Here is a 115,343-nt window from a genome sequence, read left to right on the forward strand (position 1 = left end):
CCAGTCGATTCAAGCCAAGGCTTGTCTCAACTTTCGCGTTCATTCTGCAAGCAGAATGTTTACTCACTCGTTGTTCAGTTTTCAAAGATCAAACTTATTTCATTATCTCTTGTGTTTCCCGTGTCAGCACTGTGTTTCAGCGGCGACTTAAATAATATATCATACGGCTGAATGTAATGCAACAGTTTTTTTTCATTTCTTTTCTTTAGTAGTTTTACATTAGCCAAAGCTATCATATCCGTACCCTATCTTGTCCTTCCATATTAGGTCATGCTAATAGGGTACAAATATTTTAACACATTTATGAAAGGGTTTACAATAACTTCTTAATAAAATGCTTTCTATCATTTCCTGGGCAACTAAATCTCCGTTATGCGCACCTCAATGTTCACTCAGGTAAGCGAGAAGCCAGCTCTCTATTACAGAGCTGGCTTCCCACTTATATAACAGCTATCTCACTTATTGTTCAATCGCAATCCCAAGGTTAGTTTTGTATCCAAGGATTACGACGCTTTTTATCAGATTTTCGTTGGTTGGAAGGAGCTGCACCCTCTCTGGATGTTTTCCCGGACACGGATACCTTGGATTTATTCTTCAGAGGAGCCTTGCTTGTTCTGCGTTTTGCAGCTGTCGGTTTATTCCCTGCTTGCTTGGACTTCCCTTCCGAATCTGATCCAACCTCTTCAATTGCTACCTGACTTAAGTTAGCGTCTTCACGCCCCCCTTTTTTACCACCCTTGCCTTGCCCTTGAGGAGGGTACATTTCACCAAATGCTCCAAGAGGGGACGGCGGAACCATGCTCTGAGTAGGATACGGATTCTGATAAGCATACTCAATAGGCTGGTTTGGCATCGTTGATGTGGACATTTCAGGCGGCATACCGTACGAAGGACCGTACATATTCCATGCCGGATCCTGATAACCATGAGAAGGATAAGTATACTGCGGCATATGTGTATGTGAGCCACATCCGCATGGAGGGTACGGAAGCATTGAGTATGGAGACATGAAAGGCGGCTGATGATTCATATGACTAGGTGCTACATACGTTGGGAATGGACTATTCACTTCGCCAGCTGGTGCAATCGGAAATGAGTTGTTTTGCATGTCTGCGGACAGATTCGGCATAACGTTATTGTGGTTATAACCCTGCTCCGCGCCAGTCCACGGACTGTTAGGCAGATCACTGCCACTATAAGGACTAACTTCCGGAATCCCTGGAAACCCCGCATTGTTACTCGCTCCTGCCGTGTACATGTCTTGCTGAGCACCATACACCTCTTGTACAGGAACCGGGATTTGAACATAAGGGTGCTCGGCTGGCGCATGATGCAACTTATTACCACAACCACAAGGCTTTTTCGTTGCTGGTGCAACCTCAGTTGGAGACTTTGTATTAGGCATTACAGGCAAAGGCATAATTTCAGGCGATAGATTAGGCATTGTGTATTTCTTGGATTCTGCTACCGGTTTTACCTCAACTTCGGGTTTAACCTCTTCTTTTTTGTGCGTTTCCTTTTCGGGTTTCACTTCAGGAAGCTCTGGTAACTGCGGCAGTACCTCCAGTTCAGGCTTCACATTCGGCTTCTCCGTATTGGCTGGTGGTGGAGCAGGGACCGGAACAGGAACCTCTGCTACTGGAGCAGGAGGAGTTGGCATAACTGGCGCCGGTGGTTCCGGTTCTTTGACTCCCGTGTATTCCTTACCTTCAGGTGACAACTTTTCATGAGCAGCAATATTGCTGGCACCCGAATTAGATGTGCTGTTTCCTTGTGCGTGCATAGATGGAATATAAACTGTCTCCCCCACCAACAGAGCGTTCGGGTTTTTCAACTGTGGATTGGCATTGACCATATCTTTCAAAGGAACTCCCCAGGCTTGTGCCAACTTCCATAACGAATCTCCTTGCTGCACCTTGTGACTGTGGAGCACACCCTCCGGTTTCGGTGTTACTGGCTCAGCAGGGATTTTGACCTTCATGCCAATATCCAGCTTGTCGGGATTTGTGATTTGCGGATTAGCCGCGATCAATTTGTCCAGCGCTACATTGTATTTTTGGGACAGCAGATATAATGTGTCGCCTTTTTTCACCATGTGTATTTTCACAGGGAACTAACCTCCTAGACGTCATACTTGGGCAGTACATTTGCCCATACCGTTACTACATCCTATGCAGAAACCGGGCTAATGACATCAACTAAACAAAAAAAATCCTCCTGTCTCCAAAATCCCCATACACCAGGTATGCAGAATTTTATCGGACAAGGAGGATTCCTGTTCCCTATGTTATGCAATTCTAACTTAAGATTCCCACACTTTATATCCATCTTTGTCAACAATCTGACGGAATGCTTCCAGCAATCTCAGCGTTACCGGACCTGCTACCCCAGTGCCAATTGTTCTTCCATCCACTTCATATGCAGCGATAACTTCTGCAGCTGTCCCGGTGAAAAAGACTTCGTCTGCGATATACACATCATGCAGGGTGAATGGCACTTCTTTTAATTCAAGCTCCAGTTCGCCACATAGATCGATAATCGCTTGACGTGTAATACCTTCAAGTGCTCCGAGATAACAAGGGGGCGTGTACACTACACCATTTTTGATGATGAAGATGTTATCACTTGAACCCTCAGTAACGTAACCTTGGGAGTTCAGCATAATTGCTTCACCAGCACCTGAATAGTTAGACTGGATTTTAACCAGGATGTTATTCAGATAGTTCAATGATTTAATTTTTGGATTCAAGGCGTCCGGAATGTTCCGGCGTTGGGATACAGAAACTGCTTTCAATCCAGTAAGATAAGCTTCCTCCGGATAGATCGCCAATTGTTCCACGATGATGATTACGGATGCCTTAGGGCAACGTAATGGGTCCAACCCCAGATTACCAGGGCCACGCGATACAATAAGACGAATATAACCATTACGCATATCATTGCGGCGCACCGTTTCAGCCATGACTTCCAGCATCTCATCAATGGACAGCGGAATGTTCAAACTAATGGATTTTGCCGAATCATACAAACGATCCAAGTGGGCCTTACATCTGAAAATATTTCCGTTATAGATCCGAATACCTTCGAAAATCCCATCTCCATACAAAAATCCATGATCATATACCGAAACGGTTGCGTTCTCCTTGGTCACATACTGACCATCCAAATAGATCCATTGTTCTGCCACTGATGACTGCACCTCCATAAAATATCCATTCCCTGTACTCCGAAACGTTATTAACCCGTCCATTGTACACCAAATGACAAGCCATTACTCGCTCATTCTACCCGACTTATGACAACCTTCTAACATTCCCAAACACCATCAGGTCAATTATCTCGAAGGATATGTATAACAAGGATAGCTACCCAGAACGCGCACCTGACAATTCAATGCTTCAATCTCTGCCATGGCTGCGGTAAGCAATACCGAATCGACCGTTTCCACAACATCAATGTAAAAATAGTAACTGCCCAATCGTTTCTTCGTTGGACGAGATTCGAGACGGGTCAAGTTCAGCTTCCGCCATGCAAAAGCTGACAATACCTGATGCAACGCACCCGGTGCATCTTCTGGCAACGTCACCAGCAAGCTGGTTTTTACATGATCCGGTTCACGTGGAATGTTCACAGGTTCATGGCCTATAAGCACAAAACGGGTGTAGTTGTTGTCATGATCTGTAACCCGTTCAGCCATAATGTCCAAGCCATGCTTCTGAGCAGCAAGCTTTGTACCGATCGCCACCCAGCCCTTACCTGGATTTTTTTTCACAATTTCTACAGCTTCGGCTGTACTGTTCACACCTTCAAGGTCGGCCCCAGGCGAATGTAGCCGAATAAAATTTTGACACTGTGGAATAGCCACTGGATGGGACATGATCTTGGTAATTCTACCGAAATCATACTCGCCACTCTCTGTCTTAAATTCCGAGCCATGTCCGATAACATTCTGGATGGATGGGTATACCCACTCTGCTTGCATCGGAATATCCACTTCATTTACAAGCCAGTCCATATGAAGACTAACGGAACCCTCAATGGTATTTTCGATCGGAATGACACTGTATTGTGCATTCCCGCTATCCGTTGCTCTAAACACATCCGAAATCAACTTGGAATGAAGCAAATCTAATGGTTCTCCGTTGAAAAGGAAATCAATTGCCTCATGAGAGACTGAGCCTTCAGGTAATACTGCAATTCGTTTCATGCATTAACTTCCCCTTTGATTCTGTCCAGAAAAGGACGTTCGTCTTGATCAGGCAGCACGGTTACACCGTCCAAATCCGGATCGAGCCACAGTGCAGAAGCAGATATGCCCTCCCGCTCCATAGTGTCCAGCAAATATTGTTCCAATCCCGCTTTCCGGGTGTCATGACGATCTACCAAAGTCAATACGGTCGGGCCAGCTCCGCTCAGGGCAGCTCCCAACGCTCCATGATCAACAGCATGTTCCAATATCTCAGCCATGCCTGGCACCAATGATGCCCGATATGGTTGGTGAATTCGATCTGACATCGCCTTCTGAATCATATCCAGTCGTCCACTCGCCAAAGCGGCAACGAGCAGTGAAGATCTGCTAATGTTATGCACCACATCAGACATGCCAAATTGCTCTGGAATTACATTCCTTGCTTTTGAAGTAGACAGCTGGAATTCAGGTATAATAACCAACGCCTGCAGATCCTGGTGTGGTTCAATACGTATATGATCTACCTGTTGACCATTCCATGCAGCCGTAATAATACCGCCATACAGAGATGCTCCCACATTATCAGGATGCTTCTCGAGGGATGTGGCCATATCCAGAAGTTTCGCATCGGATAAAGGAGCACCAATTAATGCATTCGCTGCTGCTAATGCACCAACGATGGCTGATGCACTGCTCCCGAGTCCCCGCGTAAGCGGAATATCGGAATACATGGAAATCTCCAATTCAGGGATGGATACCCCAGTTTCATTGAATACCATCTGTGCAACTTCGTAAATCAAATTCGATTTATCTGTTGGCAGACCTGTCAAATGATTGCCGTAAAGATGAAATGACGTCTGTTCGGCAGGTTTCATTTCCAACCAGGCATACAAAGACAATGCCATGCCCAGGGTATCAAACCCCGGACCGAGATTGGCTGTGCTTGCAGGTATTTTTACAGTTACCTTTTCACGCAAACTCATACAGATTGCTGCTCCAGTTGTGCAATAGCCGCCATTACTGCTTCTTCCGTATCTTCAACAACAAGTGGCTCAGTCGCTACTGTTTTGATCGCAATATTAGGATCTTTCAGGCCATTACCTGTCAGTACACAAACGACAGTCTCTCCGCCTTTAAAGTACCCTTCACTCTTCAGTTTGTATACACCGGCAAGGGAAGCCGCAGAAGCAGGTTCAGCAAAAATCCCTTCCCGAGAAGCAAGTGTACGGTACGCTGTCAGGATTTGTTCATCCGTTACATAGTTGATCTGTCCACCAGATTCCTCAGCTGCAGCTACTGCCGTTTTCCAGCTCGCTGGATTACCGATTCGAATCGCTGTTGCTACTGTTTCAGGTTCAAGGATCGGCTCACCTTTGACAATGGCCATCGCACCTTCTGCTTCGAAACCAACCATACGTGGAAGTGTACTGGACTTGCCTGCCTCTTTATATTCTTTGAAACCTTTCCAATAAGCCGAAATATTACCCGCATTACCGACTGGAATAGCCAGAACGTCAGGCGCTTCGCCAAGTTGTTCAATGACTTCAAACGCTGCTGTCTTCTGTCCTTCAATCCGGAACGGATTCACAGAGTTTACAAGCGTGATCGGATGTTTGGCTGTGATCTCACGCACAATCTCCAGTGCACGGTCAAAGTTACCATTAATCGCAATTACCTTAGCTCCATAGATCATGGCTTGGGCCAGTTTACCCAGTGCAATGTTGTTATTCGGGATCAGTACGATACAATTGAGGCCACCACGTGCGGCGTAGGCCGCAGCAGCTGCTGACGTATTACCTGTGGATGCACACATAATCGTACGGCTGCCCTCTTCCATAGCTTTGGCAACTGCCATAACCATACCGCGGTCTTTGAAAGATCCCGTAGGGTTCAAACCTTCATACTTGAAATAAACATTCAAACCGAGTTCCTCAGACAGATTCTCTGCATGAATCAACGGTGTATTTCCTTCCTGAAGCGTAAGCAGGGGTGTATTTTCATTAACTGGAAGGTGGTCTCTGTACGTTTGCAAAAGTCCTTGATATCTCATTGTGGGTAAACTCCTTTATGTTTTAATAATCTGAAATGATGACCTGTTAAACCAGATATGATTAACTTGTACGTTATAACTGAAATAATTGAGATGCCGTATGGGATATGGATAAATTATCCTTCGACCCGGTAGACACTCTTAATGCGGCGAATGACGCTGAGTGATTCAAAATGTTTTAACACTTTATCCATGCTTGCCTTACTCGCATTATGTGTAACGATAATGATCTCGGCATCCGGGTTGTGCTCATTCGGCTGTTGAACAACCGACGCCAGACTGACATCATACTCTGCGAAAATTTGTGTGATTTGTGCCAATACACCGGCTTTATCGTCTACGTGTAGTAAAATAAAGTTTTTCGACACGATCTGCTCGTCGCTTTGCAGTCGCTTAATCTTATAAGGCACAATTGCTTTGAGACCGTTCACGCCAAGTTTAAGGTTTTTGGTAACCGCCACAATGTCAGCTACAACCGAAGTTGCCGTTGGGAGTTCTCCCGCACCCGCACCGTAGAACATCGTCTCCCCTACAGCTTCACCGTGTACATATACTGCGTTGAACACACCGTTGACTGAAGCAATCGGGTGATTTTGTCTAACCATCGTCGGCTGAACGCTAATTGTGATCTCATCGCCAATACGGTCCGCAATACCAAGTAACTTCATCTCATAGCCCAGTCTTTTGGCATACATAATGTCTTCACGAGTTACGGAGGATATTCCTTTAACGGTTACATCCTTCAACTCCACATTGGTGCGGAAACCGAGTGTACTCAAGATCGCCATTTTGCGAGCTGCGTCAAGTCCCTCCACATCGGAAGTTGGATCGGATTCAGCGTATCCCAGAGCCTGTGCTTCAGCCAGTACTTCTTCATAGGATGCACCTTCCTGACTCATTTTGGTCAGAATAAAGTTCGTTGTTCCGTTCACAATCCCCATAATGCGAGTAATCCGGTCAGAAGAGAAACCTTCAATCAACGTACGAATGATCGGAATCCCTCCAGCAACACTCGCCTCATAGAACACGTCACATTGTTTTTCCTGCGCCTTCGCCAAAATCTCTGTACCATGTAGTGCCATGAGATCTTTGTTTGCTGTTACGATATGCTTCCCACGTTCCAACGCTTCAAGAATATACTCCTTCGTCTGATCAATGCCGCCCATGACTTCAACGATGACGTCAATATCCGGATGACGAATGACTTCCCAAGGATCTTCCGTAAGCTTGGCACGGTCTACAGCAATAACACGTTCTTTCTCTGTATTTTTCACTGCGATCTTCTCGATGACAATCGGCGATCCAACCTGACTGCTCAGATCCTCCTGATTCCCTTCCACAATGCGAACGACTCCCGTTCCGACAGTTCCCAGACCCAACAATCCGACTTTTACTGGTTTCACTAACGATCTACCCCCTAATGTCTATTCTTGTCCGTCAGTCCTGTATGTTAAAGCCTAATTACCCTTGGCCTACAATACGTGTACGTCTTACGCCAGGCATATCTTGCATTCGATCCAGCATTTCACCAATTTCGCCATGAAGATGTGTCGTTTCCACCGAAATGACAACATTGGCTCTTCCTTGAAGCGGGATACTCTGATTAATCGTGAGTACATTAGCTCCATAACCAGCTACATGTCCAAGCACACGAGACAAAATACCCGACTGATGCTCCAGATCAATGGAGATCGTTACAATTCTCTCGCGCTCAAGCTGGTTGATCAGATGAATTCCATCCTTGTACTTGTAAAAGGCACTCCGGCTTAATCCGACCTGTTCAACCGCCTCATGCACTGTTTTAACATCACCAGAAGCCAGCAGTTCTTTTACCTGCATGGTCTTCACCACTGCCTCTGGTAAAATATCTTCCCGTACTAAGTAATAGCGTTCGTTCACAGAACGTCCTCTCCTCAAAGACTCATGTATTCATATAGTGGACATTATATAGGATCTATGACAAAAGGGCAATACATGACACGCCTATTTTTTGAAATACGTTCCTCACAGTATACAAGTTTATGCCTCTCCCATGTCAGGAAAAAACAAAAAAAACGCAGAGTTGCGGGCCAACTTCCCACTTCTCTGCGTTTCTATATCGATCTGTCTCTCCACGGAAGACGGCTACTTAGTAGTAACTGCTGCCTTCCACGAATTCGAATTCAAATTCTCCAATACGCACGATGGTACCTTCTACAGCTCCGCGCTTACGCAACTCAGCGTCGACACCCATATAACGCAGTGTACGTGCGAGTTTCAGTATGGCTTCATGTGAGTTCAATTGCATCCGTTTCATCATGCGGTCAATCTTGGCACTTTCGACAACGAACATTTCGTTCTCACGCACAATTTTGAAACCATCGTCTTCTTTTTTGTCCAGACTGTATACTTTACGTTCAGATACATCTGCTACCTCTTCAACCACTCGCTCGTCTGGAACCTGATCCAGCAGATCAGCTGCACGATACAGAAGTTCTTGAATCCCTTTCCGGGTCAAGGATGAAATTGGCATCACTTCAATATCAGGTTGAACTTCACGAACTTGCTGTAAAAATTGCTCCAGGTTCGCTTCAGAGTCTGGCATATCCATCTTGTTAGCTGCTACAATTTGCGTTCTCTCGGCGAGAAGCGGATTGTACAACTTCAATTCGTCATTGATTTTCTGCCAGTCTTCAAAAGGATCGCGTCCTTCCGAACCCGACATATCTACGACATGAACAATAATACGAGTACGCTCGACATGACGTAAGAACTCATGTCCCAGTCCAACCCCTTCATGCGCACCTTCAATCAGTCCAGGCAAATCGGCCATGACAAAGCTTCGGCCTTCTCCTACACCGACTACACCCAGATTCGGTGTAATGGTTGTGAAATGGTATGCACCGATCTTTGGCTTGGCTGACGAAACGACAGAAAGCAATGTGGATTTCCCGACACTCGGGAAACCAACCAGACCAACATCTGCCATAACTTTCAGTTCGAGTACGATGTAACGCTCTTGTCCTTCTTCACCGTTCTCAGCAAGTTCAGGTGCAGGATTGTTCGGTGTAGCAAATCGGATGTTACCCCGTCCGCCCCGTCCACCACGTGCAATGACAACCTGTTGACCGTGACGTGTCATATCCGCCAGTACTTCTCCACTGTCTTCATCCAAAATGATAGTTCCTGGTGGAATGCGAACAATCATGTTCTCCGCGTTTGCACCATGCTGACTTTTATTACGTCCCTTCTCACCACGTGGGGCTTTGAAGTGACGCTGGTAACGGAAATCCATCAACGTACGCAAACCTTCATCCACGCGGAAAATGATGTCAGCTCCTCTGCCTCCATCGCCCCCGGCAGGTCCGCCGTTTGGTACATACTTCTCACGACGGAACGAAATTATTCCGTCCCCTCCGTCTCCGGCTTTTACATAAATCTTCGCTTTATCTACAAACATTGGTTAACCCCTTCTTCCTATATTCCACACGGCATTCTGAATTGTATAAACGTATCCTCAGACGGAAACTGCTCCGTTCTGACTTTTTTTCCTTTGAGTACGGCAGTAAGCTGCCGTAGTGTTTCCGGATCGGGTGTTTGATCCCCGTCCAGTCGGACAACCACATCTCCATGATCCTGTCCGAAGTTCAAGGTCAGTTTGCGAACCTCTCCCCAAGAAGACCGGCCGCCGCCATATTGATAGGCCCTGATTGCATCCGCAATCGCCCCGGTAAGTGACTCGCCATCCTCGGGAGAGACCAGAGCACTAAGCTGCAACTCATCTTCTATTTCCACATGCAAGTCCAGCGCAATTCCACTGGCGCGAAAAGACTGAAGATAAAATACGAGGGAAGGAATACCTAATCTGGAGATTCGGCTTTCTTCTGTAACCCGCTCTTTTATTCTTTCCACACATTGCAAGGATTTATCAAGTTTGCCCAGCCGAAGATATCCATATAACACCTGAAGGTCGTTCATCCAGTCGTGTCGATGATGATTTAATGAAGCAATTGCTGTTTTTTCCATGGATTGTATGATGGCTCTGCGTTCCGCCTCCGCCTGTTTCTTCATCGCATTCACAGAAATAAGCAATACTGCGACGGACCACAATGCGCACACGGCGCTTGAGATTATCGCCGGATACAACATAACGAAAACCAAAGGAATCAGAAGTGAACATGCCGCAATCCACGGCACTCTTTTCCAAGATTTCATGGCTTCTCCCCGTTCTACAAAACTCGGTTGGTCTACACCCACCGTAACCAAGTATAACATGTCTTTTCTGCCAGTTCATTATCGAATAACCGTTGAATACAAAAAACCTTCGGCAAAAATGCCGAAGGCTCCTTAGGCGGAATGCCGATATTACGCTTCTACTGCTGCTGCTACAGGAGCAACATTAACAGGGTAGATGCTTACTTTTTTGCGATCGCGTCCCCAACGTTCGAATTTTACAACGCCGTCGATTTTCGCGAACAAAGTGTCATCTTTACCGATGCCAACGTTAGTTCCCGGGTGAATTTTCGTTCCGCGTTGGCGAACGAGAATGCTACCACCAGTTACAGTTTGACCATCAGCACGTTTAACACCCAGACGTTGAGCATTACTGTCACGTCCGTTCTTCGTGGAACCTACACCTTTTTTCGATGCGAATAACTGAAGATTTAATTTCAACATGATTGGTTGTCCTCCTTCTTTGCTTATTTGAATTGCTGTATTTTAATATACTTCCCGTATGACTCTGCAATATTAGAGAGCATAACCACCATGGATTCGAGTAACAATTGTACCTGGGACCAGGTTTCCCCTCTCTCTAACAAAGGTAAAGAACCGCTTAAAAAGCCATTCTTCATCTTGGCATCCATTTCAACGCCGGTCAATGTTTCAATCGAGTTCACCGTACCCACTGTAACAGCGGATACCCCGGCACATACGATGTCTTCTCCCCGCTTGGCAAAATTAGCATGCCCTTCAATGGAAAAACGTTCGATGTTCCCGTCCTCATCACGAAAGATTTGAACGATAATCACTTATCGCACCTTCTTTACGCTTTGATTGTTTCGATAGTTACTTTAGTGTACGGTTGACGGTGACCTTGCTTCACATGGTAGTTCTTTTTAGGTTTGTATTTGTATACGATAACCTTTTGTCCTTTGCCATGTTTCTCCACTTTAGCCGTTACAGTAGCTCCGGAAATCAATGGTGTACCTGCTGTCAAACCTTGATCGTTAGATACAGCCAGGACACGGTCGAACGTTACGCTTTCGCCATCGTTCGCAGTCAATTTCTCGATGAACAGAACATCGCCCTCTTGGACTTTGTACTGTTTGCCGCCTGTTTCAATAATTGCGTACATTTGCCTTGCACCTCCTCATGTCTCAGACTCGCCCGTTCTCAGGTGACAGTGTCCTTGCGGAACTGTTCTTATACCCGGCCAGTGCGGTTACAGCATGTGCAAGACCATTAGGCTAAACACATACTTGAAGATTATATCACGCAATATATCAAAAATCAATGCAAAGGTGAAATATATCTTTTTCCCGTACCATGGCAAGAAGAACACGGCTCCACATAGGGCAACGTACTTTCTTCCCGCACTTTCTTACGGGTAAGTTCGAGCAAGCCCAGCTTGGTCCAACCCATTACAAACGCTTTGGTCCGATCCTTCTTGAGCTCACCCTCCAAGGTTGCTGCGACTTCATGCCGATTCGAGGCTTCCTCCATATCAATGAAGTCGACAATAATCATGCCACCGATATCACGCAGGCGCATTAGACGGGCAATCTCCACTGCTGCCTGTATGTTGGTCTCTGTCACGGTCTCTTCCAGACTATCACCGCCAGCTCCCGTATATTTACCCGTGTTCACATCCACTACAGTCAGAGCTTCAGTATGATCAATAACAATGTATCCGCCTCCGGGCAACCACACCTTCCGGGCAAAATCCTTATTCAACTGTTCCTGCACACCATAGGCAGCAAAGATGGATTCTGTTCCCCGATACACCTGTACTTTGGGTTGATGACCAGGACTAATCTCTTCGAGCAATGCTTTTACTTCACGGGCTTGTCCCTCACTATCAGTGATGACTTCGTCACTCCCTGGCGTATACACATCTCTGATGATTCGCTGTACCATGCTATGATCCCGATGCAAGAGGCTTGGTGAAGGCAAACTGTCCGCTTTTTCACGAATCAGATACCACTGCGCGCGTAATGTTTCCAAGTCCGACTTAATGGCCTCATGCTGTTCTTCTCCAGATACGGTCCGAATAATAAGTCCTTCTTCATCCCGCCTCAGTTGCTCCCCAAGTGCCTTAAGACGGGAACGATCCCCTTCACGGGCAATTTTCTTGGATACCGCTACATAGTCAGCAACAGGCATGTAGACAAGCCAACGGCCCGGGAGTGAATAATGAGTCGTCACCCGGGCTCCCTTGCCTCCTACCGGTTCTTTCAGAACCTGAACAATGACTTCCTGACCCGGACGAAGCAACTCCGAGATGGAAGGCTTCACCTTGGGCTGTTTCTCCAGATGGGGATGCAACACATCGTCCACATAGAGGAAAGCATTCTTTTTCTGACCAATATCCACAAAAGCAGCCTGCATACCTGGTAACACATTCACGACCCGTCCCTTGAAAAAGGAACCCAGCAGTCCACGATCGCGTGTACGTTCTGCCGTAAATTCCACAGCTTTGCCTTCTTCCAGAAGCGCCATTTGCATGAGGTTATGTTCATTATGTACTATCATTTGTTTCATGGCTTCACCTCTAGAAGACAATTCAAATCATCCACATCCATTTCAGTATCTTTTCAATTCTCATTGTACATATATTAACCCATTTCAGAACAGGTCCACCAGAACACTACAATTTATCACCATTTTGTTGAAAATAGGAACCGATAATCCGTTGCTCAGGCAATACGGCCATAATTCGACCCTGTCTGTTCATCACGTATACCATATGGTATCTTTCTCTCTTTAATAGACGCAAAATAGTGTCCAAAGGTTTCGCCGGGAATGAGATTATTGGCTGCGCCAAACTGCCAGTAGCCGCGTGACGAGCAAACGCACCCTCTCGATTCATAAGAAAACGAATAAAGCGATAGGGCACATTTCGGTAATCCGTTACGTTGGAATAGAACAAAAAAAGGCCGATTAACAGAATGTTGAGCGGTAGGCCGTAGTCTCCAGTAAACCATCGGCTTATCGCATATAATATCACCCCTACGCTACACAGAATGCTAATTCTGTAAGTCCACATTAATGTTGTATAGTAGGGTGCCCACAGACTGACAAGTGCCTGAACAATTTTACCTCCGTCGAGAGGAAGTACAGGCAGCAGATTAAAGAGAGCAATGAGCAGATTCCCCTGAATGATATAGTTTAGAAATACCGGATCGCCCAGATTGCCATACTGCAACAGCATAACCACGCCAACCATCAGCATGTTTTGTAATGGACCAGCCAGAGCAATCATGATTTCCCGGTAGGCCGTGATCGTACCTCCATCTTCGATAACCGCTACTCCTCCAAAAGGGAGCATCTGGATCGACAAGACACGATAGCCCAGAAGTGCCGCCGCCGCAGCATGTCCACATTCATGAATGAATACGATGGCAAACAACGTAATAAGTTCAATAAAATGTCCAGTCAGAAGGGAGGCCATCATGATAATTACAAAAAACGGATGAAACGTAATACGGACTCCCCACACCCTAATCAAGGGCAACAACTTCCGCCGGGTCTACGTACTCCTCGCCCTCTTTGACTGCAAAATAGAGCGTGGCCGGTTGTTCACCACCCGTAGCCTTGAGACTCCCCACTGGATTCCCCGCTTCCACCCAATCGTTCACGCTCACTTCACTTTCGTTCAGCCGACCATATATTGCCGTGACATTGCCTGTATGTTGGATGACAACTGTGAATCCACTTGCTGCATCGCCGATAACCTCCATGACACGCCCAGCATCAGAACTTTCGACCTGTATACGTTCTGCACCTGCGGCATCCGGAACGATCTCAATTCCCTTCATGCTCAGCGCGAATGGCTGAACCACTGTGCCTGAGATCGGTTTGCCCAGTAACTGCCTTACTTTCAATCCGTTCACGGCATCCGTCGTATGTCCGAGGACCGGAAGAAACGAAGGTGTTCCTCCAAAATGCCGTTCATACCAAGCCGCTGCTGAGGCAAAATCCATATCCCGATGGAGTGCATCCGCAATGACTGTTTTGGGTGATGTCGTCCACGATGTATCCAACTGAAATAGACCCCATACTCCGCCAAATATCAAAGCGCTAATGACCGTCCGTTTGAGAAGTGACTTGAACAGGTTAAATCTCGAATGCCCCCCTGGAACGAAATGACCATTCTCTTTTTTCCACAACCATTCCGGATCTCTTTCCTGTATACCTTCACTAGGCGTAAATGGTTTCGAGTGTATGATCTCATTCTTGTCCAATAGCGAACCTACTTTTTGCTCCTGTAAGACCTCCACAGTGGCACCATCCATCAGTCGCCGGATGCGTTCTTCTCGTCTCTGCTTGATTCTGAGTTTCGTGTTCATGAAATGTCCTCCCGCCGAGGCTTGTTTACTACATCCTATGAAGAGGTGGTTGATAATATGAACAAGCCTGCCCGCAGGTAACAAAAAAAGCCGGGCTATAAGCCACGGCTGTCATGTAATTGCTTTATGAATAAGTTCGTTTAACGAGTTAACCCATTCCGAAGAACTTTTTGAAACGAGTAAAAGCGCCCTTTTTCTGCTCCAGCTGCATCAATGGAACCGTATCTCCCAGAATGCGTCGTGCGATATTCCGATACGCAATCGCCGCAAGTGAATCCGGATTCATGACCGTAGGTTCTCCTGAATTGGCAGCTTTGATGACCAGTTCATCATCAGGCACGATGCCAATCAGGTCAATATTAAGTACTTGTAAAATACCATCGATATCTAACATGTCACCCGATTTGACCATATTATTGCGAATTCGATTCACCACCAGCTTTGGTGATTGAATGTGTGAACTCTCCAGCAGGCCGATGACACGATCCGCATCACGTACTGCAGCATTTTCCGGTGTAGTGACCACGATGGCCTGATCTGCTCCTGCTACCGCATTTTTGAAACCCTGCTCTATGCCGGCTGGGCAATCAATAATAACGTATTCAAAATCTTTTTTCAGTTCAAGGATAATATCCTTGACCTGTTCTGGCGACACTGAGTTTTTGTCTCTCGTCTGCGCCGCAGGCAACATGTATAATTCTTCGAAACGCTTGTCTTTGACCAAAGCCTGATTCAGACGGCAGCGGCCGTCGGCAACGTCGCACAGATCGTAAATAATACGGTTTTCGAGTCCCATCACGACATCCAAATTACGAAGGCCGATATCGGTATCTACCAGACAAACCTTTTTGCCGAGCAGCGCCAGCGCTGTCCCGATGTTTGCCGAGGTGGTTGTTTTACCCACGCCGCCTTTACCCGAAGTGATCACGATCGCCTCTCCCATGAGCTACACTCCTTTAAACACATTAAAATCTCGGCGTAACCGAACGATATTGCTCATTTTGTCTATCTGCATCTGATTGTCCTGTAAGTAAGCAAATTCCATTCCGGTCTCTCGGCTCTCCCATTCATCGGGAGGACGACTGATGATATCCGCAATCCGTAGCTGCGTCGGTGCAAATACCGAAGCGGCAATGATCGCTTCCTCGTCCCCGCCAATTCCGGCATGAGCCATACCTCTGAGTGAACCCAACACATATATATCTCCGGTACACGTCACTGTGCCCCCCGGATTGATATCCCCAAGAAACAGGAGATTTCCTTCATGATGAAGCACCTGACCTGAACGCACCATACCACACATGGTTACAATCGGCGGTGGTCCTTTAACCTCCGGTTGGAGTGCAGGTGAGTCGATGGATCGAATAAGCAGATTCCCTTTTTGCTTCAATATATCGAGGATTGCTTCTTTCTGGTCCTCTGTCACTTCGCGGGCACCCAACTTGATATCCACATGAACAATCGGTCCGGTCAAAATATTTTGATGGCTGTGTTCCAGCTTATAGCGGAGCTCATAGAGCAATTCCTCGAATTCACATTGATCGTCCAACAGGAAAACCAGGCCGTCTCGGATGCCTTTAATCGTTACGTGATTCGATTTTACCGTCATAAGCCTGTCCCTCCCATCTCATTACATTTCGTGCCCGGGGCCCCAAGTTCCTGCTTTGCGCTCCATAAATGTATTTAGGAAGCTTCTTCTGTCTTGCTCCGTCTCTTGCCGATCCGCTCCAGTTGTTTCCGAAGCGGGACATATATGATCAAGGCAAACACAAAATGAATGAACAAATTAGGAATCATGTATTCAATCAACGCCCAGTCAAAGGTCACGTGGTTAAGTTGGAAGAGCTTGTACAGGAAAAATAGCATGGTGTCATTAAGCAGACTTCCCAAAATGACAACCGATACCATAACCGGCAGTGGTGCACGTGGTGCTTGAAAAATGAGTCCCATCATATATGCCGATAATCCCATCGAGAATCCATAAGGTCCAATCATCTCACCGTAGAATACAACATCATGCAATAGTCCAAAAAATATACCGAGTACTAGTGCCGTGTGACGATGATGATATACAGCGATAAACAAAATGACGATATAGACCAGATTGGCAGAAATACGCATGTGCCAGCCAGAAGGGATGAGCAACGGTAAAATTGTGCCTTCCGCAATAAACAAAACGAATAGTAACAGGAATAGAACTTGCTTGCGCGTTACCATTATTCTTTTACCTCAGGCGGGATAATGACAATCAGCTCTTTCCAATCAAGGAAGCTTGCGTATGGCTCAATTGTAGCTGTTTTGGTTAAACCATACTCACTTTTCTCGACACTCTTCACTTTACCAATCCGCATGTACTTCGGAAAATTGTTAATAATTCCGGAAGAGATAATCTCATCATCCTCTTTGATATTTGAATCCTCCGAGATTTTGGTCATCTTGAGCATGCCCGTCTTCGGATCGTAGCTCTCAATCATACCAAACACTTTCTCTTTACCTACTGCGGTTGCTGCAATGGCATTGGATGTCGGATCATTGGCATCCATGGACGTTAACAGATTAACCGTTGATGTATATGAGCTGACATGACTGATCACGCCGACCAGCCCTTCCTGGGAGGTAACGGCCATCCCCGGCTTAATTCCCGCATTTTCACCGATATCAATGTTAATGGTTCTGCTATTTGGATCCGAATTGGCACTGATAACCTGAGCAATTCGTGAACCGTAATTATAGCGATTTTTCTGTTCTTCTGTGAAATTGAGCGCTTTCTGAAGCTGCTCATTCACTTGCTCCATATCATTGTACTTCAGCCGATCCCGGGTATAGTGACCCATCGCGATGCGGAGCTCTTCATTCTCTTCATATACCGTACGCATGTTCGCTACATCTTTGAAAAAGCCCGCTACATAGGAAGCGGGCTTGTAAAATACGTATTGTACAAATCCAACTGAATCCTTCAGGAATTTCTCCGGCCAGGATAGAGTGGTTCGCGGACTGAGCGTAAAGCCCATTAACGCGATAAATGTAACAAGGCCCACCAGCAAAACAAAAAGTCTTTTGTTGCCTAGCAGTTTAAACAGTTCGAACACCCTCTAACATCCATATTCTCTTCCGAGCCATGCCCGGCGGGGAGACTGTCAGACCTGTAGTCCCTGCGAGAATATCAGCCGATCCTCCCCTGTTAAGCGGGTAATAGCTCATCCCCGGGGTTAACCGGGTCCTCTATAAAGATATCTTACCACTTGGTCGCTATGCCAAGTTAGGCAAATACCAATTAACGTTTGGAACGAACTGCCGAACTGCTTCTGCTTTTGAACAAATGAATATTCTCTAGCGCTTTACCTGTTCCGATCGCTACACAATCCAGCGGGTTCTCAGCCACGATGACAGGCATTCCTGTCTCACCAGCGAGAAGCTTGTCCAGGTTGCGAAGCAACGCCCCACCACCTGTAAGAACGATACCCCGATCCATGATATCGGCAGCAAGTTCAGGCGGGCATTTTTCCAGTGTTACTTTTACCGCTTCAACAATTGCATTCACGGTATCAGCCAGCGCTTCACTGATCTCGTCCGAAGTAATCGTAATTGTCTTCGGCAGACCTGTTACAAGGTCACGTCCACGAATTTCCATCGTTTCTACTTGTTCCAATGGCATAGCTGATCCGATGTCCATCTTCAATTGCTCCGATGTACGCTCACCGATCATCAGATTGTATTGGCGTTTGATGTACTGGATAACGGATTCATCCATCTCGTCACCTGCTACACGAACCGAACGGCTCGTTACAATACCACCAAGAGAGATAACAGCCACTTCCGTTGTGCCGCCACCAATATCGACAACCATACTACCCGTTGGTTCCCATACAGGCAGATCTGCACCGATTGCAGCAGCAAAAGGCTCTTCAATCGTATAGGCTTCACGTGCTCCAGCCTGTTTGGTTGCATCTTCAACCGCACGTTGTTCTACTGCCGTGATCCCGGATGGTACACATACCATCACGTTTGGATGACGCTGGAACATGGAGCGCTGTTTCTGCGCCTCACGGATGAAATATTTGATCATCGTTGCCGTTGTATCGAAATCGGCAATAACGCCATCTTTCATTGGACGAATGGCACGAATGTTACCTGGTGTACGTCCAATCATTTTTTTGGCGGCTTCACCTACTGCCTCGATGCTATTTGTATCTGTCCGTATAGCGACAACCGAAGGTTCTCGCACCACAATTCCTTTTCCTCGTACATAAACCAACGTATTTGCTGTCCCCAAGTCAATACCCAAATCTTTCGTAAAACCACCAAACATAACATAATCTCCTTTTCTGCCTCATATAGCCGCTCCATTCTGATCCAGAGCGTAATAATTTTATTCCCACGCAATACGTGGAGCTAATATTCGCATTTGTTTTTTTGCATTTGTAAAGTGAACCTATCTTTTACGGACAACGCCGTTAACATTCATAGGAAAACATCAACGCCAACCATTATATTATACTAAGCCCTTCTCCTTCAAACTTACGTACGTTCCATCTCCGATAATAATATGATCAAGCACGTCAATGCCAACAATAGCGCCTGCTTCAATCAGTCTCTTGGTTATTTGGATATCCTCCGGACTGGGCGTAGGATCACCACTCGGATGGTTGTGTGCGCACACAATCGATGCGCTGCTGCATTTGATGGCAGCCCGGAACACTTCACGTGGATGTACAATCGAAGCGTTAAGGCTGCCCATGGAGAGTGTTTCCTGGGCAATAATATGATTTTTGCTATTCAGAAAAAGACACACAAAATGTTCTTTTTGCAAGTAACGCAATTGTTCCATCAGGATATCAGCTGCATCACGCGGTGTACGAATTGAAGTCGACTGTATGAGTCTGCTCTTGGCAATCCGATGACCCAGCTCAATGCCAGCTTTCAATTGCACAGCCTTGGCATTGCCAATCCCTTTCATCGTGGTCAGTTCTTCCAAACTCAAATCCATCAACGAGCGAATGCCACCCGCTTCGGCCAAAATCCGCTGTGCCATATGCACCGCGGATTCCTGTCTTGTGCCTGTTCGAAGTAAAATTGCCAGCAATTCAGCATGGCTTAAGGCGCCCGCCCCGTATTCCATCATGCGTTCTCTCGGGCGTTCTTCCTGGGGGATGTCGCGCATCATGTATTGAGGCGACTCCATATGTTCCCTCTTTTCATTTCACAACATTTGGCTTCATTCATGTTCGTGGCAGCACATGTACGCCGAACCCGTCCAACATATCACTTAACAAAGATAGCGGCAAGCCAACCACATTAAAATAACATCCTTCAATGCGGTCGATCAGTGAAGCACCCATGCCCTGAATGGCATATGATCCTGCCTTATCTGAAGGCTCACCTGTCTGCACATAAGCACGGATGGTCGCATCCGACAGCTCTTTCATCGTTACATCGGTCTGGCGGTAATGAACTAACGACTGTCCATTGCCCGCATCAATACAAGCGACGCCCGTGAACACCCGATGTACGCGGCCCTGCAGCCTTGATAACATACGTTCAGCATCCGCTTCGTCTAAGGGTTTGCCTAGAATCTCACCATCCAGAACAACAACGGTGTCACTACCAACAATAATGGCTTCCTGCTCGCGGCCTTCAAGCCCGCGATACACGGCAAGCGCCTTGCGCAAAGCAAGTTCCTGTACCGTCTGTTCAGGTGTCCACTCTGGTGGTGTATCTTCATTGGCATGACTTGGTATTACATCAAACGCTAGGTGGAGTGATGCGATCAGTTCTTTGCGCCGAGGCGATGTGGAGGCCAGAATAATAGGGCGCTGTTGTGTGTTATCCAAAATGAACGGCTCCTTATGCCACGGCAACATCCTGTCCGGATCACGATAATAGATGTCACTGGTTTAATTTTTTTCGTCATAACTCGTCATTCTCCTACAGTCTGCGATACAGCCACACAGCGGCAATCATACCGATCAGACTCAGAAGGCTCATTTGAAATTGAAGTGAAATATTATAACTGATAATATCCAGATCAGCCTGTGGCGACCAACGTATGGTCGTGGCTTTCGTAAGAAAGGCTACTGCCTTTACAGGCTGCAGTGCCTTGGCGATCCACGCTCCGGCCATCCAGCCGAGCAGCAGAAACAGCAATAACATGCCGAAGTTTTTTTTCATCGGTAATCTTCCCTCGCCATTTTTTGACACCCACATTATTATACGGGGTTTTGTACGCCAATACAAACACAAATCCGGCAAGGGGAACTATTTCCAGTTCCTTGCCGGATGAGTATTTCCAAGCGTTGTTATGGGAAAGAGCATGTTACTGCTTAATCGCTTCGAGCCATTTTTTCTGCTGCAGTACATATTCCATCAGATCGGACTGCACAGACCACATGTGCACATCATCCGGGTTCTTGTTGTACTCTGCAATAGCCGTTATTGCATCGTTCATTGATTTCTCCATTCCACCAACAATAGGTTGTACCTCCGCAGTCAGGCCGGGTGAGAGGCTATTCAAACCGGTTAACCACGACTGGTGCTTATTCTGAATCGCGGTCATCGTTTCTGCAGAGACTGCTGTCGGTGCGGATTGTCCCAACTGCTGAATGGACAAGGTAGACAATTGTTCGACCAGTGCAGAACTGTTTGTGAAGAAAAGCTGCACATCCTCTTGCTTGCCACCGAATATAGCCGGATTGATCTCAGGGTTCACGATCTCCTTGACATACAGTTCGACTCCCTGAGCTTTTAGCCTGGAGCTAAGTAGCTTGGCCTCTTCACGATCAGCCGAAATGCCTGCATATACTCGATTGCCATCTTCAGGATCAGACCCTGCGGATATACCAGCCTGAGCCAGCTCAAGCTTGGCCTGCTCAGCTCGTTCAGGAGAACTGAACACGCCGTATTGAAGTGCATAATACGTGCTGCCAGTAGCCGCTGTCTGTACCTGCTGTTCTGTACCTGCTGCCCCCTCCTGACCCGTCACAGTGGAAACTGCCTGATTGACGGGAAGAAGATTGCCTGGCTTTAGGGCTCCTTCTTTATTAAAAAATGAAAGAATAACCATGCCAAAAAGCGCTCCGGTAACAAGTGCCCCAGTGACAGAACCAATCATTTTCCAGCCTCTTGGAGGGCGATTGCGCTTATAGGAATAGTTCTCCGAATCTACAAGCCAGTCGTGGCCTTGATCATCATGGGTATTGGACAGATCATGACGCTCTTCCTCCGGATTATCGGTGTGACTAACATAACCGTAACCGGAACGGTTTCCAAAATAATGAGCCTCATCCAAGTTCAAGTTCGAATCAGGGCTCACCCGCTCGTCAGGTTCAGGTACAGTAGAGCTTGTCAGCACCGTCTCTCCCCAGTCTCCGGGGATATCCTCAGGCGTCCATGATGGGGTTGTATCCATCTGCTTAGGCGTTAGCGGTTGATTATGCGGTAACTCTTCACTTAACGTCACCAATGGACTGGACGCGGAACTCCTCTTATTTTCAGGCTTGTCCGACTCATGATCCCCGAAGCGAAACGTCATTCTAGCATTGCTCACCCGCACCCTCTCCTTTGTCCCATTTATATCAGCTATATGCAGAGACTGGAGAATACATTCCATATAACGCAAAAAAAACGCCTGCTTCGTATCGAAGACAGGCGTTTTCTCAATTGATTTATTTCAAACTTTTGGCAAGTGTATCGCCGACTTTCCAAATATCACCTGCACCCATCGTAATCACAAGATCTCCTGGCTGCAAACGATGCTGCAGATCAGCTACAACTTCTTCTTTTGTAGGGAGGTAACGTGCAGAAGCATTACTGTTTTGAACAATCAGTTCAACCAGTTTGGCTGAGGTTACCCCTTCGATCTGTTTTTCGCCCGCAGGAGAATAGATATCCGTAATAAGCACTTCATCCGCTTCCGCAAAAGCACGACTGAACGCATCCAGCAGGAAGAACGTACGCGTATAACGCTGTGGCTGGAATACCGCGATAATACGTTTGCCCGTTGCTTTGGCTGCACTAATGGTAGCTTCAATCTCAGTTGGGTGATGAGCATAATCATCGATGATCAGCATATCGCGCGCCTCGCCCAATACCTGGAATCTGCGTTTGGCTCCGTGGAACTGGATGATAGCTGCCACAATCTTCTCAAATGGAATGCCTGCTTCCAGACAGGTAATCACAGTAGCCATCGCATTATAAACGTTATGTTTACCCGGCACCGATAATTCCACCGTGCCCATAGCAGCACCCTGATGATTCATCGTAAAGGAGATACGGCGATCGCCCAATACAATATCCGTTGCCGTATAATCTGCAGCACGATCAATACCATAGGTTGTAATCCGTGACTTGAGTTCTGGCAAAATCGCTTGAACATTCTCGTCGTCAGAACACACAATCGCTGTTCCTTCCGGACGTATCTGGCTCAGGAACTGGACATAAGCCCTTTTGAGCTCCTCAAAATCACTGTTGTAATTCTCTAAATGATCTGCCTCAATATTGGTTACAATACCGAGCCATGGATGGTACTGCAAAAACGAACCATCGCTCTCGTCCGCTTCAGCGACTACCCAGTCGCCTTGACCGGCCTTCGCGTTGGTACCCACATTCATGATTTCTCCGCCAATGATATATGTCGGGTCCGTATCACATTTATCCATAACAAGTGCAATCATGGATGAAGTGGTTGTTTTACCGTGAGCTCCGGCTACAGCCACACCTTTACGTTCGTTCAACAAACGTGCAAGCATCTGGGAACGATGCAGAATCGGAATGTTCAGCTCTGCAGCTGCTACCCGTTCCACATTATCAGCAGGCGCTGCCGTAGAGTAGACAACCAGATCTGCTCCAGTGACGTGCTCTGCCGTATGTCCGATATATATTTTCGCTCCCTTGGCTGCCAACTTCTCGGTCAACTCCTGTGAAGCGACATCCGATCCGGTAACGGTGTATCCCATTTCCAACATAACTCTTGCGATGGCACTCATGCCATATCCGCCAATCCCTATAAAATGAACGTGTTCCGATGTATTTAACAAAACTTTCACCAACCTTTTTCAGAATCGGTTTGATGCAAAAGGGCTGCCCGCACATCCGCAATCAGGTACAGTGTGCCGGAGACCACCCCCAGATCTTCCGCTTCCGTCCGTGACTTCAATAGATCAAGTGCCTTTGCCCATTCGGGCTCGACGATGATTTCCAGTTCCTGCTTCGCAATGGCGGGACGTACCCGTTCGACAATCTGCAGCAATTCGGCTGCATCCATTTTGCGTCGGAAATCTGGCTCGGTCAGGATCAGCGTATCCACTAGTGGCAGTATATGCTGCAAATACGCTTCGTGATGCTTATTTGCCAACATACCCATCATCAAAATTAACTTGTTGTGCGGATAGACATCCACAATGCTCTTGGCCAGTGACTCTGCCCCTTCCGGATTATGTGCTCCATCAAGCACAATTCGGGGTTCATCGACGACTTTTTCGAATCTTCCTGCCCAGAAAGCATTCTCCAGTCCAAGTGCAATATCGTTGTCATCCAGCATAAATGCCATGTATTGTCTAAGCAATTCAAGCACCATCAGTGCGGCCGCAGCATTGTCACATTGATGTGAGCCTTGCATGCGTATGCGAACGTCCAGATCACGAAACGGGCCGGTAAAATGAAAAGATTGTCCGTTCTCATTACTCTCCAGTCGATGATAAGAGAATTGATCTCCAGCCAAATACAGGCTTGATTGAAGCTGCTGTGCTTTCTCCTGAATCACTTTCACAGCTTCAGGTTGCGTCGCGCAGGTCACAACGGGTACTCCCGGCTTGATAATGCCTGCCTTTTCTCCAGCAATCTGCTCAATCGTATCTCCAAGCACATCCGTGTGATCCATACCAATGTTGGTGATGACGGACACAACAGGCGAAACAATATTCGTTACGTCCATCCTTCCCCCCAGCCCCGTCTCCCATACCACAACATCAGGGTAGCACTCTTCTGCATAATACAGAAGCGCGAGAGCCGTGGACACCTCAAACATCGTTGGGGAACCAAGCGGAGTAGATGCCATTTCCATAACCAACGGGCGCAGACGGTTAGAGATCTTCAACAAAGTCTCTTCCGGAATATCCTCGCCGTTGTATTGAAAACGGTTCGTAAACTTGGTGATATAAGGCGACGTAAAGGTACCCACATCATATCCAGCCTGAAGAAGCACTGACGTCAAAAAAGCGCAAGTCGAACCTTTGCCGTTCGTTCCCGCGACGTGAATAAATTTGAGACGTTGGTGAGGATTGCCTAACATAGACATCAGACTCTCGATTCGTTCCAATCCAGGTCGAATGCCAAAAGGAATAAGGCCATTGATCCAGTCCACGGCCTCGTTATACGTAAGTAAAGGAGCTGCTGCATCTGTCCCGTCTAATTCCGTCATCTGATTCACCTTCGGTCCCGAGTTTGAGTGAAAAAAGCGGCCGGATGGCATAATGGCTCTCCATCCGACCCAAGTATATTAACCTTTCAGTTCCTTGATTCGTGCAATCACTTTATCCCGTTTATCGGAATAGTCTGCTTGCTTGGCGCGCTCTTCCTCAATAACCTTGGCAGGCGCTTTGGCAACAAAGCCTTGATTCGACAGCTTTTTCTCCACACGGAGTACTTCGCCCTCAAGGTTCTGTAACTCTTTCTCCAGGCGAGCCACTTCCTGTTCGATATCAATAAGACCAGCCAGCGGCAAGTATAGTTCTGCCCCTGTGATGATTGCAGTCATCGCCTTATCCGGGGAGCTTAGATCCAGCCCACTATCGAACTCGGACGTGTTACAGAAACGTTTGATGTAATGACTGTTACGTTCGATGATGCTGGACGCTTCAGGGCTATTTGCTTTTACCATCAATTCGATCTTTTTGCTCATAGGCACGTTCACTTCTGCACGAATGTTCCGAACTGCACGAATGGTATCCATGAGCAGGTTCATCTCGGCAACAGCCTCCGGGTTCTCCAGAGCAGGATCATATACCGGCCATGCTGCCAACGTAATCGTCTCACCTTCATGTGGCAGATGCTGCCAGATCTCTTCGGAGATGTATGGCATAAACGGATGAATCAGGCGCATGGTCTGATCCAGCACATAAGCCAGCACGGATTGTGTTTTCTTCTTGGCAACCGGATCTTCCCCATAGAAGGACAGCTTAGCAAACTCAATGTACCAGTCACACAGGTCATCCCAGATAAAGTTATACAACACACGACCCGTTTCCCCAAACTCATACGCTTCGATTAGACGCGTAATATCGCGGGAAGTTTCGTTCAGACGGTGCAAAATCCAATAATCCGCTGTACCAAGCTCTCCGCTAATGTCACGTTCCTCATAAGTGAATCCTTCCAGATTCATCAATGCAAAGCGCGAAGCGTTCCAGATCTTGTTGGCAAAATTACGAGCCTGCTCCACCCGTTCCCAACGGAAACGGAGATCCTGGCCTGGCGTGCTGCTGGTTGAGATCATGTAACGCATTGCGTCTGCGCCATATTTCTCGATCACATCCAGCGGATCTACACCGTTGCCCAATGATTTGGACATTTTGCGTCCATCTGCATCACGAACAAGACCATGCATCAGCACATCCTTAAACGGAATCTCATCCGTGAATTCCAGTGCAGTGAAAATCATACGTGCAACCCAGAAATATATGATGTCATACCCTGTCACAAGTACACTTGTCGGATAATAACGTTTCAGATCTTCCGTATCTTCCGGCCAGCCTAGCGTGGAGAACGGCCATAAGCCGGAGCTAAACCAAGTATCGAGTACATCTTCGTCCTGTCTGAGCTTGCGTCCAGCATACTCTGGCAGCGTTGTCGGATCTTCAGCAGATACAATGATTTCACCCGTTTCCTCATCATACCAGGCCGGAATACGATGTCCCCACCACAGTTGACGGGAAATACACCAGTCACGAACGTTCTCGATCCAGTTCAGATAGGTTTTCTCAAAACGATCTGGAACAAAATTAACCCCTTCGCCGCTCTGTTGCTTCTTAATCGCTCTCTCTGCAAGTGGCTTCATCTCAACGAACCACTGTGTAGACAGATACGGCTCAACAACAGCTCCCGTACGTTCACTGTGTCCCACCTGATGCGTGTGATCCTCAATGTTGATCAATACGCCCTGCTCTTTCAAGTCAGCAACAATCTGCTTGCGGCAGTCACTGCGATCCAGTCCCTGATACTTGCCTGCCTCAGCATTCATTGTGCCGCTCTCATCCATTACCGTAATCTGAGGCAGGTCATGACGAAGACCTACTTCAAAGTCATTTGGATCATGCGCAGGCGTGATTTTAACAGCACCACTTCCAAATTCTTTATCCACGTAATCATCAGCGATAATTGGAATTTCTCGTCCAATGATAGGCAGTACAAGCACTTTACCAATCATATCTGCATAGCGCTCATCCTTCGGATGAACAGCAACTGCTGTATCACCCAGCATCGTTTCTGGACGCGTTGTTGCCACGGTAACGTAGCCACTTCCATCTTTGAGCGGGTACCGCAGATGGTACAAATGACCCTGAACCTCTTTATATTCAACCTCAATGTCGGACAGAGCTGTCCGGTTCACCGGGTCCCAGTTAATGATGCGTTTGCCTCGGTAAATAAGGCCTTTTTCATACAGTTGAACAAATACTTTACGAACCGCTTGGGACAGACCTTCATCCAGCGTAAAACGTTCACGTGAGTAATCAAGCGACAATCCCATTTTGCCCCATTGCTGACGGATGGTAGTTGCATATTGATCTTTCCAGTCCCATACTTTCTCCAGAAACTTCTCACGTCCCAGATCATAACGGGTCAGACCTTCTTCACGCAGCTTCTGCTCCACTTTGGTTTGGGTAGCAATACCTGCATGGTCGGAACCCGGAAGCCACAGTGCATCATAACCCTGCATCCGTTTGGTGCGGATCAGAATATCCTGTAGTGTAAAGTCGAGCGCATGCCCGATGTGCAGCATCCCGGTCACATTTGGGGGTGGAATTACAATCGTATACGGTTCGGCATCTTTACGTTGACCGGCTTTGAAATATCCGCGCTCCATCCAGGTGGAGTACCATTTGTCCTCTGCCGCTTTAGGATCGTAAGTGGTCGGCATTTCTGTTGCAGCTGATTTTTTTTCCTCAGACATGTGTCATTCCTCCGTTACTTCATCTTCATCATCTTCGCCAAAAAAAACAAAAAAAACCTTTCATCCATCAAAGGACGAAAGGTTAGCTTTCGCGGTACCACCTTTGTTTCACGCCAACAGCAAGATAGACTTCACCCTCTGTACATGACGTGACACTTCAAGCAGATAACGGCTGCTACCGGCCCATCCTACCTCAGAAATAAATGACGATAAATCTCATTTATCCCTTGTATTCAAACAGGCAACTCCCGGGCGACTTCGATCAGTTGGTTCCTGCGGAATCTCACAGCGTTGCAATTCCACTCTCTGAAAGGTCATACTGTCTACTACTCCCGTTCCACGTTGTTCTTCAAAAAACCTACACACATCATACCTTGCTCGTGCGCGATAGTCAACCTGACAACAGCGGATAAAGAGCGCTGGAATGCAGGTTTAGGACGAAACATGCAAAAACCCGCAATCCTCAAGGGGATCACGGGTCGTAACGAAGGCTTTAACTACGGATTAAGGGATGTACAATATCTGACCTTCTTCCACAACTTGTTCAGATAATCGGTTATACAACTGAAGTTCCCTCGTGCTCAATTGGTATCGATCTGCAATGGCATCCAGTGTATCTTCCCGCTGGACGATACACAGTTTCACCTTACGGAATGGCGTCTGGTCCACGATCGTTCCCAGGAACAGATTCTTCCATTCCACATCCTCAGGTGCATACGTTTCTTCCTGTATCACACCGACTGGAACCTCTTCGCCTCTCTCTACTTCAGCATCCCGTGCTGATCTGCCAGAGGATAACAAGGAAGAGATACCTACACCCTCCTCTTGTCGTGGTGCGGATTCCTTTTTGCTGCCAAAAGCAACCTTCAGCTCCGGCTTGTCTTCCGTCTCAGCAACAGGTTCAGGAACAAATGCTTCGTTCTGCACAAACTCATCTACCCCAGTCGCTTCAAAAGACGGACGTTCTTCCTCTGCATTGCCTGCTTCGGACGAACCGAATACACCTTGCCAGTTCTCCGCCTGTGGTTCAACCGGAACATCAACTGCCTGATTCTCCTGCTGAGGTACAGATCTCGCTGATTCGAAATGCCATACATCTGGTGCGTCCGGTACATCTGGTGCTGCAAACTCATTAGATGATTGAGCAGTAGGCTCTGGGACTACTTGATCTGAATTTCTAGGCTCCTCAGGCAATGCATCCCCAGAAGGCTCGGACCACGCTAAAGACTCTTCTTCCAGAGGCAGCACTGGTTCCGACTCAGGGTAAGAAGCTAACCGATCAGCGGTCTCAGCCATAAATGACGAGATCGGAGAAGGTTCACTGTATTGCTCATGGGATGCCAATTCATCTCCATTCTCTGTCAGAGATGCGGGATCTTCGTCTGCATCAGGTTGTCTGTTTTCGTTAGCATACTCCGCACTTTGCTCCTCAGATTGAAGTGACTCGGCCGATGATAAGTTCGCATATTCCTGATGATATTCCGGGGCACCATATGCAAGTTCTGCCGCATTCGCAAGTCTCTCTTCCTCACTCCGCTGGAGCAGATACTCTTGTGCAAATGTGTTGGGGTCGCTACCTGTCTGTTCTGCTTCATCGGAACGGTTGGATTGCTGAGCATCCGGTGAGTGGACTACCGTAAATTCATCTGCTGACCAAACTTGTGGCTCTTCAACAGGAAAGCCCTCGATGCCTCGCAGCGACAAAACGCCAGTAATATTCAGACTACGATTGGATAACAGATCCACGTCAAAATTTTCGATCTCGATGGAAATATCCTCAATCGATCTGACCCGGTTCAGAGGCACTGTGATCTCCACGGGAATGAAATGTTTGAGCTCCTCTGAAGCCTCATTTTCTCCTCTGTACGCACCTGTAAGCAAAAGATGCCCTCTTAACGTGGCATGATCATCCTGCCCTATGACTTGAATGCGCGGGTATAGTTCAATTTCCTCCAATTCCTCAATCGCAGGGACTCCCTCAGACAAATGAACGCGCTCATAAATATCGAACCGCAAACCATAAGGTTGATTCAACAAAGGTGGCGTCCTCCTTTCGGCATATGTTCACCATGATCCTTCTCATGGGACTGATCCATGGTCCAAATCCTTCGTTACCCCATCTATATGCCTTGAATGAGATGAGCATGCCACCTTTTGAAAAACCTTGTTATATAAAGCGAAATAGAGAATGTTGCACCTAGCCACTCGATGACAGAATAACCTTCCGATCACTGTTATCCCCAGATTTTTTTTGATTCCCTTCTTCAAAGAGCAAATCCGGGGATAACGGCGAAGCATATGCTTCCGATGCAGCGTTCTTTCAGAAAGCTTTTAGGCGAACGCTCCGCTTCTTCACGTTATTTCTGTCCTCTCCGTTCTCGTGTAACTATTAAAGTTCGCTCTATATCATTTATGAATACACCTTTTCACGTTCTGCCAATTGTGTGAAATCGGATGGCCAAGGATCATTCACTTCAATCATCGCTCCGGTTAACGGATGACCAAACTTAAGCATCTCTCCGTGAAGTGCTTGTCGTCCAATGGCATCCGCTCTACCTCCATACAACGCATCACCAATAAGCGGATGTCCCGCGTAACTCAGGTGTACACGAATTTGGTGTGTTCGTCCTGTATCCAGCTTTAATCGCACAAGGGTTGCTCGTTCCCACACTTCAACGATCTCCACACGAGTAACAGCTTCCTGTCCACCTTCCGAGACTCGTCTGCGCTGCTTGTGATGTCTATCCTTACCAATCGGAGCATCAATTTTGTGGAGTTCAAGGGGGATTTGTCCACCTGCAATGGCTATATAATGGCGACCAATCTCTTTGCGACGCATCGCTTCATCCAGTTTGGCGAGAGCAAAAGCATTTTTGGCATACAGAACAGGTCCGGTTGTATCCTCATCCAGTCGATGAACATGGCGAACGCTCGCCTGTATTCCGTTCATTTCATAATAGGAGGCAACCACATGATCCAGCGTGATGGCCTGATCGGTACGGCTTCCATCTGGATGCAGTTTCATACCTGCCGGTTTGTGCATAACCAGACAGAAATCATCCTCATACAATACATCCACATCAGCCCAGCGTGGCTCAACATCGATTGGCTGGGACGCAAAAAGGGCCAGCCGAAGCCGGTCCCCTGCAAGTTGTATTCCTTGGTTTGCTTTCAGCTGACGAAGCAATTTCTCCGGAAACTGAAGTTCAGACAATAACCATTGCTCTGCGGCCATCGGTTTGTCCGAACTGCCTGTCACGGCTTTCCCTGGCATCAGCTCAAGCCATTCCCCGCGGCGTTTCCAACTTTTGATGGTCATAGCGATTGAAGAGCTTTACGATTCGCCTCAATCGTATCGTCAATATCCTGCTCTGTGTGCACACCAGAGACAAACATGCCTTCGTATTGCGAAGGTGCAACACTCACACCATGATCAATCATGGCCGCAAAATAACGACGGAATTGATCCAGATTGCTTTCTTTGGCAATATCATAATTGGTTACTTGAACGGCACTGAAGAATGGACAAACCATGGAACCCACACGGTTAATGGTTATCGCAATACCCGTCTCAGCTGCATTTTTCTCGAATCCGGCTTGCAGACGTGCAGACAATGTCTCCAGACGATCATAGACCTCTGGTGTTAACAATTTGAGCGTGGTATATCCTGCTGCCATAGCCAGCGGGTTCCCACTAAGTGTACCCGCCTGATAGATCGGTCCTGTTGGAGCAATCTGTTCCATCAGATCTCGACGGCCACCATAAGCACCAACCGGGAGTCCGCCACCGATAACTTTACCCAGACAAGTCAGGTCAGGTGTAACCCCATACCGTCCCTGAGCACAGTTCAACCCTACGCGGAAACCGGTCATGACTTCGTCAAAAATAAGCAGGCTGCCATATTGGGTCGTTAAACTGCGCAGGCCTTCAAGGAAACCGGAAGCCGGAGGAACAACCCCCATGTTACCTGCTACAGGCTCCACAATAACAGCGGCCAGTTCTTCACCATAACGTTCAAAAGCAAGCTTCACGGACTCCAGATCGTTATAAGGTACCGTAATGGTATTCACAGCTACACCTTCAGGTACACCTGGACTATCCGGTAGACCCAGTGTTGCAACACCTGACCCCGCCTTGATCAGCAAGCTGTCCGCATGTCCATGATATGATCCTTCAAACTTCAGAATTTTACTGCGTCCGGTTACCCCGCGTGCCAGTCGAATGGCACTCATCGTTGCTTCCGTACCGGAATTAACCATCCGCACGATATCGATGGAAGGCACACGCTCACAGACCAGTTTTGCCATCTCGGTCTCCAGCAAGGTAGGCGCACCAAAGCTTGTTCCTTTGAGGGCTGTCTCACGCAAAGCTTCTACAACATCAGGGTGTGCATGTCCCATAATGAGTGGGCCCCACGATCCCACATAGTCAATAAAAACATTGCCATCAATATCGTAGATTTTGGACCCTTCGCCGCGTTCTGCATAGATCGGAGTAAGTCCCACCGATTTGAATGCGCGTACAGGGCTGTTCACACCCCCGGGTATGTACTGCTTAGCTTCCTCAAAGGCGCTGCGTGAGCGCTCATCATTGCGTCGATTACCTTGTTGTGCAGTCATGAATATCCTCCTTAATATAATTTATTTTATTTCTCAGCCAACCAGCGTGAAGCGTCTTTTCCGTAGTAGGTAATGATCATATCTGCACCTGCGCGTTTCATGCTGAGCAGGATTTCCATGGCAACTTTTTTCTCATCGATCCAGCCTTGAATCGCCGCCGCCTTCACCATGGCATACTCGCCACTTACATTATAGGCAACAAGCGGAAGATCAAATTGATCCTTGATGGTGCGCATAACATCCAGATAGGAAAGGGATGGTTTTACCATCAACATGTCCGCTCCTTCGAGCACATCCGTCTCTGCTTCACGCAAGGCTTCACGCGCGTTCGCCGGGTCCATCTGATAGGACTTACGGTCTCCGAATTGTGGTGTGGAATCTGCTGCTTCACGGAATGGACCATAAAATGCGGATGCATATTTAACAGAGTAGGACATGATCGGAATGTGACTGAATCCATTCTCATCCAGCCCGGCGCGGATCGCTTGTACAAATCCATCCATCATGTTGGATGGTGCAATAATGTCCGCTCCTGCTTTGGCTTGAGACACTGCCGTTTGCACGAGTAGATCCAGTGATTCATCATTTAATACATCTCCGCAGATGTGGCCGTCAATCTCCACGGTGTGTACCATACCGCAGTGACCGTGATCCGTGAATTCACACAGACAAGTATCCGCAACAACCAGCAATTCCGGGTACCAGGATTTGATCAATCTCGTCGCTTCCTGCACAATGCCATCTTCAGCGAAGCCAGATGAACCCACACTGTCCTTCGTCTCCGGAATACCGAACAATAACACGGCTGGAATTCCCAGCTCGGCAATTTCCGTTACTTCCTCCTGAAGACGATCCAACGAGAAGCGGAATACGCCAGGCATGGATTTAATTTCGGATTTTACATTTTCTCCATACGTCACATAGATTGGTTGAATAAAGTCATCCACGGTTAGATGGGTCTCTCTGACCATATTGCGAATACCTGTGGATTGGCGTAAACGGCGATGCCGTACAATTGGAAAACTCATACGTGTAAAACCTCCCTGAAAGTTAAATAGAGCAAAAAGGGAAGCGCGCTGGTATCCTATCGAATTCAGCACGCTTCATATTGTTGACATGATTACATGTGTATTAATTTCGAAGAGCTCCTTCTTTGGTGCCTGTCCGTTTCCAGTCGCATAGCACTGTGATCAAGCTATCCATCGTTGCTTCCTCTGCCATCAGTGTAACCTTTAGTCCAGCGGCTTCTGCCGTCTTCGCTGTAACAGGTCCAATACACGCAACCTCCACATCTTTCAATAAAGGCAGTGGATCTTGCAATCCCATACGTTTCAATATACTCATGAAATTGGTAACCGTCGATGAACTTGTAAAGGTCACCGCATGAATACCACCTTCTTCAAGCAGCTTAAGCAGTTCGTCATCATCCTCACCAGCGAGGATCGTATCGTAGGTGATGGCTTCGGTGACTTGAAGTCCCCGTTCTCTCAACTGATCACGTAACCATGTGCGTGCAAGATCACCGTGCGGGAGCAATACTCTCTGACCTTCCTTCAATTCGCTTTCAAAAGCCTCAAGCATGCCTTCGGCCTGGAAAGGACCTTTGACAACCTCTGCAATGATGCCATGTTTGCGCAAAGCATCTGCTGTGGAAGGTCCTACGGCAGCAATTCTCGCTTGATGAATCGAGCGAATATCCTTGCCTTCCTGTTCCAGATGGCGGAAGAAAAACTCCACGCCGTTCACACTTGTGAAAAACACCCAGTCATAGGTATTTAAAGCACTGAAGGCGTCTTTGACACTTTGCTGCGCAGATTCACTGGACGGCATGACCGTCTCAATGACCGGAAACTCATACGGTTCGCCGCCAAGTTCCTCAATGCGATTCACCAGTTCACTCGCCTGACTGCGAGCACGGGTTACCAGAATTCGTTTGCCAAACAGCGGCAGCGCTTCTGCCCATTTCAACTGTTCCCGCTGATTGACGACATCTCCCACCACAATAACAGCTGGTGGTTGGAAATTGGCTGCGATTACTTTCGCTTCTATATCTTCAAGGGTACCTGTAAGGGTATCCTGTTCCGCTCGTGTTCCCCAACGAATCAGAGCTACCGGTGTTTGCGCTGGACGACCATGACGAATCAATTGTTCGCTGATATATCCAATTTTGGCAACCCCCATCATAAATACAAGTGTGCCCGTTGCATTCGTCACTTTATCCCAATGGATACTGCGATCAAGCTTGTCCGGACTCTCGTGCCCCGTAATAATAGAGATGGAAGATGCATAGTCACGATGAGTCACAGGAATTCCGGCATACGCAGGTACACTTATTGCAGCGGTAACCCCAGGTACAATCTCAAACGGAATTCCGTTTTTGTGCAGCAAACCCGCCTCTTCGCCTACACGTCCAAAGATCGTCGGGTCGCCACCTTTAAGTCGAACTACAACCTTGCCTTCAAGCGCCAGATCAACTAACAGTTGATTGATCTCTTCCTGTTTCATCGTATGCCGATCCGGGCGTTTGCCCACGTAAATCTTGACTGCGCCGGGTTTCATTTGTTTCAACAATCTCGGACTTGCCAAACGATCATAGACTACAGCATCAGCTTTACCGATGGATTCCCACCCTTTTACCGTAATCAGCTTTGCATCCCCAGGACCTGCCCCTACCAAAAAGACCTTTCCCACCATGTCTTCATCCCCTAACTTCTGCCAGTATCTGCTCTGCTCCCCGTTCGATCAATCTCCAAGCCACTTCTTCACCCAGACGAACCGGGTCCTTGCCGATCATAGCTTCCTTAAGAATCAGTCCACCATCCGGCGTGCCGACCATACCTGTTAATTGTAACGTGTTTTCACCATTCAGGGAATCTGCATCTTGCTGAGGCACCCACACCGCATGAGCACCGATCGGAACCTGGCAGCCCCCATTCAATACACTGAGAAAACGGCGTTCCGCCTGTACAGGAAATGCTGTCTCGGGATCGTTATACAGCTGCAGCAAGTGCAATAGTTCCTCATCGTCTTCACGACATTCGATACCAAGCGCGCCTTGACCTACGGCCGGAAGGCAAGCTGTTTCCGTCAGGTACTCTGTGATTCGGTCTTCCCAGCCCATACGGTACAATCCTGCAGCTGCCAGAATAATCGCATCGAATCCTTCGGTCTCCAGCTTCCGCAGACGGGAATCAATATTGCCGCGAATCGATTCCAATTGCAAATCTGGACGATAGGCCTTTAATTGACTCGACCGGCGCAGACTGCTTGTTCCGACTCTAGCTCCTTCTGGCAGTTGATCCAGAGTAAGTCCACCATTGGAGATCAGCGCATCCCGTGGATCTGCACGACGGGGAATAGCACCATTGATTAATCCTTCGGGTAACTCGGAGGGCATATCTTTCATGCTATGCACAGCCATATCAATGGTACGATCAAGCATCGCCTGTTCAATCTCTTTGACAAACAAACCTTTGCCTCCCACTTTTGACAACGTTACATCCAGAATGAGATCTCCCTTGGTAACAATCTTATGTACTTCAAAGTCAAAAGCTAATCCTTCCCGCTCACAAATATCGCGTAAATCCTGAATGACATGACCTGTCTGGGTTAGCGCAAGCGCGCTCTGTCTACTTCCAACTTTAATTGTACGCATATCTACACTTCCTCCTGATTACGGGATATCCAGTCCCCGATTTCTTCTTCGGTCCACCATCGAAAATGGCCTGTACGAATATCTTCTAATATGTGCATTTCAGTTAATTGCCGAAGCAACGTACTTCTGAGACTTGAAGAAGATACGCGTGACTTCACCTCAGTCCTCATCTGGTGCAAAAACTCAAGGTACGTCTCATACTCATCCCCGAACTGTCGTTCGAGTGTGGCACGTATCTCCGCAGCTGCTGCCGGTCCCGCTCCTGCTGTGGATATCGCTATGCTTAATCTCCCACGCCTTACCACGCTTGGTGTAATAAAGCTGCTGTGCTCCGAAGACATTGCGTCATTCACCAATATGCCCGCAGCCTCCGCATCCCGAACCACAGTTGAATTGACCTCTGATTGGTCAGTCGCTGCATATACGAGAAAGGCCCCCCGCAAATCTCCATTGCGGTAGGACCGGTCTATCCATTGAATTCGGGATTCATGATGCAGTTGTTTTAATACGCGAGTAAGCTCCGGACTAATGACCGTAATCTGTGCCTCAGCATGCAGTAATCCCTTAATTTTACGTTCGGCAACACGTCCACCACCAACCACGCAGCACTTCTTGCCTGAAGTATTCACAAATATTGGCGTGTAACGGTCCATCCCCTTCACTCTCCCGTCCAACGATGAAACGCTGAATACGCATTGGATAAAAAACTTATAATGACAAATCCGTACCCGATCAGTGTCCATCTTGCCATGATAATTGTAGAGAACTGTTTCCTTCTTTTGGATACGAAGTAACCCACATAGATGGCTATAGCAAGACCTGTCGCAATAACTTTGAGATCCAAGAGTAGAATCCAGCGTCTTTCCGCCACAATGGATAATACGGCAAGCATCACAGAAACGCCAAGGAGCGGTGTACCTATCAATGTAGCACCATCCATATACTTACCGATCACTTCCAGGCTTGGCAGCCGTCGCATCGTATCATTCCACTTTTTTTTCTTCAACTTACGGTGCAGGAACAGATATAACATGGCAAATACCGTAGCAACGGTTAACGCCGCAAAACCAAGATTCGCCAAGGTAATATGCATAATAAGTAATCCATGTACCGTTTGCCAGTTATGCAGTGATATCTCTCCTGCCGTAAACCACAGTCGGTTTAATACCGTAACGGAAAAACCTACAACATTCAGCAACAAAATCACAAATTCGGAACGCTGGATGCGAGTCATGACGAGAGACATCAGCACAATACTGAATGAAAATATAAACAAAAAATCAAAGGTGGTATAGATGGGGAAATGGCCTTCAGTCCACATGCGCAGTATGACATGCGTTACCTGCAATCCCCAAACAACGACAAGAAACCCTGTGCCTGTCCGCTTCGCCCCCGCATTGCGTCGAATGCAGTCCGAGAAATAGAACAGTAGGCTCAGGGCATACATATAGATTAGAGCTTCATAAACTTGTTCAGCAAGGGTCAAGCTGCCCACCCGCCTTATACGCCTGCCGGAGCATAAGCCGGCACGGGGTCTTGCCGGTTTTCGTTAAGGTGAGCGGCTGGTTTCGCCAGAGCTGTAGCATCACTCTGACTCACTTTTTCAGCGGCCATCTCTACTGAATCTTCCAGAGCGAAAATCTGAGTAAACATGCGCAGAGCTTCATCACCTTGCTTCGTGCCTGCCATTTCCTTAATTCGATTAATCGGATCTGTCGTCATTTGGTTCACAATACTCTTGGTCAAACGACGAATGACTTTACGTTGATGTTCATCCAGCTCAGGCAGTTTATTAAACAGGCTATCCATCGTTTCTTCATGAATGGAGACCCCTTTTTCCTGCAAAGCGCGAATAACGGGACGAACACCCAACGTTTTGAGCCAATGGTAATAATCCTCCATCTCAAGCTCAATCATTCTCTCAATCTTGGCAGCTTCCACCTTACGCATCTCCAGGTTGCTCTCCACGATTCCTTCCAGATCATCAATGTCATAGAGAAATACGTTGGATAATTCACCTATCGCCGGATCAATATCGCGTGGAACCGCAATATCAATCAGGAACAATGGACGAGATTGACGACGCTTCATGCTCTCCCGTACCACTGCTGCATCCATGACATAACGTTCAGCTCCAGTGGAACTAATTACAATATCAACTTCATTAAGTCGATCTAATGCCTGTTCCATCGTACAAGGTGTACCCCGGAACTTGGCTGCCAATTCTTCAGCTCTTGCGAGCGTGCGGTTCGCCACGATGACCTCGGATGCCCCGTTGGCATAGAGATGTTTCACGGTTAGTTCACTCATCTTGCCAGCACCCAAAATGAGCACCTTCTTGTCTGTGAACATGCCAAATATCCTCTTACCGAGTTCAACAGCAGCATAACTGACAGATACGGCGCTCTCCCCGATGGAAGTCTCCGAATGTGCCCGTTTGCCCAGCGTAACTGCCTGTTTGAACAGCATATTAAACCAGGTACCTGTTGATTTCTCTTCCTGTGCTTTAAGAAAAGCCTGTTTCACCTGTCCAAGTATCTGAGTCTCACCGATGACCATGGAATCCAGTCCGCAGATCACGCGGAACAAATGGCGCATGGCTTGATCATCTTCATATATATATAAGTGTTGCGTAAATTCTTCCCGTGGTACATTAAACCATTGTTCCATGAATGTTCGAATAAAATAACCACACATGTGAAGACGGTCCACCACAACATACAACTCGGTACGGTTACATGTGGCTACGATTACACCTTCCAATACACTCTTGGTCAGCTTGAGCTGCTGCAGCGCTTCAGACAAATCCTTTTCTGCAAATGTGAATCGTTCCCTAACCTCTACAGGCGCCGTGCGATAATTCAAACCAACGACAACGATGTGCATTGCAAGTTCACCTGCCTAATAAATTTCCAATCAAAGTGCTTACTGCATATGTCTATCCATTTATGATTGACATGGTTAATTATATCACACATCATAGCCGTGACCGGGTCATTTTTATGAAATGTTTATGAAATCACCATGTTCATCATCATATGCACTGTCATTTATTGTAGTGTCTCACCAAAGTTCACCGTTATGCGTTAAAAAGTGTCGATTATGAATATTCATAACGATACGCATATTAAAACAAATAGCCATGGAATTATTCCATGACTATTTAGAGTTTGGGAGGTTATGTGTCCATCCCGATATGTGAACATTGTATATGCAATATACTTTTTATTTAAACCCGTTCAGTCTGGTTGTTCATCTCTGGTGTTTCAACTTGCAATTCGCCCAATCCACGTACCAACTTTTTTGCATACGTTTTTTCAGGCTTTAATACGGATACCAGGTAGTCAATAGCAAGCTGTGGATCTACGGTCTCCCCACAAGTGTAACAATCTATTGCTGCAAAACCTCTCTCAGGATACGTATGAATGGAGAGATGGCTCTCAGACAATAGTACAAGTACGGTCGCTCCCTGTGGATCAAACTGCTTGGATTGTACGGACATCACTGTCGCGCCACATGCCTCCGCTGCTTCAACCATTTGGGCTTCCAGATACTCTGCATTGTTCAGTAGATTAAAGTCGACACCCCAAGTATCAACAGCAACGTGTCTTCCGAAAGTTGAATATTCCATCCTTCGGTTCCCCCTTCCTAGGAATAAAATGTTTGAAGAATTTCATCCGCTAGGACCTACGTCATTCACTTCCCGAGGGAAAAATCTCTCGCAACATATAATGTCCTGAGTGAATCCTGGTTCCTATATTGTTTTCAACGAGATTAAAAATAACATTGAATTAGAGTGAAATCAACCCTTTTCCAGAAGATTGTAAAATAAATATTTTCAATTCGGCATATTCGATCTCACATCAAAAAATCCCCCTGAAAACCTCCACATTGGCGAGTGCCACTGCCCGGAAGATACAAGGGAATTCATTATATACATATACGTTTATAAACATAAAATTTCAAGCTAATAAGCTTCAAGCTCAAACAACCGTTTTTGATGGCGAGCAAGGGTCTCATCAATCTGATGGAGCTGATCAGCAGTCGCATCTTTTCTAGTGTCCAGCAGTGAATCGATCTCGGCATACACACGGTTGATTTCGCGTTCTACATCTCTGGCCTGGAACAGATGTTGCAATTCAAGCAACGTATTTTTGTATTCATAGATCACTCGGGTGTTCTCCCCGGTCTTCTCCACAATTTTGCGGACAGTGCCTTGAGCATAAACATACGTCATAGTGAACCCTTTATAAATCCGATGAACGACCCCGTCACCTTTAAAAGTCACAAAGAGCTTCCGGACAACGTTGGTCAGATGCAGATTCACCAGGCGGCAAGATAACTCACAGATATAAAACCCTTCTATGCGGTCAAAAGGGAAATGCACTTCTTCTCCACTTACATCTCCCAGCACAACCTCCTGACAACCATTGTCCAACACCTTAACCCGGTGATGAAGCCTGCCGTCTTCTGTCATGCGCAAAAACTGATGCATCTGGGGTTCTGACAATTTTATAGTGGCCTTCACATACTCTGTGGCTAACCGCTGAGCCATACAAATCCCTCAATTCTTCCCCGATTGTTTTGCCTTCCTGCACATGTAGCAGTTATCTCAAAATTCTTCAGGCCGGCATGGCCGGTAATTTTGGTACTGTTGGCAATATGCACCTATGCTCATTATACACTACCCTAACGTTATTTTTCTCCAGACCCAGATGATGAATTCTCACGAAATCCCTTAAAAAACCGGATTAATCTGGATCTCATCAAAGATTCATTTAGCATACTCACTTTCCTGCACTAAAACGGTATACTATCTCGGTTATCCGTTAATTTCGTTGCTTTCTTCCTCATCAGAAGCACCCTCTGCATCCAGCACTGGTGCATACTTATCTATCTGAGCATGCCGGGTTATGATGTCCCATAACTCTTCTTTCCCCAATCCCTCTTCGGATGAAAACGGTACAAACAAATCCCCTGAACGAAGACCCAGTGACTCCTTAATGACTTTGATATGTTTGGCTCTGCGTGTTTTTGGAATCTTGTCCATCTTGGTCGCTACGACAACCAAAGGCAATCCGTTATGACGAAGCCACTCATTCATCATCTTGTCATCCTTGGATGGCTCATGTCTCATATCCACCATCTGCATGACCAGTTTCAATTCCTCGCGTCCGAGCAGGTATTTCTCCATCATTTTACCCCAGGCAAAACGCTGCTCTTTGGAAACTTTGGCGTAGCCATATCCCGGGAAATCGACGAAGTAGAGATCTTGATTAATTTTATAATAGTTGAGTTGCTGTGTCTTACCCGGAGTTGAGCTCGTCCGAGCCAAATTTTTACGATTGATCAAACGGTTGATCAGGGAAGATTTCCCCACATTGGAGCGTCCAGCCAAAGCAATCTCTGGCAGACCGTCCTCAGGGTATTGTTCAGGCCGAACGGCACTGATAATAAATTCAGATTGATTTACTTTCATATTGTATCTTTCCTCTCTTGAACGCCTGTGCTTATGCATCACCTGTTGAAGGTATTATGCCATGGATTGTTCTATCATACCAAAAAAACCGTTCCAGCGGACGCCGAAGCCTCCGCAGAACGGTCTAATCTTCATACGAACCTTTCGGATAAGTGGATTACAGTTGAATTCCTGTCTGCTCAACAAGTGCATGCTGCAATACCTGATCCATATGGGCTACAGGGACAAACTCCACATCTTCCTTGATGCTGTCTGGAATGTCACGCAGGTCCCGTTCGTTATCCTTAGGCAATAATATTTTTTTATAGCCGGCACGATGGGCTGCCAGTGATTTCTCTTTCAGACCACCGATCGGCAGCACACGTCCACGCAGTGTTATTTCACCAGTCATCGCGATATCCTTGGACACATGTTTGTTCGTCAAGGCTGAGATTAACGCTGTTGCCATCGTAATCCCGGCAGATGGACCATCCTTCGGAATCGCTCCTTCCGGAACGTGGATATGGATATCGTTCTTCTCATGGAAGTCAGGCGAAATTCCAAGCTGTGTAGCTTTGGAACGGGTGTAACTGAATGCGGCTTGTGCCGATTCCTTCATGACATCCCCCAGTTTACCTGTGAGAGTCAATTTACCTGTTCCAGGCACAACAGTCACTTCAATGATAAGGGTATCCCCACCCACTTCAGTCCACGCCAGACCCGTTACGGTACCAATCTGATCTTCCAGTTCGGCCATACCATAACGGAACTTGCCAGGTCCAAGGTAGTCTTTGATCTCATCGGATGAGATGTTAATCTGACCTTCCACACCCGATACGATGTTCTTGGCAGCTTTCCGGCACAACGAAGCCATTTGCTGTTCCAGATTACGCACACCTGACTCCCGTGTATATTCACGAATTACACGCAACAACGCGTCATCCGGGATTTCCAACTGCTCTTCTTCCAGACCATGGTCCTGCTTCTGTTTGGGCAACAAATAGTTTTTCGCAATTTGCAGCTTCTCCAGTTCCGTATAACCAGGGATGTTGAGCATTTCCATCCGATCCAGCAATGGACGCGGAATATTGTGTACCGTGTTGGCAGTTGTTATAAACATAACGTTGGATAAGTCAAACGGCAATTCGACAAAATGATCACTAAACGTATTATTTTGTTCCGGATCAAGTACCTCAAGTAATGCTGCAGAAGGATCTCCGCGGAAATCTGAAGCCATCTTATCAATCTCGTCCAGCAGGAATACCGGGTTAAGTGAACCTGCCGTTTTCATCCCCTGGATGATACGCCCAGGCATAGCCCCTACATAGGTGCGTCGGTGACCACGAATCTCGGCTTCATCCCGCACGCCGCCAAGAGATATTCTTACAAACTCCCGACCCAGCGATCTGGCGATCGAACGAGCAAGTGATGTTTTACCGACCCCTGGAGGTCCAACCAGACAGAGAATTGGCCCTTTGAGCTTCTTGACGAGCTTCTGGACAGCCAGATATTCAAGCACACGTTCTTTCGGCTTTTCCAGTCCGTAATGATCTGCATTGAGCACATCTTCGGCTTTTTGGATATCCAGATCATCCGCTGTCATCTGACTCCAAGGAAGGCCAAGCAGCCAATCCACGTAGTTGCGAATGACTCCGCCCTCGGCTGAACTTGCAGGCATTTTCTCCAGTCGATCAATTTCTTTCTCGACCTTTTCTTTCACCTTGTCCGGCAAGCAGAGTTCTTCCATCTGAGTTCGAAGTTCCTCGACCTCACCCGCACGGCCTTCTTTTTCACCCAGTTCTTTCTGGATCGCTTTCATCTGCTCGCGCAAATAATATTCCTTCTGCGTTTTCTCCATCTGTTTCTTCACACGTTGGCTGATCTTGCGTTCAAGCTCCAGCACTTCGCGCTCATTGTTCAGGATATCCAGCAATTTCTCCAGACGTTCCCGAACGTCGATGGTCTCCAGAATTTCCTGTTTATCCTTGATCTTCAAGGACAGGTGACTTGTGATGACATCGGCCAGACGCCCTGGTTCTTCGATGTCAGACACCGCTGCGAGTGTCTCTGGTGTCACTTTTTTGGACAGATTAATATAATTCTCGAACTGGTTCAGAACGGTACGCATCAAGGCATCCGTCTCCGGATGGGTATTCTCCTCTTCAGGCAGCTCTTTAGCCAGTACTTCATAATATTCCTCGTTGTCCGTATATTCAATAATTTCAGCCCGTTCCAAGCCTTCAACGAGTACACGAATCGTACCGTTCGGAAGCTTCAGCATCTGTCTGACCTTGGCCACGGTTCCGATTCTGAAAATGTCCTCTTGTGTTGGTTCTTCAATATTTACTTCGGCTTGGGAACATAGGAGAATCAGATGTTCTTCTACCATCGCTTTTTCTAAAGCCTTGACCGATTTCTCCCGGCCCACATCGAGATGCAGTACCATACTCGGGTAGACGAGAAGTCCTCTTAAAGGCAGTAAAGGAAAACGACGACCTTTCGCTTTGCTCGGTCCCATCGCTTTCGCACCTCCAATGGCTCTCAGGTTGTAGTCATTCATTATTCTATCAAATGTTCACATAAAAAACCAATGAAGGGAAGCGCTTAGCAGCTTCCCGAATCTGTAACCTGTCCTGGACGAGGCACATCGGCACGCAAATAGGAAGCGGATGCCGGTGGAAAAATCTCCGGTGAAGGTGCAACTGTCTCCTCTGCAAGCTTCGTTTGTTCCATCTGTTGTGATTCCGGGACCCAGGCGAACACTTCACGGAATACGTCCTGTACCGTATCTACCGGGATAACGCGCAAGCCATCCAGATTCTCAAAAATAGACTGCCAGTTCTCCGCGGGAATAATAACGGTCTTCGCTCCTGCCTGAAAGGCAGCCTCGACCTTGGCCAGCACGCCACCTATTGGCTTAACCCGACCATGAATACTGATCTCGCCAGTCATCGCTGTCTCATGATCCACAGGACGCCTCTGAATGGCTGATGTAATGGCAGTCGCCATGGCAATCCCGGCGGATGGACCATCAATAGGCGTCCCACCTGGGAAATTCACGTGTAAATCGTAATCATTCGGACGAATACCCATGGCTTTTAATACGGTTAACACATTTTCAACCGAGCCTTTGGCCATACTTTTTCGCCGGAGTGTACGCGAACCGCCTCCAATCTCTTCTTCATCCACAACGCCTGTAATGTTGATTCGGCCTTGATCTTTAAGAGCCGGAACAGCAGACACTTCAATCTCCAAAATGGTTCCCATATTCGGTCCGTATACCGCCAAGCCGTTAACAAAACCCACCTGCGGCTGTGTAGGGACCTTCCGATCAGGCCGTGGCTGAATCTGACTGCTACCCGCCACCCACTCCACATCAGACGCCTGAAGCGTCTCACGCTTCTCTGTCAGCGCAAGTCCAGCAGCCAGCTGGATGATATTGACCGCTTCACGTCCATTGGTTGCATATCGCTTGACCACATCAACGGCATCCGGACATGGACTGAACCCTATTTTCTGAACAGCATCCTCTGCAATTCGCCCAATCTCCTCAGGCAACAGAGGACGGAAATAAACTTCCATGCAGCGGGAACGCAAAGCTGGTGGCAGTTCATGAGGCGAACGTGTCGTCGCTCCAACAAGGCGGAAATCGGCTGGTAGGCCATTTTGAAAAATATCGTGGATATAAGCAGGAGTATGCGTGTCTTCCGAGTTATAGTACGCACTCTCCAAAAACACCTTGCGATCCTCCAACACTTTCAACAGCTTATTCATCTGAATCGAATGTAATTCACCAATCTCATCAATAAAAAGCATTCCCCCGTGCGCTTTCGTCACAGCGCCCGGTTTTGGTTGGGGAATACCAGCAACGCCCATGGCTCCTGCTCCCTGATATATCGGATCATGAACCGAACCAATTAAGGGGTCCGCAATACCACGTTCATCAAAACGGGCTGTTGTTGCATCCAGCTCCGTGAATTTGGCGTCCGGTTTGAAAGGAGAAGATGGATTCTTCTTAGCCTCTTCCAATACAACCCTTGCGGCAGCTGTCTTCCCGACTCCGGGAGGGCCATAAATGATAACATGTTGCGGATTCGCACTGCATAATGCAGCTTTAAGGGCACGCAACCCATCTTTTTGCCCAACAATATCGTTAATGGTAGCTGGACGCGTCTTCTCCGACAGCGGCTTGGTGAGTGAGATCGAACGCAGCTTGCGCAGCTTCTCCAGTTCCTTGCGAGATTCACGCTCCACGGCACTGCGGTTCGTTTTCTGGCCACGCAGCAGGTTCCAGAAATACAAACCAATCACCACTCCAAAAAATAACTGAATCAACATGATGACCATACCAAATTCCATGTCTTCACATCCTCCTATTTTGTCGCTATTCTCATATGAGATCATGCTAATACTTGGTAGTATAGCCTTTTCAACGCGACGTAAACGGGCGATGCGGAATTTGTATGCGAGAAAATAAAAAGCCCGCCATCGCTGGCGAGCTTTTGTTGTAACAAGATATGAATCAATCAGTGCGAACGACCAGGAATAACACCTGTCTCTTCGTAGGCTTCGACGATTTTGTCGATCTCTTTTTTTAATTCCTCAACCATGATTTCTTCAGGCACTTTACGGATCATCTTGCCGTGACGGAACAAGAGACCTTCTCCACGAGCACCGGCAATCCCGATATCCGCTTCTTTGGCCTCACCTGGACCATTAACCGCACAACCCAACACCGATACTTTAATCGGCACCTTCAGTTTGGAGATATACTCTTCCACTTCGTTGGCAATGGAGAACAGGTCGATATCCAAACGTCCACACGTCGGGCAGGAGATCAATGTGGCTGCATTTGTAATGAGTCCAAATGTTTTGAGCAGATCACGAGCGACTTTGATTTCTTCTACCGGGTCCGCACTCAGTGAGATCCGCATCGTTGAACCAATACCCATGGAGAGCAAGGCTCCCATACCTGCGGAGCTTTTGATCGTACCGGAGAACAATGTACCCGCTTCGGTAATCCCGAGATGCAACGGATACGGAATGATTTGAGCTGCTTTGGTATATGCCTCAATTGCCATCGGCACATCCGATGCTTTGAGAGACACGATGATATCATGGAAATCAAGCTCTTCCAAAATACCAATGTGATACAATGCACTTTCTACCATAGCGTCTGCCGTAGGATACCCATACTTCTCAAGAAGATGGTTTTCCAGAGAGCCTGCATTTACTCCGATCCGGATCGGAATACCGCGGTCTTTACAAGCCTTAACCACTTCTTCCACTTTAGCACGTTTACCGATGTTCCCTGGGTTAATCCGTACTTTATCAATGCCGTTCTCAATCGCAAGTAAAGCCAGCTTATAGTTGAAATGAATGTCCGCTACGAGCGGTATATTAATGCGTTTTTTGATTTCCTTGATGGCTGCGGCAGCTTCCTCATTATTCACCGTAACACGTACAATTTGACAACCCGCTTCTTCCAGTCGCAGAATCTCTGCAACCGTTGCTTCAACGTCTGCCGTTTTGGTTGTACACATACTTTGGATAATGACTTCGTTACTGCCACCGATCGTTACGTTTCCCACTTTCACGGGACGTGTATCCTGTCTTAAATACATGAGTGATTTCTCTCCCCACAACGTCAAAGCTCCACCCTGACAGAGACATGAATTCGCCTTCTGCCAAAGTGGAGAACTGACAAGTCTATATTTCAGAGTTCAACGGGATTCAGGCCTTTATTAGGCGCTCTCTTCCTGCTTATCGTCCTTCGATTGGCTTAGTTCAGGCACGACTCTTTTCTCAACAACTTCTTCGGTAATGACACAGTTCGTAACATCTTCACGTGAAGGCACTTCATACATGATTTCCAGCATGATACCTTCAATGATGGCACGCAATCCACGTGCACCTGTGTTACGTTTAATTGCTTCTTTTGCAATCGCAAGCAATGCAGCTGGTTCAAAGACCAGATTCACATTATCCAGCTCAAGCAGTTTTTGGTACTGTTTGGTAAGCGCGTTTTTTGGTTCGGAAAGGATCCGTACCAGCGTATCTTCATCCAGCGGCTCCAAAGTGGAGATGACTGGCAGACGGCCTACAAATTCCGGAATCAGACCAAATTTCAGCAAATCTTCCGGCAATACCATACCTAGGTATTCACCTGGTTTCAGATCTTTTTGTTCAGAAACGGTATTAAAGCCAATGACTTTTTTACCAATCCGGCGTTTGATCATTTGCTCCAGACCATCAAAGGCACCGCCGCAAATGAACAGGATGTTCGTTGTATCGATCTGAATGAATTCTTGATGAGGGTGTTTACGACCACCTTGTGGTGGTACAGAAGCCACAGTTCCTTCAAGAATTTTCAAGAGAGCCTGTTGCACACCTTCGCCCGATACATCACGAGTAATGGATGGGTTTTCGGATTTACGCGCTACTTTATCAATCTCATCGATATAAATAATGCCACGCTCTGCTTTTTCCACATCATAATCAGCAGCTTGAATCAGTTTGAGCAGGATGTTCTCTACATCCTCACCCACATAACCAGCTTCAGTTAATGACGTAGCATCAGCAATAGCAAAAGGAACATTCAAAATTTTTGCCATCGTTTGCGCAAGCAACGTTTTACCAGAACCTGTTGGTCCTAACAGCAAAATGTTACTCTTTGACAATTCAACGTCTTCAATTTTGCTCTGTGTGTTGATCCGTTTGTAGTGATTATACACTGCAACAGACAATGATTTTTTCGCTTGTTCCTGTCCAATAACATATTGATCCAGAATATTACGAATTTCTTTTGGTTTCGGAATATCTTTCAGGTCTACTTCTTCATCATGACCAAGTTCTTCCTCAACGATTTCGGTGCAAAGTTCGATACATTCATCACAAATGTACACGCCTGGTCCAGCGACCAACTTGCGTACCTGCTCCTGAGATTTACCGCAAAAAGAGCATTTCAGTTGCCCTTTCTCATCGTTAAATTTAAACATGAAACCACCCCTTTAGGAATTGATCGGTCTACTGAGCACCTGGTCAATAATGCCGTACGTCTTGGCTTCTTCAGCGCTCATGAAGAAGTCACGGTCTGTATCCCGCTCAATTTTCTCAAGAGGCTGACCCGTACGATCGACGTATATTTGATTCAGTTTCTGACGTGTTTTAATAATCCATTCTGCGTGTATCTTAATATCCGCAGCCTGTCCTTGAATGCCGCCAAGCGGCTGATGAATCATTACTTCGCTGTTTGTCAGCGCATATCTCTTGCCAGGTGCACCGGCTGTCAGCAATAACGAGCCCATGCTTGCTGCCATCCCTACGCAAATGGTAGATACATCCGGCTTGATAAATTGCATCGTATCGTATATACCCATCCCTGCGGTGACAGAACCACCAGGTGAGTTAATGTACAAGCTGATATCCTTCTCAGGATCGTCGGCTGCCAAAAACAAAAGCTGTGCTATGACAAGATTGGCTACATCGTCATCAATCGCACTGGTTAGAAAGATAATGCGATCTTTCAGCAAACGTGAATATATATCGTAAGACCGCTCGCCTCGATTGGTTTGTTCTATAACCATTGGCACCAGACTCATGAGACCAACCTCTTTTCTACATGTAATTAGACATAGGCCACCTGTAAAGCAAACCCAAATTCATTCTAACACTTTCCTGTGACAATGTCATTTTTCACAAGAGGGGTCAGACATCGTTTGTTTACTTTTTTAGCCTGATCATATTTAACCATGTTTTCTATGTATGTGCAAATTGAAGCCATCCTATGCCGTCTTGCCGTTTTTTATTTGCATGAAGTACATAGGTATGTAAAAAGTGTACGTGGATCAATAAAATTAGTGTTCATCCATATACTTACTTCATTTTCTATAAAATGGATGTAACAATTTAAAAATAAGGCACGCAATAATTCACGTGCCTTATCGTTTATTCAACTGACAAGTTGATAACAGCTTGTCTTATTTTTCGTCAGCTTCTGCAACAACTTCTTCAGCTGGAGCTTCAACAGGTTCAACAACTGTGCTGTTCTCAACAAGAACGTCAATCGTTTTACGCAGTTTCACTTCATCGCGAAGGCTGTCCAGGGAACCATTACCCTCGAGGATGCCACGGATCTCATCAGCAGGACGCTTGTAAGATTCAGCCATTTTTTCGAGTTCTTGATTCACTTCTTCGTCAGACACTTCAATGTTTTCCGCTTTACCTACAGCTTCAAGCACCAGGTTGTTGCGAACACGTTTGGAAGCATCTTCTTGCATTTGTCCTCTCAGGTCAGCTTGAGTCTGGCCAGAGAAGCTCAGGAACATTTCAAGGTTCATTCCTTGATTTTTCAGACGGTTGTCGAAATCACGCATCATGTTCTGTACTTCGCTGTCAACCATTGCAGCAGGAATGTCCACTTCAGCGTTCTCAGCCACTTTTTCTACAACTGCATTTTCAGTAGCAGCTTTGGCTTCGTCAGCTTTACGGGATTCCAATTGTGTTTTCAGGTCAGCTTTGTACTCTTCAAGTGTGTCGAATTCGCTAACATCTTTAGCAAACTCATCATCCAATGCAGGAAGTTGTTTGCGTTTGATTTCGTGAATTTTCACTTTGAATACCGCTTGTTTGCCAGCAAGTTCTGCTGCATGGTAGCTCTCTGGGAAAGTCACTTCTACGTCTTTGAAGTCACCTGTGGACAGACCCACAACTTGTTCTTCAAATCCAGGAATGAATGTGTTGGAACCCAGTTCCAGGGAATAACGCTCAGCTTGTCCACCTTCGAAAGGTACACCATCAACGGAACCGTCGAAGTCGATTACTGCAACGTCACCGTTGGCAGCGGAACCTTCGTCAATTACAACGAGTTCAGCGTGACGTTGTTGAAGACGCTCAAGTTCTTCAGTCACTTCTGCGTCAGTTACTTCACCTTTTGCTACAGCAACTTCGATTCCTTTGTACTCACCAAGAGTAACTTCAGGTTTCACAGTTACTTTTGCTTTGAATTTGAACGTTTCGCCTTTAGCGAATTGTTCAACATCTACGTCAGGACGATCAACCGGGAAGATATCCGTTTGGTCGATTGCTTCTGTATAGGCTTCAGGAAGCAAAATGTCGATTGCTTCTTGATAAAGGCTCTCTACACCAAAACGCGCTTCGAAGATGGAACGTGGTACTTTACCTTTACGGAATCCAGGTACGTTTGCTTGTTTAACCACTTTATTAAAAGCTTTGTCGAGTGCTGCAGTTACACGATCTGCATCCACTTCAACCTCAAGAACCCCAAGGTTCTTCTCTATCTTTTCCCAAGTTGCTTTCATTGTATACTTTCCCCTCCAAAATTCACATGTTCACGTAGGCAATCACGTACAAAATAACCATTTTAGTATAAACAAGATTAGATTCTTTTTCAAGGGGAATCCCTTGATACAGTTTAAGGAAAACGTTTCCGGCCTCGATTAACCATCCAAACCGGCAGATACAAATTGTTTCATGGAACGATAAGCCTGCTCCAGTCGAAAGCGCATCGCGCCTGTCACAGCATACATTGAGCGGGTATTTTCCTCATCATGAGAACCACCCAGACTGTCTGCAACGGTCATATGTAGAGCTGCTGCCCATATATCTGTCATGGAATCATTTTCTTCCAGCATCGATACATAATCACGGGTTCCATACACCGCCATGACATATTGTATCCACAGTTCCTGGGCAAAATAAAAGAGCGTAGGTTCATGAACCTCCGTCTGATCTGCCACTCGTTCCAGAATCTGAACGATTTGGATTGGGAATTCCTCTGGTCTAAGAGGCACGGTGTCGATCTCGACTTCAACCTGCTCTTCGCCTCTCGTAAACAGGATCATACCTTGAACACCTCGGCGACGCAAGGTTTGCAGCACCCGGAATTGAAGCAGAGGGTGAAGCGACTTATCTTTTAACCAACTCGTAAGTGCCTCGTCAATCTTCGGCAGATCAAGATAGGCCAGCTGCTCCAAAGCCAGCATCGTCTGTTCAGACAGAGGCTCCTCCATCACTGTGCGAAGCATCTTATCTGCATAGCCATCATCCTGTTCAAGCTTCATTCGGGCATGATGCCGTGCCATGTCTTCCTCACTAATCTCTTCTTCCTCTTCTCGTTCATCAAGAACGGCAGGCAAGGTTTCTTCATATTGAGGAAACGCAGCCTGAAGCCATTCGAGCAGGGCCCGCCATTCATCATAGTGGCGCTCTTCCTGTCCCTGACATTGCAGCAAAAAGTGAAGCAATTTCATCGCTTCACCATACCGTTCATTTTCAAGCATAACTGTCAATTGAATCTGGTAATAGTCCAGCGTCTTAGGAAACAGCACAATATTGTTGTTATGCTCGGTTTCCGGGGTCGTGGATTCCTTAATGGGAGCACCTCCTCTATATCCTGAATCTCCAGTCGGAATCAACATAAATAGATGTATATATTAAAACGATTGTTGATCTATTTTCTGAGTTCTCCTGATATTCTAACATAACCTTAAATATAATGAAAAAAACGTTACTGCCGCCAAATATCATATACGAAAAATAGTTTAAAATAAAATGCTTGATATTCCTGTATGCATATGATAAAATCAATTTTGCTTGAAAAAAATCATGTCTCAGTAGCTCAGCTGGATAGAGCAACGCCCTTCTAAGGCGTCGGTCGGGGGTTCGAATCCCTCCTGGGACGTATTAAAGAAAACTTCCTTTGGGAAGTTTTTTTTGCGTTCTAGGGATGAGAACCCCTATGGTTCGTCGAAGCATCCGCTTCGTTAGCACCACTTCGCAGTCTCGACTGCAAGGAGAGTATCCCTCCTGGGACGTATTAAAAGAAGCTTCCTTCGGGAAGCTTTTTTTGCGTTCTGGGGATGAGAACCCCTATGGTTCGTCGGAGCACTCGCTTCGTTACATATCTATGTCGCTTCAACAAAATGTTTGCATTAGCTCATTTCATGGGTGACCATGTCTCAGTATCGATGTTCTAACGAACATCGGACACTTTATTTGACCCAAATTCAGCATCATGGAACTCTAACGAATCATAGAGAGCTTATTTCACCATTCCGGGGGATTAACTCACCTATTTGCAATTTATAGGCTGATTAAGGTCGCTGAGGTTCGTTAGAATCTGAAAATAGCGATTTTACCCATTATAAGACCTCGTGGATTCGTTAGAGTTCATAGGCTAGTCAAGGCACCCACGGTCCATTGGGTGTTTTTTCATTTCATTGCTCAATATTGACATAGAATGTTATGCTTACGGAGTGGATTATGTACCAATCCATACATATTAACTTCTTAGGAAACAGGAGATTTTATCAATGTCATCTTCATTACAGCAGCACTCATCTATCCATACCGAGGAAGAACATTCTTCGACATCCAAAAGATTCGGCCTGTTGTTAGCAGGCATTATCGTCATCGCCGCTACCATGAGATCACCGATTACAGCAACCGGACCTGTAGTGGAGATGATCCGCTCAGATACAGGTATCGGCCATACAATGGTCGGGCTTCTGACCTCACTTCCTTTGCTTGCCTTTGCAGCTGTCTCTCCTTTTGCACCACGCCTAGCCAAGCGTTTAGGACTCGAATCTGCTCTGCTATTGGCTGTTATGATTGTAACCATTGGGGTGGCCTTACGCTTGTTGCCTTCCGTTCTCTCCTTATATGCAGGAACTGCAATTTTGGGGTGCGGCATTGCATTTAGCAACGTGCTTTTGCCAAGTTTGATCAAACGTGATTTTCCATTGCGGATAGGTATCGTCACCGGACTATACTCTGTATCCATGAATATATTTGGCGCCATCGCCTCAGGTGTGAGTGTACCCGTAGCAGGAGCCACTTCTATGGGTTGGCGTGCTTCGTTAGGCATGTGGGCCTTGTTGTCCATATTGGCGCTTCTCTTGTGGCTCCCCCAGATCGCCGCAGGACGTCAGCGAATGTTATTCATAGCCACCCAGAGTGCAGGGACGCCTGTACGTCTACGGACCTCTTCCCTGGCCTGGTTCATTACTTTATTTATGGGTCTGCAATCTCTAATATTCTATACAACGATTACCTGGCTTCCCGAGATTCTCGCTGAGCAAGGATTCAGCCCCACCTCAGCAGGGTGGATGCTCTCCCTAATGCAGTTGGTTAGTGTCCCGGCTACCTTTATCGTTCCGATCCTCGCCGGCCGAACACGAGATCAGCGTGTTCTAACCGCGATAACGTGCTCTTCTTTGATAGTCGGGTATGCATTATTGTTAAGTGGCATCGCTTCGCTCGTTACCATTGGTGTCACGTTGGCAGGAATAGGTGCTGGAGCTTCATTTGGAATGGTAACGATGTTCTTCGTCCTTCGCACAAAAGACGCCAGACAAGCTGCCAGCCTGTCCGGTATGGCCCAGTCCTTCGGATATATGCTGGCAGCAGTGGGGCCTCTACTGTTCGGCATGCTTCATGACTGGACAAAAGGATGGACACTTCCATTGCTAATCCAGGTCATTCTGGCCATCGCTTTGCTAATCGCAGGGATTCAGGCCAGCAAAAATAGAATGATCGGTTAGTCACACAACTCATATATAAAAAAACAAAACGGCCTCCATCCTGAAAATCAGGATGGAGGCCGTATATGCATAGAACAATTCCTTCATTAATTTATTCAATTTTAATCAATTTCAATGAGGAATGAACTCACTTCATTTTTACCTTAATCGTGTCTGTGCTGGTAACTCCGGCAGAGTTAATTAACTCTGCCCGATACGTATACGTGCCCGATGCTTTCCCGGACAGTGTAGTCACAGCACTTTGCGCATAAGGTGTAGCCGAACGGAGTTCTTGCGTATCGATCAACTTATCATTTTCATAGAGACGATACTCTGTAGCGTTGGTCCCCCACCACAGGTTCATGGTCACCTTATAATAGCCGTCGCCATCCCAGTTATCGTGAGAGAGAACCGCTTTGCCTGGCGTTGCGTTGGTAACCCGAACAGTCAACGTTTGACTACGCGTTGTTCCCTTGTCGTTAGTCAGCTCAGCCACGTACGTATACGTGCCATTGGCTTTGCCCGTGATCTTCGTCTGAGCAAACTGCGCCCAAGGTGCGTTGTAAGTCAACTTTTGCGTATCAACCAAAACCCCGTCCTCATATAACTTGTAGCTAGTTGCGTTCTCGCCCCACCACAGGTTCATTGTAACGATATACGCGCCCTCTGGTAAGCCGTTGCCTACCCAGTTATTGTGAGACAATACAGGCGTACCTGGGGCCTTAGTTGCCGGAGTTTCTGGTTCGGTCTCCACGGCTTCCAATTTCAGTGCCGTATTGGCTGTGCCCGAAAGCCCCTGTTGGTCTTTTACCGTAAGTTCAACAGCATACTCGCCTGCTTCAATTCCCTCCAAAGGAAGGCTGAAGGTACCATCAGCTTGTACTTCAAAGACTCCTTCTTTATAAACCGAACCATCCTCTTTTTTCACAACATACGTTGCTTCCAGGGAAGCGGCCGGATCAAACGTGATGTCCCACCCGCTGGCAAGCGCAGGTGCTACACGGAAGTACAAGTCTTCCACGCTACCATTAAGGACAGCAGACTCATCCTCTTTGAACTCCAACGCTTCTGGTGCAGTTACAGCCGGAGCTGTCTTTTTCACCAAAAATGGCGAAGTGTCTTCCTTATAGGTTTTGCCGTCCGTACCAATAGTAGTGATATCAACGGTGTATAAACCATCCGGAATCTCTGTCACTTCATCAGTTGTGTAATCCGCATATGTGCCGTCCCAGGCAAGATTATATCTTGCGTTAGCATTGAAATTATAATAGTTACCGAAAATGGAACCGATATAACCATCTTGATAATATCCACCTTCCGGATTAAGACCATCAAAAATCTCAATCAGGGCGAATGTCATCGGATTGTAGAATTCCATCGCTACATTAAGCGTATCCAACGTACCATCAGCCTTCAATGGATAGTGAAAAGGATTTTTTTCAGTGCCTTTTACGGTTTCAATATATTTAACTCCACTCAACGTAACGTTGAAATGAGCAACATATGGCACAGTAAATGTATTGGTTCCGTTCGAGAACTCAATGTATCCTTGTGCTTCTGTAGTCGCAGTAACCCCTCGTGGAACGGTAATTGTCACTGCAAGCTCTTCCTCACCATTCAGTGTGAAGGAACTCTTGTCTACCTCAACGGATACACCAGCAACATTACGAGTTGGATTCACATTTACGGTGTAATCCCCTCCACTGCCATTCCGCGCTTCAACTTTAATCGTTTTGGTAATCGTCTTTTCATCTGTGCTCAGGAAATTACCGTAGTTGATGCTTCCGGTGATATTTTCCTTTTCAACAACAGCGCCACTTTCGGTGTACTGAGTTACATCAAGCACCTTGACAAAAGCAACAGGGTCAATAGTATTCACAGCCTGAATACGGCCAGCACCTTGATCAAATACATCAAATTGGGTTGTATCCAACACTTTACTATTGTTCATCAGCGCAACTTTGATATCAAATGGCGTCCATTCCGGATGCTTCTCGATCAGCAGCGCAATCAAACCTGCTACATGAGGTGTAGCCATACTTGTACCTGATTTACGATCATAAGCCTGTGCGTAATCTGCGTCTGGCTCATCCTTGCCGTAGGCAGGAATCGTAGACAAAATGCTTGTACCTGGTGCAACAATATCCGGTTTGATGTCAAGTGTTACCTTGGCAGGTCCGCGGGAACTGGATGAATTCATTTCATCACCCGGCGTTTGGCTGCGTTCAAAATCACTAAAGCTTACTTCAACGGCTTGGCCTGCGTCCAACTCAGCCTTGATCACATCCCCATCTTCCTTGGACATGCTCAGTGTTGGAATGAGTTCAAAGTTATCGCCCAGACTCACACCGATTGGACCCGGAATGTTGTTATATACAATAACAGCCAAGGCTCCGGCTGCTTTAGCATTGGCGATTTTCTCTACAAATGCGATTTCACCACGCTGTATTAATGCCACTTTACCTGTAAAATCCTGACCTTCAAAATCAGTTGGCTTACCCAGTGCTGCATATTCAAGCTCATATTTCCCTGTCAAAACAGTTTCAGGGTCTGCCGACAGGCTCCATCCCATCAGATCCAGACGGTAAACCGACTCAGTAATAGCCAGTGGAGCTTCAGTCGGAGCAACTACAGACTCTTCTTCCACAGGGGCAGCTTCAGGAGAAGCTTCAACGGGTGCAGAAGGTGATACAGATGGAGTATTTTCTTCCGTTGTAGCTTCTTCTACATTCGGAACTTCAGCTTCGTTAGAAACTGTGTCCTCCACAGCTGCTGCACTTTCCTCATCAACCGTTGCGGGTACACCTTGCTCTGAACCTTCAGGCTCTTCTGTTCCAGGTGCCGTACCCAGTTCAGGAGATTGTTCAACCTCTGGCACCGGTTGTTGTTCAGGTTGTGCCTCTTCGCCTTCCTCACCAATCCAGAAGTGAGTATCCGCTGTAATGAGCTGACTAGGACCTGTTGAGTTACCTACCGTAATCGCCATCGCAGACGCCCCTGGAGAACCAAGTGTATAACGGTTAGGTCCGTCATTGCCACTGGCAACTACTGCTGTCACACCAGACAGCATCGCATTATTCAGGGCTACCGAGGTAATATAACTTGGATCATTAGCGGCATTCCCCAAAGATAGATTAATTATATCCATGCCATCTTCAACGGAACGATCAATTCCGCCGAGCACCCATGAGGTTTGACCACTACCATACGGCCCAAGTACACGGTATGCATAGATATCTGCTTCAGGAGCAACGCCAACAATCCCGTAATCCCCTGCTTCACGAGCAGCAATGGTACCGGCTACATGCGTACCGTGGGATGTGTAAAAGGCACTTCCCCTTTCGTTAAACTCAGGTTCCCCTGAACTTTTCCATTCTTGATACGTTGCTTCATACGGATCATTGTCGTTACCAACAAAGTCCCATCCGCCTTTGTAAGCTTCCTGCAAATTAGGATGCTCATAGTCAATCCCTGTATCGATGACACCCACTTTGATGCCATTTCCTTTGTAACCCAGATCCCATACTTCAGGTGCACCAATAAAAGGTGCTGTGTCTTTCATGTACGGGTTCACTTCATCTGTCTCAGGCGCTATTGTAAATTCAAGGTCAGGATATACGCTGACCACGCCAGGTATTTGAAGCAATTGTCCCACCTGGTTTCCTTTAAGCTCAATCGCTACACCATTTAGGGCATATGCATATTCTTCCAATACTTCATGTTTGATTTTCTTCTGAGTGAGGCTATGTACAAATGACTGTTGTTGTTGCTCAACTTGAGTCACAGCCTTTGTTTCCATAGAGGAGGTAAAAGATTTTCCGGAGAGGGTTGATTCACCTTGCGCTACTGCAACAGGTTTATTGGAAAGCTCAACGATCACTCGGGTATTCTCTCCACCCAGGCCTTCCAAGCTTTTATCCAAAAATGGATCTGCGGCAAGTTTGGCTTCCCGTCCTGCAAGAATCTCTCTCCATTGTTTGGCTTCGGCTGTACTGGGTAAGTTCTCAAGCTGAATAACTGAATCTGCGGGAGCGGCTCCAGCCGCGGGGAGAATAATGGAAAAGACCATCAGAATACTTAATAAAGTGGATATCAATCGTTTACTCAAGGCTTTGCCCCTCCTTTTAAATGTGAATACGTCACCAAATGATGGGTTCCTGCTGTTTGTGCGTACTGCAATACACACTCCAATTTCACCACCTATCTGCAAGAAGTTTGACCCTTGGTAAATTATTCTATCAAAATACCACATTTTCCTTCTAAATACTTACAAATATGATATAGAAATTACTTATATGGGTCTTGAGTACGATAAAAATATCCATTTGTAATTATTTGTCGTTTGAATATTTCATTTTTAAAATAATGCATCAAAAAAAAAGACCAAGAGCCTCTTTATCCGAAAGAGATTCCTGGTGTATAGGGGAAACGTCGTTAGCATACAAAGGATCTTGATAATTCGTTTAACATCGATAAAAATTGCTACATATCACAAAATTCTACTTATTCTGGCTTCACGGCTTCAATACGCAGACGCTTGTAATCGGCATACAGAGCATCATCTTTCCAAAGGTGAGGCTTCACGATCTGACTGGTTTCCTTGCATATTTGTTGTATCTCTTCATGACTGAGACTTGCAAAATAGTCGCCTCCAAAATGAGCCAACCAGCCTACTATACCCTGCTCACCATCTGCCAGTCTGGTAGGACGCTCGTAGTGATAGGCCTGTCGCACCACAAATCCACGTTGTTCTAAAATATGGCTATATTCTCCGATCGACGGAAAATACCAAGGATTACGTTCCGATGCACGAATGTCCGTGCTCCGCTCCATAACCTGCTCTAATGCATTCACAATGGTCTGAACATTCCCTTTACCACCGAATTCTGCTATAAAACGCCCTCCGGGCTTCAAAGATTTCCATATACTATCCACCACTAATCGCGGGCTTCGCATCCAGTGCAGGGCTGCATTGGAGAAAACGGCATCATACAGTCTTTTCGCCTCAAACTGATGACCGTCTCCTTCCACGAACTCAAGTTCAGGGAATTTCTCCCTCGCACGGCGAATCATGTCTGGCGATGCGTCCATGCCAATAACTTCAGCTTCGGTCAGAGAAATTTCATGCGTCAAATCCCCCGTCCCGCAACCCAGATCAAGGATGTATTCCCCTTTTTGGGGTTGAAGCCACGAGATCAGGTTTTTTCCATATCCCGACACAAAAGCCAGTTTGTTATCATATTCGTCTGCTTGCCATTGATTTAATGATTTCATGGATACCACCGTCGCTTTCGTTATTGATATCCTCATTGTGGCATAGAATTGTTTATTCTTTAAATATATAGATTCTATATTGTTTATAGGTATAACCAATAGAACACTTCCTCTGAACGCAAAAAACTTCCCGAAGGAAGCTTCTTTTTAATACGTCCCAGGAGGGATATTCTCCTTCCAGTCGAGACTGCGATGTAGTGCTAAAGAAGCGAATGCTTCGACGAACCATTAGGGTTCTCTTCCCTTGAACGCAAAACAAGTCCAACGAACCATTGGGGTTCTCTTCCCCTGAACGCAAAAAAAAACTTCCCGAAGGAAGTTTTCTTTTTTTACGTCCCAGGAGGGATTCGAACCCCCGACCGACGCCTTAGAAGGGCGTTGCTCTATCCAGCTGAGCTACTGAGACAAATATGTATAATAAATTTTCGGCGCGGTTCTTATTATACTCTGATTTCTATATTTTTCAATAGTTTTATAAAAAAATTAATAATTATACTTAAACACCGGTTCAAACATGTACTTTACCGTATTATTCTCATACTCCAGCCCCTTTGAGAATATGATAGCTTGAACCAGGTTATATTGAGGAGATTGGGACATTTAGAGTAAGATTAACATCAGACATTTTCAATGTCAGAATTGCTGGGTAATCTTTTGCATACATACATTTCAATGATCCATTGAAGGAGAGAATCGTCATGAGACAGCTTTTATCAGCCCTATCCTATTTCAGTATTTTCTTTGCCCCGTTCCTGTTTCCGATCATTATATGGATTGTTGCCAAGGATGATTACATTGAGGGACATGCAAAACGCGCCTTATTCTCACATGTATTCCCCTTTCTCGCTGCCATTCCGTTATTTTATTTCTTCGTGACTGCGCATAGTCTGGGTTCCGCCGTCGGGTTTGTCATTCTATTCTTTGTGATCTACGGATTAAGCTTTGTGTACAATGTGGTTAAAGGGATTCAAGTACTGCGCGAGTATGCTTGATCACATCTCCACCTGATCTGACCATCGCATAACAAAACCCGCCGTTCAACAACGGCGGGTTTTTCCAGTTACAGATACAGTCAGAGCAACCGGCAACAGCAACAGGTCACATCTACATATAGCTCAACATTGAACTCTATCCCGCTAACACCACATGTATTGCTGGAGCGTTACCTGTTAAGCCTGCCCGATTAGATAACGTTGAAGTGTTGGACCAAGCAAACCAAAGGAAAACAACTCACTTTGAAACCGAGCTTTATCTTCTTCTACTGTCATACCTTCGCTGTTCTCAAATGCGGCTTCTGTCGCCTCTTCAAACGCAGTATGCATATTATTGTTATACCAGTCGATCGCCGAATCGGAGTGATTGCGTACAATCCGAACAACTTCCAGCGAATTTCCGGGCTGGGTTGAAGCCACGTATACAAGTAACAACGGATCTCCGGCATTTCCAGGCTGCACTTCAACCTCTGCACAAGACAATCCATCCACCTCGGTTAATCTGCGTATTTTGGCATCTTGAATGGCATACATTCGTCATCGCGCTCCTTTTCCTTTGTGCTTATCATGTACTTTGTTCAATCTGGTATCGTGTCTCTGGTGTGCCCAATCGGTAAATCTCTCGATACACCTGTTGTAATACCGTTTCATACGCTCGGTTTACGGACTCCTCCGGTGTATCTGGCCATGGGAATACCATGCCAGGAAAGGCCTCTTCCTCCTTTTCCTGCATGAGGCTCAGCAGTCCCAGTAATTGCTCCGCTTCCTGCGGCGTTGCCTGAATGATCCATTCATACGATGTTACCGACGGATCCGGAATAACGGAGCGGCCCATGACAGACACATAATACTTCATACTGTCCATTGCATGTTCTCTCCTTCACAGGCATGTTGAGGCCGTTGTCCCTAGAACTAGTTTCCGAAGAGGACAGACATTTTATGCCTGCTTTCGGCATATATTTGTTACGACCTCTGACGAAAAGACAACATTTGCTGGTTGCCAGTAACTAAGCAGCCATACGGATGAATGACTCGACCAAGAAAGGATGAACAAACCATGTGCGGTATTACCGGCTTCATACAGTGGAATCGGGATTTGACCCAGGAATCAGAGCTGCTGGTCCGTATGACGGATAGCTTGTCGAACCGGGGGCCCGACGCTTCAGGTACATGGATCTCCAATCCTTGTGCCTTTGGACATCGGCGTCTTAGTGTAATGGACCCCGAGAACGGCGCACAGCCCATGCATGCGTTACAGGGAGATACCTCCTATACCGTCGTGTATAACGGAGAACTATACAATGCACCCGAGTTGAAAAAGGAATTGCTCCAGCGGGGGCATCAGTTCCGCACGCAATGTGATACGGAAGTGTTGCTCGCCTCTTATATTGAGTGGGGACCGGCATGTGTTGACCGGTTTAACGGTATTTTTGCTTTTGCCATATGGGATGGGGGACGCGAACAAGTTTTTATCGCACGAGATCGCCTTGGCGTTAAACCTTTGTTCTACAGTAATAACAAAGACACACTCGTATTTGGTTCAGAGCCCAAAGCTCTGCTCATTCACCCGGATGTGGAAGCCGCTGTTGGCCCGGAAGGATTGGCCGAAGTGTTTATCGTAGGGCCTGCACGGACACCAGGACACGGCGTATACTCTTCACTGAGCGAACTCAAGCCTGCTCACGCGCTGATCTATAACCGAAACGGGATCCGAACCTATGCCTATTGGAAACTGGAAAGCCAGAACCACGAACATAACCTGGAAGAGACGGCAGCCGAGGTACGCTCTCTCTTGCAAGATACACTGGAGCGCCAGTTGGCTTCGGATGTTCCGGTATGCTCTCTTTTATCAGGAGGACTGGACTCCAGTGCCTTGTCTGCATTAGCCGTGGATTATTACAATCGGACCGGGCAAGGCCAAATCAGTACGTATTCTGTCGATTATGTGGATAACGCCAAGCATTTCCAGGCGCATTCCTTTCAGCCGGGTGCAGATGGACCCTGGATTAAGCGAATGGTGGATGAACTCAAGACCGATCATCACTGGATTGAGATTGAGAACGGAGAACTGGTTCATGCACTAACACAGGCCATGTTAGTAAGGGATCTGCCAGGTATGGCGGATGTAGATTCCTCGCTCTATTTGTTCTGTAAAGAAATCAAAAAAGGGGCCACCGTTGCCATCTCAGGCGAAGCAGCGGATGAAGTATTTGGCGGCTACCCCTGGTTCCATCGAGAAGATATGCTGAACTCCGGTACGTTTCCGTGGTCTGTAGCGCCTGATATGCGAGCAGCGTTGTTATCCCCGGATATTCGGGAATGGATTCGGCCACTCGATTATTTGGCAGACCGCTATTCGGATGCAGTGGCTGAAGTGCCTCTGTTGGATGGGGAAACAGGTAAAGCCGCACAAATGCGGGTGATGTCCTACCTAAACATTACCCGTTTCATGCCTACACTTCTGGATCGCAAAGACCGGATGAGCATGGGGGCAGGACTGGAAGTGCGGGTACCTTACTGTGACCATCGTCTGATCCAGTATGTGTTTAACATCCCTTGGGAAATGAAAATAACCGGCGGGCGGGAAAAAGGTATTCTGCGTAAAGCACTCGAAGGTGTCCTGCCTGACGATGTGTTATATCGCAAAAAGAGTCCGTACCCGAAAACACATAATCCGCAATATCTGGCCGCGGTCAAACAACAGGTACTTGATATCCTGGATGATCCCACATCACCTATTTTGCCTTTGATTGACAAAGCTCAGATCCGGAATCTTGCGTCTTCACCAGATGCAGCTTCCAATCTCCCCTGGTTCGGACAGTTAATGTCGGGTCCCCAGTTATTTGCTTATCTGACTCAGATCAATACCTGGTTGCGGACATATAAAGTCGCTATTCGTTAAGATCATGTATGCATTGATTCAGCATGATGAATTATTTAAGGGTGCCCAAACAGTAACTACTGTGTTTGGACACCCTTTTATTACTTTTTTATAAGAATCTCTGTACGTATGCGTTCATTCTTATCCACATTCCACTCATCTCATTTTATTGCACTTTGAAACGACTAACGGTCTGTTGCAACTGTTCTGCCATCAAGGAGAGATCATTGGCTGCGGAAGCGATCTCCTGCATCGCAGACAACTGCTCCTCTGAAGATGCACTCACTTCTTCTGTTCCGGCGGCCCCCGTTTCGGTCACTTCCATGATTGTTTTCATAGACCTATTAATCTGTTCTACACCTGTTGACATTTGCTCAATTGAAGCAGAGACTTCCTGTGTTTGCCCCGCTACGCTTCCAACCGCCTCACGAATTTCATCAAATGTGGCTCCCGCTTGGTGAACAAGTGCAATCCCCTCTTGAACCTCTGCGGATACAGCCACCATAGATTCAGCAGCATTTCGCATTCCCTTCTCAATCGATGCCACCAACGGAACAATTTGATTAGCAGAAAGCGCAGACTGCTCAGACAGCTTCCGAACCTCTGTAGCAACAACCTGAAACCCTCTTCCCTGTTCGCCAGCTCGTGCAGCCTCAATAGCGGCATTAAGGGATAGGAGATTCGTCTGTGCTGATATTTCCGAGATGCTGTCCACCATTTTTACAATATCCTGAGAGTGCCTGCTCAGTTCCTGGATCACGACCGACAGATTCGACACCGTCCCTTGTATAGAATTCATTTGACCTATCGCAGACTGAACTGACTCGCTACCCGATATTGTTTTTACGGAAACTTTGGTAGCTTCTTCAGACATATGGAGTGTGTTCTCCGTAACTTGTTGAAAGCCTGTCGTCAACTCATTCATCGTCTGGAATCCATCACTCGCCATTCGAACCTGTGTATCCATACCTGTTGCAATCTCACCCATTGTGATGGCCACTTGCTCTGTGGCGGTTGCTGTCTGTTCGGTGCTTGCCGTCAACTCCTCTGAAGAGGCAGCTACCCGTTCTGCACTGTCTCCTACCTGATGAATGAGTGTACGCAAATTGGCAGACATGATATTAAAGGCTTGGGCGAGATCACCAATCTCATCCTTGTTACGGACCACAATAGGCTCACCAGTCAGATCTCCGGCAGCAATCCGGCTCGCGGATTGGGCAACAGCAGCAACAGGCAAGGATATCATTCTGCCAATGACATACGCCACAAGTGCCCCGATGAGAAGAGAAGCCACTCCAATAATTGCAATCCACCTAAGGACTTGCACAATCTGAAGATTAGCCTCCACAACGCCTGAGTTCATGGCATTTTGTTGATGCGTTTCCATGCCTTCCACAATGCCTTCAAATTCAGAGATCAGACTTGGGGCTGTATCCTTCAGTAATCTTGAGATTTCACTGTTATTTCCCTGTCTTGTCAATATCATAATCTGCTGCGCAAGTTCATAATATCGGCTCATCGCTTCATCTGAGCGTGAAAGGTAATCTTTCATCTTTGAACTTGAAACTGTTGATTTTAATTCTTCATTTAACGCTATGTAATCTTCATAAGCTTTATTAAATGCCTGTTCGTTCTCTGCATTGTCTTCCAAAATATAATTTCTCAAAGCAATCTGCTGTGATTTAAGATCAATCGACATATTTTTAATGAGCAATAGTTTGCTTGTTCTATCACTGATTAATTCTGTATACGTTTTCTCAACGGCTATAAACTGCGTATATGTTATAACCGTTATAGCCACCAATAATAACAGCACAGATGAGAAACCCATAAGTAATTTACGGCTAATTGAGATTTTTTTCATGTGTACTCCCCCAAAAGTTCAGATAACGTGCATGATGCTTCCTACATCCACCCTCCTTTTAATTTAATTAAGACTTTAGACCCAATTAAAAATATAATTCGTGATTATATGTACAAATGCTATTCATAACAGGGTCTTTTTTCCTATTCATACTAACCCAAAAAATATGAAATTTGAATCATAAACTTAAATTATTATTTTTTCGAAATTGTCAAGTCCCTTTTAAAAAAGTACACAAACACTAACTCTAGTCCGGTAAAACAAAAAAAACACCTTCCAGTAGGCAAGTCCAAACCAAAGGTCTGATCTTGCCTATACTAAAAGATGCGTTTGAAGTTACGCTGATATGTGGTTTAGAAACAAATAAACATATTCCAGCTCCCCAGTGGAATAGCTAAATATGAAATGCCGGTCAACGAATCAATACCGGATTGCGTTCAAGCAGCCCGCTGCCAAACGTTTCTCTGAACGGGGAATCCTCCATATGGATATAACCGATGTAACAGCCACATTTTTTCATACGACAAGGCCGATCCGCGGCCAAAGCCTGCAGACCATCGCGATACAGATGTCCAATGATTCGACGATCCTTGTAACACCGCTTCACATGCCCTGACCCTTGTACATAAAATACTTCGGAACCGGCAGCACAACGTTTGCCCAAGCTCTCATAATCCTGCAGATTTCCTTCAAAAAGCGGATCAAGCCCACGTAAAAATTGAACCTCTTCCGGCGTGTAATACTTGGGCCGATCTTTGAAGGCATTTACCCACATATACACATCATCCGGCAAAGCCTGTCTCATGGACTCGATTGCGGGGAAAGCACTACGGAGTCCGACAGTACCGACACTAAAAGCAAGTCCCATCTGACGCAAGGTCAGACATTGTTTTACAAAAGAAGCCTCTTTTGTCTCACGAGGATGATACGTCGCCCAAAAGGCTGCTTTATTCGTATCCAGCTCTCTCGCCCAATCCAGTTTGACGGACAGGTTGGTTTGAATTGCAACTTTATCCACATGTGGCATATGTGACAGCTCAACCATCGCTTCCCGGTACCAACGACGCACCAAAGCTTCACCGTAGGGATTGAAGAATATTGAAAATTGATGCCCGGCACACTCTTGCTCCCTGACCCAATTCACAAATTGACGCAATTGTTGTTCATCCACTTCCAACGTCTCTTTGGAATCCACGGTTTTGCTAAAAGGGCAGTATGGACAGTCGTAATTACAGGAAGACAACTTCCCCCGATAATACAAAGTCGCTTTCATGAGAAAACAAACCCTTCCATCTGTTCACGAATTTCGGCAGATATAAGCCAATCTCCAATCGCATCGGAGTAACCTAGTCCTTCTTCTGTCAGACGCAGCACCTGCTTGTCCTCATCGCTCTCCAACTCCGCCATGCCCTCTGTCAACAGTTCAGCCAACCAGACATAGTCGGACATCACATCGGTACCAAAGCGCTGTTGGTAGTCAGACAACATCAATCCCTCCCGATGCAGCAAGGCTTTCAGAATAAAGCGGCGTCTCTGTTCCTCACGGCTTAACACGATACCATAATCCGCCACATCGTAGCGCTCAGTCGCCACATAATCGGCAATGATGCTCTGTGTGGCCTTGTAACTCACGCCGTATTTGGATGCATAGTGTACTTCACTCGTATAAGAGCGTGCACCACATCCCAGACCAACCATGCCCTCCTCCTGACAGCTATAAGGCAAGAGCACTTTGGAGGACGACTGTTCCTTGGCAAATCTGCGCATCGAATATTGCACATAACCTTTGCTTTTCAATGTCTCACGTGCAGCTATATACAGCTCCATCCGAATGTCAGGTCCCTGACGGCGAATATCTTCAGGCTTCACGATTGTATTTTCCCGTGTGTACAAGGGATAGATAAAGATCTCGCCCGGTTCATAGGCCAGAACTCTTTCCAATGAATAGATCCACGATTCCACCGTTTGACCCGGCAAACCATAGATCAGATCCAGATTTAACAATGGGAAATCGTAACGAGTAAGCTTCTCAAGCGCTCGTTCGACCTCCTGCGGTTTTTGTGGACGATAGATGGCAGATGCTTCAGTTTCAATGAAACTCTGGATACCCATACTAATACGATCCACACTTCGCTCCTTCATAATGGCCAGCTTGGCGTCCGTAACGGTATCCGGCGACGTTTCCACCGAAATCGATGCTTGCGAAGGGTCTAGTCCCATCACATGTTCGGCAATATCAAACAGACGATTCAAATGAACCTCATTTAATAATGTAGGCGTTCCTCCACCAATCGCAAACCGGGAATACGGTCTTCGAGATGTAATGGGTGCCCACTGCTTCGCCTGACGTTCCAGCGCATCCACATAACGTTCATGCGTATCATCCCGTCGATCCGGCAGGGTGAACAGATTACAGAATCCGCAACGTGCAGCACAAAAGGGAATGTGCATATATAAAAAATATGTATCGGTATTTTCTCTTTCCCACATTGGCCCCAGCGGCAGTGGTGGGTCAAGCTCCCGATATGCGGTCTTGTGCGGGTATGAGTACAGATACGAACGATAAGGGAATTCGAGTACTTCACGAAGACCTGTAATCGTTGTATTGGATCCGGACTGATCGGAATGGCCTGTTGTCATGGGTTGAGAATGATTGTCCATCGGTATCCTCCTGTCTCCGGTTGTTATCATCATCATAAGATTAATACGTTTAAGAGTAATACGTTCTATACTAAAAATTCACGGTATGGCACCGTCCAGACGACATCATGTGCAAGCCGGTGTCCTTGATACCCGTCTTCACCGTAAGCTGTACCATGATCGGAAAAAGCTAAACAAAAGGCAGGCCGAGAACGTTTCCTTATCGCCTCGAACAATGGCCCAAGTGCCTCATCTACATATCGAAGTGCAGCCCGCTGAGTCTCCACAGAGTCCTCCCTGGCACCTTCTACAAAGTATTTATTGGGACCATGAATGGCCGACACGTTCAAAAACATAAATATCTTTTCATCCGGCGGCGTCTGTTCAAGCAGCTTCAATGCATGCTGTACCTGATGTTCTGTCGATTTGGGGTTGGTTACCCCAAAGTTCATTCGCCAATAGCTGTGTTGGAAATAACCGGGCAATACTTTCGCAAGCGGGTTTTTTTTCGTAAAAAAAATGACGCCACCAATACAGATGGTACGGTAACCTTCAGCTGCGAACCCGGATACGATATCCGGTGTATCAAACAGCCAGGTATGCGGATGTGTCTTGAGTCCGGTATTCCGGGAATGGAACAATCTTACATGCGATGCCTTATCCGTATTGGCAGGAGTGGGCATAAAACCACCAAAAAAGGCGTGGTGCGCTGCATATGTAAAACTACCCGGGGTATGACGCTTCTCCCATGGACCCGAACCACACAGATTGGGACAATTCGCCTCTTCCAGCTTGGCTACGTCATATCGTAACGTATCCAGCGTAATCATCAACAGATCATGGGAGCCCACAATGGTGTTCATATCAGGCATGTTGAATAGGCTCCTTTCGTAAAAGTTCCATCTCCCACTCATAGGTTCCTAGGCCATGATGCTCAACCCTGTATAACAGATCTCCAAACGGATTCACATCCAGTACATAGGCACGCGGGTTCGAACCACTAGTAAGCATCACATCAATCCCGGCTGACCATGAGTTGGGAAATGCAGACATAGCTGCTTGCGCTGCCGTCCGAACCAGCGACATCCGGTGTTCATCCATACCAGCTTCAGCAGGCAACATACGTTCATTGCGCAGATGCAGATTGGTTATAGGGGTACGACTAAGTCGCATAATCGAATGGCCTGCCTGTCCACCCGCAACCAGTTGGCGAATATCATAGGCCCGCTGATCAAGCGTAGCTTTGGGCATCCACCGTTCAATCTGTGCACCTTCTGCACATAACCAGTTCATCAGCGTAGCAATCTCTTCACCGCGGGTATACTTGCGTAGACGTCCTTCATTGAAGAAAATCGTCTTGCCCTGTATCTGTTCCATCCCCATCGTTGTTACAGCGATCTCATCACCCGTTCGGGGATTGACTTGATAGCCTACAACTCCTGAAGCCCCGGAGCCACTTGCGAGCTTTACAAATACACGGTTCATACCGGCATATTGCATAGCTGTACGCAAGTCGGTGTAACTTCGAATCGGCTGTGAAGACTGGAGCGTAGGAGGTACCTGAACCCCATGAGAAGATAGATGCTGCTGACATGTTCTCTTGTCAAACATCAATTGGATATCCGCGGGATCATTCAAGAATCGGACTTCAGGCCATATTTTCCGAGACTCACGGCCGATTCGATCCAGACATGCTTTCCAGCCACGGAACCACTGGGCAGGAGCGTATATTCTTCCCCACTGCTGTTCCAGCGCGAGTGCCTGTTCTGCGGAAAATGCTTCTGCTCCCATTTCACCCGTTAATGTTGACGGTGACGTATCGTTCATAGCTCCAAGGAACAGTAGCTCACATTCCACTTTCCAATCCTCTCCAGGAGCATCTATTCGAATCAGGGGTACGGGCAGATTGGAATCTACTGTATCAGCGATGGTTCGTCCGTGCCTCCAATTCTGGAGCAATTGAGCATAGGGCAGTACAACCGCAGGTTTCAAACCCAATCTATGCCTAGCCTCTTGCAGCCCCTGTGTTCGTCGGTTATCAGGGTTTCCGAACAATAAAAAGGGCTGATCTTGCGTTAAATCAGGTACATCTATTGGTTGATGCAGATTCTCATTCATTTCCTTTACGCCTGACATCGACTATTCTGTTAACGATGGATAGCGCCAGTCATCCTCATCACTCTGTTGCTGGTCGCTAACATCTACAGATATACCGGATTGGTTCCAGCGACTGATCATTTCATTGGTCATGTAATGGTAACTTAGATCAAGATGTTTCAGTTTCTTGATCTTGTCACTGGCAAGCAACACCTCGGCCCCTTCATCAGACAACGTCCCTTGCGATAGATCCAGTACTTCAAGTTGATCCAGAATAGGTGCTTCAGCTGCTGCTTTTGCAATCTCATCCTGAATTTCACTGTCTTTCAGACCCAAGTAAACCAGCTTTGGAAATAATCCTTTTTCTAACAAAGGCAGTACATCTTCAAGTGATCCATTGAAACCATAATTATCCACACCCAGGTACAGTTCCAGTTTACGCAATTCAGGCAACTTGGCATGGGTGATTGAAGATAACACTTCTTTCGGCAGACCACCACAAATAATAATCAATTCTTCAAGCTTGGCATGCTGGAGTGGTTCCAGACTGAGGCCGCTACTGCCCATTACAGAGAATGATTTTAATTCTGGAAAGGCACCTAACAGCGGTGTGAGATTGGTCTGGATAATCCACGATACTTCACATTCTTCGAATCCCATATCTCCAATAAACAGTTTCTTCAATGACGGAAAACTTGGAGCCGACTCGACGAGCGTACTCATGAACTCATCAGGCGAATTTTCATAAGCCTGTCCCCAATCTCCGATGACCAGACTTTCCAATGAGCTGGCCTCCGGTTTAGCTGCCAGTTCCTTAATTAACTTTTCCATACGAATGCCGTCCTCATAATCATCGTAAGATACAACAAGCTTCACTTCTTGCATGAGTAGATCCCTCCGTTTAAGGTTCATATGTGATTCGTTAGTTTGAATGTTAACCCATACCACACAAGGCTTGCAACTTCTTCCAACTCCAGTCCCAATGAGATTCCCAATCGTGCAACGTAAACTAATTTTTATGTAGGTATAAGAACATGCGTTCTGATATGTAGTCGCAGAAATAGCTATCTTCAATTAGGTATATGGATGGACTATCACCAAACCCGATCAAATACTTTATTTCATACAAAAAGCGTTAATGGCGGATGAACCATCCCATCGGAATGCTTCTCTCCTTCCATTAACGCTTTGATGTTCACGTATCATGAAGTTAAATCAAGAAATCAAGATGTTTTGTTTATTCTTAGCCTTCAAGTCTGGATACAAGCGCTCTCAGCGCATGACCACGGTGGCTAATCGCCTGCTTTTGCTCCAGCGTCAGCTCTGCCATTGTCATTTCGTATTCAGGTACATAGAACAGTGGGTCATATCCAAAACCGCCAGCACCCGCAGCTTCAGCTGTAATCCAGCCTTCCGCAGTGCCTTCCGATTCATATTTATCACCTGTTGTCGGGTCGTACAGTACCAATGCGCAGACGAATCGAGCCGGACTTAAGAGCGGCTGCTCGGTGTCCTCACCGGATTTCAACGATTCCAGCGTCTCCAGCAACTTCGCATTGTTCTGTGCATCCGTTGCTCCTTCGCCTGCATATCTCGCTGAATAAACTCCGGGCTCCCCGTCCAACAGATCTACGCAGAGTCCAGAATCGTCTGCCAGTACGGGCAAACCAAGCGCGTCGCCTACTGCCTTGGCTTTCTTCCAGGCATTTTCCGCAAACGTTACGCCATCTTCCACCACATCCGGCAGCTCCGGATAGTCAAACATGCTCTTGACCTCTTTGCCAAGCGGTGCGAAAGCATGAGCGAATTCACGGACTTTACCCGCATTGCGGGTAGCAACAATGAGGATTGGGCTGTCCAAACTCATCTTACGCTTCCCCTAATCCACGCGCGCCAATCTTGAGCGCAATCGGGCCGAGCACTTCTTTTTGACGCTCGATCATCTCCAGAATTCCCTGCTCACCAAGTTCCAACATCGCGTTTAGCTCCCGGCGATCAAATGGAGCTTCCTCACCTGTTCCCTGAAGCTCGACGTATTTACCGCCGCCTGTCATCACCAGGTTCATGTCTACCTTGGCTTTGGAATCTTCATCATAGTTCAAATCCAGTACAGGCTGTTCACCCACAACGCCCACACTTACTGCGGCAATGAAATCCGTAATCGGGAACACTTGCAGTTTGTGCTGTTGAGAGATCTTGTTCACGGCAAGCGCCAGCGCTACAAACGCACCGGTAATGGACGTTGTGCGTGTGCCTCCGTCAGCTTGAATAACATCACAGTCCAGCGTAATCGTACGCTCACCAAGAGCCTGCAGATTAACTACCGAGCGCAGTGCCCGACCAATCAGACGCTGGATTTCCATGGTGCGTCCAGTTAATTTCCCGCGATTGGCTTCACGTTGGTTCCGAGTATGTGTTGCACGTGGCAACATGGAATATTCAGCTGTTACCCAGCCTTTTCCTTGCCCTTTCATAAAGGGAGGAACACGTTCCTCCACTGTAGCTGTACAGATCACCTTTGTATCTCCAACTTCAATCAGTACAGAGCCCTCGGCGTATTTATTCGTGTTCACTGTTAAATTCAGCGGGCGCAGCTGTTCGCTGGTTCGTCCGTTTGATCTCATATTTTCTGCCTCCTACGACTTAAGCATCCTGTAATGTTGAGCTTGTTAACATTTTTACGAATCCCTTATATTTTACCAAAGAGTTCGATTAAAAGCATCCTTAAGCATTCCTTGCTCATTAAATCGGAATTTCGTTGATATATTCAGGCTTGGAAACCGGCGCACTGTAATCCCGGTTGTCGTCACCCATGACCGTTTTTTGGCCATTCCATTCGATCTGCACTTTGGCATCCTTGCTGGCTGTGTTCTCCGCAGTAGTTAATACGACAGACTGTAACAGCTCGCTTGGCACAATATCCCCTTCGGCAAACATATCATCTTTCAAGGCAACCGTTACCGTGCCATCCTCTGCCGTTTTGACCGATTGCAGCTCTGTTCCGCCTGTCATGACCTCTTCCAATTCGCCACCTTTGTCAGGTCCCTTGATCAGTTCATTCAATGCTGCCTGCACCCGATCTTCACCAGGTGTAACCAGACGTGTCACCGGAACATAATATTGGATGCCTGCCGGCGAAGCAGCGGAGAAATAAACCGTTACCGGGCTGCTGTTCGTCACAAACGTTTCACCCAGATCCAGATTGATTCCCACAGCCCGATTCAGCGGTTCAGGCAACGGGGTGCTGTTCACCGGCATTTGCGTTAACTTTTTGCCATCTACCCAGATCTGCACATTCTCCACATCAGGCGTTCCCGTCAATGTCCACGTGACAGCTTCTAGCATTTTCCGTTCTTCCTTCGCATCATACTTGGCAAAATTACCCGAAAACTCAACAACCGCCAGCTTGTCATCCGCGTGAATCGTTACATTCTGCACAACCGTTCCCTGCGGGAGAACACCCTGGAATCCTTCAGGCAACATACCCGCATAGGCCCCGCCTGTGACAAGTGTATCCAGTGCTGTCTTTGGACTGCTGGCGTCTGTTCCAGAAGGAAGTGTCAGGGATACCGGAGCGAGCAGCCCCTGCTGGTCTTGCAGATATACCGTCGTTAACGGGAGCATTGCGAGTGCTCCATTCCCTTCGGCCGCTTGAATCATAGCTGCTTCCTGGATGGGCGGTGGTGGATCAACAGCTTCGGAAGACTGTGCTCCAAACATGCCGCAGCCTGACAATACCATAGGAATACTCAGCAGCGCTGCTGCCGATACCGTACGCAAAGACTGGATCTTTCTCATGATCACGTTCCCCCTCATCATTTTTACAGTTTGTACTACCATGTATACGAGCCTTTGTCCAAAAAATAACTAAAAGATAACAGCTTCGCTGAAAACTTATAAATTCTATGATCTTAAAGAAACGTAAAACAGGTTAATACGTATTAGGAAGCAAGAGTAGGGACATTGCTAACTTCAGAGGAGGAATCGCCCATGGAACATCCTGAGCAAGAAAAAATCCCTTACAGCCTGAATAGCCGCAAGGTGGCGGAGGCAACTAGGGAATGGCTGCATAAGCGGGGCGTCACGATCCCTGAGATCGCAGAACTGGTCATGTTATTGCAGAAAAAATATTATCCAGGTCTTACGATGGAAGAATGTATTGAAAATGTGGAGATGGTTCTCCGTAAACGTGAGGTACAGAACGCTGTTCTGACCGGGATTCAGCTCGATATTTTGGCAGAACAGGGGCAGCTCATATCTCCTTTGCAGGAGATGATTGAGAACGATGAAGGACTGTATGGCGTGGATGAGATTTTGGCATTCTCCATCGTCAATGTATATGGCAGCATTGGATTTACGAATTATGGTTATGTGGACAAGCTGAAACCAGGGGTGCTTGAACGTCTGAATGACAAGAGCCTGGGCCCTGTCCACACGTTCTTCGATGATATTGTCGGTGCGATTGCATCGGCAGCGAGCAGTCGGATCGCCCATCGCAAACAATCCGAGCTTGAAGAAGCACTGGGAGAAAAACCTGTCAGTGATGACACGGTATAATGCGTAACTCGTTTCATGTCTGATGCCATGTGGAACATTGAACATGTGTAAGGACGCTTCTTGAAATAACTGTTTAATAAAATAACTATTCATGGAAAAAGCGGCCTGATGGCCGCTTTTTTTGCATGTGTAAGATACTTTTTGATGATCCACATGTTATTATTTCAGATGTTTAGGTCGTACTGTTCCCATCAAACCAAAACCTTCAACCCAATTCTGCTCGGTAGGTGAACCAGATGTAGCCCGTTTCGGTCCAATCGTGATTTCCGGGCCTTTGCGCTCTCGCAACATGCCACGCAGCACAGTGATGCCAACGATGCTGAGTCCGGTAAATACATACATCATCCGCATGATAATATTACCAGAATCTGTGCCCGTCACCATGCCGTGAACCAGCAGACCAATGAACACCGGATAGGACAACATGTGGAACATGAACCACCATTTACGGCCCAGCTTGTTCCGCAGATCACTGGATAACAGGACAATCACTAATCCGTAGAAAGCTAACGTTCCAAGACCACTGCCGATCGGATGCACGGAGGCGGTAAAAGGAATCAGAAGTTCGCCCCAGGTAAACGGGCTATAGTGATCAATATATAACGTTAATGCGTGCACGAGTCCAAGTCCGAAGGCGAGCCAGGTCGTTCGAGTATGCCATTTGAACATGTCTGCTTTTGGTTTGCCTTTGGCAATAGGCATCCCTTGCGCAATTCCCAGAAACACACCGGCAAAGAGTAGCACATAAGCAGCAATTCCACTAATTCGAATGATATTCCACGTCGGCAGGTAATCTACAATCCATTGTGCCATAACCGACTCCCCCATATCTGTTAGACTTTTCCTAGATCAGACTGAAGCGATGATCCGGATCAAAACCCGGCCAATGCTCAACGAGCGTATCCGTATTCCCTCTAAAATAAATACTCCCATCCCGTGTCATCCACAGGACGTCATGCCGATCGTAATGTCGGTTTAACCAGCCCACGGCTTCGGCACTTCCCAGAATGCATACCGTCTTGGCAATGATCTCGCATTGCGAAGCATGCTGTCCCATAACGGTACACTGCAATACGTCCGTATCTGCCGACTCCATCGTCCGGGGGTCAATGAGGTGGTGTGCAAAGCTTCCATCCGTATTCTGCCATTGTCTGCGGGAAATACCCGAAGTGGCAACAGCTCCTCGCTGTAAGCGAACCGTACCTGACGCATCCCTCTGCCCTTGCAAAGGATCTGCTACTTTAAAGGTCCACTGGGGATAGTCCGGTGTACCCCATACCTGAATATCTCCACCCGCGTTAATTAAACCCGCCGGGATATGCAATGTTCGCTGCAACCAGTCCGCAATTCGCTCCACCGCCCATCCCTTAACGATCCCTCCCAGATCCAACTCAGCTCCAGGGTCCAGATGGACCATCCGGCTACCTTCCCGCTGAATCCATCCCGGACGACTATGGTCATGCCGATCCTCCATCATTCCTGAACTTTCAGTTGTTCTTGTTCGCAAAATGCGTTGAAGCAGCGGACGTTGCGGTTGTCGTTGTTGCACCTTCTCGAAGCTTATATCATATCCCGAAGCCTGAAGAGCCTGCGAGATACCCGGTTGGAAAATTCCTTCAGTCAGACCAATATATCCATAGGCCAGACTCAGCACTTCATCCATCGCAGCGGAGATGGGTATCCATCCGGTTGCATGATTCAGACGATTCAGTTCACTGTCTGCCACAAATCGGCTGAAGCGCTGCTCCTGCGTCTCAAACCAATTCTTGACCACGGTGGTTGCATGTTCAGCTTCTTCCCGCCCAGCGGACAGTTGCACTTCAACATCTGTGTTCATCGCACGGAATTGGAATCGGAGCGGACGAGCGACTTGCTCCGTGCGGCTCATGATGCACCTGTACGTGACTGATAGTTGCCACTGCTGTATCTGGGGTCTGTACCCTGGTTATTTTGCCCGATACGCTGAGAATCTGAATAATTATCCTTGTTACTCACGCTCTGATCTGGCCGAGCTGCTTGTGTGCTATCGGTTGTTCCATTATATTGACTATCATTATTGTCATTGTCCTGCGTGTTCCAGTTGTTGCTGTCCGTTGTACTGTTGATCCATTCGTCCATCACATCATCATGCGTATCCACCTGGCTTGAAGCAGTAACACTTGTATCTGTGCCATTTGCTGCTGCATAGGCCACATCAAAGGCATCCGAAGTTCTTACATATTGAAAGAGTGCAGCCACAGTCAACGTTGCTGCCGCTGAAGCTTGCCATTTTCTCCATTGATTCCGTTTTCTTCTGGTCATCGCTCTTCCCTGCTTTCTTTAGGGTGTGTCTCAAGACACGCCCTAGCGAAGTTCATAGATGTATGATAAGCGCGCTGGCTTAAAAATAGATGAATGAACCGTTAAGAGAGGCTAAAGCTTTATTTTAACGGTGCCCGTATCATACTAAAAAAAGACTCGGGACAGGTGAGTTTCCTGTACCGAGTCCCTATATAAGATCGCATTATCATTTCATATCGATATCAGTTATTCCATTTAGATTTGAAAATAGAACTTGCCATCCGGTTGCTGCTCTTGCTTCACTACTTGGCGCCGAATTAACTCCTGCAAATGAGCCAACGTCTCACTCATGGCAAACCTTAGTTGATGGGTACCAAGCCGATTGCCAAACATGTGTACACAGATGTCATACGCATTCGCTGATGACTCCTGAATTCGCTCCGCCAGCTTCTGAAGTCGTTCTTCATGGTGTACGAGCAGTTGGACGGTCCGTTCGTTAAATGTGGAAAAAGGATTCCGATGTCCCGGATACGCATGCTTGACGTTCAGCTCCCCAAGACGTTCCAATCCTTCCATATAAGACAATAATGGCTGAGGGTCACTGCCGGGTTGCAGACTGATATTCGGTGAAATCTGTGGCAAAACGGCATCTCCGCACAGAATCTCCATCGACTCCGGCGCATAAAAGGATAAATGGCCTGGGGCATGCCCACCCGTCTCCACAGCAACCCAACGTTTCCCGCCCATATCGATCCACTCACCGTCTTCAATGGGAGTCACCTTCGGAAGTGGTGTGATCTGCGAAGTAAATGCCTTCATATGTTCATGTATCTGCTCAGTCTTGTCTTCCGGCATACCGTGACGACCATAATAATCAGGTAAGATTGTATTAATGCGCGAATCAGATCCCCACATATAATCAGCCTCTTGGCGAGAACGTGTGGACATGCGAACGGGTGCACCCGTCATCTGTTGTATCCATCCCGACAACCCAAGGTGGTCCGGGTGATGGTGGGTCAGCACAATTTGATGAATATCGCTAAAGGTCAGGCCGAGATCTGCCAGCGCTTCTTCCCACTCCTGTTCCGTCTGCGAATTACGCGGTCCCGGATCTATGATAGTGATCGTTCCATCCGGTTCAGACAACACATAACTGTTCACCCATCTTAAGGGAAACGACATGCTGATCTTGACCCGGTGTATGCCCTCTGTCATGGGCATCTCTTCTGTGCGCTTCATGTTATCCCCCTTCCAGACTGTCTCTGTTCACTCCACAGGACGACGACCCACAAAAATCATGCGTGGAGAAGTCTGCTCGTCATATTTCTCTTCATCATAGCCGCCATGTACCTGGTCTACCCGGAGTCCGGCGGCACTTAACATCTGACTCAGTTGATCCCGTGTGTACAACTTCACACGCTCCTGATATACCCGCGGTTCATGTCCGGATGCGGTATCCGTAATACGAATTTCCTTTTGCACAAACCCATCCTCAATCTTGCGGAACTCCTCAATCCGCTGTCCTTCATCCTCTCGGACGGAGTGCGGCACCAGATGACGAGTCACATAAGCCGTATTCATAAAATCAATAATATAGCTGCCACCCGGGCGAAGCATGCGATGAATGGCACGTAATACTTTCAGTTGTTCTCCGTCCTCCAGGAAATAACCAAACGATGTAAACAGATTGACTACGGCATCAAAGCCACCTTTCAGTGGGAGTTCACGCATGTCCGCAAGACACCACGATACTCGGTGTTCAGTGTCCATTAGACGCGCTTCGCGTAAAAGCACATCGGACAGATCAACTCCGGTCACTCGCAATCCTGCATCAGCAAGTGCCATGGAGTGCCGTCCCATACCGCAGCATAGATCTAATACTTCAGCATTAGGCTCAAGCTTCAACCAATTGATCATTTTATGTACTTCCTGATGGGCACCCTGCACATCCCGGTGCTTGTATACGAGAAGGTAATCTTCTCCAAAACTCTTTTCATACCATTCCGTCATCCAATCTCGCCCTCCACTTGGTCACTGGCTCTTGTAGTACGCTATGTACAAGCCTGATCATTTCCCCTAGCTTTAATGTATTGTAACGTCTTTATTCTGCAAACTCAAAAAATTCCAGTGATTTTCCAACATTGAACAGCCAAAATGCACACGATATAATGTTAGACATATGCCTGCAAATCGGTTAATTATAAGCAACAGGAGGTGTTCTTATGATTCACATCGGACTTACCGGATGGGGCGATCAGGAAGATCTCTATCCAAACCGTACCAAAGCCAAAGACAAGCTCAGTCTATACGGACAATACTTCTCCACCGTGGAGGTGGATAGTTCCTTCTACGCCGTTCAACCCCGGGATCGAATGGCACGGTGGGCTGCAGAGACGCCCGAAGCCTTTGCTTTTATCATCAAAGCCTATCAGGGAATGACCGGACATCTGCGAGGCAAACCCTACTTCACCAGCACGTCGGAGATGTATAAGGCTTTTCGGGAATCACTGGAACCCGTCATTGAAGCTGGCAAGATGCGGGCAGCCTTGTTTCAATATCCACCTTGGTTTGAGTGCAATAAGGACAACGTCAAAGAGCTTCGTGAAGTGAAACTCAGAATGGAAGGTATTCCATGTGCACTCGAATTCCGTCATCGCAGCTGGTATGAAGATGGCATGCGCGAGCGGACGCTTTCGTTCATGAAGGAGCAAGGCTGGATTCATAGTGTCTGTGACGAACCTCAGGCGGGTTTAGGTTCCATTCCTATCGTGCCAGAGGCCACGGATTCGGAGATGACGCTGGTTCGCATGCACGGACGCAACGTGTCAGGCTGGCATCAGAATGGTGCGCCCAATTGGCGCGAGACCCGTTACCTGTACCGTTACAACAAGGAAGAGTTGTTGGAGTGGAGAGATTATCTGGAGCAATTGCAGGAGCAGAGCAAGGATGTCTATGTTATTTTCAACAACAACTCCGGTGGCGATGCAGCGGCGAATGCCCAGATGATGATGGACCTGCTGGACCAGCCGGTGAAGCCTTTCCCTGACCGTTCTGAACCGGAGAAGGAAGAAGGACCGGAGCAATTAGAGTTATTTTGATCCGAGCTAATGATGCAGTTATTCATATTATTGGGTGAAGGTAAGTGTATTTATCATTGCTATCATGCTGATCAAATTCGGGATTGGAATAACACTAAAAAGCGGCAAGCCTGAGGGCATTGCCGCTTTCTTTAGCTGGTAATCTACCTATAGAAAGCTATCCACATACATTCGTTTCGTTGCGTCAAACATCAGCGCTGCGCGGCTGTAACCGAAGAATCGATATGCGCCTCACGGAGCTGCTGATTCATTTTATGCGCTTCAATGCCAGCCAAGAGCACAATGCCAATCCCGTGGGTATCGTTCAGATTCCATCCCAGATCATCGCGATAATACAAGGCTGTAAACGAGTACCCGGAACCGCGACATACCCCGTATATATTACCTTTATAGTCAATCGACAAACGTGTCATGCCTTCCCATCCTTTGCGTACTGCCTCCAGATAAGGCTCTGGCTGTTCCAGCCAGCCTTCCCGAATACCACGGGCATAAGCGTAGATGAACATGGAGGTGCAGGAGGTTTCTTCATACGAATCCGGCCGGTTCAGCACCTGATGCCAAAGTCCATTTTCCCCTTGCAGCGCCAGATAACCTTGACTTAGATCACGATAGAAACGTAACAGTTCCGGCCGTTTCACATGATCATGTGGCAGGATGGATAACAATTCGGTTAATGAAAAGAGCACCCAGCCGTTCCCGCGTCCCCACGGAATGCCTGTCGCCCGACCACGCACAAAATCATACACATGGGACATGATCTGTTGTTCGGGAAGGTAGAGATACTTACGGAACATCAGGAACTGATTGATCGCATCATCCCAATACGCCCTATCTCCTGTCAACTGACCATAACGCATCAGAAAAGGTGTACTCATGTACAAGTCATCACACCACATCGTCTCTTGACGCATCTCCCCACTGCCGCGAACCCGGTATAAGGCACCATCCTCCAGACGTTCCTGCTCATCCGTAATGTAGCCCGCAATCCGATCCGCGGTATCTCTTCCCCCACGAATATCGCCCAACTTCATCGCAGCAAGCAGTGTAGAGCCAAACGAACCACAATCATCCAGACTGTCTATCGCAGACAGTTGATTATTAATTCCTGCCGCACCATACCCTTCCCGATCCCATAGGCCGTAGCGATCAAATGAAGTGCTCAGTTCAATATGTTGCCGCACATACTGAATGTAATCATCCCGCCCCAATTCCTGTCCCATCTGGAGAAGTCCAAGCAGGGTAACGCCAAGCGGATAATTCCACTTTCCGTAATGTGTATTCTCCAGATAGGGACGAACATGCGTATCGGGAAGATCTACACGCCAATACACACCTTGTGCGCCATCATCAAATACGGTATCTGTTCGCACGATGTCGGCGTGCGATGGTTCAGCACCGGGAGCAAACACACCTGTGTACAGCCAGGGATCAGAGCACCCCGCAACCGGATGAGGAGGTTTCAATCTCCAGCCTGTGGAACCCGAACGCTCGGCATCTTCCAACTGGAATCCCCATGAACCGCCAACTGCCTGAATTTCACCTTTCGCGACCAAATCAGATGAACCGTAACGGCGCGGGAGTTCAACGTGAAAATTACCACTACCTCCAGCAGAGTATACTTCCGTGCCATCCACATACAGAGTCAAAGCTCCATCATGACGGCCTTGTAAAATAACTGACGTTGATCCTGGCAAGGTTACATTCAGTTTGGACCACGCATAGGCAACAGCCCGTTGTTCGGTACCAAAGATGCGGGCAAAAGAACCCATGCTCTGCTCCTCAACTGTCCAGTCCCTTCGCGGATACCAGGAAAGGCCAGTTTCTTCTTCTGTCATGCCGTCACGAGGAAGAGATAATACAGGTTCATCGACGGGTTCCGAATATAACCAGCCCTCCTGTCCTTGACGATCTGCCCCAGGAGTGAGGAAGTGCAGCGGGAAATTTTTGAAAGAGGCTGTTCCGTAGATACCGCCGAATCCCACTTCTGTTTTGACAAAACATAGCAACACATCATTCCAGCCATAGTTAACGGAAATTGGAATCTGGGTTCTTCGCTCAGGAAATAACTCCTGCAACAACTCGGACTTGAATACCTCTTCGCCGTTCACGTAGATCGTCACCGGACTATAACAGTTCAGGCCTGTATTTAACGTTGTATTCTGCTCGCTCCATAACTTGCCCCATACATACACGTACTGCCCTGCATGCGCCTCTGCACATTTCTCATTCAGATTCAGGTCGTAGCGATAGTCCCCAAGTCTACGAAAACCACCCTGATGATAAGCTCTGAACAAAAAGGAATGTTTCGGATGATCACCAATATAACGCTGAGCCACCGTTGTCAATATATCCGGAATTGAATCGTACACCTTGCCTGCAATCGCCTCGTTCTCATGAAAATAACGAATGATCGTCAGCTCCCTTCCTTATACCTTGATTCGTTCGCTTAGCCGCAATGTCTCTCCGCCCTGCACTTCAACAACCTGTTGATCTGCCGTGAACCAAACCGGGATGGCAGACGGATTATGGATGATGGATCGATCGGCTGAACACTCCAATCGTTGCACCGCTTTCCAATAGGCAATCACTTCGATGTTCGTCGCGTACCAGATATCGTCCCTGCCGCCAATCTGCTCACCAAACTGTTCGATGATCTCCCAGTTGTCGTTGTCATTGAACTCATAACTGTGGCCCCAGACGTAGAGTAACAGTGGCGTACCTGTTTTGGAATGTTGGATAAAACGTTCAGCATGCCCCGCCAGATCATGGTTATGATGACACGTCGGATGCCATTCAAGCGGCCGATCTGGCAATGTGTATCTGCCGTGTGATTCAACGGTACGGGCATAATCAATGCCAAGCCACTCCAGCTTTGTACTTAACGCACGGTCGTACCCTCCGTTGGGATAAGCCATGCCTCGTACCGGATAACCGACGAGCTGCTCCAATGCTTTTCGGTCTTCGATAATCTCTTCGGTCAATAGTTCATTCGGAACATAAGGTAGCGTAGGGTGAGTAACGGTGTGAACGGCTACTTCATGCCCCGTATAAAGTTCAGCGACTTCCCCAGCCTCAATGCGGCCTGGATTACCCAAGGTACCGGAGTTCAGATTAAAGGTTCCCCGTAGACCATACCGATTACAGATCTCCACCAGTCTGCGATCATGCACCACTCCGTCGTCATAACTGAGCGTTAACGCTTTCATCACACCACCTGGATAGCGGTCAAACTGAATACGATGTCCCATCCCTTACTTCCACTCCTTTATCCTAATTCTTCAACAGGTAAATGACCTGCATCCTGTAATCGATGATGTTCCGAATCAAAATACGTACCTTCCAGCAGACCGATCAATGTGTTGGTAATCCGCACTTCAATGTCGTTGTCTCCCGGACGCAACCAGGAGGCCTCTCCCTTCCAGCGATACGGAGACCAGCATCTCACACCCAGACTATGTCCGTTCACCCGCACTTCTACCACATCCTGCACACGCCAATCGCTAAATTCCAGTTCAAACGAGGTAATATCTTCCCCTGGCTCATCCAGCCAGAACGTGCGTTTATAACTCATTTCCCCGGCAAAATAGGGATACAGCGGCTGCGGTTCAGGTCCGATACGAAGGGCCGTGTCCGACTCCCGTACAAGCGAAGTCATGCCTTCATGATGGAACTCCACGCCGAATCTTCCCTGTAGATACAGGGGATCCACGATGCCATCCTCATCTTTCGTTACCTGCACACTCACCGTCATTTCGTTAAGACCGCTGTGCAGCAGCTCTGTAATATCACAAGCGATATTATTGTGGTCGGTTATTTCAATTGGATCGAATTGTTCCTTTTCAAGCAGATGCCCATTAATCTCCATCGACCAAGTGCCCGAGACCGCCGCTCTGTCCATGAATAAAAGGCATGCAGGCAATGCCGTTCTCAGCTCAAATGTGGTCGTATAACGGCACTCGATCGGGTAAGCGACGGATGCCTTTTTCGGTGTGCCAAACACCTGATTAAACTGGACTGGCAGATGCTGCTGCTCCGATAATTCTGCCGCCTGATCAATAAACGGTTTTACAGCTACATGCTGGCTTTCCAGAATCACACCATTAGCATTGGAAGCCTGAAGATGGAATTGTCCCATTCGCAAAATGTTAGGCTGCACCGTTTCCAGTCGCCATGGCCCTTCCGAAGGGACCATGATCTTACGGGCCTGATTAGCTCCTGCCGATACAGCCGTTACGAACCCCGAACCGGTTTTGTCTGTTACATCCACCTTCGTTGTTAATGCCTCTTCCTTCGCAGGTTGTAAAGTAAGACGAACAGCATGTGCTTCATAAGGCGCCAGCGTAAGTGAAATACAACATTCCCCGCCACTGCTCGTATACGGTAATGTCTGAAGCTGTCCTGTCTCCAGATCAAGTCGTTCTGCCACCAGACAAGCACCCTCTGTCAGCTCTGTTCCATCCCACAGCTGTCTGGCGACCAGCTTCAACTGTCCCTTCAGGTCCTGACCCTCCTGATTGGTCAAAAAAACCATGTGCTCTCCAGCCGACAATTGACGGGTGTGCATCAACAGGGAGGCGCTCTCCTCCTCCATAATCCAGCAGATGGGTTCGGGCAATACCTGATCGAGCAGAAGAGAGATCAGCTCCAGCGAAAAGTCATCTCCCTGCCCCGTTCCTGCGGGTAGAAAATAAGAATTCCCCTCACCTTGATGCCACATGGTTTCACGCTGATCATGATCAGTTGTCCCGCTTCGACCCCAGTACACTTCTTGCGGCTGTTCACCCGCACCAAAGAACTGGGTAGCTTCATCTCCCTCCGGACTTCCCGACTGAATCGCAATATGCGGTGGCATTCCAACAGAGATGACAGTTCCTCCCTGCCGAACAAATCGCTTCACCTGTTCCCAAGCCGCTGCCTCCAGATTCAGCATCGGTGGCAGAATCAGTACGTCATAACGGGCAACGCCGAGCTGAATGATGCCATCCGTTAAGTCAGCTTCCGCCAACAACTCGGGATCAAGGTGATCATAGTCACGTCTGTTTTCGAGCAGATGGGTAGTAATCCGCATCCAGTCCTTCGTCAGGCGCTCCAGTTGCGCGCGTTCTAATTCGTCCTCGCCGCTATACTCAAATCCATGCAGCGGATTACCCATCAGACTCCAGAATGTCGTCGTTGGGTCAAGGACGGCAATACGAATATCTGCTGCTCCGGTGCTCATGAGATAGCTCAAACGTCCGGTATAATCCCCCAACTGCCGGAAATGCTTCCAGTAGGGATTCTGTAAAAATTGAGATGGCGGTGCGTCATGCTTCGCAAGCCCACCAATCGTATAGAAAAAGGCGTGAAAGTTATAAAAATTGGTGCCCATGGCGGCCATGCGATCAATCATCCACTTGGCATCCTGTAGCGTCATGGACCAGCCTACACTGTGAAAACATTCAATCAGATTGCGGCTTCGGCCCAATTGCCGGGCAAGCGAACTGACCATCTTGGGATTGTCACGCATCTTTTGGCCATATCGTTCCAGAATCCACGATAAGGATCGTCCAATTTTCTCATGGGCCGAATCACCACCTGGCATATGGCTGAACAACTGGGTGGTCATCCGTACGCCAGGCACCTCAGCCGCATACTGGATACCTGCTTCCTCACACCAATCATGCACCTGTTTGTGATAGGACTCCCTGAGAAGCAGGTGCAGTGACTGGTAATAGTCATACCGAATCCGATGCGCGTCCGGAACATCACCATATAACAGCGCCGGTAGCGAATCGATCAGACTATAACCACAACGCTCACTGAAATAACGGGGAAGCTGTTGGGACCAGGGGATACGGCCCAGCGGTGCAATCTCATCCGAGAACATGCCTTTGATTACGCTTTCAAATTGATCTCCAACCGCTGACTTATAACGCTCATGTGTCAGTTCAATAAAACGGCTCATCGCTTCCTTGTGACAAGGATCAACAAAGTTGCCGTAATATTTGAAGTCGTCGATTTCCATTTCTTGAAATATAATCAACTCCCAATCACCCGGGGGAACATCCCACAACAAGCGGAACGCTGTTTGGTAGGTGAAGAACCGCTTGCGGTTATACGATGTGAGTCCTGTCTCCTGATAGACCTGATCGGTCTGGATATTGCCGATTTTGCTGCGCAAATCAATGGATTCATGCCACAACCGTTTGCCCTGTGCATCCTTGGGAATCGCCTTGGCAACCAAGACTCGTCCCCATGGCAACTCCAGTTCCACAGCTTCTCCGCCCTGAACCACCAGCTGGTGATGTATGAGCTGTCGCTGCTTCGCTTCAGGGAAATCAAGGGTCACTTCCCCGCCAGCCATCCCGCTTGGATATGGATATTCGTCATATAACCATACCTGCATGCCATGGTCGGCAGCTGCCTGCACTGCAACCCGCACCTTATCGAACCATGCTTCAGAGAGATAGGGAATCTGTAGTCCCTGACGCGGACAGATGAAGAATCCGCCTACACCTTGCGCGGCCATCTCAGCCACCTGCCGCTTAATCTGCTCTTCTTCCATATCCCCGTTCCAGAACCAAAAGGGATGAACCCGGTACTGCGCCTCGGGATTTTCAAATGCATCCCCGTTCCACATGTTGCCTTCCTCCCTGCATGTTCAAGAGTGGTCGTTAAACTTTACCAATAACGTTCATTTAAGTTCAAATAGGTTTGTTTCGCTTTGATTATACATCAAAAACCATATTCAGGAAGTCATAATTTCCAGAAAGTTGGATGATTTTTTTGTTCACGGATCAAGCCATTACAGCGATAAAAAAAGCCCGACTGTCCCCGTTACCCTGAAAGCACGGCTGCCGGGCTTTTGCTTATAAGACTACTTCAGTGCAGCGTACAGTTCATTGACTTCTTTCACATAATCGTCTCCGCCGTTGTTCTTCCACAGGGTAACAGCATCTTCGAATCCTTTCTCATCAATCTGACCTACGATATATTTGATCCGTGCATCGTTAATGATATTGTCCAGCTGCGGTCCTTTCTGAGCATAAACATCAGAGATCAGCGGTTCACCAGGATTGGCGATGACAATCTCTTCGTTGGCCTTCTGCACCTGTGCAACCTTTTCACGGACAGGTGTCTGTTGTACGCGAAGCGTTTTGTCCTCGGGAACAAACATCAAAATCTGATTCAAGCCCTGCAGATCGCGGAGAGCAAGCTTGTCAGTGGATGGAATGATATAGTTTTCTTTTTTCTCATACTGCTTGCCTTCCAGTCCATTCCCAAGCAGCGCCTGCAATTCTGGCTCATTGAGTTGATCCAGAAAGCTTAGCACCTTCTTCAGTTCCTCTTCGGTTTTGACACTGCCTTTGGAGATGGCAATCATTCCGGAATATCCGGACGTTGGCATATCCCGCAGCCCCTTCGGACCTTCCATGGCTTGCAGCACATCCACACGTCCTGTCGCATTCGGGTCTTTATCCAGTATTTTCTGGTCCATGCGCTGGGCATTATCTGCCACATCGACCATGACACCCGCTTGCCCATTCACAAATGGGTCAGGCAGTTTCGTTGCATCCATCACGGCAAAGTCCTTGTTCACCAGACCCTCGCTGTAGATCTGACGGAAAAATTTCAGTGCTTCCATGTATTCTGGTGTCTCATGCGCCGGAATCAGACCTCCGCTGCCATCATCTCCCCATTTGTTGGGGGCACCGAACCATACCTGCATGTTATCCCACGGGCCCGTGAATTTGCTGGCTACCAGACCGTACGTATCATCCTTTCCGTTACCGTCCGGGTCATCCTTCGTGAACGCTTTCAATACATTGTAAAATTCATCAATTGTCTTTGGCTCTTCCAGCCCCAGATTCTCCAGCCAGTCCTTACGGATAGTCACCCCATTACGTCCCAGAGGGCGAGCCCGATAAATCCCATACGTTTTGCCATCGATAGAGGCATTGTTGGTGATGATTTCATTCATTTGGCTCAGGTTCGGATAGTCCTTCAGATAAGGACCCAGTTCCCAGAATGCTCCGGTTCGTGCCGCATTAATGAAACTTGGAGACTTCCCTAACACCACCATAATCTGAGGCAGCTTTCCCGAGGCCAGTGTAATGTTGAATTTGTCTTCATACGAGCTGCTTGGCACCCACTGCAGGTTCACGTCCACCTTGGTCAATTCCTCCAGCTTCTGAATCACAGGGCTGTTGTCCGGCGGATTCTCCGCTTCAAAGTTCGGTAGCATAATCGTGAGTTGATCGGTGCCACCCGCAGCGGTTCCTGAATCTGATTTGTCCGTGGAGCATGCGCCCAGAATTGTACTAAGTACCAGTGACGCAGAGAGCAGCAGTGCCCCTTTTTTGAATCCGTTTTTTTGTCCCATACGTTCTCCCCCTTGGCTTTAGCCTTTGATTGAACCTAACATGACACCTTTGGCAAAATGCTTCTGCAAAAACGGATACACCAGCAAAATCGGAATGGTACCTACAACGATCACCGCCATTTTGATCGACTGCTCTGGTGGCTGAACAAAATTGGGGTCCATGTTTGCCATATCTCCGACACTGGCTTGTGAGAGTAACACGATCTGTCTCAGCATGACTTGCAGTGGCCATTTGTCACTGTCGGAGATGTACAGCAGTGCCGAGAAAAAGTTGTTCCAATGTCCCACGGCGTAAAACAAGGCAAACGTGGCAATGACTGGCTTCGATAAAGGCAGTACGATTCGCCACAGCACTCCGAGATCCGAACAGCCATCGATGCGGGCCGCTTCCTCCAGCCCGGGCGGCATTTGCTGAAAAAAGTTTTTGACTACTATTAAGTTAAAAGCGCTGATCGCGCCAGGAAGCATAAGGGCCCAGTAGGAATCAAGCAGTCCCAGTCCACGAATGACGAGATATGTTGGAATCATGCCACCGCCAAATAACATCGAGAAAATTACCATGTTCATCATGACGTTGCGACCCCAAAAGTCACTTCTGGATAGTGGATAAGCCATCGTTAGTGTGAAAAACAGATTGACCAGTGTACCTGCCACCGTGATGAAAATGGAAACACCAATGCTGCGAAAGATCGTGGACGATGAAAAGATATACTCATACGCGCTGAAGGAAAACACCTTCGGAATGAGGAAAAAACTGCGTTCGGTAATCTCGGCTTCCGTTGCGAAAGAATTCCCTATAATATACAGGAACGGAAGGACGGTTAATATGCCCAGAATCCCCAGCATGACGTAATTGAAGATATCAAATACCTTGCCGGCAGGGCTGTTGTATAGACGGCTGTTCATGGGCGCTCCTCCTTAATAAATTCCGGGATGGCCAAATTTTTTCGCAAGTTTATTACTGCCAAGCACCAGAATAATCCCCACCACAGACTTGAATAGTCCAACAGCAGTACTGTAACTGAATGCACCTTGCGTAATCCCGACCGTGTACACATACGTATCAAATACGTCCGCCACATCCCGGTTGAGGGAGTTGGTCATCAGATAGATCTGCTCAAATCCGGTATCGAGGAAGTTCCCCAGTCTGAGAATAAGCAAAATGACTATGGTCGTACGAATGGCTGGAAGCGTGATATGCCACATCCGCCGTAATCGTCCGGCGCCATCCACAATGGAGGCTTCATATTGTTCCGTATCGACACCTGCGAGGGCTGCCAAGAAAATGATTGTGCCCCAACCCATCTCCTTCCACATCATCTGAACAATAATCAGCGGACGGAACGAACCCGGACTGGAGAGTACATCGATAGGTTTGCCTGTAATCCAGGCGATCAGGTCGTATAACACCCCGCCCTGCGGGGTCAGAAACACGTACGTGATACTGGCGATAATCACCATGGATACAAAATGGGGTACATAGACCAGCGTTTGAATCGTTCTTTTGAAGAAAGCGACCCGAATTTCATTTAATAATAAAGCTATAATGATCGGTGCCGGGAAAAAGAAGATAAGATCATACAGAGCAAGAACCAGCGTATTGCGTAATAGTCGGAAGAAGTCCGGGTTGGAGAAAAAGTTCGTAAAGTTCTCCAGCCCCACCCAGTTGCTCTCCCGGATGCCAAGGAAAGGCTGGTAATCCTGAAAGGCAATGATGATCCCCCACATGGGCAAGTATTTAAAGATGACAAAGTACAAAAAGCCGGGAAGCACAAGTACATATAACCATTTGTTTCGTTTAATCTGCCTTTTCCAATTGGACTCCTGTTTTAATGGCCTTGTGGCCATATCCGCTTGAGCAGTTGCAGCGCCGTTGGTATTCCAGTCCGTCTTCCCGTTCATCATGTCTCCCCTCCCTCAACGATGTAAGCGTTATCAATTAACCTGATACTCAGACTATACATCCGATCTTTTTCCGGCAACCTTCATTTTTTGCATACCTCCGGCATGATGGTCGGAAAGCCCGCTATAACGCCATTTTCACAAGAAACTGAACATAACGTAGCAGGTAGAATTGCACATTTTTGCGGGTTTATCCTTCTTTGTATCACCGTAAAAAAAAGAAAAAAAACGACATCCACTAAAGCTGAATGCCGGTCTGAAATGACAAAAATATAAACGGTTATTGTCCAAACCATTGATCGCGATACTGACTCGGGGTAACACCCTCCTGTTTCTTGAAAATCCGATTAAAATAACTATGCTGATATCCCACAGCCGCCGCAACATCATTGATTTTCATCGTTGTCTCCCGTAACAATTGCTTCGCCGCCTCCATTCTCACACGTGTCAGATAATCAATAAAATTGATGCCCGATACCTGTTTGAATGCCTTGCTCAGTGCATAGGGTGTCATCTGCTCCGCGTCAGCACAGTTTTCCAGCGAAATGTCGCTGCGGTAATGTGTATCGATGTACAACATCGTTCGTTCCACCACCAGTTTCAGCGGTTCCTGCGATCGTACCTCAACCTCTTGTATATAAGGTATGAATACCTCATTTATCATCCACTGTCTCATTTGTACAGGTTCACGAATACCTGATAAACGTTCATACATGTTGCAACCACCAAACAGCTTATAAGGTGTGACCCCCGTTTGCAACATCATGTGCTGAATACTGCCGAGTAATTGCAGCATCATCTGCTGCACCTGAAATTCGGTACTCCCCGTCCGCGTAATCTCACTCATGAATTGTTCCAGCACACGTTCAGCTTCGTCCTGCTTGCCCAGCCTGATCGCCTGTAGCAACTCACGTTCCAGTCCAAGCGGATAGGAAGCTGCTTCGTTTCTGCGGAAACACGCCTCATCCTCCAGATCGAGTATCTGACTTCCTTCCTCCACACTGCGATATGCCACGGCCTGTTCCATCTCCACGAATCGTCCAGGCAATTCCTGAAGTGAAGCTGCCGGGCGGCTGACCATCAAGGTCACCTTCATTTTGAGTGTTCGTCCAATGACCTCCACTAGCTCCTGTCCCCATAACATCGCTTGTGACTTCACAGGTTCGTCCTGAGGAGCAATCACAAGCATGGCGGAAGACAGGTCATGAAAGTTCATGACACTGATCTGCCTGAAATAATTTTTCGCCACTTCCTGAGTAATATTCACTGCTGCAAAGGTAACTAATCCCGTGTCCTGGCTTCCAAATCTGCCTTGCAGCTGCTCGTACCCCGTAAAATACATCTGCACCAGCAAATACTGCTGGCCCTCCAGCTCAAATCCGAGATGACGCATGCGCTGCTGGAGATCCTGCTCATTATAGGCATATAGATGTCCCTGCACAAGTTGTAAGACAAAGCTGTCGCGCAGATGAGGAAGTTGCTCCTGCAACTGGCGATGTGCCGTTACACTGCGGGAGGTCAGTTCGTTCCACTGTTGCTCCAGCAGCTCAAACTCGTCCAGCTTCTCATCCGTTGGTGTAGTTTCGTTTCTACCAGGCGTAAGCAGGTGCAGCATCCGTGCTACAGGCGAATAGATGCGGCGGGAAGCAAACCAGGATAACAACAATCCCAGGATGAGACTGCCTGCACTCGCAATGACGATGATCTTGGATACCAGCTTGACGGGCGAAGTGACTGAGGTCAAAGGTGCTGCGGAGACGTACGTCCAGTCCGAATCAATCCGACTCAACGAGCCATACGAGACAGAATAGGTCTGATCCTCATATCGGAACAGGAATGAGCGGCTATCGGCATGCAGGGCCACTTCTTTTTTTAGCTGCTGCTCAAAAGCAGAAGTCTCTCCCGCCGTTCCCGGATTCCCGGTAACCAGTGTGTTGCCTTCCTGATCCATAAGGAACGTTAAACCTTCATCATAAGGAGTAAGCGTTTTCAATAAACTGGCGACTTTCTCGTTATCCAGCGTGATGATCAGTGCACCAAATGGATTCATGCTCTCCCCCGGAATCTTATGTACAAGAACGAGTGCATTACCTGCATCCGTGTGCAGTAGACTATCGTTGGTCGAAGGTGCGGTATGATTGTTGACGCTGGAAACCCAGTCTGTCCAGTACACGTGGTTGCCCATGGAGAGGTAACGATCATACGCTTGTACTTTGGCATCATCGTTCAACTCGTTATAATCCCGATTAAACAAGATCGGCTTCGGTTCCTGCAAATACAGCTGGGCTGACTTGATCAACGGGTGGGAACCTTGTAATACATATAATGTAGTCACAATCTCCTGCGTTTCATTGAAATAATACACAAAATCCAGCGTTCGTAGTGCATTGCCAAACCTCGGTTCAAAAGCCCAATGGGATAAGTTCATCTCCAGATAGGCTAGTTGATCATCTACGTTGCGTGCCCGATTCTCGATCTGGTTCTGATGCATCCGATTGAATTCGGTTTCCATCCGGCCAACAACCTGTTGATACATGACGATCCCTGTGATTAGTCCGGGAATGCTGGCAATGAGTAAAATAAGCATCAGGCTGTTTCGATAAAATCGTCCTTTATGCCTTCCTGCCTTTAAATCGGATAAACGCTTGAATCTGCCAAATATTCGATCGCTCCTAGTCGGTTCCATCGCTGCTCACCTGCCTGCTTGCATCGGGTCTGACTGTCATGGAAACTTCCTCAACTCCCCTGAGAATATATGGATGAAATCCTTTTCTTGTATTATACGCACAATCCTCAGGTGAATGAAACGATCTGTAACCGATCATTTTTTTAACCAATGTTTTATTAACATGACAAAATGGATTACAATGAGATATAGCAAACATGAAGGAGGCCTTTTTAATGAAAGAACAGACTTATTTTGAACAAAATAGAGAAAAACACCTGGCAGAACTGAATGAATGGTTGTCCATTCCAAGTATCTCTGCCATTTCAGAGCATAAAGAGGATATTAACCGTGCAGCACAATGGGCAGCAGATGCGCTCACACGTGCAGGTATGGAGAACGTAGAGGTCATTCAAACGGCTGGACATCCGATTGTCTATGCAGATCACCTGCATGCACCCGGCAAACCGACGGCTCTGATCTATGGACACTATGATGTACAACCTGTAGACCCCCTTAACCTGTGGGAAACGCCACCTTTCGAACCTACCGTTCGTGATGGCAAGCTGTATGCCCGTGGTGCAACGGATGACAAAGGACAGATCTTCCTACATATCAAGGCAGTTGAAGCCATTCTCGCCGAAAACAAAGAACTTCCGGTTAACGTTAAGTTCTGCATCGAAGGCGAAGAGGAAATCTCCAGCCCGAACCTGCCCATCTATCTGAATGACAATACGGACAAGCTGCGTGCAGACATGGTACTGATCTCGGATACATCCCTGCTTGAAAAAGGAAAACCTGCGATCTCCACTGGCCTGCGTGGCCTATGTTCGCTTCACGTGGATCTGAACACAGCCAATACCGACTTGCACTCCGGTTCATTTGGTGGTGGAGTACCCAACGCACTGCACGCACTCGTATCCTTGCTCGCTTCGTTGCATGATGAGCAAGGCCGCGTGAGTGTAGATGGTTTCTACGACGGCGTACTGCCACTGTCTCCTGAGATGAGAGAAGAATTTGTGAAACAGGGCTTCAATGAAGAACAACTTCGTCAAGACCTTGGACTGGAGCAATTGTACGGCGAAGAAGGTTACTCGTTCGTGGAACGTGTAGGCGCTCGTCCAACATTGGAACTGAACGGCGTATGGGGCGGTTTCCAAGGCGAAGGTAGCAAAACGGTTATTCCGAAGGAAGCTCATGCCAAAATCACCTGCCGCCTCGTGGCGGATCAAGATCCACAACATGTATTGGATCGTATCGAAGCACATCTGCGCGCTCACGTTCAACCGGGTGCAACGCTGCATGTGAAACAGATCGAGAAAGCTTTTGCTTTCAACACCGATCCTTCCAATCCAATCCTGCAAAAAGCGGCAGATGCGTATGAGCACGTGTATGGCGTTCGTGCCCTCTTTACCAAAGATGGCGGCTCCATTCCGATTGTTGAGAAGCTCTCACGTGTACTCGAAATCCCAGCTGTCATGATGGGCTTTGGTTTGCCGGATGAGAATCTGCATGCACCGAACGAGCACTTCAACCTGGAGAACTTTGATAAAGGGTTGTTGACGATTGTTCAGTTTTTGAAGAGTTTATAATAGTTGGGGCTCATCGTTCTAAAATAAGTGCTGGGGCAAGGTGCTGAGTGGACGTTCCGGTGCCGAATCGTTCTTTAGATCGCTGTTATCCCTGGATTTCCTTGATTCCCTTTCTAAAGGGAGAAATCCGGGGATAAAGGCGAACGCTCCGCTTCTTCAGAATCGATTTCGTCCCCTCCACTACGTTGCAGCTCTCGCAGATTGATTTTAGGATTGATCCTAACTTTTTATATGGGTTAGGTAATAGGGAGAAAAAAAGAACGGCCTTCGGGTCGTTCTTTTTTGATTTGATTTCGTTTTTTTATTTGTTTTCTTGTGTTTTTGTTGCTTTGCTACTTTCGGGCTTTGGGGCTTTGGGGCTTTGGGGCTTTGGGGCTTTGGCGAAGATGTAGTTTTTTTCAATGGCTACTTTTTATGAATGGAGACGATGGAGACTTAATTTATATGGTTCAGTGTATTGGTGATAACAATATGGTGACTTATAGGCCGTTTCTTTGAATTTATTTTGTATCGATCATTGCGTACAACTTGCTTTATTATGGCTTCTTTAAAGGTATGGGTTTAACTTTGAAGGTTAGTGATTCACAAAATGATGGGCTACTGAACAGTTTTTCTTTTTTCTCGATAACTTCGTTATCGTTCTTCCTATGATTGATTTTATAGACGGGGGCCAGGTTTTAATGGTTCAGTGTATTAGAGAGAACATACGCGCCGGTTTATCAGCTTTTTTAGATGGATTCGGTATCCCCTCACTAGTTTTCAGCTTTTACTTTTACTTTTGATTCTTTATGGTGAATGATTTTGATGAGGCCTAACTTCTGAAGGTTGTAATAGAGAAAGCACAAGCGGCCTTTAGGGATGTTGGTTTGTAACGGTTGATATCTAGAATATCCCCTGCTGAAGTCATGTTGCGGATGGTGTAACGAAGATGTTGATAGCTCAGGGGGATATCTGGTGGGAGAATCTTTTGGGGTTCTTACGTTTTGGCCTGGTTATGTTAATTGACTTCGCTACAGGAATTCTGCCAACAGGTGTTTACCTCCTGTTATGCCCCGGCAAGCTAATCCGAATGATGAGGTGATTATTGTGTCTGCTTCTCACCTAACCAAACATGCGCTGGCTCACTCGCTTAAATCACTGATGGAGCATACTCCACTGAACAAGATTACGGTCAAACATCTGGTTGATCATTGCGGCGTGAACCGGCAAACCTTTTATTATCATTTTCAGGATATTTATGCGCTGCTTGGGTGGATCTATCAGACTGAAGCGGTGGAGAGTCTTATGGAGTACCGAAGCTACAGCACATGGACGGACGGATTCTATAAAATCTTTTGCTACATCGAGAACAACAAAACGTTCTGCTGCAACACACTCAACTCGCTCGGGCGTACCCACTTGGATTCATACCTCTATGAAGTAACCCATGATCTGATCATGGGTGTTATTGATGAACTGGCCTGCGGGATTAAAGTCCGTGGTGAAGACAAAGAGTTTGTCGCCAACTTCTATACCTTGGCTTTCACTGGGCTGATCATTCAATGGATGAGGGGCAACATGCAAGAACCGCCAAAACAGATTATTGAAAAGCTCAGTGAGCTGATCGAAGGCAATGTCCTGAGGGCACTGCACAGGTATGAGAATAAGCTGCCATCCAATTAAGGATGGGCGGCTTTTTTCGCATGTGGTCTAAGCCTGATTTTTAGACACTTTTCCAAAAGTGACCGAAAATTGGACACTCCCGTTCTTTTAATCATACCTTACGGAACCTGCAAGGTTTACATTAGGGATGTGATTACAGTAACTTTTGGAGGCGAATGATCGTGAAGAAAGAACATGGTAATAAACAGGTCTATTTTGTAGGCGGCGGCATTGCATCTTTGGCGGGTGCAGCTTATCTGGTCAGAGATTGTGGCTTTCCTGGAGAACACATTCACATTATCGAAGAAATGCCGATTCTCGGTGGTAGCAATGACGGCGCTGGTAATCCCGATCAAGGGTATATCATCCGTGGTGGACGGATGCTCAATGATGAGGCCTATGAGAATCTCTGGGAGTTGCTGGCTTCCATCCCTTCCATCGACCGTCCGGGCATATCTGTGCGACAGGAGATTACTGAATTTGACGATGCCAATCCCACACATTCCAATGCGCGGCTCATCAACCGTGACGGCAAGGTCGAAGATGTGCTCTCCATGGGGTTTGATATGGCCGATCGTCTGGCAATGGGCAAGCTGATTATTACTCCTGAAGACACGCTGGGGAAATTGCGAATCAACGACTGGTTTGGCCCTCACTTTTTCAAAACAAACTTCTGGTATATGTGGGCGACCACCTTCGCTTTCCAACCTTGGCATAGCGCCGTGGAATTCAAAAGATACATGCTTCGCTTTTTTCACGAATTCCCAAGAATTCAAACGCTGGAAGGTGTCACCCGCACACCGTTCAACCAATATGACTCGATTATCCTGCCATTGAATAACTACCTGGAGCCGTTTGGCGTAGATTTCACGCTGAAATGTACGGTTACCGATCTGGATTTCAAAGACGGTGACGGCATTACGGTAAGTCGGATGCATGTGCGACGCGACGGTGTCGAGGAGGTCATTGACATTAACGAAGGCGATCTGGTCATTGTTACAAACGGTTCGATGACCGAAGGAGCCGACCTCGGCTCTATGACTTCCGCACCGAAACTGAATGGCAAGGGCAGCTCATGGAAGCTGTGGGAGAACATTGCCGCCAAGAAATCGTTGCTGGGCAACCCTTCTTCTTTTAATGATCATGTGGATGAGTCCAAATGGGAATCGTTTACGGTTACCTTCCAGGATTCGGTTTTCTTTGACTTGATGGAGAAATTCACGCGTAACCGGGCAGGTACCGGTGCTCTGGTTACGTTCAAGGATTCCAGCTGGTTCATGTCTGTCGTTCTGGCCTTCCAACCACATTTCCGCGGTCAGCCCGAGCATGTCAAGGTGTTCTGGGGTTACGGATTGTATCCGGATAACGTAGGTGACTATGTGAAGAAAAAAATGAGCGATTGTACCGGGGAAGAAATTATGCAGGAGTTGATCGGCCATCTTCATTTTCAGGAACATCAAGAGGCGATCATGGCTACCGCCAACTGTATTCCTTGCATGATGCCTTACATCACTGCCCAATTCATGCCTAGACTGAACAGCGACAGACCGAAAGTTGTGCCTGAAGGCTCCACCAACCTGGCCTTTATTAGCCAATTCTGCGAGATTCCCGATGACGTGGTATTCACGGAAGAATATTCGGTCCGGGCAGCACGGATCGCCGTCTACACTCTTCTCGGAGAGAACCGTCCGATTGAGCCGATCAACCAGTATCAATATGATGTTCGGACGCTGTTCAGCAGTTTTGTGACTTCGTTTAGATAATTGCTTATATAGTGGATTCAGAAATAGGATGAAGGAATGGTTGGATTGATCGGTGGATGGGGATAGATCTTTGGAGATATCTGTAGGATTCGGTGAGTAACTTTGTGCTCTTTAGGAAGCTTAGTTATCTTAATTGTATTGATTTCCCAAGTTAGTATGTTATGAGTTACTACATGCGTTAGCTTCAGAAGCTTGCATCCCCGTTGAACGAGTCAATGAGTGAGTATGGTTGTTGCTGAACTGAGGAGTCGTTGTATAAAAAATAGAGAGAGTTCCGTCAGCGATGACAGGACTCTCTTTCGTTTAATCGTTTACTATCTAAGCCCGACACACAGCCTTCATCGGATTGCCAACTGTCGTCTAAAGAACCTCACAAGCCTTATTACTCGAAATTTCGCAGGTTTGAAAATCTAACGAATCGTAGACATCTTATTTGCGCTGTAGACATGTTTAAGTACCGAAATATCGCTAAATTGCATTAAATAGCGTGTCTGAGATTCGTTACATTTTCTATGACTGCAAAATCATTGGAATAAGGCTTCACAGATTCGTTAGCGCTACGCGACCTACATAGAAAAATACTTATGAGAATGGAATCGCAGTGATATGTTATTGTCGATATCCTAGTCCATTCTTTCTTGAAACTTAACTTATAACTCTCCCTAGTTACTCATGTATACTCTTGTGGTTGTTCTTGGTGTTTATTTTCATTTTTTCGTCGTCACTCATCGCTTATGAGAGCCACATATTATACTCTTCCTACTCACGCCGCTTATTACAGCCTACATATCACACTTCGCTTATGTCCGGAATGTTGTGAACTTCAGCATGTGCACAAGCTTGGATAAATGTGAAATCTCCTGCTGGACGCCAGACGTATCAGTTCCCGCCATGGCCTGATTCGCCCGCAGTGTTCTACGTGTGTTCAGCATACCTTCGATCAGTTTCATGACTGTGTTGCGTCCACGATGATCGACAATCATATACTTTTTGCGTGCATCCAGCTCTACCCATACGATGTTGCTGAATGATGTGAACAGATGCCTGCGGTACAGCTCCATATCGGTCTCATTGTAATGCTCGCCATAAAAGGCATAATATCCGTGTATGTGCAACTTCTCCGCCAACACTGTGATGAACGGATCATGTTCGAGCATAGCGTTACGTTCCATGTTTCACGCCTCCGTTATGCGTGATCCGCAGATCCCGTCTTTTTGAGATCTATTTTAACATATTGTGCAAGGTGTTGCCTCTACACAGATAAAAGCCAAGTTTTAACTCCGAAGACCGATGATCACAAATGAAAGTTATTAACATGATACTATTTTTCTAAATTTAATATGACTCGCCGACCCGTCTGCCCTTCACCCACACACCCTCAATATCCAGCTCCGCATTTAGCAAAACGATATCTGCCTGTTTTCCTTGAGCCAGGGAACCTGTCCGATGATCAATGCACAGCAGGCGTGCCGGTGTCAGACTTGCTGCACGTGATGCTGCGTTCAGACTCAGGCCCACTTCCTGTACCAGGTAACGGAAACCGCGAATCATCGTCAGTGTGCTTCCGGCCAGTGCGCCACCGTCCTTCAGTCTGGCCTCGCCATGCTTCACGATGACGGGCAGGTCGCCGATCTTGTATTCCCCGTCATCCAATCCCGCAGCAGACATGGCATCTGTGATCAACACGAGTTGATCACTATGTTGCTTCAACTGAGCCAGGATCGAAATCGCAGCAGGGTGTACGTGAATACCATCGGCAATCACCTCAGCACTGATACGCGGATCACTGAGCACAGCTCCTGCAGCACCGGGTAGCCGGTGATGCAGTGGTGTCATGGCATTGAACGTATGCACCGCATGATGAAGTCCGGCTTCCACTGCCCGTTCGACCTCTTCATAGGTCGCATCCGTGTGGCCGAGTGCCGCTGTAATCCGCTGTTCACGCAGCCACGAGATGACTTCCAGTGCGCCTTCACGTTCCGGTGCCAACGTAACTTGACGGATTAGACCGGGATATTGCTTCTCCCATGCTTCAAGCCAGGATACATCAGGCAGAATGATATGTTCCGGATTTTGCGCACCAGGCCATTTCGGACTAAAAAACGGACCTTCCAGGTGTACACCCTCAAGCTGTGCATATGGCATTTCGCCTGAACGGTAGCGGTCCACTTCAGCAAGTACGCTGTCCAGTCGCTCTTTCGGAGCGCTCATGGAAGTCGCAAGCATCGCTGTTGTACCCTGCGTACTATGGAAAGAAGTGATCTTGTCCAACACCTCCGGGCTTGAATCCATAAAGTCTTCTCCGTTCCCACCATGCACATGGATATCAATGAATCCAGGCACAATGAGACCACGTTCCGGTACTGACAGTGGCAGAGCCTCGCTCCGAATCCGTTCAGGAAGACCTTCTGGTACCCCAGCATAAAGGATTTTTCCATTCCTCCAGGCTAATACACCGTCTTCCAATATCTCATCTGCAAGGAGCAGCCTGCCCCGAAGAAGAGAAATACTTTCATCAAGCCGACTCCCAGGCTCATGGCTATTTGCTCCAGTCATCTCACCAGCCTCCCTGCTGCACGGTCCAGCAATACCACCACATTTGGATGACATTGCAATAGCGATGCAGGACAGGCCGTTGTGATTGGGCCCATAAAAGCTTCGCGAATAATCTCGGCTTTTTCCTCGCCACGGGCTATGAGCAGAATCTGTTTGGCTTTCAAAATGGTACCAACACCCATCGTAATCGCCTGAGCCGGAACCTCATCGATGCTGTCAAAGAAGCGTGCGTTTGCCTTTCGCGTCTCGTCTTTCAGATCCACGACATGTGTCCGCCCAGTCAGCTCCGTTCCCGGTTCATTGAAGCCAATATGACCATTATGTCCGATGCCCAGCAGTTGAAGGTCTACCGGTCCACGATCGTCCAACCGTTGTTCATAGGAATTACATTCCTGTTCCAGATCTGCAGCCTGACCATCAGGCACTTGCGTTCTGGCAAGATCCATATCAATATGATGGAATAATTGTTCATTCATAAAACTGCGGTAACTTTCACGATGTTCTGTTGGAAGTCCTACATACTCATCCAGATTGAATGAAGAAGCCTGCGAGAAACTGACCAGTCCCTTCTGGTACAACGTGATAAGCTGTTTATATATGCCTACAGGCGAACTTCCTGTTGCGAGCCCCAATACAGCCCGTGGTTTGGTCTGCAACAAACTGGCAATGACGCCAGCACCCGTGGCGTTTAAATCTTCTTCATTTTCAAAAATGCGGATATTCATCTTCATCTGTCAGGCACCTCCGTTGTGTTGGACTCGATAAGATTGTACATTGTGATAGGATTGTTCCAGTCTGGGGATAAAACGGTCGAAGTCGGCACTTACCATGCCTGTGAACAAAATATCGACCACATGCAGCAGTGCAATACGGGAAGCCATATCTCCACGCCTCATGCCTTCTTCCAGAGAAGAGGTGAACAGGGGGATATCCGATACCGTTGCGAGTGTATTACTTCCATAGGAAGTCAGTGAAATCGTGGAAGCTCCGGCTTGTTTGGCACAATGCAGCGCATCAATGGTCTCGGGTGTTTCGCCTGAATAGGATACGGCCATTGCCACATCTCCCTCAGCGAGCGAAGATGCGGATGTAATCTGCATGTGGGAATCTGAGAAAGCAGTACAGCTTTTGCCGATTCGCACCAGTTTCTGATAGAAATCCTGTGTAACAATTGATGAGGTAGCCACACCGTACAGATCGATGCGGCGAGCCTGGCACAATAATTGCACTGCATGCTCCAATCTGCCCAAATCCAGTAAGCGGGTGGTGTCTGCAATCGATGCGAGGTGGTTAGCTTCGATAGCTTCAACAATTTTGGATAGTGAATTGCCCGCGACAATATCCTGATACGCCGTTTCCTCTGACGCGTGGGACAATTCTGCGGCAAGCTTCATTTTGAAATCGGGAAACCCTTTGAAATGAAACGACTTGCAAAAGCGGGTCACCGTCGCCGCACTTGTTCCACTCTGCTCTGCCAGATGACTAATCGTCCAGCCGGGAATGTCCGATGGAGATTGCATAATGACTTCCGCAATACGGCGCTCCTGAGACGGAAGGTTATTCAGTTCTTGCTGCAACGCACGTAATATGGCTGCCATAAGGCCCTCACTTTTATGAAAATTATTTTTATATATTTTTAAATAAATAAGAAAATCATTTTTATAACTTTATTCTAATCAAGACGATCCTGTAAATCAAGAGCAATTTCCCAGGACTTTCGCAAAGATACTGAACGTGTATAGACACTCATCTGCTTTATACACATCATAGGTATCCTTTATATTGAGAATCGAGATATGATCGTATTAAAAAAGGAGCCATTCAATGAATCGAAGACAACGGAAAAAACTTATTCCTTCCATCTGGATTATTGCTACCAAACCAACAGAAGGTCACGCCTATTATGCCCTCTATGCCATCGACTGGAAACGCGGAGGTCGATTGAGTTGGGAAGGCTGGAATCAGCTCGAAGACCTGCTGCAATTTCATATTCCGATCAAACGAAAAGCCGGAGGAAGGAAATCCGCTTCCCAGCCTGCCGCAAAAATTGCGAAAAGAGCACTCCATCTTCATCTGAACGAAGTACAGTTTGAGGAACTGGAGCAGCTCTTTTATCAGCCATTTTCGAAGAAAAAATGGAGGACGTTCATTCAAATGAATAATGAATAGGAATCAATACGTGATAAATTGATATGAATTCGCTTGTTTCATTTTTTCATGCTAAAACAAAAAAGCCTCTTCTCTTCTTTGGATGAAAGAATAGAAACGACTTTCGCGGTACAACGATTCAGTTCAATTCGAAGAAGTTTCAACTCAAGTTAACTCGTTCTAATTCATGTCATCATATCGTTTTAAGAACGTGCTGACTAAGCCGGGTACAGTCATTTGATGAACCGATTGATTCTCAATCTCCTCCGCCAGATCGTCATCTGTGAGAGAAACAAAGAACGTAATGTCTGCTTTCGTTTGTCCATATCGAGCAAAAACGTCATCCGTTGTCTCATTGGCAACTTTGGCGATGATTCGAATGATCTCATCCTTGTACTTCTGGACCTCCTCTGTTGCATACAACAATCGGCTGATATGGTTAAAGTGCGTATCCTCGCCATACTGATATTCGGAGCAGCCCCATCTGTAATAGATCTCGTCCTCCTCACTATCACACAACCCTTGCTCTTTCATACTCGAAATGTGCCTAGCCAGGGATTCCTCGGTATTCACCGCCATAAACAGCGTTACCCAATCACTGTCCGTTCCAAATACACAAGCGTATGCTTTCTCATGCTCTACCTTAGCCAGAGTTTGTTCCAAATCGGGTAGAAAACCCGCTCGAAATTGATTTTCAAATTCACTTAAAAAGCGGTCCATTTAGCTCATCCTTTCATGTTTTATATAAGTTGAATACCGAGTAGTTACACCTGCCACTTCAATGCACAGAATAACCTTCCGATCACTGTTATCCCCAGATTTCTTGTATCACTTTTATAAAAGTGGAAATCTGCGGATAAAGGCGACCGCTCCGCTTCTTCAGGTCATTTCTGCCCTCTCCGTTCTAGTGTAACTGTATAGTCTAACTGATGGAAATGTGATTTAAGAACCCACTCGTCCGTTCAAACCATTGTTTATCTTCATATATGTAATCATTATGATCTACTAAAATAATGAAAACAAGCGATGCTACGTTTCGGATCTTCCCTCAATTTAGTATCGACTCCTTCATTTCATGGTCCTTAGCAGCAGAAAAGCCTTGCCCCATTCTTCATGACAAAGAATAGAGAAAGGCTTTCATGCTGCTACTTAATCCTAACTGTAATTCGCAACTAAATCTTCAGTTCTCCAAGCTTAATCAGCTCGACAACTGCCTGCGAACGACCCTTAACATTGAGTTTCTGCATCACATTCGAAATATGGTTACGCACCGTTTTCTCGCTGATGAATAACTGCCCTGCGATGTCACGCGTTGTTTTGTCTTGAACCAGTAATTCGAATACTTCGCGTTCACGGTGGGTCAACAAAAATTTGCTTTTATGATCGATACCCTTCAATGTTCACCCCTCCTTGCTCGGGTTGTGTTGGTGTAACAAGGTTAAGGGGATACAGTCAACTCATCTTATGTCAGGTCAAGGGCGTTGGTTCAGTTTTATAAGAAAAATGGGCAGTAAACATGTGATTCATTGTCCAAAGAGAACGTATGCAATTGTCTATGTATTCGATCATGTAAAACAAACATGCCTCTGCAGCGGATGTTACCATCTGCGCAAAGGCACACTTGTTCATGTCTTAAAAAACTACCGATTCATTCGGTTCATCATGCCGCCATCATTGTGATTACGGTTCATCAGGCCATCGTCAAGGATACCATCGCGGTGATTCATACCTGTACCGTTCGTTGGGAAAATGCGCTCCACCATCGATTGGAACGTATCGATCATGCCACTGACTGGCTTACCATTACGAATATCTGTGGCATAGTTCTCGACATGCTCCACAAATTCCGGATTGGCTGATACATATACATTCTCGATGTTTGGTGCAAACTGCTTGATTTTGGCTGAAATCTTACCCTTAATCTCAGCTGATGTGTTATCGTCCGTGCTATCTACACGTTGTCCCTCACTTTTCATACCATAATGCCCATCGTCCGTCCCACGTGCTTTGCCGCTGTTTGTCAGACCACGCATCATACCAACGGCGCCTGTACCCATGGTTCCATAGATGCTGCGGTCATTCCCCATATGGCTGCGATCCGTTGCTGAATTCGTGTTCAGTCCTGGAGCAATTCCGCTAGTGCTGTACGGAGACATTGTGCCCGTACCACCATTCACACGCATACCACCCATATCGTGATTCATGTTGCCCCCACGCATGGTATCACTGGCATGATTACGCATTGTTCCAGACAGCATGCTCGTACGACCATTGGACTTGCTTTCCAACTTGCCTGCATGACCATCTGCCAAACGAACCGCCACATAAGCATTACGATCCGTTAACATGACACGGGCGGATTTAACTTCCTTCATCTCCGTGATACGTTTTGCAAGCTCTTCACTGGATTTCAGGTCAGTCACATTATGCATGCGATAACTTTTCGCACGGATGCCATCCATTCCATTTGTTTCCACACCATAACGGTTAATGCCGTTGGCTTGCTGACGAACACTTTGCGTATGCATATTGTTGGTGTCCCGATTCGTGCCACAACCTGTCAAACCGGCCATTACAAAGATTGCAGTAGATAATGATAACGTAATAGCTGTTGCCTTTTTGACTGCTGGCATGTACTCATCCTCCAATGTATGTTGGTTTTGGTCACAAAGATAGGATGCGCTTCTGTACGTACCGATATGCTGAAAGGATATGGTACCTTTCCCTGTAGATTCAGGTGTTTCTTCGCTATATAAAATAAAAAACAGTGCTGCGTTCACAGCACTGCCTCCAAATAATACTTGCATCTCAACACAATAATATCACTTATCTTCCGCCCCGCTCATTTCCCGTCTGTTGATGAGGAAGTTGTTGCGTCATGTGCAGAACTCGACGACTCTTTCGAAGAAGTTGTGGATGCTTTAATTGTATCCGGGAATTTCTCTGCTTCCGTTAGACTTGTCGCATCCATGCCATATGCCCATCGACCATCCGGCGTAATGACCCAAATCTGATCCGGTTTGGATGGTACCGTAAGCCCCCGATACACATCTCGAACTTGTTGGCCATTTACCGTCTGTTCAACAGACAGGGTGAATCGTGGAACAGTACCTTTCAGCTCGGAAGCTTTGCGCACATCATCTGCTGTTGACAGGTTTTTGATTTTACCGATAAGGGATATGGCGTCTGTGGAATCAATCGTTTTTCCATTCAGTGTCCAGGCCTGCTCTGCCGCATCGTTCTCCGATGTTGATGTTAACAACCAGGTAGCTGCTTCACCTTCCCACTCCAGAGATCCAACATTTGTCTCATCCATGTTGAACGGTGTAGTATCCAACAAATCACGACGAGACAAAGCTATGTTGGTAATCGCCTCTGTCTGTACGGCAACCACGGGACCCTCATCTACGCGCACATATCGTGCGTCATCTGCTGGAAGCTGGCCACCAATAGCCAATTTGATCTCCCGATTATCTTTAAGTTTGATATCCATACGTGTAGCATCTGTTCCTAATCCATACTTATTCAGATCCGTTGGCGCTTCTTCCACCACCAGTTCCTGATTCGCACCACTCAGAGCATCTAACCAATTGCTAACACTGTAACCGTTCAGAGGATAGGCTTTTGGCTCAACCATCTGCCATACACCATTTTCAAGCGTCAGGGTCGAAGTTGCTGCTGTACCGGCTGTCTCCTCCGTTGTGTCATGTATTGTAATAGATTGAATATCCCCGGATTGAATACCGAGCAACTTGGCTTGCGCCGCTTCTTCTTCTCGAAAATAATTTTGACTGGCCGCGTACACCCATCCCACAATCAGTACGATGACCACCAGGATTGTTGGAACCCATTTTCTCATACTCGTCTGCGCCTCCACCATAAGAGTACACCTATGATAACAAAGAGGAGTGGGAATGCTACAATAGCCACGAAGAAAATTGTTCTGGCCTGTTCGCCATTCAGGTATGCCATCTCATACCCGGCTTGTACCCGTGGGCGAATCGTCAATCCATTTTCTTTCTCACTCAAATAGTTTACCGTATTCAAAATAAAGTCCCGATTGCCACCATTCGCAATTTCCGAATCCTGCATGAAAATGGACGAGCCCAGAATAACCGCCTTCGGTTTACCATCCTTCGTATCAGCTGCATACCCTAATTCCACTGGACCTTGAATGTCCTTTTCCGGATCATTGGTCGTTTCATTTTGCAATAAACCGCCGATATTTGTCTCCCCATAACTGTCACTGGAAGATTGAATTAATGGAGAAAGGGTATATTTATCCTGTTCTTTGCTGGTCAACGCAATCGACAAGGACAACATCGGATACAATTGGCTCTCAGCGAGTTTGTCCGTAATTGCATGTGTACCGTACTCCGGCACCACCCAGAGTGGCCCCATCGTACTGGCTTGCTGATTATCCACCATGACCGCATGCTCATCAACGACGCCATAGTCAGCCATGAGGGCATCGATGTTTTTCCAACTGGATTTCATATCTTCCACAAATCCGAGGGATAATAACAGCTTGCCTCCATTACTCAGATAGGTGCGAATGGCTTTCATTTCGGTATCACTGAGATCACGTTGTGGACCAATAATAGCGAGCACATCTGCATCCTCGGGAACCTTGCCAGCCTGATTCAGCTGCAATTCTTCCGTTTGCACATTATTTTGTTCCAAGGAGGATTGCAGCGTAGTCATCTGAGCTAGACTCAACTCTTCATGTCCAGTCAAAAAGACCATTTTGTGCATCTCCGTGGATGACATATTCATGAGCGCCTGCGTAAGTTTTTCCTCACCTGTGAACTGGTATGATCCGTCACTTCCGTCACCTGTCGCGGTGAACAAACTGGCGATATCAATCACTTTGTGTTGATCTCCCTGCTCCAGCACAATGGAGCTGCCTGTTATGCCATATTTGGATGCAAGCGCAGGTTCCTGCGTCAGATTATATTGTTTTATTTTCAACTTGCTGTTACGTTTCGTGTATTCCTCGACCATATCCGTGACCTCACGGTTCAGGACGGTGTTGTTGGCATTTTCGACAGTTAACACCAGAATGTTGACGTCATCCTTCACATTTTTGATCGCAGTAAGGGACTGGTCAGATAACGTGTATTGTTTGTTCGAGGTCAGATCCAGCTGGAAGCCGCCAAGTGAATTCAGGAACAGTGTTAGCAAAATAAAGATGCCAATCACCGCTACGGACAACACGGTACTGTTGGTATGACTTAACCATTTTTTCATCTTCTCACCTCCACCGCTTCCGTTCCACAATTTGAATGCTTAACAGCAGAAACACACCCGAAAGGGTGACATAATACAAGATATCCGGCCCACTAAGCACACCTTTCATGAAGCTGTCGAACCGGTTAGTCAGGGCAAACGGGTCCAGCCACTGCTGTAAAACAGAACCTGTATTACCTGCGAATGAATCAAGCATCCACAAAACGAGCAAAATAATAAAACCCGCCACCGCAGACACCATCTGATGTTGGGATAATGTAGATGCGAACAGTCCAATCGCCATCATGCTTCCGCCCAGGAAAAATAACCCCAGCGCAGACATCCATACCGTCGTCATATCCAATGTCCCATAGAACGACATGATGAATGGGTATACCAGACTACACAGGATGAGCACAACCAGAATGGCCAGAGAAGCAAGATATTTGCCAAAAATAATTTCTGTTACACGTGCAGGAGAAGTCAGCAACAATTCATCTGTTCCCTGTCTGAATTCCTCTGCAACCAGTCGCATCGTTAACAATGGCACAACAAACAGCAGCATGGACAACGTATCGCCCAACACGAGACGGTAATCGACAATACTCGGCTGGTAATATACAAAGCTTGAATAGAACAGCAGACTGGTCATCAGTACATATACGGCAAAAGCAAAATAGGACGTTGGTGACAGAAAATAAGCTTGCAGCTCTTTGTTGCATACCGCCATCATTCGTCTCATTTGGAGTCCTCCCTTTTGCTGGAATGGGACGAAGCATCCGTTGATGTACTCGTTGATGTTCCCGATATACTCGACAGGTCGTTGTCCGAAGATACGTCCTCCTGATCCATCTCTGCGTCAGCAACCTTATCCACATCTGCCGAATTTGCGTCTGTGTCTGTTGCCTCGGTTGTGGTCAGCTTCAGGAAGATTTGTTCCAGACTCAGGTTCTCCTTCTTCATCTCCAGTATCGGTAATCCTGCACCTGACAAAAGGTAGAACAGCTCCTCCCGGAAATCTTCCGAGTTTTCTCCAGTAAGCAGCATTTTAACCGTTTCTGCTGAATCTGAATTAAGTGCAGTATCTTTGGCGGTATTCGCATCCGACGCTTGAATGACTTCACTCCGCACCTTCTCCCATGGTGTCAGCACATTATGTAATTGCTCCGCAGTGGCCTTCACTTCAATCGACACTTTGAATTGATCCCCCATTGCTGATCCGAAATGCTGAGGTGAACCATCCAGCACGAGCTGTCCCTGATTGATGATCAACATTCGATTACAGAGTGTGCTCACTTCAGGCAAAATATGCGTACTGAGCAGCACTGTATGGTTCTCCCCCAGTTCTCGTATTAAATCCCGGATCTCGATAATCTGATTTGGATCAAGCCCCGATGTTGGCTCATCCAGAACCAGCAGATCTGGCTTGTGAATAATGGCTCCTGCCAGCCCAAGGCGTTGTTTGTATCCTTTGGATAACCCACGTACCATTTGTCTTTCCCGACCCAGAAGTCCCAGTCTGCTAACCATCTCACTGACCCGCAGCTTAACCTCACGTGCCGGGACATCTCGCAAATTGGCTACGAATTTAAGATAGGACTGCACCGTCATATCCGGATACAGTGGCGGCGTTTCAGGCAGATACCCAATCTTGGAACGAACACGCTGGCCCTGTTCATGCACCGATACCCCATCCACCATAATGGAACCCGCGGTTGGATGCACATAGCCTGTAATCATACGCATCGTTGTTGTTTTTCCGGCACCATTGGGTCCGAGAAAGCCAACAATCTCACCACGTTCCATGGTGAAATCCAGTTGATGTACGCCGCGTTGCCCTTCGTAAACTTTGCTGACCTGTTTCACTTCGAGCACATCATTCATCCTTTCCCGTTAAAATACCCGTGCACCATCGTTCGTTATATAAATTCAACTGAAAATATTTACACTGGCACTCCGATGGCAGAATAACCTTCCGATCACTGTTATCCCCAGATTTTTTTGATTCCTTCATTTCAGAAGGAAAAATCCGCTGATAAAGGTGAACGCTTCGCTTCTTCAAGTTATTTCTGCCCTCTCCGTTATCGTGTAAATGTTACGTTGAACTTATGTAATAGATGATAGACACGGGAAGTTCCTTGTATCTTACGTGAGGTATCCTAGCCTCAGCTTAATGACACTTAAAAGACAGCTTAAAAATATTTGTCCAAAATGTGAACATTCTGATCAACACCCACACCCTGCGCTTAAAGCCAACGTAACATAGAGTACAGGAGAATGTGCTCCTGACCAAAAGTCAGAGGGTGAATCGTGTGAAAGTATTATTCACGTTTTATGTTCCGAGCGGTGGCGTGGATACGTTAAATCGACTGCGCACCGCTGTTCTGAAACGCCATGGCATTGAAGCGCACCTATTGTATCTCAACACAGGCTCGGGATTGCAGAACAACAGTGATACGCCCATTTTCACCGCGTCCAGTGACGAGGATATCCATCATATCATTCATACTCATCATTATGATGCCATCATTGCCACTTCAGACATCGCTATGCCCGGCCGCTTGAGAGGACTTGGTTTTACCGGACGAATTATTTTTGAAGCGCAGGGACTTGGAACACGCGATCAGGCTCTGGAAACGATACAGATGGGTGTCCCTTACCTTCAAGCCCATTGTGATGCTGCCGTTATACCTCCCACAGATCACCTGCTAGATATGTTCATTCATATCTGTCCTTGGCTTCATCGGTTTGTTATTCCCAATATGCTGGATACCGACACCTTCGCACCAATCTTGGTGGATACCCCACCCTATCCGGTGCTGGCTTGGGTAGGACGACTTGAACACAATAAAAACTGGCGTGAATATTTAATCATATCGAGTGAAATCGTCAAAAAAAATCCGGAAGCCAGACTATGGTTATTCCACGATCCAACTTTGGCTAATCCAGAAGATGAGGTCATGTTCCGGCACATGCTGGCAGAATACGGGCTTGAGGATCGGATTGGGATCTTCATCAATGTTCCTCATTCTCAGATGCCTGCATATTATTCCATGATTGCCGCTTCAGGGGGCATCATGTTATCCACTTCCCTGCTTGAAGGATTCGGTTATGCCGTCGCTGAAGCCATTAGCTGTGGCTGCCCTGTGCTCAGCACAGATTCAGATGGAGTGCGCTCATTTATCACACATAATAAGACTGGAAAGTTTTATCCAATTGGAGATGTAAAGGCGGCCGTAGCCGAAGCAAGAGACCTCATGAAGAACAAGAAACTGCGGGAATATATTCGCATTCAGGGCAGACAGCATATGAGCTTGTCTTTCTCACCCGATCGATATGCCATTTCTTTCCGTGAAATGATGACAGCACTGCGAATTTTCCATTGAGCATAACAAAAAGGCAGTTCAGCAAGATTCTCTGAACTGCCTTACTCTGTTTTTATTAAAAGTCTTAGTGTCCCATCATCATCGCGGGATCAGGCTTGTCGCCATTTTGAAGTTCTTCTTCCGGCATCGGCTTAGGTTTGCGCAGAATCAGACTGAGCAAACATCCGAACAATGCAATACAAGCGGCCAGGAAGAACGTATCATTGAAACCAGCCACCAAACCATGAACGATAGCGGTCGGCTCTGTACTCGTTGTGTTGTCTGCGATTCTTGAAGTAAGGAAGCCTGTAAGCCCTGCAACCGCAAAGGACACGACCACTTGCTGTGCAGCAGCCGTGAGCGGTGTCACCCGTCCAACCAACTTACGCGGTGCAGCATTTAATACATGCGTATTGAGTGGCATCATGGACAGGCCCATACCCAGACCCATCATGACCAGAGCTGTTATAATCAGGCCAAGACCTGTCTCTGCCGTAATGGAGGACAGAATAAACAATGCTCCCGAGATAATACCGAGACCCACAAAAGCCAGAGGTCGAGCACCGATTTTATCAAACAACCGACCACCGAGCGGCATACCCACTCCGGAAGCCAACGCCTGTGGCAGTAAAATCAATCCTGTTTCCAGTGCAGTGTACCCTTTGATCTGCTGCAAATAAAGCGGGATCAGGATCATGGCACCGAATAGCGCCACTTGTGACACCCATGCGAGAATAATTCCCCGTGAGAAATCAGATGATTTGAATACCCGGAGTTCGAGCAATGGATTTTGATGACGAAGCTCCACAATAATGAACAAAATGAGCGCTACACCACCCACAATGACACCCGTCAAAGTTGTTGCAGACGTCCAGCTCGTTCCGCCCTCACTCACACCGTAAGCGAGCATCGAGAACGCAATTGGCGCCAGAATCATGCCGAGCAGATCCAGTGCAGGTGTGCGTCCACGATCTGTATCGGGCAAAAATTTGATACATAGAATGAAAGCTGCAATACCTATTGGCAAGTTAATCAGGAAGATCCAGTGCCAGCTCAGTGATTCAATAAACCACCCGGACAACACCGGACCCAATGCAGGGGCAAGCAACATCGGAATTCCCAGCATCCCCATGATGGAACCTCTTCGCTCAGGCGGAGCCAGACGAAAGACCATGGCCATACCAATAGGAGCAACCATGCCTCCACCAAGGCCTTGAATGATACGGTAAATGATCAATTGCTCAGGTGATTGAGCGATCGAGCATAACACTGAACCCAAGGTAAACATGGCAATGGTGAATAGGAACACTCTTTTGGCACCAAAACGGTCCGTTAACCAGCCTGCCAGTGGAATAACTGCAGACAAAGCCAAGGTGTAACCCGTAACGGTCCATTGAATGGTCTTCAGGTCGGTCTCGAAATATTGAACCAGATTCGGAATGGCCACGTTCACCACCGTGCTGTCCAATATAACCATGATCATACCGACGATAATAGCCAGGAGTGGCAGTATAATCGTTTTGATTGAAAACTCTGCGGGCTCCTGAGATACTGCTGTTTGTTCTTTCACGTTCTCCACACTCTTTTCCAGCCAGGAGATCGCAGGTTTAGCCATGCGTCTCACTCGGCCTATATTGACGACCAATTTCAAACTATCGTTTTAAATCGTCGTTTTAAACTTTCGTTTAATACTGATCTAATTCTAATGAAAATACCTTTGCTGTCAAGCTATTTTTTCAGATAATTCTCTATGGATGCACCACAAAAAAATGGAACAGGCACCTTCCCTGCTCCACACGTTGGTTAATCATGATTATGCAATGATGTCCATATCAATCTGCAAGCTTCATCATCTGATATTCTGACAGTATGCCCAATGTCTGACCGTGAATACTTCTGCAATATATTCGAATAACCAGATGATTTGGTGAAGAACTGTTGCTGATGATCCTCAGTTCATAAGGCTCGGATGACACATCCAGATTATGAATGACCTGATTACCGCCCGCTCCCCCCGAATTTGACGTTAGGTGAAAAAGGTGTCGGTACAGTTCTCCGTGCATGCTGGCTACACCAACAAATACATCCGTCCCTTCCTCGCCGCCCACATAGGCCAACTCCACATCCATGTACTTGACGGGAACAAATGTCTGTAACAGATTCTCATGAATCTCAAGTAAATATACCGCCACTGTAGATCCCTCCTTCGGAGCACATGAACCTTCCTGTACATAGGATATGCTTCCTCTCGTCCATTGCCATTTGCATTCACCCATTTTCGACCAATTGCACGGAAATGCCCGACCTTCCGGTCCTCTTTTTTCATAGAATAAAAGGATAGAAGCTCGGCCGGTGCAGGCCGTGACAAGGAGGTAGCTATGAAAGTTCTGCTCGTTACGTATTGGGAGCTTACACATATGGGAGGCATATGGACATATGTTAAACAACTGGCCGACAGGTTGATCGCACTTGGTGTAGAGGTTGATATCATGGGCACAAATGGCGCCAATAACGAAGTATATGTTCGTAATCTGAACCGCGCTTTCTCCAAGGATAAGGTGTGGCCCATGCTGCAAGCCAAACTCAATCCGACTGATCTGCCACAATTCACTGCCGATCCTCTTCTCGCTTATTATGAACTGAATAGATATGCCTTCGAGATGGCAGCCGCTTATCTGGGTGTGGACCACTACGACGTTATTCATGCGCAAGATCCAGTAGCTGCCGTAGCCATAAAACGCATCTTGAACCGCAATATCCCACTGGTTACAAGCTATCATGGCGCTCTTGCACGCGAAGCCTTTTACGATGCACAAAATTCCAACCCACAGCTTACTCTCCCTTCATATTTGCAATCCAAGCGTGGACGTTATTTTCTCTCATTGGAAGAGCGAAGTGCAACACAGTCCGAGCTCATTCTCGTGTCAAGCCACTGGATCAAGAGTACGCTTACAGAACTTGCCGTTCCTGAATCAAAGTTCAGACAGATTCCCTATGCCGTAGATCTCCCAGCCTACCGTGCCTCAGCAGCTGTGAAGTTCCGCCAGCGACCACCTGCGGGCAAGAAAGTCATTGCCTTTACCGGACGACTTGAATACATCAAGGGCGTTCATGTGTTAATCAAGGCCTTAGCCAGTCTGAAAAATAAACGTTCCGATTGGGTCTGCTGGATCGCAGGAGAAGGCAATCTAACCGATGAATTGCGGTCACAGGCCGCTTCAACGGGTATTGGAGCCGATGTTGTGTTCTGGGGCAAGCTGGACAATATTCCTTCCTTCCTGCGCCATGCAGATATCTATGTCCAGCCCAGCCTGCAGGACACCCAGCCGTTCTCCGTTACCGAAGCGCAACTGGCGGGTGTACCTGTTATCGTCAGTGGTACAGCCGGCATGCCTGAAATGGTTGAACCTGGACGTACGGGATGGGTTGTTCCTCCGCAGGATGTCGACTCACTCCGTGAACTGTTGGATGCACTACTTGAGGATAATCTTACCCGGAGAACAGTGGGTGCGGCGGCGAAAGCCTGGGCTGAACAACATCGTTCACTGGAAGTGATGGGATTGCGTACATTTCAAGTCTACCAAGAAGCCATCTACAGAGGAGGACATACGATATGACGTTACTTGTACCGAGTGATCTGTACAATCGCTGGTTTTCGACTCCAGTTTCCACACCTCACATCGACGTGGATTACGCTGTAATGAACGAATTGATGAAGAAGCTGCCTAAAGGATATGTATTTCCCGATCCTGCATCCATGGCGATCATGAATTCAAAAGATTGAGTTGTCCAATGATATGCCGTCTTTATATAACATGCCGAAATATCAAACAAGGGGTGTCCCATCTGTCATATGAATGACTGAGGACACCCCTTGTTCGCTTCAAATGTGTTCTAACGGACCGAGAACACGCTATTACAGATCTCTCTAATCTGTCGCCAACTTGGAATACATATTCAGATCACTGAACGTTTCGCCTACCCTCTCGTATGCTCTGAGGGTGCCTTCGCATGTGAAATTGAGCTTTTGTAATAGCTTGATCGAATTCACATTACCGGGATCAACCTTTGCTTCGATTCGATTCAGCTTCATAGTCGAGAATGCATGAGCTAATAAAGAAGAGATCGCTTCCGCAGCATATCCTTTCCCCCAGTGTGATCTGGCAATGTCATACCCGATTTCTGCTTTAAGATTGTCAAAATCCAGTGAATTAT

General features: G+C 47.1%; 97 protein-coding genes, 2 tRNA genes and 2 other annotated features (1 of these 101 running past the window's edge). Of the genes, 13 read left to right on the plus strand and 86 right to left on the minus strand.

Annotated features, from left to right (window positions below):
- Positions 1 to 484: 484 nt before the first annotated feature.
- From IFU39_RS29025 to IFU39_RS29250, 46 genes are all read right to left on the minus strand, one after another.
- Entirely contained in the window at positions 485 to 2,107 is a 1,623-nt protein-coding gene (locus IFU39_RS29025) for a LysM peptidoglycan-binding domain-containing protein (RefSeq protein WP_192136246.1), read from the minus strand.
- Positions 2,108 to 2,302: 195 nt separating this feature from the next.
- On the minus strand, positions 2,303 to 3,187 hold the full coding sequence (ilvE, locus tag IFU39_RS29030; RefSeq protein ID WP_017692630.1) for a branched-chain-amino-acid transaminase: 885 nt from the start codon (positions 3,185 to 3,187) through the stop codon (positions 2,303 to 2,305).
- Between the two features lie 147 nt (positions 3,188 to 3,334).
- On the minus strand, positions 3,335 to 4,207 hold the full coding sequence (pheA, locus tag IFU39_RS29035) for a prephenate dehydratase (protein ID WP_074096239.1): 873 nt from the start codon (positions 4,205 to 4,207) through the stop codon (positions 3,335 to 3,337).
- Complete coding sequence (gene thrB / locus IFU39_RS29040; RefSeq protein WP_192136247.1) at positions 4,204 to 5,172, minus strand: homoserine kinase; 969 nt, start codon at positions 5,170 to 5,172, stop codon at positions 4,204 to 4,206. The genes pheA and thrB overlap by 4 nt, the downstream gene beginning before the upstream one ends.
- Positions 5,169 to 6,239: a threonine synthase gene (gene thrC / locus IFU39_RS29045; RefSeq protein WP_091011905.1), complete on the minus strand. Its 1,071-nt coding sequence runs from the start codon at positions 6,237 to 6,239 to the stop codon at positions 5,169 to 5,171. Before thrC ends, thrB begins: the two co-directional genes overlap by 4 nt.
- 116 nt (positions 6,240 to 6,355) lie before the next feature.
- Positions 6,356 to 7,642, minus strand: coding sequence for a homoserine dehydrogenase (locus tag IFU39_RS29050; protein ID WP_017692626.1), 1,287 nt, complete (start codon positions 7,640 to 7,642; stop codon positions 6,356 to 6,358).
- Between the two features lie 58 nt (positions 7,643 to 7,700).
- Positions 7,701 to 8,138 carry an ACT domain-containing protein gene (locus IFU39_RS29055; protein ID WP_017692625.1) on the minus strand — a complete coding sequence of 146 codons (438 nt, stop codon included), beginning with the start codon at positions 8,136 to 8,138 and terminating at the stop codon, positions 7,701 to 7,703.
- Positions 8,139 to 8,367: 229 nt separating this feature from the next.
- Complete coding sequence (obgE, locus tag IFU39_RS29060) at positions 8,368 to 9,678, minus strand: GTPase ObgE (protein ID WP_192136248.1); 1,311 nt, start codon at positions 9,676 to 9,678, stop codon at positions 8,368 to 8,370.
- Positions 9,679 to 9,695: 17 nt separating this feature from the next.
- On the minus strand, positions 9,696 to 10,493 hold the full coding sequence (locus IFU39_RS29065; protein ID WP_223199765.1) for a Spo0B domain-containing protein: 798 nt from the start codon (positions 10,491 to 10,493) through the stop codon (positions 9,696 to 9,698).
- A gap of 90 nt (positions 10,494 to 10,583) precedes the next feature.
- Positions 10,584 to 10,895 (minus strand): 50S ribosomal protein L27, encoded by a 312-nt coding sequence (gene rpmA, locus IFU39_RS29070; protein WP_017692622.1) that lies wholly within the window; start codon positions 10,893 to 10,895, stop codon positions 10,584 to 10,586.
- Positions 10,896 to 10,918: 23 nt separating this feature from the next.
- Complete coding sequence (locus IFU39_RS29075; protein ID WP_036605912.1) at positions 10,919 to 11,248, minus strand: ribosomal-processing cysteine protease Prp; 330 nt, start codon at positions 11,246 to 11,248, stop codon at positions 10,919 to 10,921.
- 14 nt (positions 11,249 to 11,262) lie between these two features.
- Positions 11,263 to 11,574: a 50S ribosomal protein L21 gene (gene rplU, locus IFU39_RS29080; protein ID WP_017692620.1), complete on the minus strand. Its 312-nt coding sequence runs from the start codon at positions 11,572 to 11,574 to the stop codon at positions 11,263 to 11,265.
- A gap of 14 nt (positions 11,575 to 11,588) precedes the next feature.
- Positions 11,589 to 11,673: a sequence feature (ribosomal protein L21 leader region), on the minus strand.
- 56 nt (positions 11,674 to 11,729) lie between these two features.
- Complete coding sequence (locus IFU39_RS29085) at positions 11,730 to 12,980, minus strand: Rne/Rng family ribonuclease (protein WP_036605911.1); 1,251 nt, start codon at positions 12,978 to 12,980, stop codon at positions 11,730 to 11,732.
- Between the two features lie 106 nt (positions 12,981 to 13,086).
- Positions 13,087 to 13,947, minus strand: a complete 861-nt coding sequence (locus IFU39_RS29090; RefSeq protein ID WP_091011902.1) for a M50 family metallopeptidase — start codon at positions 13,945 to 13,947, stop codon at positions 13,087 to 13,089.
- On the minus strand, positions 13,940 to 14,788 hold the full coding sequence (locus tag IFU39_RS29095; protein WP_192136249.1) for a M23 family metallopeptidase: 849 nt from the start codon (positions 14,786 to 14,788) through the stop codon (positions 13,940 to 13,942). Before IFU39_RS29095 ends, IFU39_RS29090 begins: the two co-directional genes overlap by 8 nt.
- A gap of 148 nt (positions 14,789 to 14,936) precedes the next feature.
- Positions 14,937 to 15,731 carry a septum site-determining protein MinD gene (minD, locus tag IFU39_RS29100; RefSeq protein ID WP_053783092.1) on the minus strand — a complete coding sequence of 265 codons (795 nt, stop codon included), beginning with the start codon at positions 15,729 to 15,731 and terminating at the stop codon, positions 14,937 to 14,939.
- Positions 15,732 to 15,734: 3 nt separating this feature from the next.
- Positions 15,735 to 16,397, minus strand: a complete 663-nt coding sequence (gene minC / locus IFU39_RS29105) for a septum site-determining protein MinC (protein WP_017692615.1) — start codon at positions 16,395 to 16,397, stop codon at positions 15,735 to 15,737.
- A 74-nt stretch (positions 16,398 to 16,471) separates the two neighbouring features.
- Positions 16,472 to 17,005, minus strand: a complete 534-nt coding sequence (gene mreD, locus IFU39_RS29110; RefSeq protein WP_091037552.1) for a rod shape-determining protein MreD — start codon at positions 17,003 to 17,005, stop codon at positions 16,472 to 16,474.
- Positions 17,005 to 17,877, minus strand: coding sequence for a rod shape-determining protein MreC (gene mreC, locus IFU39_RS29115; RefSeq protein ID WP_192136250.1), 873 nt, complete (start codon positions 17,875 to 17,877; stop codon positions 17,005 to 17,007). Before mreC ends, mreD begins: the two co-directional genes overlap by 1 nt.
- A 185-nt stretch (positions 17,878 to 18,062) precedes the next feature.
- Positions 18,063 to 19,097 carry a rod shape-determining protein gene (locus IFU39_RS29120; protein ID WP_017692612.1) on the minus strand — a complete coding sequence of 345 codons (1,035 nt, stop codon included), beginning with the start codon at positions 19,095 to 19,097 and terminating at the stop codon, positions 18,063 to 18,065.
- Positions 19,098 to 19,280: 183 nt separating this feature from the next.
- On the minus strand, positions 19,281 to 19,970 hold the full coding sequence (gene radC, locus IFU39_RS29125; RefSeq protein ID WP_091011896.1) for a RadC family protein: 690 nt from the start codon (positions 19,968 to 19,970) through the stop codon (positions 19,281 to 19,283).
- Positions 19,971 to 20,007: 37 nt separating this feature from the next.
- On the minus strand, positions 20,008 to 20,619 hold the full coding sequence (locus IFU39_RS29130; RefSeq protein WP_244661157.1) for a Maf family protein: 612 nt from the start codon (positions 20,617 to 20,619) through the stop codon (positions 20,008 to 20,010).
- Positions 20,620 to 20,713: 94 nt separating this feature from the next.
- On the minus strand, positions 20,714 to 20,956 hold the full coding sequence (locus IFU39_RS29135; protein ID WP_036605903.1) for a DUF4321 domain-containing protein: 243 nt from the start codon (positions 20,954 to 20,956) through the stop codon (positions 20,714 to 20,716).
- A gap of 145 nt (positions 20,957 to 21,101) precedes the next feature.
- Positions 21,102 to 22,331: an SPOR domain-containing protein gene (locus IFU39_RS33475; protein WP_192136252.1), complete on the minus strand. Its 1,230-nt coding sequence runs from the start codon at positions 22,329 to 22,331 to the stop codon at positions 21,102 to 21,104.
- 118 nt (positions 22,332 to 22,449) lie between these two features.
- Positions 22,450 to 23,769 (minus strand): UDP-N-acetylmuramate--L-alanine ligase, encoded by a 1,320-nt coding sequence (gene murC / locus IFU39_RS29145; protein ID WP_244661167.1) that lies wholly within the window; start codon positions 23,767 to 23,769, stop codon positions 22,450 to 22,452.
- Positions 23,770 to 23,825: 56 nt separating this feature from the next.
- Positions 23,826 to 25,202: a bifunctional folylpolyglutamate synthase/dihydrofolate synthase gene (locus tag IFU39_RS29150; RefSeq protein WP_091011917.1), complete on the minus strand. Its 1,377-nt coding sequence runs from the start codon at positions 25,200 to 25,202 to the stop codon at positions 23,826 to 23,828.
- A 78-nt stretch (positions 25,203 to 25,280) separates the two neighbouring features.
- Positions 25,281 to 27,947 carry a valine--tRNA ligase gene (locus IFU39_RS29155; RefSeq protein ID WP_105601129.1) on the minus strand — a complete coding sequence of 889 codons (2,667 nt, stop codon included), beginning with the start codon at positions 27,945 to 27,947 and terminating at the stop codon, positions 25,281 to 25,283.
- A 67-nt stretch (positions 27,948 to 28,014) separates the two neighbouring features.
- Positions 28,015 to 28,296 (minus strand) — a binding site (T-box leader).
- A gap of 155 nt (positions 28,297 to 28,451) precedes the next feature.
- On the minus strand, positions 28,452 to 29,984 hold the full coding sequence (locus tag IFU39_RS33120; RefSeq protein WP_244661158.1) for a LysM peptidoglycan-binding domain-containing protein: 1,533 nt from the start codon (positions 29,982 to 29,984) through the stop codon (positions 28,452 to 28,454).
- Positions 29,985 to 30,357: 373 nt separating this feature from the next.
- Positions 30,358 to 31,266, minus strand: coding sequence for an RluA family pseudouridine synthase (locus tag IFU39_RS29165; protein WP_192136253.1), 909 nt, complete (start codon positions 31,264 to 31,266; stop codon positions 30,358 to 30,360).
- Positions 31,263 to 32,567 carry a glutamate-1-semialdehyde 2,1-aminomutase gene (gene hemL, locus IFU39_RS29170; RefSeq protein ID WP_192136254.1) on the minus strand — a complete coding sequence of 435 codons (1,305 nt, stop codon included), beginning with the start codon at positions 32,565 to 32,567 and terminating at the stop codon, positions 31,263 to 31,265. The genes IFU39_RS29165 and hemL overlap by 4 nt, the downstream gene beginning before the upstream one ends.
- 26 nt (positions 32,568 to 32,593) lie before the next feature.
- Positions 32,594 to 33,595, minus strand: coding sequence for a porphobilinogen synthase (hemB, locus tag IFU39_RS29175; RefSeq protein ID WP_017692601.1), 1,002 nt, complete (start codon positions 33,593 to 33,595; stop codon positions 32,594 to 32,596).
- Positions 33,596 to 33,698: 103 nt separating this feature from the next.
- On the minus strand, positions 33,699 to 35,261 hold the full coding sequence (gene cobA / locus IFU39_RS29180) for a uroporphyrinogen-III C-methyltransferase (protein WP_091011884.1): 1,563 nt from the start codon (positions 35,259 to 35,261) through the stop codon (positions 33,699 to 33,701).
- A gap of 4 nt (positions 35,262 to 35,265) precedes the next feature.
- Positions 35,266 to 36,222 carry a hydroxymethylbilane synthase gene (gene hemC, locus IFU39_RS29185; RefSeq protein ID WP_036605896.1) on the minus strand — a complete coding sequence of 319 codons (957 nt, stop codon included), beginning with the start codon at positions 36,220 to 36,222 and terminating at the stop codon, positions 35,266 to 35,268.
- Positions 36,223 to 36,224: 2 nt separating this feature from the next.
- The gene (locus IFU39_RS29190; RefSeq protein WP_105601132.1) at positions 36,225 to 36,875 is read right to left on the minus strand and encodes a precorrin-2 dehydrogenase/sirohydrochlorin ferrochelatase family protein; all 651 of its coding nucleotides are present in this window, start codon (positions 36,873 to 36,875) and stop codon (positions 36,225 to 36,227) included.
- 5 nt (positions 36,876 to 36,880) lie between these two features.
- Entirely contained in the window at positions 36,881 to 37,708 is an 828-nt protein-coding gene (gene ccsA / locus IFU39_RS29195; RefSeq protein WP_373419789.1) for a cytochrome c biogenesis protein CcsA, read from the minus strand.
- 14 nt (positions 37,709 to 37,722) lie between these two features.
- Positions 37,723 to 39,108: a glutamyl-tRNA reductase gene (gene hemA / locus IFU39_RS29200; protein ID WP_091011879.1), complete on the minus strand. Its 1,386-nt coding sequence runs from the start codon at positions 39,106 to 39,108 to the stop codon at positions 37,723 to 37,725.
- Positions 39,109 to 39,451: 343 nt separating this feature from the next.
- Positions 39,452 to 39,853: an adenosylmethionine decarboxylase gene (speD, locus tag IFU39_RS29205; protein ID WP_091011877.1), complete on the minus strand. Its 402-nt coding sequence runs from the start codon at positions 39,851 to 39,853 to the stop codon at positions 39,452 to 39,454.
- Between the two features lie 336 nt (positions 39,854 to 40,189).
- Complete coding sequence (locus tag IFU39_RS29210; RefSeq protein WP_091011875.1) at positions 40,190 to 40,777, minus strand: non-ribosomal peptide synthetase module; 588 nt, start codon at positions 40,775 to 40,777, stop codon at positions 40,190 to 40,192.
- Positions 40,778 to 41,044: 267 nt separating this feature from the next.
- The gene (gene yihA, locus IFU39_RS29215) at positions 41,045 to 41,701 is read right to left on the minus strand and encodes a ribosome biogenesis GTP-binding protein YihA/YsxC (protein WP_213016945.1); all 657 of its coding nucleotides are present in this window, start codon (positions 41,699 to 41,701) and stop codon (positions 41,045 to 41,047) included.
- A 157-nt stretch (positions 41,702 to 41,858) separates the two neighbouring features.
- Positions 41,859 to 44,198 (minus strand): endopeptidase La, encoded by a 2,340-nt coding sequence (gene lon, locus IFU39_RS29220; protein ID WP_192136255.1) that lies wholly within the window; start codon positions 44,196 to 44,198, stop codon positions 41,859 to 41,861.
- Positions 44,199 to 44,284: 86 nt separating this feature from the next.
- Positions 44,285 to 46,039, minus strand: coding sequence for an ATP-dependent protease LonB (gene lonB / locus IFU39_RS29225; RefSeq protein ID WP_105601135.1), 1,755 nt, complete (start codon positions 46,037 to 46,039; stop codon positions 44,285 to 44,287).
- A gap of 167 nt (positions 46,040 to 46,206) precedes the next feature.
- Positions 46,207 to 47,304, minus strand: a complete 1,098-nt coding sequence (gene ispG, locus IFU39_RS29230) for a flavodoxin-dependent (E)-4-hydroxy-3-methylbut-2-enyl-diphosphate synthase (protein WP_091011869.1) — start codon at positions 47,302 to 47,304, stop codon at positions 46,207 to 46,209.
- A 120-nt stretch (positions 47,305 to 47,424) separates the two neighbouring features.
- Positions 47,425 to 48,678 (minus strand): ATP-dependent protease ATP-binding subunit ClpX, encoded by a 1,254-nt coding sequence (clpX, locus tag IFU39_RS29235; protein WP_036605887.1) that lies wholly within the window; start codon positions 48,676 to 48,678, stop codon positions 47,425 to 47,427.
- Between the two features lie 12 nt (positions 48,679 to 48,690).
- Positions 48,691 to 49,281: an ATP-dependent Clp endopeptidase proteolytic subunit ClpP gene (gene clpP / locus IFU39_RS29240; RefSeq protein WP_036605886.1), complete on the minus strand. Its 591-nt coding sequence runs from the start codon at positions 49,279 to 49,281 to the stop codon at positions 48,691 to 48,693.
- 378 nt (positions 49,282 to 49,659) lie between these two features.
- The gene (tig, locus tag IFU39_RS29245) at positions 49,660 to 51,000 is read right to left on the minus strand and encodes a trigger factor (RefSeq protein WP_091011867.1); all 1,341 of its coding nucleotides are present in this window, start codon (positions 50,998 to 51,000) and stop codon (positions 49,660 to 49,662) included.
- 138 nt (positions 51,001 to 51,138) lie between these two features.
- On the minus strand, positions 51,139 to 52,119 hold the full coding sequence (locus IFU39_RS29250) for a hypothetical protein (RefSeq protein ID WP_411735364.1): 981 nt from the start codon (positions 52,117 to 52,119) through the stop codon (positions 51,139 to 51,141).
- Positions 52,120 to 52,308: 189 nt separating this feature from the next.
- Here IFU39_RS29250 and IFU39_RS29255 point away from each other — a divergent pair.
- Both IFU39_RS29255 and IFU39_RS29260 read left to right on the plus strand, forming a co-directional pair.
- A tRNA-Arg gene (locus IFU39_RS29255) sits at positions 52,309 to 52,382 on the plus strand.
- Positions 52,383 to 53,013: 631 nt separating this feature from the next.
- On the plus strand, positions 53,014 to 54,243 hold the full coding sequence (locus IFU39_RS29260; RefSeq protein ID WP_091011865.1) for a CynX/NimT family MFS transporter: 1,230 nt from the start codon (positions 53,014 to 53,016) through the stop codon (positions 54,241 to 54,243).
- Between the two features lie 127 nt (positions 54,244 to 54,370).
- On the opposite strand, the gene IFU39_RS29265 is transcribed toward IFU39_RS29260, so the two are convergent.
- The 3 genes from IFU39_RS29265 to IFU39_RS29275 form a co-directional block, all read right to left on the minus strand.
- Positions 54,371 to 58,330 carry a S8 family serine peptidase gene (locus IFU39_RS29265; protein ID WP_274599306.1) on the minus strand — a complete coding sequence of 1,320 codons (3,960 nt, stop codon included), beginning with the start codon at positions 58,328 to 58,330 and terminating at the stop codon, positions 54,371 to 54,373.
- A 395-nt stretch (positions 58,331 to 58,725) separates the two neighbouring features.
- Positions 58,726 to 59,496, minus strand: a complete 771-nt coding sequence (locus tag IFU39_RS29270; protein WP_192136257.1) for a class I SAM-dependent methyltransferase — start codon at positions 59,494 to 59,496, stop codon at positions 58,726 to 58,728.
- Between the two features lie 332 nt (positions 59,497 to 59,828).
- Positions 59,829 to 59,902, minus strand: a tRNA-Arg gene (locus IFU39_RS29275).
- Positions 59,903 to 60,194: 292 nt separating this feature from the next.
- Here IFU39_RS29275 and IFU39_RS29280 point away from each other — a divergent pair.
- Positions 60,195 to 60,488, plus strand: coding sequence for a DUF4870 domain-containing protein (locus IFU39_RS29280; protein ID WP_017692583.1), 294 nt, complete (start codon positions 60,195 to 60,197; stop codon positions 60,486 to 60,488).
- 177 nt (positions 60,489 to 60,665) lie between these two features.
- On the opposite strand, the gene IFU39_RS29285 is transcribed toward IFU39_RS29280, so the two are convergent.
- Complete coding sequence (locus IFU39_RS29285; RefSeq protein ID WP_192136258.1) at positions 60,666 to 61,022, minus strand: hypothetical protein; 357 nt, start codon at positions 61,020 to 61,022, stop codon at positions 60,666 to 60,668.
- Between the two features lie 31 nt (positions 61,023 to 61,053).
- Complete coding sequence (locus IFU39_RS29290) at positions 61,054 to 61,353, minus strand: hypothetical protein (protein ID WP_017692581.1); 300 nt, start codon at positions 61,351 to 61,353, stop codon at positions 61,054 to 61,056.
- A 192-nt stretch (positions 61,354 to 61,545) separates the two neighbouring features.
- Between IFU39_RS29290 and asnB the strand changes: the two genes are divergently transcribed.
- Positions 61,546 to 63,390, plus strand: coding sequence for an asparagine synthase (glutamine-hydrolyzing) (gene asnB / locus IFU39_RS29295; RefSeq protein WP_091011855.1), 1,845 nt, complete (start codon positions 61,546 to 61,548; stop codon positions 63,388 to 63,390).
- A gap of 145 nt (positions 63,391 to 63,535) precedes the next feature.
- Here the strand turns inward: asnB and IFU39_RS29300 are convergent, their stop codons facing one another.
- From IFU39_RS29300 to IFU39_RS29340, 9 genes are all read right to left on the minus strand, one after another.
- Entirely contained in the window at positions 63,536 to 65,233 is a 1,698-nt protein-coding gene (locus IFU39_RS29300; protein ID WP_192136259.1) for a methyl-accepting chemotaxis protein, read from the minus strand.
- Between the two features lie 412 nt (positions 65,234 to 65,645).
- Complete coding sequence (locus IFU39_RS29305) at positions 65,646 to 66,506, minus strand: STM4011 family radical SAM protein (RefSeq protein WP_192136260.1); 861 nt, start codon at positions 66,504 to 66,506, stop codon at positions 65,646 to 65,648.
- Entirely contained in the window at positions 66,503 to 67,894 is a 1,392-nt protein-coding gene (locus IFU39_RS29310) for an STM4012 family radical SAM protein (RefSeq protein ID WP_192136261.1), read from the minus strand. The genes IFU39_RS29305 and IFU39_RS29310 overlap by 4 nt, the downstream gene beginning before the upstream one ends.
- Positions 67,895 to 67,959: 65 nt before the next feature.
- Positions 67,960 to 68,745, minus strand: a complete 786-nt coding sequence (locus IFU39_RS29315) for an STM4013/SEN3800 family hydrolase (protein WP_192136262.1) — start codon at positions 68,743 to 68,745, stop codon at positions 67,960 to 67,962.
- Positions 68,738 to 70,009, minus strand: a complete 1,272-nt coding sequence (locus IFU39_RS29320) for an STM4014 family protein (protein WP_244661159.1) — start codon at positions 70,007 to 70,009, stop codon at positions 68,738 to 68,740. The genes IFU39_RS29315 and IFU39_RS29320 overlap by 8 nt, the downstream gene beginning before the upstream one ends.
- A 3-nt stretch (positions 70,010 to 70,012) precedes the next feature.
- A complete protein-coding gene (locus IFU39_RS29325; RefSeq protein WP_091011848.1) occupies positions 70,013 to 70,855 on the minus strand; it encodes an STM4015 family protein in 843 nt (280 codons plus the stop codon).
- Between the two features lie 358 nt (positions 70,856 to 71,213).
- On the minus strand, positions 71,214 to 71,837 hold the full coding sequence (locus tag IFU39_RS29330) for an XTP/dITP diphosphatase (RefSeq protein WP_091011846.1): 624 nt from the start codon (positions 71,835 to 71,837) through the stop codon (positions 71,214 to 71,216).
- A 1-nt stretch (position 71,838) separates the two neighbouring features.
- Positions 71,839 to 72,594, minus strand: a complete 756-nt coding sequence (rph, locus tag IFU39_RS29335) for a ribonuclease PH (RefSeq protein ID WP_017692572.1) — start codon at positions 72,592 to 72,594, stop codon at positions 71,839 to 71,841.
- Between the two features lie 118 nt (positions 72,595 to 72,712).
- Positions 72,713 to 73,768, minus strand: coding sequence for a GerMN domain-containing protein (locus IFU39_RS29340; protein ID WP_091011844.1), 1,056 nt, complete (start codon positions 73,766 to 73,768; stop codon positions 72,713 to 72,715).
- A 192-nt stretch (positions 73,769 to 73,960) separates the two neighbouring features.
- On the opposite strand from IFU39_RS29340, the gene IFU39_RS29345 reads away from it, so the two are divergent.
- Positions 73,961 to 74,527: a phosphatidylglycerophosphatase A family protein gene (locus IFU39_RS29345; RefSeq protein ID WP_105601152.1), complete on the plus strand. Its 567-nt coding sequence runs from the start codon at positions 73,961 to 73,963 to the stop codon at positions 74,525 to 74,527.
- A gap of 159 nt (positions 74,528 to 74,686) precedes the next feature.
- Here the strand turns inward: IFU39_RS29345 and IFU39_RS29350 are convergent, their stop codons facing one another.
- The 5 genes from IFU39_RS29350 to IFU39_RS29370 all read right to left on the minus strand — a co-directional run bounded on the left by IFU39_RS29350 (position 74,687) and on the right by IFU39_RS29370 (position 78,817).
- Entirely contained in the window at positions 74,687 to 75,340 is a 654-nt protein-coding gene (locus IFU39_RS29350) for a ferric reductase-like transmembrane domain-containing protein (RefSeq protein ID WP_192136264.1), read from the minus strand.
- Positions 75,341 to 75,371: 31 nt separating this feature from the next.
- Positions 75,372 to 76,415, minus strand: coding sequence for an FAD:protein FMN transferase (locus IFU39_RS29355; RefSeq protein WP_192136265.1), 1,044 nt, complete (start codon positions 76,413 to 76,415; stop codon positions 75,372 to 75,374).
- Positions 76,412 to 76,828 (minus strand): hypothetical protein, encoded by a 417-nt coding sequence (locus tag IFU39_RS29360; protein WP_192136266.1) that lies wholly within the window; start codon positions 76,826 to 76,828, stop codon positions 76,412 to 76,414. Before IFU39_RS29360 ends, IFU39_RS29355 begins: the two co-directional genes overlap by 4 nt.
- Positions 76,829 to 77,062: 234 nt before the next feature.
- On the minus strand, positions 77,063 to 78,046 hold the full coding sequence (locus IFU39_RS29365; RefSeq protein WP_192136267.1) for an MBL fold metallo-hydrolase: 984 nt from the start codon (positions 78,044 to 78,046) through the stop codon (positions 77,063 to 77,065).
- Between the two features lie 27 nt (positions 78,047 to 78,073).
- Entirely contained in the window at positions 78,074 to 78,817 is a 744-nt protein-coding gene (locus IFU39_RS29370; RefSeq protein WP_105601159.1) for a class I SAM-dependent methyltransferase, read from the minus strand.
- A gap of 212 nt (positions 78,818 to 79,029) precedes the next feature.
- Between IFU39_RS29370 and IFU39_RS29375 the strand changes: the two genes are divergently transcribed.
- The gene (locus tag IFU39_RS29375; RefSeq protein ID WP_192136268.1) at positions 79,030 to 79,905 is read left to right on the plus strand and encodes a DUF72 domain-containing protein; all 876 of its coding nucleotides are present in this window, start codon (positions 79,030 to 79,032) and stop codon (positions 79,903 to 79,905) included.
- Positions 79,906 to 80,096: 191 nt separating this feature from the next.
- Here the strand turns inward: IFU39_RS29375 and IFU39_RS29380 are convergent, their stop codons facing one another.
- From IFU39_RS29380 to IFU39_RS29410, 7 genes are all read right to left on the minus strand, one after another.
- Positions 80,097 to 82,241 (minus strand): glycoside hydrolase family 88/105 protein, encoded by a 2,145-nt coding sequence (locus IFU39_RS29380; RefSeq protein WP_342345686.1) that lies wholly within the window; start codon positions 82,239 to 82,241, stop codon positions 80,097 to 80,099.
- 90 nt (positions 82,242 to 82,331) lie between these two features.
- Positions 82,332 to 83,153, minus strand: a complete 822-nt coding sequence (locus IFU39_RS29385) for a polysaccharide deacetylase family protein (RefSeq protein WP_192136269.1) — start codon at positions 83,151 to 83,153, stop codon at positions 82,332 to 82,334.
- 17 nt (positions 83,154 to 83,170) lie between these two features.
- On the minus strand, positions 83,171 to 86,524 hold the full coding sequence (locus tag IFU39_RS29390; protein WP_192136270.1) for a glycosyl hydrolase: 3,354 nt from the start codon (positions 86,522 to 86,524) through the stop codon (positions 83,171 to 83,173).
- A gap of 237 nt (positions 86,525 to 86,761) precedes the next feature.
- Positions 86,762 to 88,267 (minus strand): extracellular solute-binding protein, encoded by a 1,506-nt coding sequence (locus IFU39_RS29395; RefSeq protein WP_192136271.1) that lies wholly within the window; start codon positions 88,265 to 88,267, stop codon positions 86,762 to 86,764.
- An 18-nt stretch (positions 88,268 to 88,285) separates the two neighbouring features.
- Complete coding sequence (locus IFU39_RS29400) at positions 88,286 to 89,173, minus strand: carbohydrate ABC transporter permease (RefSeq protein ID WP_017692544.1); 888 nt, start codon at positions 89,171 to 89,173, stop codon at positions 88,286 to 88,288.
- Between the two features lie 12 nt (positions 89,174 to 89,185).
- Positions 89,186 to 90,115 (minus strand): ABC transporter permease, encoded by a 930-nt coding sequence (locus IFU39_RS29405; protein WP_026081491.1) that lies wholly within the window; start codon positions 90,113 to 90,115, stop codon positions 89,186 to 89,188.
- A 334-nt stretch (positions 90,116 to 90,449) separates the two neighbouring features.
- The gene (locus IFU39_RS29410) at positions 90,450 to 92,756 is read right to left on the minus strand and encodes an AraC family transcriptional regulator (RefSeq protein WP_192136272.1); all 2,307 of its coding nucleotides are present in this window, start codon (positions 92,754 to 92,756) and stop codon (positions 90,450 to 90,452) included.
- A 314-nt stretch (positions 92,757 to 93,070) separates the two neighbouring features.
- Between IFU39_RS29410 and IFU39_RS29415 the strand changes: the two genes are divergently transcribed.
- From IFU39_RS29415 to IFU39_RS29425, 3 genes are all read left to right on the plus strand, one after another.
- Complete coding sequence (locus tag IFU39_RS29415; RefSeq protein WP_192136273.1) at positions 93,071 to 94,426, plus strand: dipeptidase; 1,356 nt, start codon at positions 93,071 to 93,073, stop codon at positions 94,424 to 94,426.
- Positions 94,427 to 95,473: 1,047 nt separating this feature from the next.
- Positions 95,474 to 96,088: a TetR/AcrR family transcriptional regulator gene (locus IFU39_RS29420; RefSeq protein WP_197997961.1), complete on the plus strand. Its 615-nt coding sequence runs from the start codon at positions 95,474 to 95,476 to the stop codon at positions 96,086 to 96,088.
- Between the two features lie 155 nt (positions 96,089 to 96,243).
- Positions 96,244 to 97,830, plus strand: a complete 1,587-nt coding sequence (locus IFU39_RS29425) for an oleate hydratase (protein WP_192136274.1) — start codon at positions 96,244 to 96,246, stop codon at positions 97,828 to 97,830.
- An 800-nt stretch (positions 97,831 to 98,630) separates the two neighbouring features.
- On the opposite strand, the gene IFU39_RS29430 is transcribed toward IFU39_RS29425, so the two are convergent.
- From IFU39_RS29430 to IFU39_RS29445, 4 genes are all read right to left on the minus strand, one after another.
- Positions 98,631 to 99,002 (minus strand): hypothetical protein, encoded by a 372-nt coding sequence (locus tag IFU39_RS29430; RefSeq protein ID WP_091020917.1) that lies wholly within the window; start codon positions 99,000 to 99,002, stop codon positions 98,631 to 98,633.
- A 163-nt stretch (positions 99,003 to 99,165) separates the two neighbouring features.
- Positions 99,166 to 100,386 (minus strand): N-acetylglucosamine-6-phosphate deacetylase, encoded by a 1,221-nt coding sequence (gene nagA / locus IFU39_RS29435; protein ID WP_192136275.1) that lies wholly within the window; start codon positions 100,384 to 100,386, stop codon positions 99,166 to 99,168.
- Positions 100,383 to 101,111 (minus strand): glucosamine-6-phosphate deaminase, encoded by a 729-nt coding sequence (gene nagB, locus IFU39_RS29440; RefSeq protein WP_091020929.1) that lies wholly within the window; start codon positions 101,109 to 101,111, stop codon positions 100,383 to 100,385. Before nagB ends, nagA begins: the two co-directional genes overlap by 4 nt.
- A gap of 9 nt (positions 101,112 to 101,120) precedes the next feature.
- Complete coding sequence (locus tag IFU39_RS29445; protein WP_091020915.1) at positions 101,121 to 101,984, minus strand: MurR/RpiR family transcriptional regulator; 864 nt, start codon at positions 101,982 to 101,984, stop codon at positions 101,121 to 101,123.
- Between the two features lie 226 nt (positions 101,985 to 102,210).
- Here IFU39_RS29445 and IFU39_RS29450 point away from each other — a divergent pair, with 226 nt between their 5' ends.
- On the plus strand, positions 102,211 to 102,555 hold the full coding sequence (locus IFU39_RS29450; protein ID WP_192136276.1) for a hypothetical protein: 345 nt from the start codon (positions 102,211 to 102,213) through the stop codon (positions 102,553 to 102,555).
- A 159-nt stretch (positions 102,556 to 102,714) separates the two neighbouring features.
- Here the strand turns inward: IFU39_RS29450 and IFU39_RS29455 are convergent, their stop codons facing one another.
- From IFU39_RS29455 to IFU39_RS29485, 7 genes are all read right to left on the minus strand, one after another.
- Complete coding sequence (locus IFU39_RS29455; RefSeq protein WP_192136277.1) at positions 102,715 to 103,254, minus strand: DUF4303 domain-containing protein; 540 nt, start codon at positions 103,252 to 103,254, stop codon at positions 102,715 to 102,717.
- Between the two features lie 452 nt (positions 103,255 to 103,706).
- Positions 103,707 to 103,931: a helix-turn-helix domain-containing protein gene (locus IFU39_RS29460; protein WP_017692532.1), complete on the minus strand. Its 225-nt coding sequence runs from the start codon at positions 103,929 to 103,931 to the stop codon at positions 103,707 to 103,709.
- Positions 103,932 to 104,174: 243 nt separating this feature from the next.
- A complete protein-coding gene (locus IFU39_RS29465; protein ID WP_105601181.1) occupies positions 104,175 to 105,341 on the minus strand; it encodes a YhcN/YlaJ family sporulation lipoprotein in 1,167 nt (388 codons plus the stop codon).
- Between the two features lie 35 nt (positions 105,342 to 105,376).
- Complete coding sequence (locus tag IFU39_RS29470) at positions 105,377 to 106,393, minus strand: DUF4340 domain-containing protein (protein ID WP_192136278.1); 1,017 nt, start codon at positions 106,391 to 106,393, stop codon at positions 105,377 to 105,379.
- Positions 106,390 to 107,784 (minus strand): GldG family protein, encoded by a 1,395-nt coding sequence (locus IFU39_RS29475; RefSeq protein ID WP_192136279.1) that lies wholly within the window; start codon positions 107,782 to 107,784, stop codon positions 106,390 to 106,392. The genes IFU39_RS29470 and IFU39_RS29475 overlap by 4 nt, the downstream gene beginning before the upstream one ends.
- Positions 107,785 to 107,788: 4 nt before the next feature.
- On the minus strand, positions 107,789 to 108,505 hold the full coding sequence (locus IFU39_RS29480; protein WP_047841224.1) for an ABC transporter permease subunit: 717 nt from the start codon (positions 108,503 to 108,505) through the stop codon (positions 107,789 to 107,791).
- Positions 108,502 to 109,638 carry an ABC transporter ATP-binding protein gene (locus tag IFU39_RS29485; protein WP_105601186.1) on the minus strand — a complete coding sequence of 379 codons (1,137 nt, stop codon included), beginning with the start codon at positions 109,636 to 109,638 and terminating at the stop codon, positions 108,502 to 108,504. The genes IFU39_RS29480 and IFU39_RS29485 overlap by 4 nt, the downstream gene beginning before the upstream one ends.
- A gap of 428 nt (positions 109,639 to 110,066) precedes the next feature.
- Between IFU39_RS29485 and IFU39_RS29490 the strand changes: the two genes are divergently transcribed.
- Positions 110,067 to 111,149: a glycosyltransferase family 4 protein gene (locus IFU39_RS29490; protein WP_308737367.1), complete on the plus strand. Its 1,083-nt coding sequence runs from the start codon at positions 110,067 to 110,069 to the stop codon at positions 111,147 to 111,149.
- Positions 111,150 to 111,213: 64 nt separating this feature from the next.
- Here IFU39_RS29490 and IFU39_RS29495 read toward each other — a convergent pair whose 3' ends face one another.
- Both IFU39_RS29495 and IFU39_RS29500 read right to left on the minus strand, forming a co-directional pair.
- Positions 111,214 to 112,743 (minus strand): DHA2 family efflux MFS transporter permease subunit, encoded by a 1,530-nt coding sequence (locus IFU39_RS29495; protein ID WP_223199769.1) that lies wholly within the window; start codon positions 112,741 to 112,743, stop codon positions 111,214 to 111,216.
- 217 nt (positions 112,744 to 112,960) lie between these two features.
- Positions 112,961 to 113,320, minus strand: coding sequence for a hypothetical protein (locus tag IFU39_RS29500; RefSeq protein ID WP_192136280.1), 360 nt, complete (start codon positions 113,318 to 113,320; stop codon positions 112,961 to 112,963).
- Between the two features lie 186 nt (positions 113,321 to 113,506).
- Here IFU39_RS29500 and IFU39_RS29505 point away from each other — a divergent pair, with 186 nt between their 5' ends.
- Both IFU39_RS29505 and IFU39_RS29510 read left to right on the plus strand, forming a co-directional pair.
- Positions 113,507 to 114,745, plus strand: a complete 1,239-nt coding sequence (locus IFU39_RS29505) for a glycosyltransferase family 4 protein (protein WP_091020906.1) — start codon at positions 113,507 to 113,509, stop codon at positions 114,743 to 114,745.
- Positions 114,742 to 114,912 (plus strand): hypothetical protein, encoded by a 171-nt coding sequence (locus tag IFU39_RS29510; protein ID WP_167483784.1) that lies wholly within the window; start codon positions 114,742 to 114,744, stop codon positions 114,910 to 114,912. Before IFU39_RS29505 ends, IFU39_RS29510 begins: the two co-directional genes overlap by 4 nt.
- Before the next feature lie 144 nt (positions 114,913 to 115,056).
- Here IFU39_RS29510 and IFU39_RS29515 read toward each other — a convergent pair whose 3' ends face one another.
- Positions 115,057 to 115,343 carry the 3' portion of a GNAT family N-acetyltransferase gene (locus tag IFU39_RS29515; RefSeq protein ID WP_105601191.1) on the minus strand. 244 nt of this gene lie beyond the right edge of the window, so only the last 287 of its 531 coding nucleotides appear in the window; its start codon lies off the right edge, out of view; it ends in the stop codon at positions 115,057 to 115,059.

Source organism: Paenibacillus sp. CFBP 13594 (assembly GCF_014842675.1).
Classification (GTDB): domain Bacteria; phylum Bacillota; class Bacilli; order Paenibacillales; family Paenibacillaceae; genus Paenibacillus; species Paenibacillus amylolyticus_B.

Excerpts from the sequence above, each read along its gene's own strand:
- IFU39_RS29375 (WP_192136268.1), top strand. The coding sequence starts at position 79,030 with ATGATTCACATCGGACTTACCGGATGGGGCGATCAGGAAGATCTCTAT.
- murC (WP_244661167.1), bottom strand. The coding sequence starts at position 23,769 with ATGAGTGCCATCGCAAGAGTTATGTTGGAAATGGGATACACCGTTACC.
- nagB (WP_091020929.1), bottom strand. The coding sequence starts at position 101,111 with ATGAATATCCGCATTTTTGAAAATGAAGAAGATTTAAACGCCACGGGT.
- IFU39_RS29150 (WP_091011917.1), bottom strand. The coding sequence starts at position 25,202 with ATGACGGAATTAGACGGGACAGATGCAGCAGCTCCTTTACTTACGTAT.
- IFU39_RS29510 (WP_167483784.1), top strand. The coding sequence starts at position 114,742 with ATGACGTTACTTGTACCGAGTGATCTGTACAATCGCTGGTTTTCGACT.
- minD (WP_053783092.1), bottom strand. The coding sequence starts at position 15,731 with ATGGGAGAGGCGATCGTGATCACTTCGGGTAAAGGCGGCGTGGGTAAA.
- hemL (WP_192136254.1), bottom strand. The coding sequence starts at position 32,567 with ATGACTGCACAACAAGGTAATCGACGCAATGATGAGCGCTCACGCAGC.
- IFU39_RS29120 (WP_017692612.1), bottom strand. The coding sequence starts at position 19,097 with ATGTTTGGTGGTTTTACGAAAGATTTGGGTATTGACTTGGGGACAGCA.
- IFU39_RS29315 (WP_192136262.1), bottom strand. The coding sequence starts at position 68,745 with ATGCCTGATATGAACACCATTGTGGGCTCCCATGATCTGTTGATGATT.
- IFU39_RS29355 (WP_192136265.1), bottom strand. The coding sequence starts at position 76,415 with ATGAGCCGCACGGAGCAAGTCGCTCGTCCGCTCCGATTCCAATTCCGT.
- IFU39_RS29475 (WP_192136279.1), bottom strand. The coding sequence starts at position 107,784 with ATGAAAAAATGGTTAAGTCATACCAACAGTACCGTGTTGTCCGTAGCG.
- speD (WP_091011877.1), bottom strand. The coding sequence starts at position 39,853 with ATGGAATATTCAACTTTCGGAAGACACGTTGCTGTTGATACTTGGGGT.
- IFU39_RS29395 (WP_192136271.1), bottom strand. The coding sequence starts at position 88,267 with ATGGGACAAAAAAACGGATTCAAAAAAGGGGCACTGCTGCTCTCTGCG.
- IFU39_RS29250 (WP_411735364.1), bottom strand. The coding sequence starts at position 52,119 with ATGTTGATTCCGACTGGAGATTCAGGATATAGAGGAGGTGCTCCCATT.
- IFU39_RS29290 (WP_017692581.1), bottom strand. The coding sequence starts at position 61,353 with ATGGACAGTATGAAGTATTATGTGTCTGTCATGGGCCGCTCCGTTATT.
- IFU39_RS29325 (WP_091011848.1), bottom strand. The coding sequence starts at position 70,855 with ATGCAAGAAGTGAAGCTTGTTGTATCTTACGATGATTATGAGGACGGC.
- IFU39_RS29495 (WP_223199769.1), bottom strand. The coding sequence starts at position 112,743 with ATGGCTAAACCTGCGATCTCCTGGCTGGAAAAGAGTGTGGAGAACGTG.
- IFU39_RS29085 (WP_036605911.1), bottom strand. The coding sequence starts at position 12,980 with ATGAAACAAATGATAGTACATAATGAACATAACCTCATGCAAATGGCG.
- nagA (WP_192136275.1), bottom strand. The coding sequence starts at position 100,386 with ATGACTGGAGCAAATAGCCATGAGCCTGGGAGTCGGCTTGATGAAAGT.
- hemA (WP_091011879.1), bottom strand. The coding sequence starts at position 39,108 with ATGCACATCGTTGTCGTTGGTTTGAATTATCGCACGGCGCCTGTAGAG.
- IFU39_RS29365 (WP_192136267.1), bottom strand. The coding sequence starts at position 78,046 with ATGAAGCGCACAGAAGAGATGCCCATGACAGAGGGCATACACCGGGTC.
- IFU39_RS29065 (WP_223199765.1), bottom strand. The coding sequence starts at position 10,493 with ATGTTATACTTGGTTACGGTGGGTGTAGACCAACCGAGTTTTGTAGAA.
- tig (WP_091011867.1), bottom strand. The coding sequence starts at position 51,000 with ATGAAAGCAACTTGGGAAAAGATAGAGAAGAACCTTGGGGTTCTTGAG.
- IFU39_RS29345 (WP_105601152.1), top strand. The coding sequence starts at position 73,961 with ATGGAACATCCTGAGCAAGAAAAAATCCCTTACAGCCTGAATAGCCGC.
- rplU (WP_017692620.1), bottom strand. The coding sequence starts at position 11,574 with ATGTACGCAATTATTGAAACAGGCGGCAAACAGTACAAAGTCCAAGAG.
- IFU39_RS29385 (WP_192136269.1), bottom strand. The coding sequence starts at position 83,153 with ATGGGACATCGTATTCAGTTTGACCGCTATCCAGGTGGTGTGATGAAA.
- IFU39_RS29210 (WP_091011875.1), bottom strand. The coding sequence starts at position 40,777 with ATGGCTCAGCGGTTAGCCACAGAGTATGTGAAGGCCACTATAAAATTG.
- lon (WP_192136255.1), bottom strand. The coding sequence starts at position 44,198 with ATGGGACCGAGCAAAGCGAAAGGTCGTCGTTTTCCTTTACTGCCTTTA.
- pheA (WP_074096239.1), bottom strand. The coding sequence starts at position 4,207 with ATGAAACGAATTGCAGTATTACCTGAAGGCTCAGTCTCTCATGAGGCA.
- IFU39_RS29450 (WP_192136276.1), top strand. The coding sequence starts at position 102,211 with ATGAATCGAAGACAACGGAAAAAACTTATTCCTTCCATCTGGATTATT.
- IFU39_RS29135 (WP_036605903.1), bottom strand. The coding sequence starts at position 20,956 with ATGAAAAAAAACTTCGGCATGTTATTGCTGTTTCTGCTGCTCGGCTGG.
- IFU39_RS29190 (WP_105601132.1), bottom strand. The coding sequence starts at position 36,875 with ATGGACCGTTACACGCCAATATTTGTGAATACTTCAGGCAAGAAGTGC.
- IFU39_RS29415 (WP_192136273.1), top strand. The coding sequence starts at position 93,071 with ATGAAAGAACAGACTTATTTTGAACAAAATAGAGAAAAACACCTGGCA.
- hemC (WP_036605896.1), bottom strand. The coding sequence starts at position 36,222 with ATGCGTACAATTAAAGTTGGAAGTAGACAGAGCGCGCTTGCGCTAACC.
- thrC (WP_091011905.1), bottom strand. The coding sequence starts at position 6,239 with ATGAGATATCAAGGACTTTTGCAAACGTACAGAGACCACCTTCCAGTT.
- IFU39_RS29280 (WP_017692583.1), top strand. The coding sequence starts at position 60,195 with ATGAGACAGCTTTTATCAGCCCTATCCTATTTCAGTATTTTCTTTGCC.
- asnB (WP_091011855.1), top strand. The coding sequence starts at position 61,546 with ATGTGCGGTATTACCGGCTTCATACAGTGGAATCGGGATTTGACCCAG.
- IFU39_RS29405 (WP_026081491.1), bottom strand. The coding sequence starts at position 90,115 with ATGGCCACAAGGCCATTAAAACAGGAGTCCAATTGGAAAAGGCAGATT.
- hemB (WP_017692601.1), bottom strand. The coding sequence starts at position 33,595 with ATGAGTTTTCCAATTGTACGGCATCGCCGTTTACGCCAATCCACAGGT.
- ispG (WP_091011869.1), bottom strand. The coding sequence starts at position 47,304 with ATGTATTTAAGACAGGATACACGTCCCGTGAAAGTGGGAAACGTAACG.
- IFU39_RS29430 (WP_091020917.1), bottom strand. The coding sequence starts at position 99,002 with ATGGAACGTAACGCTATGCTCGAACATGATCCGTTCATCACAGTGTTG.
- IFU39_RS29155 (WP_105601129.1), bottom strand. The coding sequence starts at position 27,947 with ATGTCTGAGGAAAAAAAATCAGCTGCAACAGAAATGCCGACCACTTAC.
- IFU39_RS29370 (WP_105601159.1), bottom strand. The coding sequence starts at position 78,817 with ATGACGGAATGGTATGAAAAGAGTTTTGGAGAAGATTACCTTCTCGTA.
- IFU39_RS29470 (WP_192136278.1), bottom strand. The coding sequence starts at position 106,393 with ATGAGAAAATGGGTTCCAACAATCCTGGTGGTCATCGTACTGATTGTG.
- IFU39_RS29330 (WP_091011846.1), bottom strand. The coding sequence starts at position 71,837 with ATGAGTTTGGACAGCCCAATCCTCATTGTTGCTACCCGCAATGCGGGT.
- IFU39_RS29260 (WP_091011865.1), top strand. The coding sequence starts at position 53,014 with ATGTCATCTTCATTACAGCAGCACTCATCTATCCATACCGAGGAAGAA.
- lonB (WP_105601135.1), bottom strand. The coding sequence starts at position 46,039 with ATGGAATTTGGTATGGTCATCATGTTGATTCAGTTATTTTTTGGAGTG.
- IFU39_RS29360 (WP_192136266.1), bottom strand. The coding sequence starts at position 76,828 with ATGACCAGAAGAAAACGGAATCAATGGAGAAAATGGCAAGCTTCAGCG.
- IFU39_RS29425 (WP_192136274.1), top strand. The coding sequence starts at position 96,244 with ATGATCGTGAAGAAAGAACATGGTAATAAACAGGTCTATTTTGTAGGC.
- minC (WP_017692615.1), bottom strand. The coding sequence starts at position 16,397 with ATGACGGTAAAATCGAATCACGTAACGATTAAAGGCATCCGAGACGGC.
- cobA (WP_091011884.1), bottom strand. The coding sequence starts at position 35,261 with ATGGTGGGAAAGGTCTTTTTGGTAGGGGCAGGTCCTGGGGATGCAAAG.
- radC (WP_091011896.1), bottom strand. The coding sequence starts at position 19,970 with ATGGAGTCGCCTCAATACATGATGCGCGACATCCCCCAGGAAGAACGC.
- IFU39_RS29505 (WP_091020906.1), top strand. The coding sequence starts at position 113,507 with ATGAAAGTTCTGCTCGTTACGTATTGGGAGCTTACACATATGGGAGGC.
- IFU39_RS29320 (WP_244661159.1), bottom strand. The coding sequence starts at position 70,009 with ATGTCAGGCGTAAAGGAAATGAATGAGAATCTGCATCAACCAATAGAT.
- obgE (WP_192136248.1), bottom strand. The coding sequence starts at position 9,678 with ATGTTTGTAGATAAAGCGAAGATTTATGTAAAAGCCGGAGACGGAGGG.
- IFU39_RS29305 (WP_192136260.1), bottom strand. The coding sequence starts at position 66,506 with ATGAAAGCGACTTTGTATTATCGGGGGAAGTTGTCTTCCTGTAATTAC.
- rpmA (WP_017692622.1), bottom strand. The coding sequence starts at position 10,895 with ATGTTGAAATTAAATCTTCAGTTATTCGCATCGAAAAAAGGTGTAGGT.
- IFU39_RS29445 (WP_091020915.1), bottom strand. The coding sequence starts at position 101,984 with ATGGCAGCCATATTACGTGCGTTGCAGCAAGAACTGAATAACCTTCCG.
- IFU39_RS29095 (WP_192136249.1), bottom strand. The coding sequence starts at position 14,788 with ATGAACACGAAACTCAGAATCAAGCAGAGACGAGAAGAACGCATCCGG.
- IFU39_RS29480 (WP_047841224.1), bottom strand. The coding sequence starts at position 108,505 with ATGAGACGAATGATGGCGGTATGCAACAAAGAGCTGCAAGCTTATTTT.
- clpP (WP_036605886.1), bottom strand. The coding sequence starts at position 49,281 with ATGAGTCTGGTGCCAATGGTTATAGAACAAACCAATCGAGGCGAGCGG.
- IFU39_RS29310 (WP_192136261.1), bottom strand. The coding sequence starts at position 67,894 with ATGGACAATCATTCTCAACCCATGACAACAGGCCATTCCGATCAGTCC.
- IFU39_RS29285 (WP_192136258.1), bottom strand. The coding sequence starts at position 61,022 with ATGTATGCCATTCAAGATGCCAAAATACGCAGATTAACCGAGGTGGAT.
- IFU39_RS29350 (WP_192136264.1), bottom strand. The coding sequence starts at position 75,340 with ATGGCACAATGGATTGTAGATTACCTGCCGACGTGGAATATCATTCGA.
- IFU39_RS29465 (WP_105601181.1), bottom strand. The coding sequence starts at position 105,341 with ATGCAAGTATTATTTGGAGGCAGTGCTGTGAACGCAGCACTGTTTTTT.
- clpX (WP_036605887.1), bottom strand. The coding sequence starts at position 48,678 with ATGTTTAAATTTAACGATGAGAAAGGGCAACTGAAATGCTCTTTTTGC.
- rph (WP_017692572.1), bottom strand. The coding sequence starts at position 72,594 with ATGAGATCAAACGGACGAACCAGCGAACAGCTGCGCCCGCTGAATTTA.
- IFU39_RS29340 (WP_091011844.1), bottom strand. The coding sequence starts at position 73,768 with ATGAGAAAGATCCAGTCTTTGCGTACGGTATCGGCAGCAGCGCTGCTG.
- IFU39_RS29165 (WP_192136253.1), bottom strand. The coding sequence starts at position 31,266 with ATGACCATCAAAAGTTGGAAACGCCGCGGGGAATGGCTTGAGCTGATG.
- IFU39_RS29420 (WP_197997961.1), top strand. The coding sequence starts at position 95,474 with ATGCCCCGGCAAGCTAATCCGAATGATGAGGTGATTATTGTGTCTGCT.
- IFU39_RS29410 (WP_192136272.1), bottom strand. The coding sequence starts at position 92,756 with ATGCTTATTTTACTCATTGCCAGCATTCCCGGACTAATCACAGGGATC.
- IFU39_RS29300 (WP_192136259.1), bottom strand. The coding sequence starts at position 65,233 with ATGAAAAAAATCTCAATTAGCCGTAAATTACTTATGGGTTTCTCATCT.
- IFU39_RS29270 (WP_192136257.1), bottom strand. The coding sequence starts at position 59,496 with ATGAAATCATTAAATCAATGGCAAGCAGACGAATATGATAACAAACTG.
- yihA (WP_213016945.1), bottom strand. The coding sequence starts at position 41,701 with ATGAAAGTAAATCAATCTGAATTTATTATCAGTGCCGTTCGGCCTGAA.
- IFU39_RS29455 (WP_192136277.1), bottom strand. The coding sequence starts at position 103,254 with ATGGACCGCTTTTTAAGTGAATTTGAAAATCAATTTCGAGCGGGTTTT.
- mreD (WP_091037552.1), bottom strand. The coding sequence starts at position 17,005 with ATGGTAACGCGCAAGCAAGTTCTATTCCTGTTACTATTCGTTTTGTTT.
- IFU39_RS29400 (WP_017692544.1), bottom strand. The coding sequence starts at position 89,173 with ATGAACAGCCGTCTATACAACAGCCCTGCCGGCAAGGTATTTGATATC.
- thrB (WP_192136247.1), bottom strand. The coding sequence starts at position 5,172 with ATGAGTTTGCGTGAAAAGGTAACTGTAAAAATACCTGCAAGCACAGCC.
- IFU39_RS29390 (WP_192136270.1), bottom strand. The coding sequence starts at position 86,524 with ATGTGGAACGGGGATGCATTTGAAAATCCCGAGGCGCAGTACCGGGTT.